Below are 115,343 nucleotides of genomic sequence, written 5' to 3' on the forward strand. Positions count from 1 at the left end.
TACAGTGTCCAGACGGCTCTTGATATTCTCAATTTCATTGGAATAGATCCGAGAAAACTGTATGTACTCTTCTTCTGTAATCAAACGTTCCGAGTAATCTTCATATAAATCCGATTTACGCTTACTGATACGGCTCAGTTCCCGTCGAAGTTTCCCCACTTCTTTATCCAAAAGCAGGTACTGTGTCTGATTTTTGGAAGCTGTATTCATTTCCTGAATCAATTTTTCCGTATCCAATACGGTTTTCATATGCGTTTGGATCAGGCGAAGAACATCGTCATCCACATATTCTTTTCTGACTCTGTGCCCTTTACATTGCTTTCCCCCTGATTTATGGTTGGTATTGGCTCCGCAAATATAAAAGAATGTGCCATTTCTTTCTCTGGACAACGTCATGCGGTTGCCACAGCCTCCACACCATATCTTTCCTGTATAGAAATTATGATTTCGAATATCCCCATTGTTCTGCTGATGTCTCTTCTTATACGCTTCCGTATATTCCTGGATTTTAGATTGTACCTGCTGAAACAACTCTCTATCTATAATTCCTTCATGTGTATTCTCCACATGCAGCCATTCACTCTTTGGTCGGTTTCTCTGTTTATTTCCCCGAAAAACACTTTGCTGGTATTTCCCAAATACAGAATCACCTGTGCAATGAACATCCTGAAGTACTCGCTTCACTTCATAATTGTTCCAGGGTTTTGACCCCGGAAGAGGCTTTTCACCGGTTTTATAGAATTTTCTCTGTAAAGTCGGTGATAAAACCCCATCTTTATTGAGCTGTCTTGCAATATCACTATAGCTCCTGCCATCCATATACATAGAAAATATACTTCTCAAATGTTCTGCTGCTTCTTCATCAACGATCAACTGATGATGGTCCTCTTCTGACTTTCTGTAACCATACGGTTCCCAGGCACTTGTAAATTTTCCCTTTTTCCAAAGCGCTTTTTTTGCGCTGCTGCTCTTTTTGGCAAGGTCTTTCGAATAGAACTCATTGATAATATTCTTCAGTGGAACTGTAAGATCCACCCCCTCTCTGAAGGAATCGAAATCATCTGTCACAGCCAGGAATCTCACATGGAAAAACGGAAAGACTCGTTCAATATAATTGCTGGTTTCGACATAATTTTCTCCAAGTCTTGACAGATCTTTTACGATCACACAGTTGATTTTTCCATGCTTGATATCTTCCATCATCTGTACGAATCCAGGACGGTCAAAATTTGTACCTGAATAGTCAGAGTCCTTATAAACTTCCGCAACCGAAATATCTTCCGTATCTGCCACAAAATTTTTCATCAATTCCACCTGGGTTTCTATCGTTCCTCTTTCTAAGGTTTCTTCTGTTTCCATTGAAATTCTGGCATACAATCCTGCCCGGAACGGTCTGCTCACCTCTGTCTGAACGGTTGCACTGCTGACTACTTCCGGAATGTTTTTCCTGCTCTTTCGTGCCATTTTATACAACCTCCTTTACCTTGACCTGCAGATTGTTATTATCATCTATTACCATATCAACTCCCATAGCAGGTAATTGATTCAGCAATGTCTGATAACAATCATCAAAATCAAAAGTGATCTCTATATTCTTTTTATCGTATACTCTAATTTGCCTGATCAGTTCTACCACCACTGTGCGTGACAGTTCTTCAATATCCTGATACTTCACAAAATAATCCAGCCAGGTATTGGCTTTGTCTGCTTTTTCCAGCTCACTATCCATTTCTTTCTGGATCGCACGGATACTCCTCTTCCGCATTTCTAAGCCGCTTTCCATAGGCTGCATGAAGCTCTACATAGTCTTCTTTTGATACAATGCCCTCTTTCATATCCGAATAGAGCATCATCCGTAACTCCTTACAGCGTTCTGTCTCCTGCTTTTTCTTCTCCAGCCGGTCCTGCAACTTCTTCATATTGATCTCCTGAAATGGCACAGTACCAATAAATTCCAGGATTCTTTTCAGGTGCAGGATATTTTGGATATGCTGTTTCAGCATCACCAGTACGGCATCTTCCAGATCCTTTTCCGGTATTCTGTGACTGGAACAGCGTTTTGTTTCTTTATTTGTGGAACATAGATAATAAGCATATTTTTTTCCTGCCACAGTGGAAACCTTTCTTGTCATATCAATATACGGTGGTAGAGAATTCCATTTCGAAAAGAAGGTTTGTCCATAACAGATTCTGTTCTTGCATTTATAACTAGATTCTTTCCTTGTGACAATGGATAGCCCCACTTGCAGACATCCAGTTTCAATCCATGTTCTGATTTTTCAATGATCGGTGTACATTGTTTGGAAAGATATCTCCTGCAAAACGTTTCTGCCGGACTCGTTGGTCTATATCATGCACTACTTTTTCGATTTTATCTGCCATATCAGAATCAATAAAATATCTACCACACATTATCATCATTTTCCTTTGAATATTGATCGACTGTACATATTGCATCAATTTCTTTTAACTTCAATTCTTTTCCGACATAGTATCGTAAAAATTTGTCTTTTAATACATACTTATCATCCCGAAATACAACCGTGACAGGCTTATCAAAATGTCCACGTTCTTTATAATATTCAATCATAGAATCAATTTTCTTTTCTGCTGGCCTATTCTTTTTAAAACATGGTGGAACTTCAATTTGATTTATAGGAAGGCTTCTTATCCCATCAAAGTATTCTGATTGTGTCGTTGTGATTTTTCTGTGCTTTTCATTTTCACTATTTCTAAGATAAATCTCTGCATTTTTTCCTACATTTTCAACACAGTTAATATTATAGCACTTATTTTTCTTCTCTTTGTATATACAGGATATCTGAAGTAATAGATTGCTTGATTGTTGTCCTGTTCAAGTTCATTCAACACTTGCCAAAATGTCGTAGCAAATGCTGAAGAAAGCTGTCGAATCAAAAAGGGGCGTGGGCAGTGCTTTGACTGTCCACGCCCCTTTATCGGGCAAGAGTATTCGATTGTGTAGACCTTCTTCTTGGAGAGGATGCTCAAAAGGATAATTTCCTCATAGGCGGCCATCTTTTACTCTTTTATTACCTGTCTGCATTGTTTTCTGATTCCCGAAGCTCTATCGATGTACCGTCTGTGCTTCAGCCAAACGATAGAACAATCCCTTTTGATTCAGAAGTTCCTCCGGCGTTCCCGTCTCTGCGACGCGGCCCTGTTCCAGAACAACCACCTTATCGACGTTTGCAATCGTCCGCATACGGTGCGCAATAACCAGTACAGTTTTCCCCTGCAGCAACACGGACAGTGCCTGCTGAACCAAGTTCTCATTCTCCGCATCCATGGAAGCTGTGGCTTCGTCCAAAATAACTACCGGCGCATCCTTCAGGATCGCCCGGGCGATAGAGATACGCTGCCGTTCGCCTCCTGAAAGGGCGCAGCCATTCTCACCGATATTGCTGTAATAGCCGCCAGGCAGATGGGAAACAAACTCCTCGCACTGAGCTGCCCTGGCTGCCGCCAGCACTTCCTCATCTGTCGCCCCCGCCCGACCAAGGCGGATGTTCTCCATAACGGAATCGTCAAAAAGGGTCACATCCTGAAAGACGATGGCATAATTCTTAAACAGCGTTTCCGGCTCCACAGTCGTCACGTCCACGCCACCCAGCAGTACCTGACCGGTATCTGCATCCCAGAACCGGGCTGCCAGACGGGAAACAGTAGATTTTCCGCTGCCGGAAGGGCCTACAAGCGCAGTGATCTGCTCCTGTTTCGCTACAAAGGAAATCCCATTGAGTACAAGCTCATCATTGTACGAAAAAGAAACATCCTTAAACTCAATGTCGTACCCATTGTTCTTACAAACAGGCTGACCAGTCTGCTCCACTGTCGCTTCCATCTTCTTCGTCCGCTCAATGCTGACAAATGCAGAAAACAGTTCCGCCATCAACATAAAGCAGGAACCAAAGGGTTCATAAACACGGCCTGCTACCAACAGATAAAGAATAAACATATTGACGGACAGCATATTTTGAGCTACCAACAGACCTCCTACCAGCAGAACTGCCACCAGCCCAAAGCGTACTGTCAGCTGCGCCAACGTCACAGCAGTACCTGGAGCCAGCTCATTACGAAACGCACACTTTACCACATAATCCAGTTTTTTCTCAACTCCATCCAGGTATTCCTGTTCCAGATCGGCGGAGCGAAGCTCCTGTATGGTATCCAGATATTCCTGCACTCCATCATAAGCGGCACGGTGAGCGTCATAATTGCGGCTTTCCGCTTTTGTCTGGGCCTTTCTGGCCGCTATCAAAATAAGCGCAGCTACCGGTACCGGCAGAACAATGCACAGCCCCATGCGCCAATCCATGATCAAAAGCCCCACGGACACAATCACAAACATAATGACTGTTCCAAAGAGACTGGGAACCGCATTGGAAAAAATTCTTTCCAGTTTAGAGCAGTCACCCATCATGGTTGTTGTCAGATCAGACAGATCACGCTGACCGAAAAATGCCAGTGGGAGCCGCCGCAGCTTTTCCGCCAGGGTAATTCTCCGGTTAGCGCTTTCTTCGTAAGCCACTTTATAAGTCAGGTTATACTGAACCCATTGGGTTATGAAGATCAAAAGTAAGAGAACCGCCGCCATCAGAACTATCACTCCTGGCTGCATTGTCAGTCCAGTCTCCCCGCAGAGCCTGTTCAGAAGTCCCATGGTCACCAGCATCAAGAGGAAAATGGGAGCCATGATGCACAAATGTCCTATCGTAGTTGCCACAATCCCGTGCTTTAATTCCCGTTCCCCCTGATCGCTTAATGCGAATAATTTCTTCAGCATGGTTTCACCTCCTCTTTCCGGTCAATCTTCCAGGCGATTGCCTGATTGTAATCTGCCCACATATGGGCATACTCGCCATTCTTACCAAGCAGTTCCTGATGCGTTCCCTGTTCTACCAAACGCCCTGCTTTCATTACCAGAATCTGATCCGCATCCTGAATGGTGGACAGCCGGTGCGCAATCATAATGACTGTTTTTCCCTTTGTCAGTTCCTTCAGGGCTGCCTGAATCTGTACCTCATTTTCCGGGTCGGCAAATGCCGTGACTTCATCCAGAATGATGACCGGTGCGTCCTTCAGAATTGCCCTGGCAATAGCCACCCGCTGTACTTCTCCTCCGGAAAGATAGACACCTTTCCCGCCCACGATGCTGTCAATGCCCTCCGGCAGCTTTGCCAGAATATCATCACACTGTGCCAGACTGGCTGCCCGCAGGATATCTTCCCGGCTGGCATTTTTGCAGCCGCCGCGGATATTTTCCTCCAGTGTTGTTTTCAGTAATTTAGGATTCTGGAAGACAAAAGCAATCTTTCCCATGACTTCCTGTCGGGAAATCTCAGAAAGTTCCACGCCGCCCAGCGTAATGCGCCCCTCCTGCACATCATAAAAGCGGGGGACCAGAGTCCCGATGGTGGTCTTGCCGGAGCCGGAATGTCCCACCAGTGCCGTAACGGTTCCGGCTTTTGCTGTAAAACTGACATCTGAAACCGCAGGCTGTTCGCCTGTGGGATAGGTAAAGGTCACATGCTCAAAGCAAATGTCGCTGCCCTGTGCCATTTGCGGCTCCTGTGCCTCTGACTGCTCTCTGGCAAGCAGAATTGTGTCAATCCGCCGCATAGATTCCATAGCCTGCATCTTATAGTTACTCATGTACATGATCTTGTTGAGAACAGATGCGCATGCAGGTGCAAAAATCAGATAAAACAGGAAATTCTCTATAAAGGCAGTCAAATCTCCCGCCGAAGTCATGCCGATGAGTGCGGCAGGGATCAGCACAAGAAAAGCGGCATTGACCACAGTATTGAAGCCCACATATCCGGGCTTGCAGGCCATAGTAAAGGCCAGTGCGTCATCCCGATAAGCATTGATCGCTTCCTTGAAGCGCCGTATCGAATGTACCGACTGTCCAAATACCTTGATCACGGAGATTCCCCGGACATACTCCACCGCCTCGTGGTTCATTTCCTCCTGAGCGTCCTGATAGCGCTTCATGAAATTCATGGTTTTTTCGCCCATCATTGTCATCTGGCAGGCAAAGCTTGCAAGCATCAGAACGATCAGCGGAAGGCCAATGCGCCAGTCCATAGCCAGCATCAGCACAAGGCTGGCAACCGTCGTGACCTGAGCGCTCACCAGATCCGGCAGCTGATGGGCAAGGTAAGTCTCCATTTGGGCGCTGTTTTCATCAATGATTTTTCTTAGCTTTCCGCTGGGATTTTCCTCAAAATACCCCATTGGCATCTTGGACAAATGACGGAGCGCTGCCATTTTTAAATTCTTTTCTGTATGAAAAGCTGCGGTATGGGAGCACATAAGTGCCGCAAAATTAATGATCAGCCCGGCCAGTTCCAACGCCAATGCCCACACGCCCCACTGCACCAGGGACGAGATAGCAAAACCTCCTCCGGCCAGTCCGGTTAAAAGCGCACGGGCCGCAAAATAAACACACACAAACGGTCCCAGAAGGAACAAGGCGCTGATGCCGGACAACAACTGCGCAGCGCCCAGTAGGGGACGATGCCGTCCTGTAAACTCCAGCAGGCGCGGAATACCGGTTTTCTGCGGCTTCTTTGTCTGCGCATCCTCTCCAAATACCTTCTTCATATAAATCACTCCTCTCTCATCGAGCGGTATGAATTTCTTTACTTCCCCTGCGTGGATATGCAGAATATGGGTCGCACAGCGCAAGATCAGCTCCGGATCATGTGTCACGATCAGGGTACTGGCTGCCTGTTTATTGGCTGCACGGATCAGCTCCGCTGTCCGCAGCAGATTTTCTCCATCCTGACCGCTGGTCGGCTCATCATAGAGCATCAGTTTTCGCTTCATGCAAAGAGCTGTTCCCAGAGAAAGCCTTTGTTGCTGACCTCCGGAGAGGGAGCCAGGGTGACGGTTCTCCATACCATTTAAGCCCAGCGTTGTCAAAACCTCTTTGCCTTTTTCTTCTGACAGTGCCGGATTATTCAAGGTCAATTCACCCAATACCGTATCGCTGAACAGTTGATGTCCTGCCTCCTGCATGACCAGGTAGACCTGCTCCGGCAGCTTTTTATGCGCGATCTTCTTGCCGTCGATCCGTACTGTACCCGTATGCTTCAAAAGGCCTGCCAGGCAAAGACTGAAAGTGGATTTCCCGGCACCGTTTTCTCCGATCACCGCTACGATTGCCCCTGACGGTATTTCTAAATGCGGCACATTCAGTACCTGGCGCATCTGGCGGCTAAACTGAAGCCCATCTATTTCCAGCCCGGTACTCTTTTGTTTTATCAGCCCCATATCGGGCCTCAGTTCATAAAGCTGCTCCCGCTTTACTGCCCTGAGTCCCAACGCTTTGCGCTTCTCCAGCGAAAGATCTGCCGCTGCTTCCGGCGTAAATTCCTGCCTGATCCGGCCATCCTCCAGCAGTACATAACGGTCAGCGATTCCCTCCAGATACCACAGCCGATGCTCTGAAATCAGCACAGTTTTTCCTTCATCTTTCATCATGCGGATCAACTTCTGCAGCTTTCGGATGCTCTCCATATCCAGATTAGAAGAAGGCTCATCCATAACGATGACCGGCGGTAAAGCCGCATAAACGGAGCCGCAGGCGATCTGCTGTTTCTCGCCGCCTGACAGTTCAAAAATATTCCGGTCCATCAGCTCCTGCAGGTTCAGACGATAGGACACCTCCTCCAGACGCTTCTTCATCTGTGGGCGGGGGACATTCTGATTTTCCAGATTAAAAGCCATCTCTCCGGTCGTATCCAGATGGAAAAACTGGGTACGGGGATTCTGGAAGACACTTCCCACAATCCGGGACGTTTGGGGCAACGGTGTCTGCTGCATTTCCTGTCCGCCTACAAGGACATTCCCCTCCAGTTTCCCGGCATAAAAATGAGGGATAAGACCGTTTACCAGGCGAAGCATGGTCGTCTTCCCACATCCGCTTTTCCCACAAAGTACCACACATTCTCCGCGTGATGCCTGAAAGCTTACATCAGACAGCACCTGCATTTCATTTGCTTCCCCGTTCTGGTAAGAAAAGGAAACATGATTCAGTTTGATCAAAACATCTCCTCCCTTTCTCAGAAACAAAGATTCCAGAACAGCAGTCCGGCAGAAACAGCTATTATACACCAATCCAGAGCCTTCATCTGAACCTCCGCATAACTGGTTCGCGGCATATTTTTGTCAAACCCCCGCGCCATAACAGCAGCTGACATCTCATCCACGATAACCGAGCACTGCAGCAAAAAGGGAACCAGCATATATTCCATCATCTGCAGCGGACGACGAAGAACATTTTTCCATGTCAGCGCCATCCCTCTTAACCGGAGCGCCTGATTCACCATCTGCCATTCTTCCTGGATAGTCGGGACAAAACGGAGCATCACCGCCAGAGGAATGATGACCTCGTTTGGCAGATGCATCTGAGTAAACGCACTGATATATTCCCCAATCCTAGAAGTCTGTGTCACAATATAAAAGGCTGCAAACAGCGGTAAAATAAACCGGCAGAAATGACATGCCAGCATGATGATATTCTGCAGTATCCCTGACAATCGCGGCGCTAGAAACAGATCGCATAAAAACATAACTGCAAAGATAAGACCGGTATAAAAAGCCCTCTTCCATTTCTGGCACAGAAGCGTTACCCCCACACACAGGGCAAGAAGGACAAATTCCTGCGGATGTGTCAGCCCGGAAAATGCCGAGAGGCAGGCGGCAATAAATACCGCCAGCTTACTTCTCGGATCCAAAAGACCGCTGGAAATCTTTTCGCGGTTCACGCTGTAATACCGGCTTTCACAAAATGTTTTTTCAGGATCTTTCTTCCAAACAGACCGCCAAGTAATCCGCCCACCAAAGCCAAAGCAATCAGCACAAGAACAATCCAGCTGGGCGTCAGTTTATCCAGCGTTGCGATATATTCTTCTCCATAGTACCCTGCACACCTTTCTAAGAAGGCGTCCTTTGCCAGAACAAGGGCAAAGAAGGGACCCATAGAAGTCAGGTTGAACACACAGTAGCTGACTGCCAGCGCACCTGCGGATTTGCGTCTTTTTGCGGTAATGAGTTCAGCGATTAATCCCCATACAACTGCAAAAATCAGCGGATAAATGGTTGCCATGGACGTAATCAGCCCCACCAGGATCGCCAGCACCAGGATCGCACCGGTGCGCGGCACCTTGGTGGCATACAGCATATACACAGTTCCCAGTATGATGCCGGCAATCAACGGCGTTGCCAGAAAGAGGATTGGAACAATGGTCAGGACTGAAGACAACACCGTGAGCAGCACTAAATAAATTGCGCCAAAGGCGCCTGCGGTAATTAAATCCTTTGTTGTAAGTTTTGCTTTCATATGTATTTCTTTCCTTTCTGTATTTTGAGTTAGTCTATGCTAACTCATACATACTACCATGTGAAAGATTCTTTTGCCACTCTGAAAAGCCATGTCTTGTGCATAATGCTCCAAAAAGCCAAAAAATGACACCTCCATCCAGAAGGTGTCACTATGATTTTCTTCTACTTTTTTTCCTTTCGATAGGCACTTGGTCTGCAGCCTATCACCGCATGGAATGCCTCTGAAAATTTGCTTGGATTCTGATAACCCATTTCCAGCGCAATTTCGCTGATTTTTTTATCTGACTGGCGCAAAAGCTGTGTCGCCCGATGCATTTTGTAACTACGCAAATATGCATAAGGTGATTCGCCATAAATTTGCCTGAATCCATCTTTTAACTGTGTCAGACTTAAATTGTGCTCCAATGCCAGTTCCTTCAGATTGGTCCGGTGTTCCATATCCTGTACCAGATGCTCCCTGACATGCTTGATCCGCTCCACAGTCACTCCCGAAATATAATCCTGGTTCTCCTCAAAAAGAGTTTGTCTGAATTGGAAATGATAAAGGAGCTCCAAAATCTTCAGCCGCAAAAAGGGTAGAGACGGACGATCCAGATGTGTATACAGTTCCTGATATACATGCTCTATTTCCGCATTGCGGCGAAATACCGGGGATCTTGATTCAAGAGAATATTTCTCTGTGATTGCCTCCGCGCTGATTTGAAAGGCCTGAAGCTCCGGTACATCCTTCATGACTTCCGGAAACAAAATAATAGTGGACCCATAAAAGTAGTTCAAGGGGAAGGAAGACGCGATTGGCGGGTGCATCTGGCTGTTCAGGGTAATATCTCCTTCTCCTAAGTAAAGGTAATTCCTGCTGTCAAACGCACACTCAAACCGTCCTTTCCGGCAGTGGTTGATTCCGATCACGTTTTGCTTTTCGCCCGATCTGAAACAGCTTTCCGATGCAAAATCCACGACCATCAGCTGCACCCCTGGGAAGATGTCATACAGTCGCATATCGGCGGTGCCATCCTTTACCTGAAAATCCACATAGGTCACAAAGGATTCCTTCCCCGGTATTTTTTTGTCCTGTCTTAAATAATTCAATTTCTCCATGGCTGACGCATCTCCTATGACAAAGCTGAATGGCAGTTTATATCTATCCTATTTTCTCAGTATTACCAGCTTGTTAGAAAGGTTTTTAACAGGCTGTATCCATCCCAGCAACTTATAGACAGGATACAGTTCCTTCATCCCTTCGACCAAACTCACATCCTCGATCCATGTAAGCCCCGACACTATGCTCTCCAGTTCCTTACCGCTTTTCAGGCCCCAGGTAAAGCGAGCCTTACTGGCCTCAATCGATTTCTCCTTCATGTACCGCATAATAAAAGGATTCATAATCTCCATAATGATCTCCGCATGTTCGAACCGGCTACAGATAATGGATAGAATTTTCTTTACATCCGCCTCGGTTAAGTACATGACCAGCCCTTCGATCACAACAAGCACTTCGCCCGTCGGATCTTCGATTTTCGCTGCCCAGCTCTCATCCATAGCGGACTTGGCGATCATGGAGATACGCCCATGTTCGGTCAGAAAACGCCGCCGGATGTCGATCACCTCCGGCAGGTCCAGATTGTACCAGCGAACCTGTCCATTATCCAGCCGGTAGACCCGTGTATCCAGGCCACAGGCGATATTAACAACAGTTGCATCCGGATGTTCCTCTAAAAAGGCCCCCACCATCTGATCCAACAGAATGGTGCGGGCAATCACACCGCTGCTCATGGCAGCATCCTTCTCCGCCTTGGAAAAGTCATAGTCCAGCTGCTTCACGATTTCTATGGCCTTCGCATCATAAAATTTATGTTCTTTCTTCTGAGAATGGGCCGCCCGGGCAAACAGAGTCTGCAGCATAGTTTCCGGGACGCCATGAATCTTTACTTTTTCCATATCTGTCATGTATGAGCGCCCTCCTTATGATTAGTCAAAGCTAATCATAGTTTACAACACCAACCTGGAAAAGTCAATTTGTATTCCTTGTGTAGCCAGGGTCATAATGGATCACACCATGAATGGAGGTTCAGCCGTGGCCTTTTTCTGTTTTTCTTTGCGGATACAGCCATTTTTCCACCTTCTAATTGTAGTATTAGTAGAGGGAGAAATAGAAGGTAGGGTTTCGATAGCAAGCGAGTACCCGCTTGCGATTTTTCGGATTTTCAGGTCCATTGCCCGAAAATGAAAAATGCTTGTTGGTATAATCCCAAACCCTTATGAAGAACGGAAGCAGCGCATGGCGAATCGGAAACGGAATATCCAGATGAATTTTTATGTTACAGAGAATAAAAAACGGCTCATAGATGAGCGGATAAAACTGCTAACCTCCCTACCGCATTCTATATCATTTTCGTTTGGTAACGAACTAAAAGCTGAAATCTGCAATTCATCCTCATAGTTCAATTAGTAGCCGGAAACGCCATAATCATGGAGCAACCATGTTATCAAAAAGGAATCAGCATTCCTACCTTTCTTGCTCTTGAAAATATAAATGACGTATTTCTCCATAACGCAAAAAGAGGACATTAAAAACTGTTACATAGTTAAGCAGGCTATACCAAAGGTTCTCATCAAATTCCGTGACAATTCCATCCTGCCGTTCCAGTTCAGTTAGGAACATTTCAATCTTCTCCCGCTCCGCCTGTTTTTCAATGATATTACTGCTGACTTCATCCAGCCGTGCCTTTGTTTTTTCAAACCGTCCGACCAGTCCATCATAGCGCGCCTGATACTCTGTCTGGTCAAGGGCAACATGGGCATTCTCTTTCACGCACTGCTGTATCAGTTCTGCCACCACATTCAGTTCTCCTGAAGCTGTGACTGTTCGGTTCTCAGTTCCTCTGTATTAAAAAGCTGCTCTTTGGCGGCATGGAAGTTTGCAGCAATCTCATCCTTCTCCGTGGTCAGGATATTGACCGCTTTTACAAACAATTCTTTAATGGCTTCCTCGTCCAGATGGGACGTTGTGCATTTCTCACAGCCGTCAAATTTATGATTGCATTGCCATATGGTTTTCCGATACTTGCTCGTGGAATGCCATACTTTGGAACCGTACCAACTTGTGCAGTCTCCGCATTTTATTTTAGTAATTTAAAAACACTCCCAGCGAGTTCACTTGATTTGGGTTGACATCAATCTCGTGAAAAATCATAGAAACCACATTACTCAAGCGCTCAATCTTTCGAGAAACGGCTTTGTCTTTTACAAGCGTTTTGAAGTCATTAAGTTTCTTGATATATTGTTCCCCAGTTTCTATAATTTGATTGATATATTTTGTACGGGATTTCACACGGTGCCTTTCCTCAAGTTGCTTCTGGAAATAACGATCATAAACCGCAGGCTTCTCCATATATTTGTCATAGACCTTATCAGAGACCATAAACACAAGGTTATCACGACTGAAATGTCCCTGCGGTATCAGCTTATTCTTAACTGCTCGGTTCAAATCCTTAATAACCGTAGCCTCTTTTTGCTTTGAGTAAAGAGCAAGATCCTCAACAAATTCCAGACTCTTAAAACCCAAAAGCTCAATGTAAATATCAAATCTGATTTTGTGCTTGACATCAGCTACAAGTTTTACAATCAACCAAATATTAACAAACAAAATCACCAGCGAACCCACACTGATAATCGCACCAACAGAAAAAAACTCCGTTGAATAGAATGTGGTTGCTGAACCAATAAAAAGGAAGTAGAAATAAATCAATGTTGCCACAACGCACACTGTTATCGCAACAATAGAACCTATTATGCTAGGATGGTCGAATACATATTTAGCTCTCAATTGCTCAGAGGGTGCCATGCTTGCCAACTGTTGATTCATTCCAGAATAGTTTTCGCTTTCCAATCCGGTAGCAACAACATTAGCCAATTGTTCCGCATCTCCAAGATAATCGCTCTGTCTTGCTGATAACGCTTCTATTTCTTCGGATGAACTGTTAGATTTTTTTGAAAACAGATTATCAAATAAGCCCATATTATCACTCCTTATTTAATCTTTTCTGTTGCAGAAGGACTATGAATATCACCAGCATCAATCTTGGCACCAGCACTTGTTGCAGGTACACCAAAGGCAGGAATAATGCTCGAAGTAGAGGTCCCGTTTGGCATTTCAATGTTTTGATTTACTTCAGGCAAAACAAAGGTGTCCTCTGTAACTGCAACAGGAGGAGTTTGTATTCCAGGAACCCTTGATGTAGAAGGAGCAGAATAGGTAACATCTCCTTCTGCGCTATACAGCGAATTAGAATGGCTGATTGTATTAGAATGGGAAGTATGACTCTGATGGCTCACATGGCTCTCATGGCTCCCATGATTACTATGATTACCATGACTACCTGAACTGTGAGAGCTACCGCTATTTTACCATATTCCCTTTTCATTTTCCAGTGTAAACAGAAGCCGCCGTGCGCGCTCACATTTCCGAAACCTACGCCGCCATGATGCGGTTGATTTCGGAGTGGTCTTTCCCCACAAAAAAGCAGCTGCTCCTTGTTAAAAAGAGCAGCTGCTTTTCTATGGGATTTGAGTGAAAACTTGTAAACAAATTAAGAATCAAGAATATTATGGATACCCTGCTGAACAGTTTCATAGTCTTTTTTTAAAGACGCCAACCGTTCCCGCCCGGCGTTTTAAATATGATAGATCACACGCATGCGGGAACGCCCCGTGCTCATGCGCGTTACGACCTCCTTGCCGGTGATGTACCCGTCATCCGCCAAGCGGTACAGAAGCGGATAAAAAGACCCCTCCTGCACTGTAATGAAGTCTTTGCTTCGCTCCTTGATTTTCTGCACAAGCAGGTAGCCATATGCGTCTTCTTCACACAGCAAAAACAGCGTGAGCATTTCTATGGAGCCCTTTTTCATGGTATCGATAGCCATAGTGGAGATACCCCCTATCGAATAATAGTCTACAGCAAATTAAATTACAAGTAAATACCTATTTTTAATAAAGTGTATTAGCAAGCAAGCTTTCATGTGCTATGATGACAGCACGCAGAACACGCGCAATTCATACTGTTTTAAAGATTTATATATCGGCATTATTGTCTTAGTTGTCAAGAGGCGCGGCTTCTTCAGGCACGTCTTCCGCTTCGGCTTCAACGGGCAGTACCGCAAGCAAATCGAGCAGACCGGTACGGTTATATTAACCGAAATGTTCCTAAAGAAAAAACGCCCCGCAAAGCACTTAGCAAAATGAGCAAAGCGCAGATACGCCGTTTTCGCGCGCCTGCGCTCTTATTTTCGTATTTACTTTCTGAAAAGCTTATCCAGCGTCTTGCCATCCTTACTTTTCCATTCCGCCCAACCGTTCGCACTTGCACCGAGGACGAACATAGCGGCCGAGCTCGGCGACGAAAACGACATCGATTTGTTCAGCACATATTCGCTGTTTACATCGGTCACGTCTCCGTTTTTCAGAGCTGATCGTCTCTGGCGCGCAATGGCCGGTGAAAGGCTTTTATATTCCGTGCGCCCGATACGCGAGCCCTCCAGCACCTCGAACCGCTCGCCGTCATATACGCCAAACGCTTCTATGCCGTTGCGTGTTGTATGTAAAACCGTTTCTTCGCTCTGCATCGCTTTTGCATCGTTCATTTTATAGCCCAGCGTCGCCATGATGAACTGAATTTCATCGTAGACTTCCTCCACAGTGGCAAGGTCATATTCGTCGATCTCATATTTCGGCACAACACTGTTTTCCACCGTGTAGCGCTTGGATTCCTGCGCTTTGATGATCGCGTATTTTTCAAGCCCGCTGATCATATCCAGCGTAAAGGTCTTGCTCTCCGCCAAAAACATGATGGCTTTGTTCCAAAAATCTTTCGAGCGATTGTGGTCGTCCAGCCGCAAAATGCCGTTGCGCGTCTGACCGATGTAAATTTGCGCGATCCTATTGTCTTCGCTCTCGTTTATTAAATAATAAATGCCGTGCCGGTTGATGCCCGTAATGTTCTTCGCTTCGGAAAGCAGTGGGCGCGGTATCACATACGTCGTCATGGTAGATAAACTGCGGCGGATGGAGCGAATACCGTCCGGCTGTCCGTTGTGATAAATCGTTTCAAGCTTTTTGCTGATGCCCATAGTGTTTTCCTCTGCTCACCCATCAAATTCAGGTTTATATATGTATTATACCACATAACATACTTTCGCGCCAGTGCCAAACGCATATTATATGAAACTTCTGTAAATTTCGTCCCAAATAAATTGCCGCACGTTTTTAACGCCACGCCAGCCGCTGTCCGACGGGCGCGTATACATCGAGATTCCTGATGTCGGCATGAAATCTATGATGCCAAAACCATGACCGTCCTCGCCTCTGTGCCGGACGGCTTCATTGAGAACCTCAATGCGCAGCCCATCCAAAACAAAAAGTAACACAGAAAAATTAAAAGGCTCTGCCGCGCACCGATTTGATGCCGACAAAGCCTTTTTCTCGTTTTAGGGTGTTAAATGAATCTGAAATACATGCCTGCACTGCCATAATTGCAGTAGTGCTCGTCCGTCGACATGACATCAGCCTTGCTGATCTCTCCCGTGATCAGTTTTTCGCACAGCACTACCATATCCTGCACAATCTCGAGCCGCAGCGGGTTATAGTAAACCGACCTGCCCGCAAGGTAATCCTGCTGGTGCTGCTCGTCGCAGCCGTTTTCCTGAATGGAATGCCCGCCAAACCACGCATAATCGCGCAGCGCCTCCGCACGCGGCAGAAAGCACTCAAGGTTCTTTTTGTAGCTCTCCAAGACCTTATACATGTCTTTTTCCGGGCAGATCATCAAAACGATATACCCGGAGCCGATGGCGTCGCCGGTAAAAAGCGCCTTGTAGTGTGCGCACGCGAACACCACGGAGTTTTCCGTGTGCCCGCCGAGATTCAGCACATCCACCGTCACACCGCCGCCGAGGTCGATCACGCTGCCCTCGTCAACAGGTACAAGCTGCGGGTATTTGCCGCCGTCGGAAAGCGCCGCCGCAAAGCAGTTTTCGTCTTCGCGGATCTTCTCCACATCGTTTTTGTGCAGATATACTTTTTCAAATCGGTCGATGCGGAACATGTGGTCGCGGTGCGGGTGCGTAATCGCAACCTCGACCGGCAGCCGCGTCAGCTTCTTCACGGTGTCGAGCAGGTCGCCCTCGCCCATGCCCGTGTCGATCAAAAGCGCCTTGTCCCTGCCCTCAATGAGGTAGCACGTCGCTGTAAAGTAGTCATCTATCCGCCAAAAGCCGGGCTTTATCCACGTCACTTCAAGCTGCGTGCGTCTATCCTGCTTTAGCAGCCAACGAACAATTCCCCCGTCCGCAAAGACATTTTCCCATGCGTTTTCAGGGTTGATCTCCGTGCGCTCCACCGTTTCGGAGCCTGTTACGCGCAGGCTCATCACAAGCTTTTCCGCGTCTGCAAGCACCTTGCCGTCTGCGAGCACATTGCCCTCACCTGCGAATGTATACACCTTCAGCGGCATGAATTTTGCCGCGCGTACTTCATAGGGGTCTGCATGCCCGCCGAGAATCGCCGCCGCGCTGAAGAAATGCGAAAAATGCGAAATCAGCCGCCACGCCGCGTCCGCGCAGCTTTGCGATGCCGTGAGCGACAATTTACATTTGTCGATGATGCCCGTCGTCTGCCATTCAAAAACCAAGCTCTGCACCGCTGTTTCGGGCAATATGCCGCCCGGTAAAATCAACGCGGTTACCTGTGCTTCTCCGCAATGCAGCTCGAGTTTACTTAAACAGCTTTCCGCCTCCGTCTCATTTGAGACAAGACACAGCAGCGTCGGCTTCCCGCCGCCCAGCTCCGCGCCGTTCACGCACCACTTGAGCACCTGTCCATCAAACACTTTTTCAAAATAACGCATACCTTTTCCTCCCCGTTACAATGACCCGCTATTTTGTGAATAAAACAAAAAGACTCCACATTTCTGCAAAGTCTTTCATGGTCGAGGTGAGAGGATTTGAACCTCCGGCTTCTACGTCCCGAACGTAGCGCTCTACCAAGCTGAGCCACACCTCGATATAAGCCTTGGATACTCAAGGCCATTTTGGCAGCGGTACCAGGATTTGAACCCAGACAAACAGAGTCAGAGTCTGCTGTGCTACCATTACACAATACCGCTATCTGTTTCGCTGTCTTTCTTTCGTTTCGTTTGTTTCCGTCGGACAACGTAGTCTATTATAGCAGATATCTGGGAAAAGTCAACCCTTTTTTCAAAAAAACTTTAAAAATTTGAAATTTATTTTTCGAGTGAGAATTAAAACGCGCAAAAAAGCGCGGAATTATGCGGTTTTTTTGCCTTTTCAGCCGTTTACGGGCTCTGCCAAAAAACACGCGCCGAATGCCTTCGGCATACGCTTTGCGGCATTTTCCGCCAAGCTTTTTTCAGAAAAAATTCCAAAAACCGCGGAGCCGCTGCCGGTCATCAACGCATTTAACGCCCCGTTTTCGCACAGATATTTTTTTATTTCCTGTACAACGGAGATTTGCAGCGCGTCGTCAAACCGATTTCCGAGCGCGTTTGCAATTTCCTCAATCGAGCGATGCTCTACCGCGCGCACCATACCCGGCGTGTAGCGCATGCCGCCGTCCGGCACGTTATCGCACGCACGGTACGCTTCCGGCGTGCTCACGCCCACGTCCGGCTTCACAACGACAAGGTAACACTTCGGTATCTTTGCCAGCGGCAGCAACTGCTCACCAATGCCAAGGCAGCGATATGTGCCGTTTAAAATGCAGAACGGCACATCTGCACCGATGCGCAAACCGAGATACAAAAGCTCTGCCGTATTGAGCGGCTCCTCCCCCGCTTCTGCGCACAGATGATTCAATAATTTCAGCACGGCTGCTGCATCCGCACTGCCGCCGCCCATGCCCGCCTGATCCGGGATATGCTTTTCAATATAAATATCTGCGCCGAACGGCACACCGGTAGCGTCAAAATAATACTGCGCAGCCTTGTATGCCGTGTTGCGCCCGTCGCACGGGATGTGCGGCTTAGAGCACTTGAGTATAACCTCCCCCGTATCGTTCAGCGTCACGCGCACACGGTCGCAGAGAGACACGGACTGCATCACCATGTCGACCGTGTGGTAGCCGTCCTCGCGCCGCCCGGTAATATCGAGCGATAAGTTGATTTTTGCATACGCATTACATTCGGCTGTGTTCATATTCAATCCTCCCTCATAGGTCAAACAGTGAAAACCGCTTGATATTGATGACGTGCTTCGGGCACATTTCGTGGCAGCAGAAGCAATGGATGCACTTGCTGTACTCGATGTGCGCCTTGTGCTCCCGCACCGTTATGGTGTGCTGCGGGCAACTTTCCGCGCACTTGCCGCAGCCCACGCACTGTGCCGTGTTGATCTTCGGGTACGGCGTTAAAATTCTCTTTGCAAGCGGCTGCATGAACTTCGGAACGCGTGTCGTAAAATCGACGCTGCTGGAGCGTGCACGCTTAAAATCGTGCACGACAATATTCTCAAAATCGTCACCAAGCACTTCGATCTCCGAAAGCTTTCCCGCACAAAGTCCGCGCTCCTGTGCGTTTTTGAGCACCAAAATTTCTTCGGGCTTCATATCGATGAGCTTCGCGCCGACCATATCCGCTTCGTAGGGACTTTCAGACCCCACAAGTGCGCCGACAAAGCGTTTTTGGCCGCCAGTAGGTCCATCGCCCTCCATGGCGTCTATCGCATCTATAATCGAGAAATCCGGGTGCACATATTCGCACAAATCGACGAGCATTTCCGCAAACGGCTCTTTTTCCGGGTAACGACTGTGCAGCTCCGGCTTTAATAGCCCCGGCACCACACCGAAGAGATTCTTCACCGCGCCGGAATAACCCATCATGCCATGGGTCTTTAACTTCGCAATGTCGATGACGAGCGTCTCGCGCGGCCGCGCGAACAGCTCTGTGACGGTCAGCGTATTGCAGCGCTTTCCCTCCGGCAGCTGCACTGCCGTGCTCTTACACGCTGTATATAACGAAAAGCCGTATTTTTCCGCCGCTTCCGTATAGCTGCACGCGCGGAACGTGCCTTTCATGATAGATGTATTGTACGGCCCGCCGCCGCTTTCCGCCACCAGCACGTCCACGCCCTGCCGCAGCAGGCAAATCGCGACCGCAGCCGTCACATTCGGGTGCGTAATGATGGCCTCTTCCGGCGCAGAGCGCATGACGAGATTCGGCTTCAAAATAACGGTCACATGCGGTTTTATGCGGCCATAAAACGCCGAAGCGGTGAACATTGCATCCACCGCTTCGGTCAGCCGTTCTATGTCATAATCCGCAAGCCGCTTTACATACGCACTCACTTTAACTCCTTCAAAAATGCGCCGATGCGGTTCAGCGCCTCTGCAAGGTGCTTGATGGAATACGCATACGAAATGCGTACAAAGCCCTCGCCGCACGCACCGAATGCCGAGCCCGGCACCACCGCGACGTGTTTATCGTAAATGAGACGCTCACAAAATTCATCGGACGTCATGCCAGTGGACTGAATGGACGGGAACACATAAAACGCGCCCTCCGGCTCAAAGCAGGTAAGACCGAGGCGGTTGAGCCCATCCACAATCAAACGGCGGCGCATGTCGTACTGGTCGCGCATTTCGGCAATGTCGTCATCACCGTTTTTCAGCGCTTCGATCGCCGCGTACTGTGACATCGTCGGGGCACTCATAATGCCGTACTGGTGCAGCTTCGTCATCGGGGAAATAATCTCCTTCGGACCCGCCGCGTAGCCCATGCGCCAACCCGTCATCGCATATGTCTTCGAGAAGCCGTTGATGACGATGGTGCGCTCCTTCATGCCCGGCAGCGACGCAATGGAGACGTGCGGCTCGCCGCCGTAAGTCAGCTCACTGTAAATCTCATCGGAAAGCACGATGAGGTCGTGGCGAATGATCACTTCGCTCAGCGCTTTCAAATGCTCGCGGCGCATCACGGCACCCGTGGGGTTATTCGGATACGGGAAAATAAGCACCTTCGTCTTGTCCGTAATGGCGTTTTCAAGTTCTTCGGGCGTCAAGCGGAATTCGTTTTCCGCTTTCGTTGCGATGGAAACCGGCACGCCGCCCGCCATACGGGTCAGCGGGTCGTAGCACACAAAGCACGGCTCCGGAATGATGACCTCATCGCCCTCGCCCACAAGGCAGCGCAGCGCCATATCGATAGCCTCGCTGCCGCCAACGGTGACAAGAATATCGGTAGCTGCGGTGTATTCCAGGTCATATTTGCGCTTTAAAAAGCGGCAGATCTCCTCGCGCAGTGCCATCAGGCCGCGGTTCGGGGTGTAGCGCGTTCTGCCCTTTTCCAGCGTCGTGATACCCTCCTCGCGGATATGCCACGGGGTGAAAAAATCCGGCTCGCCGATGGAAAGGGAGATCACGTCCTCCATTTCGTTTGCAATGTCAAAAAAGCGGCGGATACCGGAGGGCTTAATCACGCGCGCACGGTCGTTCAGGTATTTGCTGTAATCAATCACAAAGGTTGCTTCCTCTCTCGTCAATCTCATCGTAGTCGGTGACAAAGTCCACGCCGCCGTCCTTATATTTCGTCAGAATAAAGTGCGTGGCAGTGGAGAGCACACCGTCGATCGGCGCGAGGCGCTTTGCAACGAACATCGCGATCTCAGACATGGTATTCGCCGTAACGGTTACGGCAAGGTCAAAGCCGCCGGACATCAGGCAGACGCTTTCCACCTCGGGGAAGGCCTTTACGCGTGCGGCAAGCTCATCAAAGCCGGAGTCCTTCTTCGGCGTAACGCGCAGTTCAATGAGTGCACTTGCGCGGTGCACATCCGTACGCTCCCAGTTGATGAGCGTGCGGTAGCCCTTGATGACGCCGTCTTTTTCAAACTTATGAATGGCGGCCGCCACTTCGGCTTCGGTCATATCCAGCATAACGGCAAGCTCCTGCACGGTCAGCTTGGCATCATCCTGCAAGAGCTTTAAAAGCTTTTCCATTTTTTTATCCATGGTGTTTTATCCCTTCTGTTTTTATTTTATAAGGCCTGCTGTACCTTTTGCAGCAGGCAGTGTAATTTGTTTTATTCGATCGGTACCTGCACCGGCTTGCGCTCTACAAACACGGTGTACTCCTTGTAGCCGATGTCGCTCAAAAGCTCCATGGCTTCCTCTACGCCGCTTGCAATGTTCTCCGTGCAGTGTGCATCCGCGCCGATGGTGACAAGCTTACCGCCAAGCTCCTTATAGCGCGAATAGACTTCGCGGTCGGGCAGCTTCGGCGCATCCGTGCGCAAAATACGGGAGGTGTTGAACTCCAGCGCGATATCCGACTTGATGAGCGCTTTTAAAACCGCGTCCAGCTCGTCCTGATACGGCTTGTAGCTGGGCGTTTCCCCCGCCTTACACATGTAGCGCAGCGGGTAGGTGATGTGCGCCAGTGTATCGAACTTGCCCCACTCCATCATTTCAAGGCTCTCCGCAAAGTAGGCGTGCAAAGCGTTGCTGATCTCCTGCTCGGTGGGATTATGCTCGCCGATGTGGTAAAAATCGTCGTGATCGCGAATGTTGTGCAGCGAACCGATTACCACGTCGTAGTCGCGCCCCGTAAGCGCATCGTGTGCTGCGTTTAGGTCCTGCAGGGGCTGGCCGAGCTCAATGCCGCGCAAAAGCTTCAAATTCGGGAAACGTTCCTGATTTTGCAACAGCTCCGCATAGGACTGACGTACGACATCGTAATACCGTCCGCCGGGAATATGCGGCACGTTCATGTACTGGTTGCACTCGCAGTGGTCGGTCACGGCGTAGTAAACCAGACCCATCTCGATGGCGTTCATGCACATATCGCGCATGTTGCGGGTGCCATCGAACGAGCAGTTGGAATGGCTGTGACAATCGGATATATTTTTGTAACGCAAAAGATCATCCCCTTAAAGCACTTCGACCTGTATGCTCAAAACAATATACAAATTAATTTTAACACAATAAAAATCATTTTGGAATACCCAAAGCACAAGTTTTGCAACTTTTCGCCTAAAACCGCATTGTAAAGCGATGTGAAAGTTTCTTCCGATTTCCCCGCACCGTACCTTTTTGATTTTTACACCGCTATTTCCCGCAAAACACCTTTTAAACCTTGACAGCGCCCCACATTTGATAGATAATAAAGAAATAGAAAACCACAGCAAAGCACCTTTATGTTTTGCAGGAAAGGGTAGGGTCATTTTATGAAAGCAGTCATCACCGTAATCGGAAAAGATATGGTCGGCATTCTCGCGAAAGTCTCCACCGTATGCGCAGAAAAAGGCATCAATGTCATTGAAGTCACACAGTCCATCTTGCAGGATATGTTCGCCATGATCATGATCGTAGACATCAGTGCTGCGACCGTGCCGATCAGCGAGCTCTCCGATGAATTCGATACGCTTGGCGAAAAGCTCGGTCTGAAGATCCATGTTATGCACGAGGACGTTTTCAACTCCATGCACAGAATCTAAATCTATTACCGAAAGGCCGGGAATGAAACTATGATCGATACACATGATATTCTGGAAACCATAAATATGATCGATAACGAGAACCTCGATGTGCGCACCATCACGATGGGCATTTCGCTTCTCGACTGCATCGATTCCGATATTGATAAGGCCTGCACGAAGGTCTACGACAAAATTTGCAGCTATGCCGAAAACCTCGTCAAGACCGGCGAGGACATCAGCCGCGAGTACGGCATTCCGATTGTGAATAAGCGCATCGCCGTCACGCCCATCGCCATGCTGGCGGGCGCAAACCCCGGTGCAAGTCCCGTTCGCTTTGCAAAGGCACTGGACCGCGCCGCAAAGACCGTCGGCGTCAACTTCATCGGCGGCTATTCTGCACTCGTGCATAAGGGCTTTGCCCCCGGCGATTACGCTTTGATTGAAAGCATCCCGGAAGCACTTGCGGAAACGGAATTCGTTTGCTCCTCCGTCAATATCGGCTCTACAAAGGCCGGCATCAACATGGATGCCGTAAAGAAAATGGGTCACATCGTCAAGGAGGCCGCCGTCCGCACTGCGGACCGCGACTGCATCGGTGCGGCAAAGCTCGTCGTGTTCTGCAATGCACCGGAGGACAACCCCTTCATGGCGGGCGCTTTCCACGGCGCCGGCGAGCCGGACTGCGTCATCAACGTGGGCGTTTCCGGCCCGGGCGTTGTGCGCGCAGCCATCAAGAAGGCAAAAGATACCGATAATATCACCGAGATCGCGGACATCATCAAGAAGACCGCGTTCAAAATCACGCGCATGGGTCAGCTCGTCGCGCAGGAGGCTTCCCGCCGTCTGTGCGTGCCGTTCGGTATTGTCGACCTCTCCCTCGCCCCCACACCGGCCATCGGTGACAGCGTAGCGGATATCCTTGAGGGCATGGGCCTTGCGCAGTGCGGCGCACACGGTACCACAGCTGCACTGGCTCTGCTCAACGACGCTGTGAAAAAAGGCGGCGTCATGGCGTCCTCACACGTTGGCGGCCTTTCCGGCGCGTTCATCCCGGTCAGTGAAGACGCCGGCATGATCGCCGCAGCAAAGAGCGGCGCGCTTTCCATCACAAAGCTTGAAGCCATGACGGCGGTCTGCTCCGTCGGCCTCGATATGATCTGCGTTCCGGGCGACATCACCCCGGAGATTATTTCCGGCATCATCGCGGACGAAGCTGCCATCGGCATGGTCAACTCCAAGACGACCGCCGTGCGCCTCATTCCGGCCATCGGCAAGAAGGTCGGCGAAGAGCTGAACTTCGGCGGCCTGCTCGGCTGCGGCCCTGTTATGGAAGTCAATACGAATTCCCCGGCCGTGTTCGTCAACCGCGGCGGCCGTATCCCTGCCCCGCTGCAAAGCCTTAAAAACTAAAAAACATAAAATTCAGTTTTTCGTTCATACTATCCTCGGTGAGCAAAGCGTTTTGTCTTTGTTCTCCGAGGATTTTTTATCGCCTGCGTTCGATTTTCGCCATCGGTCGGGTGCAGGTGAATGCAAAAAGGAGCAGAGTATATGCTGGACGTCATTGCTTTGATTTTGACGGTGATCGGCGGCATCAACTGGGGCCTCATCGGCATTTTCCAGTTTGATCTCGTCGCATGGCTTTTCGGCGGACAGGGCGCCGTTTTGAGCCGCATCATCTACACACTCGTCGGCATCGCCGCCGTATGGTGCATTTCCCTCCTGTTCAGGGACAATGACCTCATTGAAAAGTAAATGCACCGCAAAAAGCCGAGACACTTCGTTTTGAAGCGCCTCGGCTTTTATTGTTATATACGTCGGTTAAAAGTTCTGTCTGAAATACGCACATGCGCCGAGCAGGCCGGCGTTATTGCCAAGTGCGGCGGCCTCTACCTCAAGATCTTTCGCGAACTGCTCCATCGCGCCGTTCAAGATCTTCTCGCGAAGCGGGCGGATAAAATGTTCGTCTTCTCTTGAAATACCGCCGCCGATGAGCACCATTTCCGGGTTGAAAATGTGCACAAGACCGATGATTCCAAATGCGATGCTGTCGATCCAGCTGTTCACCGTCGCGCTGACGTCTGCGTCATCGAGGTGGTCAAAAATCACCTTGCCGTTGACGTCTTCTGCCGGTATGCCCAGCTTTTCGAGCAATACAACATTCTCCGTAAAACGGCGCACAAGCGCGCCCGTAGAACCGTAGCGCTCAAAGCAGCCGCGGTTGCCGCACGGGCACTCCACACCGTCAAAATTGATGATATAATGCCCGATTTCGCCACCGATGCCGCGTCTGCCCTGAATGAGGCGACCGTTTTCGATGATGCCACCGCCAATGCCGGTGCCGACCGTAACGACAAGCACGTTCTCCTTGCCCTTTGCGCGACCAAACGTCTGCTCGCCGAGCGCCGCTGCGTTCGCGTCGTTGATGACGGTTACAGGCAGATGAAATCGGTCTTCCAGAATTTTCTTTACCGGGCTGCCGAGCCAGTCACCGAGCTGTGCACCCACGCCAATAACCGTGCCGGAGTTCACATCAATCTGCCCCGTTGCCGAAACACCGATGCCCTCGATTTTCACGGGGCTCTTTTCGAGAACTTCTCCCGCAAGGTTCGCAACCGTCGTCATGATCGACGTTTTGTAGCCGTCAAAGCTGACGCTGCGCGTTTCGGAAAGCAGAACTTTGCCGTTTTCGTCCACAACGCCGATCTTCACAGCCGTGCCGCCGATATCAATGCCTAAAAGCGTACTCATGAAATGGCCTCAACAAATCTGCGGGTGATGTCACGCGGGCGTGTGATGGCCGTGCCGATAACCGCTGCGTGCACCGGGTAAGAGAACACCTTCTGCAGCTGGCCGCGCTCCCAAACACCGCCCTCCGCGATGACCGGCACGTTCAGCTCCGTCGTGATGCGGGAAAGCAGGTCATAGTTCGGGATAGCCGTGCCCTTCGTCTTTGCCGTGTAGCCGCACAGCGTCGTGCCGACAAGGTCAAAGCCGATCTCCGCCGCGTGCTTGCAGTCTTCATAGCAAGAGCAGTCTGCCATAAAGAGCTGATTCGGGTACTTTGCGCGCGCTTCCTTGAACAGCGTGTCAAGATCAAGGCCGTTCGGACGCGGACGGTCTGTTGCGTCCAGCGCGATAATCTCCACGCCGGTCGCCGCCAGTGCATCAATCTCCTTCATCGTCGGCGTGATATATACATCACTGTCGTCATATACGCTCTTGATGATGCCGATGACCGGCAGGTCAACTTCCTTTTTGATGTCCACAATATCCTCGCAGGTATTGGCGCGGATACCCACAGCACCGCCCTCTTTTGCGGCAAATGCAAGGTGGCCCATAAAGTGGTAGCCGTAAAGCGGCTCATCCGGCAGCGCTTGGCAAGAGACAATTACGCCACGGTGAATCTGGTTTAAAATTTCCTGATTTGTCATAAAAACGCGTCCTTTCGTTTTTGAAAACATCCTGTATCTCTATCTTAGTCCGCTTTGTACGTTGCCTTGAGCCCAATTTCAAACATACGGCTCCACGGCAGAAAAATATCTTCCACGGTTGCTTTGTCCGCAACGGACGTCATTTCCGTCTTTACAAACTTGCGCAGCTCCTCCAAAACGGCGTTGGCCGCCTTGCCGCGCTGCTCTTCGCACCAGAAGTACGTCATGCCCCACTGCGGCAGAATGTGCTCCGTCACGTAGCTGCGCACGACCGCACCGTAGCCGGAGTCCTCGATAAAGCGCTCCACAAGGAAGTTCTGCTTCGCTTCGGTATTATTCTGGTACATATTGTTCACAATCATCGCGAGCACCGTGCCCATGGAGTTTGCAGAGGTGTTCCAGCCTGCATAACCTGCAAGCTTCATCAAAATACCTTGCTTATTGAGCACGCGCAGAAGCTGCAATTCGCCGCCGTTCGTGTAGGCATTGTCGAGGATCGCCGTCGGAATGCCGCGCTTCAAGCAATCGTTCACAAAGTACAGAAACTCTGCCATATTGCGCTCCACATCATAGTTGATGTTGTTCGCCGGCTGATTTGCGGCTTCTTCCATCTCGTTTGCCGGAGCGGTGATGCCCATCACAACGTCGGCGTCGGCGAGCGACGGCACGGCGATGCAGCCCGCCGCCATGACGTGGTACTTTACGGTCTCATTGAGACTTCTGTCCTCGTAGTTCGGGATCAGCTGCGGCGCCAGCGTGGACGCATACTTGAGGTATACGCGTGGGGTGTTATTCTCGAGCGCGTTGATGGCGCGGGAAACGAGCACCATGCCGAGCTCATCGGCGCCCGGGTACAAAATCACGCGGTCATTGAGCACCTTCTCGTCGATCTTCGCGCGCACGGTCTTCTGGTCCATTGCGGTGTAGCCGTACTTTGCGGAATCGTCCTGCGGAATGATAAGAAAATCAATCGTGCCGTCCTCCACAAGGTCGAGCGTGCGGATATTGAAGCTGCCGTTAAACGCGCGGCGGTCAAGATAGTCTTTAAGCGCCGCGGGGTCTACCTTGGCTTTCAACTCAGAAAGCTCGTCCGCGTCACCCATGCCGAGCTTTTCAAGGTGCGTCAGACGGCCGATATGGTGAATCTCTTTGCCGTAAAGCTCATAGTAATCCGGCTCCTCATCGTCGGAGGAATATTTCGGGCAGCGCATGATGCACTGGAACGCGTACAGCTTTACCTGCGGGTTCTTTTCGCGCAGTTCTTTTAAAAGCATCAGACGCTCCAAAACCGTCTCCTCGGAAAGATGGTGCAAGCGCGAGGGAATCAAGCCTCCGTACAGCAGCGTATCGATGGAAATAACCGCCGCGTCTGCCTTTTCGATATTTGCGAGCAGGAAATCGCGGATGAATTCATAAGACGCCGGGGTCTTCTTCTGACCGAGATGCTCCGGGCGAATGATCGTATACTTTTCGCCGTTGAAAATTTTGGACGGGAAATCAAAGTTGCAGGGGCGCTCGTCGAGCGGCAGCAAAATAATATTTTTCATGGTAGTCTCCTTTTATGCGCGGATGATCTTCCACACATGTGTACTAATGTTCTCCAGCTTCACGTCCGCACCGTCGCCGATGTACAGGCCGCAGTCCTCCGGCACTTCAAAATCGACCCTGCCGGGTGCGAAGTCAAACACATTGCCCTTGAGCGGCAGGTTCTTAGACGGCTTACGGGTGAAGTCAATGTTTCTGAGTTCATATTTTCTGCACCGATACATTCGGTGTAACAGACATCTTAAATCAATTTCAAGTTTAAAAGTAAGAATAATGAAGCAAGGGCGCAGGACCTTTTGCGTCCTGCGCCCTGCATTCAGATCATTATTCAGGTTTCAGAAGAGCAATTAGCCTTCCGTGGTACCCTTTGCGATCTCGAGTACGTCCGGGTTAGCATCCAGATAAGCCTTGAACTGGGTTCTGTACTCTTCCATGTACTTGTCGAGGCCAGCAGCCTTCAGCTTCTCGATAGCAGCATCGATGTTGTCCTCATAGGAAACCATACCGACCTTAATCGGGTAGATGGAGGAGATGATCTCGGTCTGGAGGTTTGTCAGCTCGCTCTGTACGTTGGAGCTATCAAAGATAAAGCCTGCTGCCGGGGAAATGACGTAGTTCTCAGACTTATAGGTCATGTAATCGATCTGGTCGTCCGGAACGTTGGAAGCATAAGCCATGTACGGCAGGTAGCCGGTCATCCAGGTATCCATGTTGTACAGAGGGTTGCCGTCGTCGCCCTTGACCTGCTCAATTCTGTGATCGCCGGTCTTGGTGTAGTGCGTGCCCTCAATGCCATAGTGGAAGAGGTCATGGTTCTCTTCGGAAGCATACAGCCAGTTGAGGAACTTGAGGCCGGATTCCGGATCCTCAGAGGTGGCGGAAATCGCATTCAGGTTCTGCACATAGGTGTAGATCATGTCCGGAATGTCATCGCCAAAAGCTTCAACCCACTTGACCTCTGCGCCTTCAACGCCGTTCTCCTGCATCGTAACGCCGGTTGCAGGGTCGAACGTCTGAGACGGGAGCATTGCGCCGAACTTAGCGTCATCGTACTTCTTCTGGGAGTCACGGTTCAGGATATCCGGGTCGATGAGACCGGCCTGATACATCTCATAGTAGGTGTTTGCGTCCTTCTTGAATTCTTCAGACTCATAGAAGGAATCAACCGTGCCGTCCTGACGGATGAGGCAGAGGCCGAGGGAGTTCTCAACATAGAACGGATAGGTATCATAGCTTCTGTGGAGCCAGTGTGCCGTATCCTGATTCTGGTGGAACCAAGTGTAAGCCTTCATACCGGTCTCATTGAGAATCTCGTCCTGAGACTTCTTCATGAGGTCGATGATGTCTTCCGTCGTATCCGGGAACTCGTCGTAGCCGACCTTCTCAGCGATGTCGGTACGGTAGTCAATGTAGGACATCGTGTTGTCGAAAGATCTCCAGTAGCACGGTACTGCGTACTCTTCGCCCTTGTAGAGGGTGCCCAGCCACTCGGTCTCAGAGAACTTATTGTAGAGGTCCGGGTAGTTCTGGATGGAATCGTGGATGGAGGAGATAGCGCCCATGCCTGCGATAGCGGAAAGGTTCTTAACGTCCTGCATAACATGCAGCAGCTCGAACTCTTCACCGGTCGTCAGCATGAGGTTCAGTTTCTCAGCATAAGCATCCCACGGGATTCTTGTGACGGAAACCTCAATGTTTACGCCGTCTTCCTTCAGTTTCTCGTTGACAGCAGCCATACCGGTCTCATAGTCCGCGCAAAGTGTGCCCGGCTGTACGATACGCATCGGGTGAATGGTGCCGTCGTCCTCTGTTGCCGAAGATTCGTCAGATGTAGAAGCATCGGACGAAGTAGAAGCCTCAGAGGAAGCAGAAGATGTGCTGCTGTCAGCACTGGAAGTGTCGTTGTTGCCGGAGCAACCTGCAAAAGCCGTAACGACCATTGCAGCTGCCAGAGCCATAGCCAGCAGTTTCTTCGTTGTCTTCATTTCTTACTTCAACTCCTTGAAAATTGATATATGTGTAACCGCCTTCCACGGTAAACACCGAATTAAAATGTGTGCGGGCAATTAACCCTTAACAGCGCCGACGACCATGCCCTTAACAAAGTACTTCTGCAAGAACGGATACAGAATGATGATCGGGCCCATGGTGATAACGGAGGTCGCCATCTTAAAGCTTTCCTTCGGCGGGTTTACGTTGACCGTAGCGCCGGCAGTAAGCTTGCTCAGTGCAGTGATCTGAGACTGAATCTTGAAGAGGAGCATCTGCAAAGAGTAGTACTTCTCATCATTCACGAGCATAACTGCGTTAAAGTAGTTGTTCCAGTAGCCAATAGCATAGAACAGAGCAATCGTAGCCAGAACCGGCATGCAAAGCGGGAAGTAAATGCCGAATGCAATCTTCACTTCACCTGCGCCGTCGATCTTTGCGGATTCGTTCAGTTCAGCCGGGATACCGCGCACAAAGTTGCGCACAAGGAACATGTTAAAGGGATTGAACAACAGGCTCGGTACGATGAGTGCCCAGATGTTATCGTAGCAGTTCAATGTTTTACACATCATGTACCACGGAACAAGGCCCGCAGAGAAAACCATGGTGATGTAGAAGTAAAGGGACAGACCGTCTCTGTAACGGCAGGAACGGTTTGCAAGGGTGTAGCCTGCGCCGAATGTGACGAACGATGCAACAACGGTACCGACAACCGTTGAAATTGTCGTTACAAGATAGGACTGCGGAACGGATGAGGACGGCAGGAAGAGCATTTTATATGCCGCAATCGACCATTCGCTCGGCCAGAAAGAGTAACCGTTGATCGTAACCGATTTCTCACTGCTGAAAGAAACAATGATAACGAGAACAAACGGCAGGACGCATATCAGTGCGAACAGAGCAACGACGAGATAAATGACGAATGTACCGACGTTCTCCCCCGTGCTGTGCTTGATTTTGTTGTTGGTGTTAGACGGCTTTGTAGCCGCCGCAACCGTGCTGTTCATGAGCTTGTCTCCTTTCCCTGTATCAGAACAGTGCGCCATCCGGGAACTTTCTTCTGACGATCCAGTTTGCTGTGAAGACCAGAATGAAGCCGACGATGGACTGATAGAGACCGATAGCCATGGAAAGGCTCGGATCACCTGTGTTCTTAAATGTACGGTAAACGTATGTATCAATAACTTCTGCAATCGGCATCAGCGAGCTGTTGTCGCGGATGATCGCATACAGCATACCGAAGTCGCCGTAGAAGATGCGGCCGACAGACATCAGGGTCATGATGCAGATGGTCGGCGCAAGCAGCGGGATCGTGATGTAAATGATACGCTTAAAGCGCGTAGCGCCGTCGATATAAGCTGCTTCGTAAAGGCCTTCGTCAATGCCGGTGATCGCTGCGAGGTAAACGATCGTGTTGTAGCCCGTGTTCTTCCAAATGTTGAGGATCAGAAGAATCGGGTACCAGTAGCCGGGGGTAGAATAATAATTGATGCGCGTACCCATCAGATTGTTGAGCAGGCCCGTCTCTGTACCAAGGATACCCTGCAGCATGTAGCTGACGATAACCCAGGAAATAAAGTACGGGAAAAGCATCATGGACTGAGAAACCTTAAGGAACTTCTTCGCCTTGACCTCATTGAGGACGATTGCCAAAACAACGGAGCAAACCGTACCGACGATGAGGAACAGGATGTTGATGACGAGCGTGTTGCGCGTAACAGTCCACGCCCAACTGGACTTGAAGAAGTATTCGAAGTTTTTCAGACCGACAAACGGGCTAAAAACACCCGTTTTGTAGTTGAACTTTTCAAATGCAATTACGATGTACGGCAGTGTCAAATAAGAAAAGATGAAAGTGTAAACGACCGCGGGCAGCGCAAGCAGGTACAAAAACTTGTTTGTCCACAGCTCTTTAAAAGGATTCACTCTCTTCTTGCTGACATCAACCAAAGCTGACGCCTTACTCATGTTTGCGATCATCCTCTCCGAATAATGTGTCTCTTCATAATATAAGGAAGAGTTTTGTTCACCTCTGCACAGCCGCACATATAAAGTAAAGCTTATTTGCTTTATATATTGACTCTGCAAATGCGAACCCGGAATATCGCTATTCCTGCTGAAAACAAAGTGCCGACAAAACTTGGTGCTTGCCAAAGCGTGTCGTTTTGCAATCACAGCGCACCGGGCGCCCTCCCTCATGGGTCTTCCCGGAACCTCTGCCCCGTGCAGAGATACCGTTTCTGCAAACCGCTTGTTTGTTTTCGATGAATAAACTTTAACACGTTGTGAACGATTTGTAAAGTATTCTTTTTGCGATAAACTCCAAAATTTCAAAACAACTTTGCATTTTGGCAGTTTTAAAGCACTTCACAAATTTCGCTTTTCTCCATTTTTTGAGAATCGAATCACTTTTTTCGGCTTTTCGCGATATGAAACTACGGTTTTTTACGATTTGAATCAATAATCTGATTTTTCGCTTGCGTTTAGTGCCAAAATCCGTTATCATAGAGTTATACGAAACCTAAATCGTGTTTTTCGTTCTCTTTCTGTATTTGGAGTGTTGTATTTTGTTTAAAAAAGTAAAAACCCGGCTGTTCAGCCGCTACCTTTTCAGTATTTTCTGCGTGGTGGCCATAGCCGTTATACTCGTCACGCTTTTAATTTTCACCATCTACGCAAATTTGCAGGTCAGTTCTGCGCGCACCTATTCTGTGCATCAGTTGGAGCAGGTCTGTCAGATGACGGACATGCTCTACAGCCAAATGCGCTCCGTTAATAATCAAATTTTGCAGAACAGCAATACGAACCGTTGCCTCTCCTCCAATACCTTCAACCGACTCATCGAAGCCGATGCAGGCATCAAGTTACGCGAGATCCAAACGGCGCAGAGCTATACGCGCTATGTTAGCCTTTATAACTCTGCCTCCAACCGTTTCGTCTCCAGCTCTACGGCAGATTTTCTCACGGATGACGATATTGCATACTATTATAGTAGATTGCCCGATAATCCCGGCGCCGACACCTGCCTTCTGCGCATGATCGGTGCAAACTACGCCACACAGCAGCTCAAGACCCGTTATGTCTATTCCTTCGTCTTCCGTGCACAGCTACGCAAAGGCGGCTCGCCCGACCTCATCATCGTAGACGTGGACGAAGATTATTTCAACGATTCCATATCGAACCTGCGCACCTCGAACGGCTTTCAACAGGTTCTGCTTTTGAACCGTTACGGCGAGGTTTTCTCCACCAATATCGCTGAAGGTGATTCACAAACCTTCACGCATGCAAAATCCGACAACGCCGTTGTCTCCGTGGAGGATTTCCCGGAGCTGACCGACAATTCCGGCTCCTTCTCCTACACCTGCGCTGACCATACCGAAGCGCTCGTCACCTACGCCAAGGCGTCTTCCTCTGGCTTTACGATCTTTAATATTGTGCCGTACTCGAATATTTTCAGCGGTCTCCCCCAGCTCGCCATCATCACGTTACTCACCGGCATTCTTGTGCTCTGCGTCGGCATGTTCATCTCGTTCCGCACCAGTGCAAAGCTCTCTGCGCCAATCGAATTGCTCTACAGCAACTACGTCAAAAAGCCGTCGAACGACCATGCCGGCGATGAGCTTGACCAGCTCAGCAAGGCCTTTTCCGATATGTACATGAAAGCCGATAAGCTGGAGCAAGGCCTCATCTCCTCCTATTCCGATTCCAAAAAGCGCAACGTTCAGCGACTTATGCACGGCGAGTATGGGCAGATTCCGAATTACATCGAAGTATACCAAAGCTATGGCATCGACCTCACCGCGCCGTATTACACCATCGTCATTATCAGTGCAGCCTCCAAAGAATTGCGCTTCGGCCCGGATGACCCAAACTATTTCATTTACAGCTACGCTCTCGAGAACCTCGCCACCGAAGTTTTGGGACAGTTCGGCAGTGTCGTACCGTACCGCAATTCGCACAACTTTCTCGTGATGTTGCTCCCCCTGCAAAAGAACGCCTATCCGGAAAAGCTTGTGCCGGAGCTTGAGCGCGTGTGCGAGGTCATGCAGCGCGAGTTTGCCATGAACACCACCATCTGCATCGGCACCATCGTGGAGACAGCCGTCAATATCAACCTCTGCTATGAGGCGACTAACATCGCACTGGAATATTCCGCCATCCGTAATCAGGGCAAAATTTTCTTCGCCTATGAGACCGGCCAGAATATCAATCTCAACTCATACCACAACAAGCTCCACATGAAGCTTGCCGAGCACATCCGCGCAAATGACCTCGATGCCTGCTCGCACGAGTTCGATCTCGCGCTTTCCTACATGTCAAACGTCAGCTTCAATACAGCCGTTACGTATTTCAACCACGTCATGATGTCGCTGCTCGACGATTTCTCCACCACTTTCACGGATGACGACACCGCTTATCCCATCTTGATGGATAAACTGAATGAAATTGACCGTCAGCTACCGAATGTCTATATGCTGCGCAAGCGCTGCATGGAGTTCATCACCATTTTGGCGCATCATCAAAGCATCAACCGCAAATACGGCAACGAGCTTGCCGCCGATGCCGCAAAGGAATACATCGACAAAAACTACGCAAATCCTGATCTTTCCCTGAAAATGCTCGCCGGCATGGCAGGCCTTTCCTCCGCCTACTTCGGCAAAATTTTCGCCACGCAGATCGGCTATTCGTTCAGTGATTACCTCAGCAACACCCGCATGAAAAAGGCCGAGCAGCTTCTGCGTGAGACTAAGCTGCCCATCAACCAAATCAGCGAAGCCATCGGCATTGTGAACACGAACTACTTCTATTCTATCTTCAAGAAAAAGTATGGCATGACACCGCTCGCCTACCGCCGCACGCGTTCCGGCGAAGCGGAAGATACAAAATCCGAGGAACAGGACGAAACCACAGAGTAATTCACCCGGTTTTACGGACCGTTCACGAATTGTTAGCAGTTGATTTTCATAATTTTTCGGAAAATGAATTGATTTTTTGTGCATTTACGCTTATAATGTGTATAGAACATTGAAAGGCGGCGAGCAAATGCGCATCCGCAAAAAACCACTTGGAGACAAAAACTTAGTCGGCGCACGTATTGAGAGCATTCGCCGCAATCGTGGCATGAAACAGAAAGAGCTGCTCGCGCAGCTGCAGGTGCGCGGTGTTGACATCAACGCCTCTGCCCTCTCTAAGTTAGAGGGTCAGCTTCGCACCGTCACGGATATCGAGCTTTTAGCCTTTGCCGAAATTTTAGACGTCGATGTCTTCTGGCTCCTCACCGGCAAATCCCAACAGATCTAAAACCAAAACCGGGTAGCACACCGCACGGCAGCTTACCCGGTTTTCTTTTAGCTTTTTATCGTTTATTTCTATCCCCTGTACTGCAAAATGCGTCCTATACAAAAATTCCCGGAGAGCACACAGCTTTCCGGGAATTTCATTCATTAATAGAAACGCTTGCTTAAAAGCAGCTCGGGTCAGATTACTTCTTGCTCTTCTCGCCCTTATGCACAGCCCACATGGTGTACAGCGGAGCCGCAATGCACAGCGAGGAATAGCAACCGACAATCGTGCCGACCATCATCGGCAGTGCAAAGCTCTGTACAGAGCTGATGCCGTAAACCGCCGCAACAATGTAGATGACAAGCAGCGCCATAAAAGTGGTCAGAGATGTCAGAATAGAACGCGTCATTGTCTGATTGAGGCTCTTGTTGACGATAGCCGGCAGTGCATCCGGGCTCTTTGTCGGGGAGAGCTTGCGGTTCTCACGAATACGGTCGTAAATGACGATGGTATCGTTCAGCGAGTAGCCGAGGATTGTCAGGATAACAGCGATGAAAATATCGTTGATCGAGAAACCGAAAATCACAAACGCGAAATACACAAGCAGCACGTCATGCACAAGTGCGATGAGCGCCGTAACGCCGGCGGAAAGACCGCCGATTTTCTTAAAGCGCAGCGCAATGTAAACGAGCAGGATCACGAACGTGATGAGCAAGCAAACAAGGCATTTCTGGAAGAACTTCACGCCCATGGTCGGGTCAACGGAGCTCGATTCCACCACGTTGAACGTGCGGTCGGCATACGCGTCGGATAGGGACTGCGCGATTGCCTGCTGTTCATCGAGCGTCACAGCTTCGTTGCCCGCAAAGGACAGCGTCACTTGGTTCGCGTCCGTGCCGAACGTCTTGCTCAATGCAACGGAAACGTCGCGGCCGGTCTCTTCTTTTACGAGGGACGCGATTTCATCCGTATCGACTTCGCCGTCTACGGAATACTTAATCATCGCACCGCCGACGAACTGAATGTCCATCTTCGTGCCACGAATGAAATTGAAAATCAAGCCGATGACCATCAGGCCGATCGAGATGCCGAACAGAATTTTTCTGTTCTTATAGAAATCAAAATCAAACTTTTTCATTACTTATCCGCACCTCCAAACAGCCATTTCTTACGGAGCGGCTTGAAGCCGGAAAGCGATTTGATCATCAGGCGAGAGCAGAACACGCCCATGATGAAGTTGCCGATTACGCCGACGAGCAAAGTGTAGCCGAAGGAGTAGATAGCACCGGTCGTGGATTCGCCGAAAATCTTAGAGAGAATGTTAGACGGACCGAACACGCCGATGAGCATGATGGCAACGATCAAAATCGTGATGTTGCCGTCGATGATCGACCAAAGGCTGTTGGAGCAGCCCTTCTGAATGGCGCCGTCCAGCGTTTTGCCGGTGCCGAGTTCTTCCTTAATACGGCTCGCGGTGATAATGTTCGCATCCACGCCCACGCCGATGGAAAGGATAATACCCGCAAGACCCGGCAGAGTCATTGTAAAGCTGTTCACAAACGGGAAGTAGCCGGAAATCGCCGCAAAGGTGATTGCAAGCTGACCCACAAGCGTCAGCACAGCCACAAAGCCCGGAACCTTAAAGATGATGATCATAAAGACCGCGATGAGCGCAAAAGCGATTACGCCGGCCATGACCATGGCATCCAGAGACTTCAAGCCGAGCGTCGGGTTCACGGTGCTGAAGTTCGAGGTCTGCAAAGCAAACGGCAGTGCGCCGCCCTGAATCTTCGCGGCAAGCTCGGAAGCCGTAGCTGCCGTAAAGTTGCCGGTAATAGAAGCCTTGCCGTCTGTGATGACCGCGTTAACGGTCGGTGCGGAAATCATGATGTCATCCATCCAGATGGAGATTGTCTTGCCCTTCAGGCGTTCGGTCGCTTCCGCAAACTTCTGTGCACCTTCATCGGAAAGCGTCAGGGAAATCGCATAATCGTAGCTGCCGGAAGTGGAATTCTCCTGCATGACCGGCTTTGCCTCCGTTACATCGCTGCCTTCCAGAATAATGTTTTCCGCCGTTGTACCCGTCGGTGTCTGGTAAACCGGGTTGCCCTCGCCGTCCACCGTCTGAGTCTCGTAGGACTTACCTTCGCGGAATGTCAGCAGCGCCGTTGCGGAAATTTCTTCAATCGCCTTCTCCGGGTCAAAGTCCGATTCGCCGCTCTTCCACGGGAAACGAACAATGATCTTGTCGTTGGCTTCGTCGGTGTAAATCTCGTAGTCCGTAATGCTCTTCGAGACCATACGCAGCTCAATGATTGCCTTTGCGGCTTCAAGCTGCTCTGCGGTCGCCTCCACGCCTTCAGCCGGGCTGAAGGTCGCTTCCACGCCGCCGCGGATATCAATACCCCATCTTATATCGCCGGCGCCCTTGATCCATGTGTTCTTCGTGTCACCGTTCTGCGTGTAAACGCCGAAGACCGATGTGTATGTAAGCGCAAGGATCAGAGCCGCGATGATAAAAAACACAGGTTTTTTCACGCGCTTCATCTAATTGTTTCCTCCAATGGATAAAACCGCCGTTTTATCCGTTTACTTTTAAAATGTCCGTCATGTAAAGCAGGGTGGAAAGAACCACCCTGCAAATTTACACCTGACGATTTAAATTATTCCTCAGAAGCGTCCTCGCCCTGGTCTTCGAGCAGAGCACGGATGGAGAGGGAAACTCTCTTCTTGTCGAAATCGATGTCGGTAATCTTCACCTTAACAACGTCGCCAACCTTCAGAACGTCCTGCGGCTTCTCGATTCTTCTGTCCGCGATCTGAGAGATGTGGATAAGACCGTCGATGCCCGGGAGAATCTTAGCAAATGCGCCGAACGTGGTCATGCCAACAACGGTAGCGTCGCAAACCGTGCCGACCGGATACTCGTTCTTGAGGATCTCCCACGGATTGTCTTCCTTCTTCTTGTAGCCAAGGGAGATCTTGCCGTTCTCACGGTCAAGGCTCTTGACATAAACCTGAACGGTGTCGCCGACGGAGACAACTTCGCTCGGGTGCTTGATGCGGTTCCAGGAGAGCTCGGAAATGTGGATCATGCCGTCCACGCCGCCAAGGTCAACAAATGCACCGAAGTTCGTGAGGGACTTAACGGTACCCGTAAACTCCTGACCTTCTTCAACAGACTCCCAGAACTTAGCCTGTGCTGCCTTTCTCTGCTCGCGGAGCACGGAACGGATGGAACCGACCGCACGGCGGCGCTGGCGGTTGACTTCGATGATGCGGAACTGAACGTCCTGACCCTTCAGAGCCTCAAGATCGTCACCGCGGTTTGCTACAGCCTGAGAAGCCGGGATGAAGACGCGGATGCCGTTATACAGAACGATCACGCCGCCCTTAACAACTTCTGTGACCTTGCCGGTGAGGATTTCTTCAGCGTCCATAGCCGCTGCAATGTCTTCCCAGCCCTTGATGGCATCGATGCGCTTCTTGGAGAGCATGATGGTGCCTTCCTGATCGTTCGTCTTCATGATGAGCAGATCCATCTCGTCGCCGATCTTTACAAGATCTTCCGGCTTCGCGTTCGGATCGTTGCTAAGCTCGTTAGCCGGGATGTAGCCGGCCTGCTTTCTACCGACGTCAACATACACTTCGGTGGGAGAAATGCTTACAACTACACCGTGCACCTTTTCGTCTGTATTTAAGCTCTTGAGTGATTCCTCAAGCATCTCCTCAAAATTAAGCTCATTTGTTTCAATTTTGTCTGTCATGGTAACAAGTACCTCCTTTATTATGCTTGCCGGTGTTGAAGCACCGGCAGTTATGCCGATATTCATTTTGCCCTTTACAGGCAGGGCTGCAAGCTCCGCCGCCGTCTCAATGAGATACGTCTGCGCATACGGCTCACAGACCTCCTTGAGCTTCGCCGTATTCGAGCTGTGACGCCCGCCGATGACGAGCATCAAGTCGCTTTCACGCGCAAGCTCGCGTGCTTCGCGCTGGCGATTTGTTGTAGCCTTACATATTGTATCAAAAACTGAAGCGTTTGTACATACCTTTTTTACGAAATCCAAACATTTTTCCCATTCTTCTACGTTAAAAGTGGTCTGTTCACAAAAAAGAAGGGGCATTTCGGCAAGTTCAGGCTCATTTTTGAATAAATTTTCGAGTTCTTCGCGCGTTTTGAAGGTACGGTACGGCGTTTTGCAGCAACCGAGTATGCCCTCCACCTCCGGGTGTTTGGCATCGCCGGCCAGCATCACGCGCCTGCCCTCGCGCTCTCCGTCGGAAACAAGGCGGTGAATCTTCTGCACATACGGGCACGTCGCGTCCTTGTAATCGACACCGAGCACTTTCAGTTTTTCGATGACCTCCGGCGGTACACCGTGAGAGCGGATGACAACCGTCTCCCCCGCTTTCGCGTCCTCGGGCGCATCTATAATGCGCACGCCTTTGCGGCCGAGCTCCTCCACAAGCTGCGGGTTATGGATGATCGGCCCGAGCGTGCAGACGGTTTTGTCCTCGTCAAGCAATTTGTAAACGGTCTCCACCGCGCGGTTCACACCAAAGCAGAATCCCGCTGTTTTCGCCACGCGGATCATACTTCCTTCCACCTGTTCTCCATAATATCGAGACCTTCCTCGCGCAGCTTCTGCACCTCGGCAAAAATATTGCGCGAAACGCGGCGGTAAATCATACCGGAATCTTCGGTCAGGCCCATGTCCTCAAACCGGATTGGCTTGCCGATGTTGATGACCATTTTCTTAAACACCTTCGGGGGCTTGCCGCCCTCACCCACGATCGCCACAGGCAAAATCGTACAGTGCGTTTTGTACGCCAGCATTACCATACCCATTTTCGGGTTCAAAAGCTCGCCGGTCTTCGAGCGCGTACCCTCTGGGAACATGCACACGACCTTTTCTTCCTCCAAAAGGTCAATCGCCGTCTGAATGCCCTGTGCCCCGCCCGTGCCGCGGGAGATTGGGAATGCGCCGAGGCTCTTCAAAAATCCGCCGATGAGCTTGTTTTCAAAAAGCTCGGCCTTCGCCATATAATGTAATTGTCGTTTCGGTATTGCGCAGCCAAGGTAAATCGGGTCGCCCATCGTCACGTGGTTAGAGCAAACGAGCAGCTTGCCGGTAAGCGGCATGTTCTCTCTGCCTATAATACGGTACGGGTGCAGAATTTTAAAGAAAAACAGCATCACGTACTTTGCAAGGAAATACCACCAGGAAAGGTGTTCCTTCGGCTTCTTATTTTCAGCCATGCTTCACGCCCGTCCTTTCTTCCACGATCTCCAGTAAGCGTTTCACCGTACCGTTAAAATCCAGCTCGCTGTTGTCAAGCAAGATGCTGTCCTCCGCCGCCTTAGATTGCTTTTCGTCCTGTTTGTCGCGGCGAATAACGTCCGCAAGCGTTTCTTCATAGCTCACGTCCACGCCCTTTTCCTTGAGCTCCTTGTAGCGGCGCTCGGCGCGCACCTCGGGCGAAGCCGTCAGGAAAATCTTCACCTGTGCGTTCGGCAAAATCGTCGTGCCGATGTCTCGGCCGTCCATGATGACGTTGTACTTCTTCGCCATATCCACCTGCGCGGAGAACAGAAACTTACGCACTGCCGGTACGGAAGCACACGCAGAGGCCGCCATAGAGACCTCCGGCGTGCGGATAAGGCCGGATACATCCTCCCCGTTTAAAATGACGTGCTGCACGCCGTCTTCGTATTTCAGATCGACCTGAATGTCCCGGAGCTTCGGCTCCACCGCTTCTGCGTCTGCAGGGTCAACTTCACTGCGCAGCAGGTAAAGCCCCACCGTGCGGTACAGCGCGCCCGTGTCCACATAAACAAAGCCGAGCGCCTTTGCAGCCGCTTTCGCCACGCTGCTTTTACCTGCGCCGGCAGGTCCGTCAATCGCTATTGCATACATAATATAACTTCCTTATATATAATGATAGTTTACAGATTTTCGCCCGCCGCGTGTCCCGTTGCAAAGGCGATCTGCAGGTTAAAGCCGCCCGTGTACGCGTCCACGTCCAGAATTTCCCCCGCAAAGTACAAGCCCGGAATTAATTTGGACTGCATCGTCTTCGGGTCGACTTCCTTTACGGAAACGCCGCCCGCCGTCACAATCGCGCCGGAAAGCGGTGCAAAGCCGGAAACCTCCACCGTAAAGTGCTTTAAGACATCCAAAAGCACCGCACGCTGCTCGCGCGTGATGGTGTTGCACTTCTCTTCCGGCGGAATGCCCGACCGCCGCACGACAACCGGGATCATCTTTTGCGGCAATAATTCATCGAGCGAATTGCTGAAATTGCGGTTCTTGTTTTTCTCTAAATCGCGTAAAAGGCGCTGGTCAAGCTGTTCCGGGGTGAGCGCCGGCTTTAAGTCGAGCGTCACTGTGTATCTGCCGGGCGCCATATGACGCATATGCGCGCTCGCACTCAAAATCGTCGGGCCGGAAAGTCCAAAGTGCGTGAACAGCAGCTCGCCGAAGTCCGTGTAGACCGGCTTTTTTTTCTTTTCATTGTCCGTCACGGTCACACCGCAGTTGCGCAGAGAAAGCCCCTGCATCGCCGGGCAGTCCTCGTCATCAGAGGTCAGCGCCACCAAAGACGGACGCATAGGAATAATGGTGTGCCCCAGCTTTTCCGCCAGCCGCGCGCCGTCGCCGTTCGAGCCCGTGCCGGGGTACGAAGCGCCGCCGCACGCCAAAAGCACGCTGGGGGCCTCAAACACATCGTTTTCCGTGCGCACGCCGATGACGCTACCGTTTTCGGTCAGCACCTCTTTCACATTGCTCTGCCGAATTTCCACGCGGCACTTTTTCAGCTTCTTCCAAAGCGCGTCCGCAATGTCGTGTGCATTGTCCGAGACCGGGAACACGCGATTGCCGCGCTCCGTTTTCAGCGGCACGCCAAGCCCCTCAAAAAAGTCCATCGTGTCCTGCGGAGTGAAATGGTTCACCGCCCCGTACAAAAACCGGCCGTTGCCGGGCGTGGATTCAATCACCGTGCGCGGCTCGCAGTTGTTCGTTACGTTGCAGCGGCCCTTGCCTGTAATGCGGATCTTCCGCCCAAGCTGTGCATTCTTTTCTAATAATAGGATGTGCTTGCCGCGCTCCGCCGCCGTGATCGCCGCCATCATGCCCGCAGCGCCGCCGCCGACTACGACTGCATCAAACATTACGTTCCTCGTCGCTTCTGTCCTCGACTTTCTCGTACACGCCGTACTCGTCCCAAATGGTCTCCAGGTTTAAGAGTGTATTCGCCACTTCGTCTTTCTTTTTAATGGCCACCGTCACAATAAGCGCGTTGATAAGCGCCAGCGGGCCCACAAGCGAATCGACAAACGAAACCATGTCGCTCTTTGCAAGCAGCACATGCTCCGCATACTTTGTCAGCGGAGAAAGCGTGCTGTCCGTAATGGCCACAACCGTCGCACCGCGGTCGGAAGCGTATTTCAACGCCTTCACTGCTTTTTTAGAGTACCGCGGGAAGCTGATGCCGATAAGCGCGTCGCCCTCGCCGATGTGCACCATCTGCTGTAAAATCTGCGCTTCGCTCGTCGCGCTGATAAGCTGTACGGAATCGAACACCAAGGAGAAGTAATACGAGAGGAACGTCGCAATGGCAAGCGAGCTGCCTGCACCGATGATATAAACCTTCTTTACCTTCACGAGTGCATCGGCCGCACGGTAAAACTCCTCATGTGAAATAGACTCCTTCGTGCGGCGGATAATGTCGATGTCCTGATCCATCGAGCTGTCAAGCAGGCGGTCAAGCGGAATGTTCGTCGAGGTCATTTCAAGGCGTTGCACGCTCGTCATGCGGTTGCGGATCATCTCCTGCATCGCCTGCTGAAGCGCCGGATAGCCGGAGTATCCGATCTCCGTCGCAAAGCGCACCACGGTCGATTCGCTCACACCGACCGTCGCGCCAAGCTTCGAGGCCGTCATAAACGCCACCTTGTCGTAGTGCTCCTCAATATACTTCGCGATCAACCTCTGACCTTTGGAAAACGATCTCGCATTTTGCTTAATGCGATTCGTAAGCTGGATATTCATGGGTGATTTCCTTTCTTTACGTTTCCTGACAGGAAATTTTACAGCGCGAGTCGCCGCTTCCTGCAAAATTCCCTCCGTGCAGACGCGGCCGCATACCTGCCCCTACGGACAGGGCACACGTATACACGGTATCATAATGTTTATTTTAGCCGATATTCCTGCAAAAATCAAGGGATATTTTCGCTGTTTTCTATGAATTCCAAACCGTTTTTGCAGGAAATGCGTCCTTTCATGCAAAGGTATGTCCGTGCAGCACGGATATCACTCTCCATTCTTTGTCATCCTTTACAAAAGAAGCTTGCAATTTCTTTCGTTTTGTTGTATCCTTATTTCGATTATTAACCGTTTAATTATGTTGATTTCCCACAACAGAATAAACGCACTCGTCTTTTGGAGGTCTTTTATGGAAAGTAAAACGCTCATTTCGTCCATTCGTGAAAATATCGGCAAGGTCATGGTCGGTTCCGAAGAAACCATCGACCTCTTGCTCACCGCGCTCATTGCCGAGGGTCACGTTCTCATCGAAGATGTGCCCGGCATGGGCAAAACCATGCTTGCAAAGTCACTTGCAAAGTCCGTCAGTCTGGAGTTTAACCGCATCCAGTTCACGCCCGACCTGCTTCCCAGCGACGTCACGGGCCTCAACTACTTCGACCAGAAAGCAAACGATTTCGTTTTCAGCCCCGGCCCGGCATTCTGCAACCTACTCCTCGCCGATGAGATCAACCGCGCCACACCGCGCACGCAGTCAAGCCTGCTCGAGTGTATGGGCGAGCGCCAGATCACCGTGGACGGCGTCACCCGCCCGCTTTCGGCGCCGTTTTTCGTCATCGCCACGCAGAACCCCATTGAAACGCTCGGCACCTATCCCCTGCCGGAAGCCCAACTCGACCGCTTTTTAATGCGCATTTCCATGGCCTCTCCCACAAAAGAGCAGGAGCGCGCCATCTTGCAGCGCTTTATGAAGGAAGAGCCGCTCGAAACGCTGCAAAGCGTCTGCACGCGTGAGGATATTCTCGCGCTGCAAAAGCAGGCAAAGGAGATTTACATTCACCCCGTCCTGCTCGATTACATGATCGACCTCGTGCAGGCCACGCGCAGTTGGCCGAATATCGATATGGGCGTCAGCCCGCGCGGCAGCCTTGCGCTCGTCCGTGCAGTGCGCGCTTACGCCTTGGTGCGCGGCGGCGCATACGTCGTGCCGGAAGACATCAAGACCGTCGCCGTGCCGGTGCTCGCCCACCGTTTGCAGCTCAGCGGCTCTGTCGGCTCCACCGATGCCCAGAAAAAGGCCATGACCGATGTGCTCTCCTCCGTCGCCCTGCCGACTGAGGACTGGTCAAAGTAATGTGGGCGCTCCTTCTGCTCCCGATCGTTTTGCTCGTCCTTTACTTTGCACAGCGCCTTTTGTTCCGCCGCCTGTGGGACGAAAACCTCACCGTACAGATATCCTTTGACCGCGATTACATTTTCTGCGGCGAAGAAGCGAGTCTCGTCGAAACGATCGTGAACAACAAATACCTGCCGCTCCCCGTTTTGGAGGTCGGCTTCGATATGAGCCGCTGGGTGGTATTTCAGGACGAAGAAAACTCCACCGTCAGCGATATGACCTACCGCCGCGACGTGTTCACAGCGTCCGTGCGCCAGCGCATCACGCGTACACTACCTGTCCGCGGCAAAAAGCGCGGCTATTACCGCATCGCGTCCACCACGGTCACGTCCTACGATTTTCTGATGAACGAAAAGCAGGTGGCGCATTTTCCGCAGGAAACGGAGTTCTACGTCCTGCCTGCGCACATTTCCGCAAGCCACATCCGCATTCCGTACAGCAAGATCATGGGTCTGCTCGTCAGCCGTCGGCGTGTGTACGACGACCCGTTCGAGTTTGCCGGCATCCGCGATTACCGCCGCAGCGACCCCATGAAATACATCAACTGGAAGGCCTCCGCGCGCGGCGGCACGTTGCTCGTCAATCAGCACGATTCCACGCTGTCCCAAAAGGTCACTGTCCTGCTCGACTGCACCGGCATCGGCAGCGCCGTGACGGATGCGTTAAACGAGACCGCCATCTCCATCGCCGCCGAACTCGCGGAGCGCATGCTCGCAGACGGCATCTCGGTCTCCGTCATCTCAAACGGCATAGACACCGTAGACGGCAAAATGCTCTCCACCGGCGAGCTCACCGGCCGCAACACCGCACTTTACCTGCGCCGCCGACTCGCAAGATTGGAATGCCGCAACGACCTCACCCCCATGCCGCAGCTTCTCCGCACCCTGCACGACGGCGCACACGGCAGCGACCTCTACGTGCTCATCTCCAAGGAGCAAAAGCTGCCCGTTCTGCCGGATTTGGAAGCCTTAACGGAGGGCAGTGACGCCATCTGGATCCTGCCGGAAGACCGCAACATGCCGGAGCGCTACAAACTCACGGAGACCTCAAAATCCGTCGAAATCGTCCGCTGGGAAGTTTAACGGGAGGGGACAAAATGAAAATTTTCAAAAAGCAAATTCCCGTCCGCCACATTTTATACGTCGTGCTCGGCTGGCTGCACGCCACCATGCTGTGTGTGCCGCTTTACGCGCTCGTTTTAAATTTTGTCTCGGAGGGCATGACAAAAGACGTCATCCTGCAAAACATCCTGCGGGGATTTTTGATTCTCGCCCCCATCGCACTCAGCTGGTTCGCAATAAAATGCCTGCGCCGCATCTTTTTCTATATTCTCGCAAGCATCGGCATCACGGTACTCACCGGCTTCCTGTTCGATTCCGTCCTCATGGCCGTCGTCGCGCTGTTCATCTGCTTCATGCGGCTTTACGGCCGCCTGCACGGCGAAAGCCACTCTCTGTTTGACCACGCCGGCTATGCGGGTCTTGCCGTGTTCGCCGTGCCGTTCCTGTGCTCTGTCTTCACCGACCGCGCCGATTTGATTTTCCAGCCCGTCTCCCTCGTTTTCGCGGCCGTTTACTTCGTGCTGTGCCTCACGCAGCGCGGCATCCGCCGCATCGATGATTACATCGACGTCAACGCCGCCATGCAGAACATGCCCGCACGCCGCATCGTGCGCATCACCTGTGCGCTTTTGGCCGCCGCAGCCGTGTTCTGTGCCGCCGTTTTGCTGCCGCCGCTGCTCACAAGCGACATCGGCTACCGCTACACCCCGCGCGAGGCGATCCACGCCGAATATACCCCGCCCGAGCAGACCGAAACATCCTCCGGCGGCGATATGCCGCTTGACGAGATGATACCCGCCGCAGAGCCGAGCCCCGTGCTCGTCCTCATCATGAAAATCCTCGAATACATCGTGCTCATCGCGCTCGTGGGCGGCCTCATCTTCGGCGTTATTTACGGCTGCATCCGCATCTCGCGCGGGTTTAAAACCTCGTTTGTCGATCGGCGCGACCTTGTGGAAAACCTGCCCGAGGACGAACGCACCACCGTGCGGGAACGCGCCCAAAAGCGCGACCGTCCCGGCTTCCTTGACCGCTCCCCGACCGCTGCGGTGCGCCGCAAATACCGCAAAACGCTGCTGCACGCCGCAAAAGAGCCGCCCGCGCGCTGGATGTCCCCCGCCGAAGCGGAAGCCCACGCGAAGCTCCAAAACGACGCCCTGCACATCGTCTACGAAAAAGCCCGGTACAGCGAAAAAGGCTGTACAAAAGACGACCTCACCGCAATATAAGCTGTACAAAACAAACAGCCCATGGCACACGGAAAACCGCAGCCATAGGCTGTTTTATTTTATATATTTCTGTACAAGCGGGTGCAGTCTGCGAATGTACAGGACGATCAGTCCGTTCATCGAGTAATCGTACAGTACAAACACCACGTTCAGCATCACCGCCAAAATCAGGATGGACCATTTGCCGAATATTTCCATTTCGGAAAGCGGGATCTGCAAAATCCAAACCGCCAGCGCCGTTTCCAGCGCCATCGCCAGATTAAACACGCCGAACTTCGCAAGCACACGCAAAGATTTACGCGTAATGCGCATCAAAAGTCCGTACAGCGTCGGGTAGTAACCGAAAAATAAAATGTAAAACAAAATCGCTTCTCTGTCCGGTGTCAGCAAAATCGCCAGCACACTCACAACGCAATACACCGCAAAGCCGTAGCGCACATTTGTCTCCGCCACAATGGCAATCGTCAAACAGCCAGCCAATGCAGGCAGTGCAATCGTCGCAATGGGCACAATGCCGGTCATCAGCATCAGCACCACGGAAAGTGCAGAAACCACACCGCACAGCGCGACCTTCGCCGCTTTAGAGTGCATGAAAACGCCCCCTTAGCAGCAGGGGATCAGGTCGCCGCCCATGCACTCGCAACAGCAGTCCGCGCAAATCAGACCGTTGCAGATGTCACAGGCGTTGCACCCACCCGCATTGTTCATGTTCATATTCGGATTGTAGCCGCCGTAAACGCCGCTGCGCTGGTTCATGGCCTGGTTCAGCGCCGCCTGATACTCCGGGTTGCCCGGGTCCATCTGGCACGCGCGTGTGAAGTGCTCCTTCGCTTCCTCCAGCCAGCCGCGACGGTATAAAACCGTACCTTTTAAGAAATACCATTCGGCGTTACGGCTTTCCACCGGCACACCGTTTAAGATCTGCTCCGCGTCTGCAATGCGCCCCGCCATAATGAAACGGCGTACATCGTTAAAGCCGGAGGCACTGCTGCCACCCGCATACCCGGCGTTATAACCCGCATTGTACGTGCTATAGTTGTTGTAGCCGTAACCGTTATTGTTCGCACCGCGGTTTTTGCGCTGCGAAACAATGGTGTCGTACGCCTCGTTGATCTCTTTCATCTTCTCGCCCGCAAGCTCGGAGAGCGGGCTGTCGCCGTATTGATCCGGGTGGTACTTTTTTGCAAGCTTTCTGTATGCGTCTTTAATTTCTTCATCCGTCGCCGAGGGCGACACCCCGAGGACCTTATACGGATCAGTCATGTCGTTTCTCCTTCTTTATATGCAGGAAAAGGATCTCCCTTTGCATTTCCGGGAGCCCTTTTTCAAAAATATTCTCCAAAATTCGGGTAAATTTGCCGCTCGGCAATAGGTTCACCGCCGGCAGCAGCCGTGCAAGCGAGCCGTTTAATACCGCATTGCACTCTTCGTCGGCCCTTTTGCGTTCTTCGGGCAATAAACGCAACCCGCGCGAGCTTTCCAGTCCCAGCTTTTGAATAAACGGGTTGAATTTCTGCTGCAAAAGGTCGTCCGTGAGGTCGTCCGCTGCATCCATAATGTAGATCCAGCACCCGAGGAAATACCCCACCTCGCTCAAAACGGCCTTTTCGCCCGCATTGCTGCCAAGCTCCGCGCAGATCGTCTGCAACATCTCCGCCGTCGGCGCACTGCATCGGTCAATGGAAATTTCCTTCGCATGTTCGGCATCGGCCTGGTCGTCCATCATTTTCTGCACGGCGTCCGCCATAAACGGATAATCATTGCTCGCCTTTTTCATCGCGCGTCGCGCAAATAAGCGCAGAACGCGCGCACCGAACGCTTTCAGCCCGTCTTCGTCCGCGGCGGTATCGCGCAACTTGTGCACCGTCATAATGATGCTCAGTGCCGCCGCCTTATGGAACGCCTCTTCGGCAAACACATCCTCGTTCGCGGGGCACACATACGTGCACTTTTTCATCGGGTTGCAGCAGCATCGCTTTTTCTCCGCCTTTACATCGGCATCGCGCTGATTTAGTGCCAGCATCGCATACAGCGTGCAGTCGTAGCTCAGCGTCAGCCGCATCGGAAAACCGTAATATTTTCCGAGCGCCCGGCAAAGCTGACAGTAAACACCTTTATATGCGTCGTATTCTTTCACGAGCATCTCGCCCTTGAACGGACGCACATAGCCAAACATACCGCAAACCTCTCCTTTCTGTTCTTCATTCTACCCGATTTACACGCAAATGTGTTGAACAAAATGTAAATATGAACCGCCCGCACCCCTGAAAGACGCAAAATTCCGGCTTTCTATCTTGGACAGATTCTTTTTCCGTGTCAATCCGTTTAAAACCGCAAAAACGCCGCGCACCCGAAAACCGGGCCCGCAGCGTCATACGTCACTTTGAATTTGTCAGGCTTTCTGCTCCGCCCTGCGCTTTTTGTCACGCTCCAGCATCATTTTGATATACTCGCCGGTGTAGGAACCCTTCGTTGCCGCCACTTGCTCCGGCGTGCCCTCCGCGATGATCATGCCGCCCTTGTCGCCGCCCTCTGGGCCGAGGTCGATGATATGGTCGGCCGTCTTGATGAGGTCGAGGTTATGCTCGATGACGATGACCGTGTTGCCGCCGTCCACGAGCTTTTGTAAAACCTCCACAAGCTTGTGCACGTCCGCAATGTGCAGACCGGTCGTCGGCTCGTCGAGAATATACACCGTCTTGCCGGTCGGGCGTCGGCTCAGCTCCGTTGCAAGCTTCACGCGCTGCGCCTCGCCGCCCGAAAGCGTCGTTGCCGGCTGACCGATCTTGATGTACCCCAGTCCCACGTCGCACAGCGTGCGCAGCTTGCGCGCGATTTTCGGGTGGTCCTTGAAGAACGCAAGGCCCTCCTCCACCGTCATTTCCAGCACGTCGTAAATGCTTTTGCCTTTATATTTCACTTCCAGCGTCTCACGGTTGTAGCGCTTGCCCTTGCACACATCGCACGCAACGTAAACGTCGGGCAAAAAGTGCATCTCAATTTTAATAATGCCATCGCCCTGGCACGCCTCGCAGCGGCCGCCCTTAATGTTGAACGAAAAGCGCCCGGAGGTAAATCCGTGCATTTTCGCTTCCGGCGTGCTGGCGTACAGCTCGCGGATATCCGTAAACACGCCCGTATACGTCGCCGGGTTTGAGCGCGGTGTACGGCCGATCGGCGACTGGTTGATCTGAATGACCTTGTCGAGGTTCTCCATGCCGCGAATTTCCTTATGCTTGCCCGGCACCGTGCGCGCGCCGTTCAGCTCACCCGCCAAACGTTTATACAGCACCTCGTTGATGAGCGACGATTTTCCCGAGCCCGAAACACCCGTGATACACACGAGCTTGCCGAGCGGAATGTCCACCGTCACGTTTTTCAGGTTGTTCTGCTGCGCACCGACAATGGTGATTTTTTTGCCGTTTCCTTCGCGTCTGGTCTGCGGCACGGGGATGAACCGCTGCCCGCTCAAATACTGGCCGGTGATGGACTCCGGGCACTTCAAAATACCCTGCACGTCGCCGCTGTAAATCACGTTGCCGCCGTGAATGCCCGCGCCGGGGCCGATGTCCACAATGTGGTCGGCCGCAAGCATCGTGTCCTCGTCGTGCTCCACGACAATGACCGTATTGCCAAGGTCGCGCAGACGCATCAAGGTCGATAGCAGCTTGTGGTTGTCGCGCTGGTGCAGGCCGATGCTCGGCTCATCGAGGATATACAAAACGCCCATGAGAGACGAGCCGATGTTCGTCGCCAAGCGAATACGCTGGCTTTCACCGCCGGAAAGCGTCGCCGCCGCGCGGGAAAGCGTCAGATATTCGAGACCCACGTTGCGCAAAAAGCCGAGACGTGAACGAATTTCCTTCAAAATCGCCGCCGCGATCATCTCTTCGCGCGGGGTCAGCGTCAACGTATCGAGGAACGCCAGCGCGTCCACAACGGAAAGGTCGCAAAAATCACTGATATTCTTACCGCCCACCGTCACGGCAAGACTCTCTTTGGAAAGGCGCTTGCCGCCGCATGCGTCGCACGGCACCGCACTCATGTACGACTCGATTTCCTCCTTGATCCACGAAGAGGACGTGTCGCGGAAACGGCGCTCAAGGTTGTTGATGATGCCCTCAAACTCTGTCTCATACGTGCCGCGGCCGTACTCGCTTTTGCGGTGCACCTTAATCTTCTCGCCCTTCGTGCCGTAAAGCAAAATGTCTACAAGCTCCGGTGAGAGGTCGCGGATCGGCGTATCAAGCGAAAAATGGTAGTGCTCTGCGAGCGCTTCCATGTACATCGCCGCAATGGTGCTGCCCTCCATCGCCCAACCGCTGCCCTTCAAACCGCCCTTACGAATCGATAAGCGGTCGTCCGGGATGATGAGTGCCGGATCAATGCGCATGAAAACGCCGAGACCCGTGCACTTCGGGCACGCGCCCGCAGGGTTATTAAACGAGAACATGCGCGGCGAAAGTTCCTCCATGCTGACGCCGTGCTCCGGGCAAGCGTAGTTTTGAGAGAACAGCGTATCCTCGCCGTCCACCACGTTTACGATAACAAGCCCGCCGGAAAGTCCTGTCGCCGTCTCTACGGAATCCGCCAAGCGCGAGCGAATGTCCGGCTTGATGACAAGACGGTCAACGACAATTTCAATGTTGTGCTTCTTATTCTTCTCAAGCTTGATGCTCTCGGAAAGGTCATAAATGATGCCGTCAGCACGCACACGGACAAAGCCGCCCTTGCGCGCCGCCTCAAACTCCTTTTGGTGCTCGCCTTTCCTGCCGCGCACCACCGGCGCCAGAACCTGAATTTTCGTGCGCTCCGGCATCTCCATCACCTGGTCGACGATCTGGTCGACGGTCTGCTGGCGGATCTCTCTGCCGCAGACCGGGCAGTGCGGCACACCGATGCGCGCGTACAAAAGACGCAGATAATCGTAAATTTCCGTCACCGTGCCTACCGTGGAACGCGGGTTTTTGGAGGTTGTTTTCTGGTCGATGGAAATGGCCGGCGAAAGGCCGTCAATGTTATCGACATCCGGCTTTTCCATCTGCCCGAGGAACATACGGGCATAGCTTGAAAGCGACTCTACATAGCGGCGCTGGCCCTCGGCGTAGATGGTATCAAACGCCAAGGAGGACTTGCCGGAGCCGGAAAGTCCCGTCAGCACGACCAGTCGATCACGCGGCAGCTTTACATTGATATTTTTTAAGTTGTGTTCTCTTGCACCGGTCACGGTGATGTACTTTGAACTCATTTCGGTTTACCCTTTCGTTTCTTCCTTTTTGAAGCTCGATATTTCCACCCACGCGGGGTAAAAACCCGTGTTGAGGGCGATGTTCTGCGAATGCAAATTGGCAAGCACTGTGCCGTAAAACGGCGTTTTGCCGAGCGCTTCGATGCGGTCACACAGCAAACTTACAAGTGTTGTGCCGAGTCCATGTCCGCGGTACCGTTCTTTTACGTCGATACCGACCTGCCACAGTGCGTCCGTGTCTGCCGAAGCACCCGCCAGCGCCGCGATCTCGTCGCCGTCATACGCCGCGAGTGCGAGGACGTCCGGGCGGTCGGGGTTTTCTTTTTCACTTAACGCATTCGGAAAATCCGTGTTCGGGTACAACGTTTTCACACTCGTTTTGTCGAACCACTTTAATGTAAAGGTATATAGCATTACATATGCTTTGTGCGGCTTGCCGGGCAAAAACATGTGGAAGGTCGATGACAATGTGTAGTCGTATTTGTTCAGCTCGCGTTCGATGCACAGCAAATGCGGAAGCTCGAACAACCAGTACGGGTGCTTGAAGCGCTCGGTATCGCCCGTAAACTCCTTTAAAAACGGGTGCAAAACCTCGTTCGCCGTGATAACCACGCCACTGCCGGTTGATGCCATTTGGAAAAACGGCAGCTCATGCGAATAGAGCCGCACGCCATCAGGCTTCGCCGGCGTTGTGACAGTCACTTGATTTGCTGTAAAGTCCTCTGGCTTTGCATTGTATTCCAGAGCCAGTTGACGCATTGCCTCCGTAAAGCATTTCACCTTGTCGATCATGTCGAACCCCCTATTTTTCCAGCTCCTTGATGCGGTCACGCAGGTAGGCTGCATGCTCAAACTCAAGCAGCTTTGCTGCCGCCTTCATCTCCTTTGTGAGCTTGTCGATCATCACGCGCTTTTCGGCGGCCGTATACTTCTTCTTTTTCTTTGATTTACCGCCCGCTTCCTCCGCCTTTGTGGAAATCTCCAAAATCTCGGAGACCTTTTTCACGATGGTCTGCGGCACGATGCCGTGTTCTTCGTTGTATTTTTCCTGAATGGCGCGGCGGCGCTCCGTCTCGCGTATCGCGTATTCCATCGACGGCGTGACAAAATCGGCATACATAATGACCTCGCCATGTGCATTTCTCGCAGCACGACCAATGGTCTGGATGAGGCTGCGTCCGCTGCGCAGGAAGCCCTCTTTATCTGCGTCCAAAATTGCGACGAGCGACACCTCCGGGATATCAAGGCCCTCTCTCAACAGGTTGATGCCGACAAGCACGTCAAACTCGCCGAGACGCAGGTCACGGATGATTTCCATACGCTCCACCGTGTCGATATCGTGATGCATGTAGCGCACGCGGATGCTATAATTTTCAAGGAAGCCCGTGAGGTCCTCCGCCATTTTTTTCGTGAGCGTTGTCACGAGAATACGTTCGCCGCGCGCGGTACGCACGTTGATCTCCGAAATTAGATCGTCAATCTGCCCGTCGGTCGGCTTTACCGTGATGCGCGGGTCTAAAAGTCCTGTCGGGCGAATGACCTGCTCCACGACCGCTGCGGATTTTTCCAACTCCAAGTCGCCCGGCGTGGCACTGACGAACACCGCCTGATTGACGTGCGCGTAGAACTCATCAAAATTCAACGGGCGGTTGTCATACGCCGAGGGCAAACGGAAGCCGTAATCCACAAGGCTCTGTTTACGCGCGCGATCTCCGGCGTACATGGAGCGCACCTGCGGCAACGTCACGTGCGATTCATCAACGAACAGCAGAAAATCATCCGGGAAATAATCGAGCAGTGTGCACGGCTGGCTGCCGGGCTTACGGCCCGAAAGCACGCGCGAATAGTTTTCGATGCCCTTGCACATGCCGATCTCGCTGAGCATTTCAATATCATAGCGTGTACGCTGCTCGATGCGCTGCGCTTCGATGAGCTTATCTTCGGACTTAAAGAACTTGACGCGTTCTTCCATTTCGGCCTCGATCTCCTTGAGCGCGACCGCCATTTTTTCACGCGGAACGATATAGTGCGACGCCGGATAGATGGCGACATGCCTTAAATCGCTGACAATTTCGCCCGTAAGCGGCACAACCTCGCTGATGCGTTCGATCTCATCGCCGAAAAATTCGACGCGGATCGCCTTTTCGCTCGATTCCGCCGGGAAAATTTCCACTACATCGCCGCGCACGCGGAACTTATTGCGCGTAAAGTTGATGTCGTTGCGCTCGTACTGGATCTCGACGAGCTTCTGCAAAAGCTCATCGCGGCTTTTTTCCATGCCGGGGCGCAGTGAAATGACCATCGTGCGGTAATCGATTGGGTCGCCTAAGCTGTAAATGCACGAAACGGACGCGACGATAATGACGTCCCGCCGCTCAGAAAGCGCACTGGTGGCGCTGTGGCGCAGCTTATCGATTTCCTCGTTGATGGCGCTGTCTTTTTCAATATAGGTATCCGTCTGCGCAATGTACGCTTCCGGCTGGTAATAATCGTAGTAGGAAACGAAGTATTCCACGGCGTTATCCGGAAAAAACTCGCGGAACTCGCTGCAAAGCTGCGCGGCAAGCGTTTTGTTGTGTGCCAAAACAAGCGTGGGACGATTCAATTCCGCAATGACGTTCGCCATGGTAAACGTTTTGCCGCTGCCCGTAACGCCGAGCAGCGTCTGCTCCTTATGCCCCGCGCGGATGGACTCCACAAGTTCTTTGATCGCCTTCGGCTGGTCGCCCGTCGGCTGATATTTTGACTTCAGTACAAATTTATCCCGCTCCTGCATGGCTTTGCTCCCTCACTGAATTTTCAGAACATACGTTTCGCTACGATTTAGTATAGCACACGAACACCCGTTTGTCAATGCATTCCGCCGTTTATGTCCGCCGACGTCCTGTGATGTTCGGCTTTTACGTGATGATCTGCCGTTTTAGGGTGGCGATGTCGTGGCGGAGCTTTTGGAGGACGCCGGTCGCGCGCATGGAGAGGTAATCCTCGTCCGTGAAAATGAAGTGGTCGGAGAGGATGACGTCTATGCCGGAGAGTGCGAGCTCGATCTCCTTGGTTGTTTGGATGTCCTGCCGTGAGGGCGTGCAGTTGCCGCTTGGATGGTTGTGCGCGAGGTAAACGGCATCGGCGTCGTACAAAAGGCACAGCCGGGCGATTTGACGGGTATAGATGGGCACGCCGTGCACGGAGCCCTCGTTGACAATGCCCATGTATTTTAAATACCCCTTGCTGTCCAAAATGAGCAGCACGACGATCTCCGTTTTTCTGCCGAAAAATTTGTTCTGCACGGCGGCAAAGGCGGTTTTAGTATCGACAATACGGGTGCGCGCCTGATTTTTCGACTCCATATAGGCACGGAACAAGTCCGGGTAAGCGGCGAGCGCACTTGCAAGGTGCGGGCCGACGCCGGGGCACTCTGCCAAAATCTGCGCGGGGGTATCAAACACGTCGCTAAGTTTTCCGTGTCGCTCCAAAAGTGCGGCCGCCGTTGTTTGTGCGGGGCAGCTCGGGTCCAAAAGGTGCAGCGCAAACGTCAAAATATCGAGCTCCGTAGGGTTAGACGTGGTATTCAGCTTTAAAAACTCCGCTTCCTCTTCCCTTTTTCGTCTTGCGGCCATGGTTTTCATTCCTTTCAAATGCTTGAAAAAGGGCAGCACCGCCTATGGGTGCCGCCCGGTTTTCAGCGGTCGATATAACGTTCGATAAAGCTGCGCACAGCGCTCCAATAGAGCTTTGGCGCGACGGAGGCGGAAAGGCAGTGGCCTGCACCCGGCACAGTAAGCAGCTGCTTATCGCAGTTTGCGGCTTCGTAAAGGCGATACACCATGGCGCACGGCACGAGGGCATCCGCCTCGCCGTGGATAAACAGCACGGGAATTTTGCAGCGGCGAATCTGATTAAGCGCACTCGCTTCGCGAAAGCTATACCCGAACTTCACTTTGGCCGCAAGCGACACCGCCGGGATAAACACACCCATTGCGCCGCCGTACAGATCTTTGACAGCGGCTTTGGCCTGATCCCACACAGAGGTGTAGCCACAATCTTCAATGGCAAGCTTCACCTGCGGCAGCAGCTGCTCGCCCGCCGTCATCATGACGGTGGCAGCGCCCATGGATTCGCCGTAGAGAAGGATATGCGCGTCTTTGTCGCGGCGAATAACCTCGTAGATCCAGCCGATGATATCCTTACGCTCCGGCCAGCCCATGCCAATCCAGTCTCCGGCGCTGTCACCGTGGGCGCGGGCGTTCGGCATTAAAATGTTAAAGCCGAGGTCATAAAACGACTTGCCGCGGTGGCGCATACACTCTGCGCGGCTGCCGTAGCCGTGGCAGATGATGGCATAGCGGTGGCCTTTGTGCGGGATGAACCATGCAGTGAGGCGCATATTTTCGGGGTTGCGGTACGTGACGCGCTTGGCATATTTCTTGAACCATACTGTTGCCGCACGGGTTTCTTCATCGTCCGGCAGCGGGTCTTTGTTCGGCGGGCGGCGGCGCAGGGTATCGTTTAAAACGGCGTTGGAGACAACCGCGGCCGCACCTGCAGCCAACGCTGCGGCGAATAGTGCTTTTTTACCCATAAACACGCACTCCTTTTGGTTTACTTTGTGTGGACAGCGATGACGGTGTCGATGTCATCGGGCAGTTTTACAGTGTTGGAAACCTGCACGAACACGACGTCCGGGTAGTTTTCAACAATCCAGTTTTTAAGGGGCTTTATCTCGGTGCCGTCGGAGATAAGACGGATAGACTCAACCTCATCGAGCGAAATGCCCTGCAGCGGGATACCGCCGATGGAGTTTTCCATAATGTGATAATAGAGCGTTTTGCTGTTTTTGGTGATGCGGCCGTTTTCGGGCTTCGGCAAATCGCAGCCGCCGCAGCCGTAAATGGAATCGGAATTCTTCTGCATCCACGCGCCGATTTTTTCCAGAATCTCGACGGACTCTGCGGGGATATTGCCTCTGGCATCCGGGCCGACATTTAAGAGCATATTGCCGTTTTTGCTGACGCACTCAACGAGCTTTTTGATAATCATTTCGGCGGGCTTAAAGTTCTTATCCTTTGCGCAGTAGCCCCAGTTGTCGTTCATCGTGATGCAGGCTTCCCAACAGATATTGCGGCCGCGGCTGTCCTTAAAGCCGGTCTGCGGGATGATCTGCTCCGGGCTAACATAGTCGCCGCTGTACTCGAGCGGTTCGTCCGTTGCGATGGAGCCGAAGCCACTGCCGCTGACCTCCAGACGGTTATCGATGATGATGTCCGGCTGCAGGGAGCGCACCATACGCACGAGCTCCGACGCACGCCACGCTTCGCCGGTGAGGTTATCGTAGGAGAAGTCGAACCACATCATATCGAGCTTGCCGTAGTTTGTGCAGAGCTCGCGCACCTGACCGTGCATGTAATCGAGGTAGTTATCAAAGTTATAGGGCTTATCTTTATAGGCAATGTTGTTGCGCATAGGGTGCTGGCGGTCACCGTAGGCGGGGTAATCCGGGTGGTGCCAATCGAGCAGTGAATAATAAAGACCGACCTTGATGCCCTCTGCGCGGAACGCATCGAGATACTCACGCACGATGTCTTTGCCGTAAGGCGTGTTCGTGACTTTCCAATCGGTAAGAGCGGAATCAAACAGGCAGAAGCCGTCGTGGTGCTTTGCCGTGAGCACGGCATACTTCATGCCGGCCTGCTTTGCAAGGCGCGCCCACTTTTTCGGGTCAAAATCTTTCGGATTAAACTCGTTGAAAAACGGGATGTAGTCCTCCTCCGGAATCTCTTCCGTGGAGCGCACCCACTCGCCGCGCGCAGGGATGGCGTAAAGGCCCCAATGGATGAACATGCCGAAGCGGTCGTGGGTGAACCACTGCATACGCTTATCATATTTTTCTCTATCAAATTTATACATACAAACTCCGTCCTTTCGCCCGCTATTTCGGGGATTCTTACTGTGATTGTATCATTTTGCCCGGCTTTTGTAAATAGATATTCGCGCGAAAAAAGGAAAGAAAGGCGCCGCGCAAACAGCATGGTAGATACGCGTGAGCGCGACGCCTATTCCCCTGCAATTATAGAGCAACCCCGTTGCCTCTTTTAAATCGGGCAGCGGCGCTGTTGTGCGTAAAGGAGTATAGCTTTATATTTGTGTAAAGCTATATATCTGCACAGATATGCAAAAACGCTCGTCCGCTGATAAACTGGGACGAGCGTTTTGTTCACTTATTTAAGCGGATTTCCGATCAATCAGAAGTTGCCGTTGGTGAGATCCTCGACGTAGAGGGTCTTCGGGCCGTTGTTGGCCGGTGCTGCGGGCTTTGCAGCCGGTGCAGCTTCTGCGGCAGGTGCTTCATCCTTATGCGGATTGTCGCGCCACTCAAAGAACTTTGTAGCAACAGCCGGGAACAGTGCGTAGGAGAGGACATCCTCTTCGCTCTTTGCTCTGTCGCCGATCTCTGCTCTGTACTTCTCAAGCTCCGGCTCGATGAGGTCGGCAGGACGGCAGGTGATGACCTTGTCATCGCCGATGCACTTCTTGCGGACTTCCTCGTTCACCTCGCCCGGCAGCTTGCCGTATTCGCCACGCAGCATGCCCTTGCTCTCTTTGGTGACCATCTTATAGCGCTCACCGACAAGAACGTTCATAACAGCCTGCGTACCGACAATCTGGCTGGTCGGGGTAACGAGCGGCGGGTAACCGAAGTCAGCACGGACGCGCGGCACTTCTGCGAGCACATCATAGTACTTGTCTTCTGCGTTTGCCTGCTTGAGCTGAGAGATAAGGTTCGAAAGCATGCCGCCCGGAACCTGATACAGCAGCGTGTTGGTATCGACCTTAAGGACCTTCGGGTTAATGTTCAGCTTATCGGCAACCGTACGGAAGTGTGCGGCAACCTCGCTGAGCTTCTCAAGGTCAAGGCCGGTATCACGGCTGGTGCCCTGCAGCGTGGCAACGAGGGACTCGGTTGCCGGCTGAGAGGTGCCGTTTGCGAGCGGGGACAGTGCGCAGTCCACGATGTCAACGCCTGCCTGTGCAGCCATCAGGTTGACCATGTCGCCTGTACCGGTGGTGTTGTGGGTATGCAGATGGATCGGCACGCTGACGTTTTCCTTCAGCTTCTTTACGAGCGAATATGCGTCGTACGGAAGGAGCAGGTTTGCCATATCCTTAATGCAGATGGTATCTGCACCCATCTTTTCAAGCTGCATAGCGAGCTTTACGAAGTAATCCTCGCTGTGCACGGGGCTCTTTGTATAGCTGATGGCAGCCTCTGCCTTGCCGCCATATTCCTTGACGTACTTCATAGCGGTCTCCATGTTGCGGGGATCGTTCAGTGCGTCGAAGATACGGACGACATCGATGCCGTTTTCGATGGACTTTTTGCAGAACTCTGCAACCACATCATCGGCATAGTGCTTGTAGCCGAGGAGGTTCTGGCCGCGCAGGAGCATCTGCAACGGGGTCTTCGGCATTGCCTTTTTGAGCGTTCTAAGACGCTCCCACGGGTCTTCGTTCAGGAAACGCATGCAGACGTCGAACGTTGCGCCGCCCCAGCACTCCAGAGACCAGTAACCCATGTTGTCCAGCTTTTCGCAAGCCGGAAGCATATCCTCGATACGCATGCGCGTTGCGGCCTGAGACTGGTGCGCGTCACGCAGGATGGTATCGGTAATTCTAAGGGGATTCTTAGCCATAATAACTGTTACTTCCTTTCCTAAGCGTTATCAAACGCCGAACAGAGCCAGGAACACACCGGCTGCAACAGCAGAACCGATGACGCCTGCGACGTTCGGACCCATAGCGTGCATGAGCAGGAAGTTGCGCGGATTCTCTTTCTGGCCGACGACCTGCGATACACGAGCCGCCATAGGAACGGCGGAAACACCGGCGGAGCCGATGAGCGGATTGATCTTATCCTTAAGGAAGACGTTCATGAGCTTTGCGAGCAGAACGCCGCCTGCGGTGCCGAGACCAAATGCAACAACGCCGAGGACGAGAATCTTAAGCGTCTGCGGATTGAGGAAGTTTGCAGCGGTAGCTGTTGCACCGACAGAGGTGCCGAGGAAGATCGTAACGATGTTCATCAGCTCGTTCTGTGCGGTCTTGTTCAGACGCTCTGTTACGCCGCTCTCACGGAGAAGGTTGCCGAGCATGAGGCAGCCGACGAGGGATGCAGCGGACGGCAGCATGAGGGAAACAAAGATGGTAACCACGATCGGGAACAGAATCTTCTCGGTCTTTGTAACCTGACGGAGCTGCTTCATCTGGATCATACGCTCTTTCTTTGTGGTGAGCGCCTTCATGATCGGCGGCTGAATAACCGGAACGAGCGCCATGTAGGAATATGCGGCAACGGCGATCGGGCCAAGGAGTTCAGGTGCGAGCTTGGAGGTGACGAAGATGGCCGTAGGGCCGTCTGCACCGCCGATGATGCCGATGGAGCCGGCCTGTGCCGGGGTAAAGCCGAGCAGGACAGCGCCGACATAGGTGACGAAGATGCCGAGCTGTGCGGCAGCGCCGAGCAGCAGGCTCTTCGGGTTTGCAATCAGCGGACCGAAGTCTGTCATGCAGCCGACGCCGATGAAGATGAGACACGGATAAACACCGAGCTTGACGCCGAGATAGAGGACGTCGAGCAGACCGGCAGCTTCCGTGGAACCGTTTGCGAGTTTAACACCTTCCGCAAACATTTCCCAATGTACATGACCGCCTTCAAACAGCTCTGCATGGTAAATGCCTGCGCCGGGCAGGTTTGTTAAAAGCATACCGAATGCAATCGGCAGAAGGAGCAGCGGCTCGAACTTCTTGACGATAGCAAGGTACAGAAGAACACAGGAAACAGCGAGCATAACGAGCTGCAGCGGGTTTTCGCCGAGCTGCGCGAAGCCTGTGCTATTCAGAAAATTAGTTATCGCTTCCATGAATAATTTAACACTCCTTATTTTAGTAGTATGTGCGTAGGCTTAAGTTTAATTTAGCCAACAACGCAGAGGAGTGTGCCGCTCTCAACAGTTGCGCCCTTCTGGACGTTCACGCTGGTGACCTTGCCGGCCTTCGGTGCCATGATCTCGTTTTCCATCTTCATAGCTTCGAGGATCATGAGAACCTGGCCTTCAGCAACGGTATCGCCAACATTGACGTTGACGGAAAGGATGTTGCCGGGCATCGGGCTCTTGACCTGCTCGCCAACGCCTGCCGGTGCTGCGACCGGGGCCGGAGCGGGTGCTGCTGCCGGAGCTGCTGCAACCGGAGCCGGTGCTGCGCCGCCGACGACTTCTTCTACTGTTACTTCATAAGCTGTGCCGTTAACATTGACATTATACTTTTTCATTGAACTTACCTCTCATCTGTTAGATTTCGCGCTTTGCGCATTTCAGACTCTTTTGATGGAATGGATGCGGATGTGCGAAACGTCCGTGCCCATCTCCTCGGCGATCGCGACTGCGATAGCGGCAACGATCTGCTGGTTGTTTTGGGCGGATACCGCCGGAGCGGGTGCTGCAGCAGGTGCTGCGGCGGCCGGGGCTACTGCCGGAGCCGGCTGTTTTTTAGCGACCTTCTCCATGATGAGGCCGAGGATCTTGATGATAACGATCAAGCAGATCAGGACCACGAACACGGTAATAAGGCCCATCAGAACAACCTGAACGGTGCTGATGTTGGTCTCCATAATCTTACCTCCTTTCACCGAAGCGTTATGGAAATAAAAATAGAAAATGTAATTTGCATTCTGAAAAAAACACCACATTCCCGCATTTTATCAGAATGGTTATATCTTAACACGGAATTCAAAATTTCGCAATGCTTAATTCAACTTTTTTAACCGATATTTTCGGAACGAAAGTCTGTTTGGAATAATTCCCGTTTGAACGCCGAAAATCAGGCGGGAACACGCCGTTTCTCTCCGGTTCAAAATATTGACGAAAAACTTTCTTTTATCCCGTTGCATTTTAGTAGAAAACATAGTAAAATTGAGTTATCTGTTATTTAGCATGGGCTTTCTTCTCAAAAAAGCGAATAGACTGCCCAAAGTATTGAAATGAGGCGAAGACGTGTTTTCAAACAAAGATCTGCGGAAGCTCATCATACCCCTTGTTATTGAGCAGCTTCTGGCCGTAACCATCGGTATGGCGGATACCGTAATGGTCTCCTCCTGCGGCGAAGCGGCGGTTTCCGGCATCTCCCTTGTGGACTCCATCAACTTTTTGCTCATCACGCTGTTTTCTTCTTTGGCGACGGGCGGCGCGGTCATTGCGTCCCAGTACATCGGGCGCGGCGACCACAAAAGCGCAAGTCTTGCGGCAAAGCAGCTTTTCTACGCCAGCCTTGCGCTTTCGGCCGTGCTGGGCGTCATCGCCGTATTCTTCCGCAAGCCGGTGCTGAACATGGTTTTCGGCTCCATTGAAGCGGACGTTATGGCGCACGCGCAGATTTATTTTTTGCTTTCCGCAATCTCCTATCCGTTCCTTGCGGTCTATAACGCCGGTGCGGCGCTGTTCCGCTCTATGGGCGATTCGCGCACGACGATGCTCATTTCCATTTTAATGAACACCATCAACATCGTGGGCAATGCGATTTTAATCTACGGCTTCCAGATGGCTGCGGCGGGCGCGGCGACGGCTTCTCTTGTTTCCCGTGCAGTAGGCGCCATCATCATTACGGTGCTGCTTTTGAACCCGCGCCGTATTATTTTCTATGATAAGCTTCATAAGCCGGAAATCCACCTCTCCATGTTGAAGAGCATTTTGCAGATCGGCGTGCCGAACGGCCTTGAGAACAGCATTTTCCAGATCGGCAAAATTCTGGTTGCAAGCATTGTTTCGGGCTTCGGCACCATTTCCATCACAGCGAACGCCGTGGCGGGCAACCTCGCTTCCTTGCAGGTTATTCCGGGCATGGCGCTCGGCATGGCGATGATCACGGTCGTCGGCCAGTGCATCGGCGCAAAGGACTACGAAGCTGTGAAGAAGTACACGAAGAAGCTGATGCTCATCACCTACGGTGTCGTCTGGGCTATGACGCTTTTGATGCTGCTGTTCAGCAAGCAGATCCTTTCGTTCTACTCACTCTCCGAGGAAACGACCACAATGACGATGGAGGTCTTCATTGTGCACGGCATCTGCGCCGTCATTGTTTGGCCGCTGGCCTTTGCCCTGCCGAACGCCCTGCGCGCTGCGAACGATGTGCGCTTTACGATGATTGTTTCCCTGCTTTCCATGTGGATCTTCCGTATCGGCTTCAGCTACATTCTGGCAATCTACTTTAACATGGGCATTTTGGGCACATGGATTGCAATGTGTATCGATTGGTTCTGCCGCGGCGCCTGCTTTGTCATCCGCTTTGCGCGCGGAAAATGGAAGAATATCAGCTTTATTGATAACTAAGAAGGAGGTAAAACCGTATGGAATATGATGCTTTTACCGGCGGCGTTGCGCCGGGCGGACTGCGCTCGAAAAGCGATATCCGCATTTTGATCTGCTATATGCTCAAAAGCGTGAACGCGCCGCTTTCGGGCGATGACATCATCAGGGTCTTGCAGGAAAAATCCCTTGCGAATTACTTTGAGGCGAGCGATGCGCTCTCTGCCCTTGTGAGCCTTGGCAATGTCACCCGCGAGGAGGACAACACCTATGTGCTGACTAAGCGTGGCAAGAGTGTGGCGGACGACTTAGAACAGCTTATCCCCTCTTCCGTGCGTGATAAGGCCGTAGCCGCCGCCACGGCTCTGCTGGCTTCCGCCAAGATGGAGCGCGAAAACGTGGCGACCATTGTCCGCACCGAAAATGGCTACAACGTGACATGCCACATTTCCGGCGGAGAAATGGAGCTGATGAGCCTTACCGTGTATGTGCCCGACCTCTATCAGGCACGCGAAGTGAAAAAGAACTTTCACCGCGACCCACAGCGCGTGTATAACCTGATGCTCGCGGCGCTTACCGGCGACGACGAGATGATGAAAAGCGCCGTAAACCCGTGAGTTTCCGTCACCTTTAAAATTCCGAAGAGCCGCAGTTTTTGCGGCTTTTCTTTTTCTTCACTTCCTGTTTTTCCGAACGTTCTGCACTTGTCGTCAAAAACCGACATTTTTCTGTATGTGTATTGTGTATACTTGTATGTGAAAACAGTTTGAGTTTGCACAGAATATACACATCATTCGTGTGAATATTTCTCACATAGTCGTGCATAATGGCGCAAATAGCGTATACTATTATTGTATCTGCTATTTGTATCTCACGCAAAAGATACAACACAGTTATGTGCACGATTTTCACAGAATGACACAGCGGATGGTGAACAGCAATGGAAGAAATAGACTCTAAAGCAATCTTCGGCCGACGTCTCAAGCGTTTCCGTGAAGAAAGCGGCTACACGCAGTCGATCCTTGCGAATATTCTTGGCGTTGAACGTTCCACCTACACGTATTATGAGACCGGCAAAACGACGCCCGCCATCTTTGACCTGATGCGCCTTTGCCGTCTTTACCGCATTTCTTTGGATGAACTGTGCGGATACAGCGCAAACTCTGCAGACACGATGCGTCTGAGCGATTCCGGTCAGCGCGTGAAAGTGTATGCACGCCGCAAAGAGCGTCGTTACCTTGCCGATTCTGTGCTGGATCTTTCTACAGATGAGCAGCAGCTTTTGGCGTATTATCGTTCCGCTTCCCCGGAAGATCGTGCGGAGCTTTTTGAACATCTGCGCAATGCACGGTACCGTGACCGCCGCCACGCAAACGCAAAATAACCTTCAAAAATTTCATATGCGCTTGTAGCCCAGTTGGATAGAGCGACAGACTCCGACTCTGTAGGCCGCTGGTTCGAATCCAGTCAAGCGCGCCAATGAAAACCCGCATGAACGCTGACGTTCTGCGGGTTTTTGATTTATCTGTAACACACTTTATATTTTGAACCCCCGCTTTCCGGCTGATTGGTCGGGCAGCAGATTTTTCAAAAGAAAAAAAGATGAACAGGAATGGCAAATCCCGTTCCTGTTCACTGAATTATTGGAATTCTAAAAATAGACCACTACTACCACTAATTGGTCAATAGAGCCATTTTCATTTTCTTCACATATTCTCCGATGTATTTCGGCGCGTCCTTTCCATACTGTTCAAGCAGCTTGATGATTGCTGAGCCGACAATGGCACCGTCAGAGATATTCGCCATTTTCTTTGCCTGCTCGGGTGTGGAAATGCCAACGGCTTGCCGAAATCATACGGGAAATTTGCAGTGAGGATACTCAAAATTATTAGGCGCTGGGTGCGCCACCATCGTTTTGAAAACACCGTATCGTAACCTCCTTTGAAAAAGGAAAAACTCCTTTGACGTTATATCTTCCGTCAAAGGAGTCTCAAAAAAACGTCCTTGATAGAAATACACTTTCTGTCAAGGACGAACAAAACACTTATCCGCGGTGCCACCTTGATTCACGGCATGACCCGTGCACTTAGCAGGATACCTACATATCCCCGGCAAATGACGTCTGCCTGCAACGTCGCAGAATACTTTGTGGAATCACATTTGACTGCGCCCTCAGCGGTCCATTTGACAACTTGTTTCTTACCTGACTCTCAGCAACACAGGCTCTCTGTAAAGGCATCGTTATCGTTATCTCCGCTTCAACGGTTTGAATTATTAAATTTGCATGAATTATAGCACGTATATTTCAGCTTGTCAACACGTATTTTTAATTTCAACATAAACAGTACAGACAAGACATTTACGACCGCAGCGAAAACAAGTTTCAGCGTCACTGCGGCTTTTGCTGTTGCGTTTACGGGCTGCCAAGCCTGTATTTGAAATCTCTGTAGCCGAACGACGCTAACTTGCGGATATCGCCGCCCGCTGTGCGGGAATAAATGCCGGGCAGGGGCATGCCGTTGAAGGTATTGTTTTTGCAGGTGGTGTAGATTGCCATGTCACCAAAGACGAGCAGGTCGCCGACTGCGGGCACAGCGTCGAAGCTGTAATCGCCGATAACGTCGCCTGCAAGGCAGGTTGGGCCGGCAAGGCGCACCGTGTACGGCTTCTCCCCCGGCTCACCGGCGCCGAACAGCGGCGGGCGATACGGCATTTCGATGACATCCGGCATATGGCAGGCGGCGCTGGCATCGAGAATTGCGATGGTCGTCTCGCCGTTTCGCACGACATCGAGCACGCGGCTGAGGAGGTACCCGGCGTTTAACGCGCAGGCTTCGCCGGGCTCGAGGTACACGGTGACATTCCAGTCCTGCTGCGCGCGGCGGATGCAGCGCTTCAGCGTTTCCATATCGTAGTCGGGACGCGTGATGTGGTGGCCGCCGCCGAAGTTGAGCCACTGCATTTTGGGCAGCAAATCGCCGAACGTTGAAGCAACGGCGTTTAAGGTCGTTTCCAGTGCGTCGGCATCCTGCTCGCACAGCGTGTGAAAATGAAGGCCGTCGAGCAGTTCGGGCAAATGCGCGTCTTCTTGAACGGCTTTATCCCACTGCGCACGGGTGGTGCCGAGGCGGCTGCCGGGCGCACAGGGATCGTAAATTTCGTGTCCCTCCTGCGTAGAGCACTCCGGGTTGATGCGCAGACCGACGCTTTTGCCCGCAGCTTTTGCTTTGGGCGCGAACTTTTGCAGCTGTCGCGGCGAATTGAACACAATGTGATCCGCATAGCGCAGCAGCTCGTCCATTTCATCCTCACGGTAGGCGGCGCAAAACACATGAACCTCGCCGCCCGGCATTTCTTCAGCGCCGAGCCGCGCTTCAAACAGGCCGCTCGCTTCCGTACCGGCCAAATGCGGCGCGAAAATCGGATAAAGATCATAATTGCTGAACGCCTTCTGTGCCAAAAGCACCTTGCAGCCCGTGCGCTTTTGCAGCGCGCCGAGCACCTCTGCGTTATGCTGCAGGACGGCCTCGTCCATGAGGTAGCACGGTGTGGGCAGCGTTTTAAACTCCGGCGGAATTTCGCCGTTGATGCCCGCAAACGGTGGGCGCGTATCCATTAAGTTCATCAGTCCACCAAAGCCGGATCGTGGTTTTCGCTGCGCGGCAGGCCGTATTTATCAAGGGCATCGAGGAACGGATCCGGGTCAAACTCCTCGACGGTGTAGACACCGGGCTTTGTCCACTTGCCGGTGAGCATCATCAGCGCGCCGCACATGGCCGGCACGCCGGTGGTGTAGCTGATGGCCTGACTGCCGACCTCGCGGTAGCATTCCTGGTGGTCGCAGACATTATAGATGTAGTAGGTCTTCTCTTTGCCATCCTTTTTGCCTGTGAAGATGCAGCCGATGTTCGTCTTGCCCTTTGTGCGCGGGCCGAGGCTTGCGGGGTCCGGCAAAAGTGCTTTGAGGAACTGGATCGGCACGATCTCCTGACCGTTGTAGTGAATCGGTGTGGTGGAAAGCATGCCGACGTCTTCGAGGCAGCGCATGTGGTCGAGGTAGCTCTGGCCGAACGTCATGAAGAAACGGATGCGCTTGACTTCCGGCAGATTTTTGCCGAGGGATTCGATCTCCTCGTGGTGCAGCAGGTACATATCCTTCTGACCGACCTGATTGAAGGTATACACGCGCTTAATGCTCATAGCCGGGATTTCGACCCAGTGGCCGTTTTCCCAATAGCTGCCGGGTGCAGAAACCTCGCGCAGGTTGATCTCCGGGTTGAAGTTTGTCGCGAACGCATAGCCGTGATCGCCGCCGTTGCAGTCCAGAATATCGATGGTATCGATGGTATCGAACTCGTGCTTTTTAGCGTAGGCGCAGTACGCCTGCGTGACGCCTGGATCAAAGCCGCAGCCGAGCAGTGCGGTGAGGCCGGCCTCTTCAAACTTCTTTTTGTATGCCCACTGCCAGCTGTAATCAAAGTAGGCGGAGAAGCCCGCTTCCTTGCAGCGCTTTTCGTAAATGGCGCGCCATTCGGGGTCATCGGTGTTCTCCGGCTCGTAGTTTGCGGTATCCATGTAGTTAACACCGCAGGCGAGGCAGGCATCCATAATGGTGAGATCCTGATACGGCAGGGCAATGTTCATGACGAGATCCGGCTTGTAGCTTTGGATAAGGTCACAAAGCTGCTGCACGTCGTCTGCATCGACCTGTGCAGTGGTGATTTTTGTTTTGGTGATGGGCGCAAGCTTTGCGGCAAGTGCATCGCACTTGGACTTTGTGCGGCTTGCGATGCACAGCTCGGTGAAAACTTCGCTGACCTGACAGCATTTGGAAATGGCGACACCGGCTACGCCGCCGCAGCCGATAACAAGAACTTTGCTCATGATGATGCTCCTTTTATATTTTTAGTTTGATAATTTATACGTTTAAGGCCAATAAGAGTTCGCGCAGGACTTTGCAGGCCATGGCGGTGGAAACGCCGCTTGCGTCCAGCATGGGGGCTAACTCATTGACATCTGCGCCGATGATGTTCGTCTTTGACACGGTGAGGATGGCGTTTAATAGCTGCATGAACGTCATGCCGCCCGCCTCCGGTGTGCCGGTGCCGGGAAAGCACGAGGGGTCAAGACAATCGAGATCGATGGTGAGGTAAACCGGTACCTGCGTGCGGCACAGCTCTGCCGTGAGTGCTTCGAGGCCCGAGAAATCGAACTTATGCATTTCGGTGTGCGTCTTCGCAAACGTGAACTCTTCCCTGTCGCCGCTGCGGATGCAGAACTGGTGAATGCGGCCGTCGCCGAGAATGTCGTGGCAGCGGCGCAGCACGCAGGCGTGGCTTAATTCGGCGCCGAGGTAATCCCGACGCAGGTCGGCGTGGGCATCAAAGTGAATGATGTGCATAGCGGGATATTTATGCGCCGCCGCACGAACAGCGCCGAGCGTAACAAGATGCTCGCCGCCGAGCAAAAGTGGGAACTTGCCGTCTTGCAGGATCGTTTCCGCGCGCGCTTCGATGTCTTTGAGGGCGCTTTCGCTGGAGCCGAAGCACAGCTCCATATCACCGCTGTCAAACACCTTGATGTCGGTTAAATCTTTATCCTGATACGGGCTGTATGTCTCGAGGCCGTAGCTTTCGTGACGCATGGCGGCGGGGCCGAACCGTGCGCCGGGGCGGTAGCTTGTGGTGGAATCGAACGGCGCGCCGTACAAAACGATATCGGCATCCGCGTAGCTGCTTTCGCAGCCGATGAAAGTTTCAATATTCTGGTGCAGCATTATTTTTCCTCCACTTCCCGCAGCATTTCTTCCAAAAATGCCGGCAGATAAAATGCGCCGACATGCAGACGAGCGGTATAATAGCGCGTGCGCATATTGAGCGCGTTCCACTGGTTGGAGTCAAGGTCGTTGATTGGGTGATATTTCTTGCTTGCAAAGCCGAAAAGCCAGTAGCCCGCGGCGAAGGTGGGAATATGCGCCTGATAAACCTTGCTGATGGGGAACGTCGTTGCGATGCGCTGATGGCTGCGCTGCATGGCAGTGGCATCCTCCGCATAGAACGGGCTGCCCTGCTGGTTGACCATGATGCCGTCCTCACGCAGAGCATTATAGCAGCTTCCGTAAAATTCACGGGTGAACAGACCCTCGGACGGGCCGAACGGGTCGGAAGAATCGACAATGATGAGGTCGTATTCATCTTCACACTTGCGAATGAACTTCAGTGCGTTTTCGTAGTAGATATGTACACGGCGGTCGTCCATGCGGCAGGCGTTGCTCGGCAGATAGGCGCGGCAGGCCTCGATGACCTGCGGGTCCATCTCGACGAGGTCGATGCGCTCTACGCGGTCATAGCGGGTCAGCTCGCGCACGACGCCGCCGTCGCCTGCGCCGATAACGAGAATGTCCTTTGCATTACGATGCACGGACATCGGCACATGGGTGATCATTTCGTCGTAGATAAACTCGTCGCGCTCCGTGAGCATGACATTGCCGTCCAGCGTCAGCACGCGGCCGAACTCCGGCGTTTCAAAAATATCGATGCGCTGATAGGCGCTTTGCTTTGAATATAACTGGCGGTCCACACGGATGCTGTGCTTGACATCCGGCGTGTGAAATTCCGAAAACCACATTTCCATTTTTGTCCCTCCTTATGCAAGCACGTTCAGGCGGAGGATATCGGGATCCTCCGGGCCGGTCATGCTGCAGCCTTTGGCTTTGGCGTATTCGATGTAATCGAGGATCTCCGCCGTGATGCGTTCGCCCGGCGCCAAGATCGGAATGCCCGGCGGGTAGCACATGACGAACTCACTGCACACCATACCCTCCGTCTCGCGGAGCGGCAGGCTCTTTTTCGGTGCGTAGAACGCCTCCTGTGGACTGGCGGCAACCTCGGGGTCGATGTACTCCTGGCTCAAAAGGCCGGTGCCGTCCGTGCTGTACCGGCGCTTGATCTCGGCCAAAGCACTGACAAGACGCTCCACCTCCTGCGGGCGGTCGCCGATGGAAAGGTATGCAAGGATATTGCCGATGTCGCCGAACTCGATCTGGATATCGTATTCGTCGCGCAGGATGTCGTAGACCTCGATGCCGGCAAGGCCGATGTCGAGCGTGTGAACGCTGAGCTTTGTCGTATCGAAATCAAACACGGAGTTGCCGTTGCAGAGTTCTTTGCCAAACGCGTAGTAGCCGCCGACGGCGTTGATCTCCTCGCGGGCGTATTCTGCCATATCGGCGACCTGATGGAACACTTTGCGGCCGCGCAGTGCCAGATTGCGGCGGGAGATGTCCAGACTGGACATGAGCAGATAGCTGCCCGAGGTCGTTTGGGTGAGATTGATGATCTGCCGCACATAACCGGCGTGGACATTGGGGCCGATGAGCAATAAGCTCGACTGTGTTAAGCTGCCGCCGCTTTTGTGCATGGAAACGGCCGCCATATCCGCACCAGCCGCCATAGCGGAGACCGGCAGGCCGCCGCCGAAATAAAAGTGCGTGCCGTGTGCTTCGTCCGCGAGGCACAGCATACCGGCATCGTGCGCCATTTGTACGATTGCGCGCAGGTCGCTGCAAATGCCGTAGTATGTGGGGTTATTGACGAGCACCGCCACGGCGTTCGGGTGCTCGCGGATGGCTTTTGCCACCTGCTCGCGCTTCATACCGAGCGAAATACCGAGGCGATGATCCACCTCCGGGTTGACGTAGACCGGCACCGCGCCGCAGAGCACCAAAGCATTCAAAACGCTGCGGTGGACGTTGCGGGGCAGAATAATCTCATCGCCACGCTTACATGCGGTGAGAACCATGCTCTGCACGGAGCTTGTGGTGCCGCCCACCATTAAAAACGCATGTGCCGCGCCGAACGCATCGGCGGCAAGCTCCTCCGCCTCCCGAATGACCGACACCGGGTGGCAGAGATTATCGAGCGGCTTCATACTGTTGACATCCAACCCGACGCACTGCTGACCCAGAAAGGCGGCCAGCTCCGGGTTGCCGCGGCCGCGCTTATGACCCGGCACATCAAACGGCACCACGCGCATGTTGCGGAATTTTTCGAGCGCTTCATGGATTGGTGCGCGGCGCTGGTCGAGCTTTGCGCGTTTTACATTTTCGTTCATCTTTTCCCTCCGTTCAAAGCCCTTTGCAAAACAAAAAACGCAAGCCCGGCACGTAGGTGCAGAACTTGCGTTTGAATCGCTTATTTTTTGGGCGCATGTTTTCGGAACATAAAAACATGGTTTCCCGGAAAGCGGAGCGTTTCAGAGTCTATATAGCAATTAAACTTTTACTACTCTTATTGACGTTTCACAAGTCTGCGCTTTAGCACAATTTCATGGTTGCAAAGGAACCATCTTATAAAATCTGAGCTTTTTAACTCAGTCAATAAGGCAGCCGAAGCTGCCGGTCGGCAGTGGACCCGGCTGTCCGTATGGCCTTAGCCCGAAAGGGCGGTCCAAAAGTAAAAATTGCTTTGAAAAACTCTTACGTCTCACTTCGTCTTTCAAAATCGATATGAGTATATCATAAACGACAAATCATGTCAACAAAAAATTTCCAGCCGCATTATTTCCAGCCGCGGGCGGTGGGGTCGAGCATTTCGGCTGCGGAATATATGAGCGCATTGCAGACGGCGGCGGCTATGGTGCTGCCGCCCTTGCGCCCAAATGCAACGATGGCGGGGACATGATGCTTTTCGCACACGGCGAAAATGTTTTCTTTGCTCTCGATGACGTTCACAAAGCCGACCGGCACACCGATGACAAGCGCGGGGCGCAGACCGTTTTCGATCTCCTCGGCAATGGCGAACAGCGCGGTGGGCGCGTTGCCGACCGCCAAAATCGCGCCGGGGTATTCTTTTGCAGCCTTGTGCATGGCGGCGACGGCGCGCGTGGTGCCGCTTTCTTTTGCGCTTTGGGCAACTGCGGAGTCTGCCATGAAGCACAGAGCTTCCCCATTCAGCTTTTTGAGGCCCGGCTTGGAAACACCTGCGAGCGCCATATTCGTATCGGTGATGATCGTGGCGCCGTTATGCAGCGCTTCTATGGCTTTTTGCACGGCATTTTCGGTAAAATGCAGTGTTTCGGCATACTCGAAATCCGCCGTGGTGTGAATAACACGCTTGACAACGGCGAGATTTTCCCTTGGTATCCGGATATGCCTTTCTTCAAGCTCTTTTGCGATAATCTGCATGCTGGTGCGCTCAATATCGGCGGGCAGATGATGCTGCGGGATCATGCTTTGCACCCCCTCGGGTTTTCCATGCCCATGGCGCGGTACACGGCATCCATATCGAGGCTGTTCCGCACGCCGTCGGCTAAGATGTCAAGCTGCTCGCGGCGGTACTCTTCCATGGAAACAGGCACGGCGGCTGTGGGGTCTATCCCCTTGCGGGCGCAGAGGTATTCCGCAAGCTTTTCGGTCAGCTCGCCGCTGTCAAAGAGACCGTGCAGATACGTGCCGAAGACGTTTTGATTTGTGCAGCCCTCTTTTGTGCCGTCCGCGTGCGTACAGAACGGCTCACCGCGCACGATCGTATTGCCTGTATGAATTTCGTAACCGGTGAGCATTGCCCCTGTAAACGGCGCAGCGATGACTTCGCCTGTGACCTGCGCGCGATGCTTTTCCGTACAGAATGTCGTTTCGATCGGCAATAAGTTAAGGCCGCGCAGCGTTTGCGGGCGACCGCTTTCGGAGCCATCCGGGTCGTGCAACGTCTCACCGAGCATCTGGTAACCGCCGCAGACGCCAAGCACCGGCGTCTCTTTCGCGGCGAGCTTTAAGATGACGGCTTCGAGTCCCGACTGGCGCAGCCAGAGGAGATCCTCAACCGTGTTTTTCGTGCCGGGCAGAATCACAAAGTCGGGCGCGCCGAGCTCGCGGGTGTTTTGCACGTAGCGCACATCCATTAAAGGGTGCTGCTCGAGCACCATGAAATCCGTGAAATTTGAGATGTGCGGCAGGCGAATGACGGCGATGTCCAGCGGACGCACGGCGTCTTTTTTTTCAAGGCGCTCGGAAAGGGAGTCTTCGTCCTCGATATCGACGCGCAGATACGGCACGACGCCCAGAATAGGCAGGTGCGTTTTATCTTCGAGCATGGAGAGGCCGGGGCGGAGAATTTCGACGTCACCGCGGAATTTATTGATGACAAGTCCCTTGATGCGGTCGCGCTCGTCCGTCTCCAGCAGCTCTACGGTGCCGAAAAGCTGCGCGAACACACCGCCGCGGTCGATGTCGCCGACGAGCAGAACGGGCGCATCGACAAGCTTTGCGAGCCCCATGTTCACGATGTCATCCGCTTTCAGGTTGATCTCCGCCGGGCTGCCCGCGCCCTCGATGACGATAACGTCAAAATCTTCTGCAAGGCTGTTGTAGGCGCGCAGAATATCGGGAATGAGTGATTTTTTCATCTTGAAATACTGCGAAGCTTTCATCTGGCCGCGCACTTCGCCGTTCACGATGACCTGACTGCCGACATCGCTGCTCGGCTTCAGCAAAATGGGGTTCATGCGCACGTCCGGCTCCACACCCGCCGCCTGCGCCTGTACGACCTGTGCGCGACCCATCTCTAAGCCGTCACGGGTAACGAAGCTGTTCAGCGCCATATTTTGACTTTTGAACGGTGCGGTGTGCAGACCGTCCTGCGCGAAAATGCGGCACAGCGCCGCGCATAATAAACTTTTGCCCGCGCCGCTCATCGTGCCCTGCACCATGATGCACTTGGCTTTTTTATTTTCGCTCATTTCAGCACCTCCCGCATGATTTTCAGTATCTTTTCGTTTTCCTCCGGCGTGCGCACGGCGGTGCGGTACCAGGTGTTATCAAGCCCCGGGTAGTTTGCACAGCCGCGCACGACAGCGCCTTTTTCTTTTAGTCGCTCGCCGAAATCTTCCGGCGCTTTGAATAACAGGAAATTTGCCTGCCCGTCCAAGACGCGCAAGCCGAGCGAGCGCAGGGACGCGATCATTCTGGGACGCTCCCGTGCGATTAAGCTTCGCACGTGGTTGGCGTATTCGGTTTCATCTAACGCCGCGACACCTGCCGCCTGTGCGAGTGACGAAACTGCCCACGGCTGCCCCGCTTCGCGCATATTTTCTAATAATTTTTCATCTCCGCTGAGTACATAACCGAGCCGCACGCCCGCCATGGCGTATAATTTTGTGAAGGCTTTCAGAATAACAAGCTCGGGGAACTGCGCTAAAAAGTGCTTTGCAGTCCGGCTTTCGTGCTCCGGGAGAAAATCGAGGAAACACTCGTCGATGACGGGCGTTGCATGACACGCCCTGCATTTTTTCAGGAGTTTTTCGAGAAAATCCGACGTAACGATCTGCCCGGTGGGGTTGTTTGGTTGACATAAGAACACCATATCGATGGTTTCATGGAGAGCAGAGAGCAACTCTTCGGTGATTTCAAAATCATTTTCCTCTTTTAAAAAGAAATATTCGACTTCACAGCCGACGGTTTTGAGTGCGGACGCGTACTCTGCGAAAGTCGGCGCGGGCAATAATGCGCGGCGCGGCTTTTTCGCGAGCACGAGCCGAAAAATGAGGTCTGCCGCGCCGTTGCCGCAAAGAATTTGGTTTTCGTGTACGTTTTCGCTTGCGGAGAGTTTTTGGCGCAGCTCTCTGCAAAGCGGGTCGGGGTAGCGGTCTGCGGTAGGCAGTGCGTTTACGATTGCCTGTGCAACGCCCTCCGGCAAACCGAGAGGACTGACATTCGCGGAAAAATCGAGTGCATCGTGGCCGAATTTTGCGCGGTAGCCCGCCCAGTCGCCGCCGTGTGTGAGTTCCATATTCTCTCCCCCTTTACAGTAAGACGAATGCCGCGCGAACGAGCAGACCGAGCACGAGTGCCAAAATGCTTTCTGCGTACATCATGCGGTCGGCTTTCAAAATGTCCTCCGGCATGATCGGGCGCAGCGGGTCGCCGATCGTCGGCTTATCATAGTATTCACCGAAATAATATGCGGGCCCGGCGAGCTGCACGCCGAGCGCACCGGCGCAGGCACTTTCGGTCTGCGCGCTGTTGGGGCTTGCGTGATTTCGGCGGTCGCGCCGCCAGATCTTCCACGCGCCCTTGACGCTGTTTCCCGTGAATCCCGCCGCGAGCACCCACAAAAGTGCCGCGATACGACTCGGAATGTAGTTTGCGGCATCGTCAAGCTTTGCGGGCACGCGCCCGAAGTTTATGTACTTTTCATTTTTGTAGCCGAGCATGCTGTCCATCGTGTTGATGGCTTTGTAGGTCAGCGCAAGCGGTGCGCCGCCGATGAGCATGCAAAGAAGCGGCGCGATCACGCCGTCACCGGCGTTTTCGGCAACGGTCTCCACAGCGGCTTTTGTCACGCCCTCCATGGAAAGCGCGTCGGTATCACGCCCGACAATGCGGGAGACGGCCTTGCGCGCGGCGGGGAGGTCGTTCTTTTTGAGTTCCTTGTAAACGTTGCAGCTCTCCTGCACAAGCCCCTTTGCGGCAAGTGACTGCGCGCACCAGAACATTTGAATCAAAAGTCCGAACACCCAATGAATTTTATAAAAGAAGAAGCACACCGCGCCGGAAAGCAGGAATGTGCCGACAGGCAGGATGAATGCGGTGATTGCGCCGCCGATGCGCTCGCCACGCGGTGTTTTTGGCAAAATTTTCCGCAAGCTTCGATCTAAAAAGGAAATAACCTTGCCCATATATACAACCGGGTGCGGCAGCCACAGGGGGTCGCCGAAGATTGCGTCTAAAATGAATCCGCCGAGGACGGCGAAGAAAATCAGCATGTGGCCTCCTTTGTGTACTGCACGGTCCCGATGAGATGCAAAACGTGCTTTTCCTGCCAATCGCGGGCATCGAGCACATAGCCGCCGGCAGTCGGCGCACACCATTCATAATAATTTTTCTGCGGCACAGCGTACTTTTCCATGACGGTCATCTGCGTGCCGCCATGCGCAACGATAACGAGCATGTCTTCACTGTTTTGAATAGATTGATTTAGCAGTGATTCAAATGCTTTGCAAACACGCTCGCTGAAATCCGCTTTGCACTCGCCGCCGGGACAGGTGCTTTCGCAGTTCGAATCCACCCATGCGCGGTAGGCGAAATCGTGCTCCATCTCTTTATAGTTACGTCCCTCAAATACGCCGAAATTCATCTCGCTGAGGTCGTTTACGGGGATATACTCGGCAGTCGGAAATAAAATCTCCGCTGTCTGTTTTGTGCGCTTTAACGGCGTGACATAAACGGTTTTGGGCGAAAAGTCCGCCTGCTTCAGTGCCGCAAGCCCGGCCGGTGAGAGTGGAATGTCCGTCACGCCCTGATAGCGGTGATCAACATTATAGGCGGTTTCACCGTGGCGCAAAAGGTAAATTTTCATTTGGGCAGTTCCCCTTTCAAGACGGTCGGAATGCCGCAGAACATCTGCACAACACAATCGGCACGCGCGGCGAGCAGGCATGCCAAGCGGCCGGCTTTTTCGCGGTTTGCGCGCTCTGTGGCATCAACGGGCACAACACCGCCGCCGACTTCCGTTGCGGTGATAATATCGTATTTTTCAGAAAGTATTTTAGCAAGTGCTTCGAGGTCTTCCGTCGTTTCGGCCTGCTTTTGCACCTCAAAACAGCATGTACCGCCGAGCTTTTGCGCGAACGTGCGCTTGCCGCTGTAAAGCGGACCTGTGATGAACAACATTACAAGATTCCTCCCCACTGGCACACGGCAAGCGCTGCCAACATGGCGAGCTCTGCCCTTTGCAGGAACCACCCGGCAAGGTCGCCCGTGATGCCGCCGAATTGCTTTTTCGACACTGCGTAATACCGCCAAAAGACAAGTAAAGCAGCCAAAACGGCCGCCCAGCCGCCGAGCATGAGCATCGCAGCGCCGAGCACGACAGTATAAATAATCAAGACACGACGCACCGTTATGCGGTCTGCGGCTTCCGCGAACGTATGCGCAAGGCCGGTGTTTTTTGCCATAGGAAATGATGCCACGGCGAGGCCGGAAAACGCACGCTCCAAGGTGAGTGCCAATATCCAAACCACACCGAAACGTACCGTAAATTTCACCGAAGCACAGAGCGCAAAATACAATATGAAATATGCGCATAATCGGATAACTGCAAATGCACCGCAGTGTGGGTCTTTCAAGATTTCGAGCTTCTTTTCCGCATCACCGTAGCTTGAGAGCGCATCGCATGTATCGGCGAAGCCATCCAGATGGATGCCGCCGGTGACGAGCACAGGCACAAGGCAAAAGCCTGCTGCGCGGGCGAGCTCCGGCACTGGCAGGACGCCGACTAAGCACCACAACCCGCCGCACACTGCACCGATGAGCGGGAATGCGCACAGCGCGTATCGCATGTTCTTTTGGCTCCATTCGAACTGCGGCATAGGAATTGCTGAAAACATAGCAAACGCCACGGCAATCGTCTGCAAAATCGTCATACCTTTTCCCCTCCTTTGTAATAAACCGGGATACCGCATACTACGCGGCAGACGTGATCCGCGCGGGCAGCGATGCCGTTTTGGATCTGCGCCAGCGCTTTGAGGTACAGATCTGTTTCGTCGGCATACGCTGCACCGCCGCTGAACACCTCGTTGCCGACGACAATCAGATGTTCGCATTGTTTATATAGTATTTCGACGCCGTACAGAACGGCTTCTGCGGTATTGACCCCCGCACCTTTCGGATCGTACAGTTCGTTTGCGGTCAGGTTGCCGAGGTCTTCGAGCAGAACCATTCCGCGATTTGGTATTCTGATTTTATCAAGACTGATAGGGGATTCGATCGTTTCAAACTGTTTTTCTTTTCGCATGGCGCGGTGCTTTTCGACGCGTTTGGCGCACTCTTCATCCCACACCTGCATGGTGGCGACGTAGTAACGCGGCAGCGGGAACTTTAAGGTCAGGCTTTCTGCATAGGCGCTTTTGCCGCTTGCTGCGCCGCCGATGACGAGCGTCAGCATTGCGGGGTGTACGGCGCGATGCCGCCCTCCGTGAACGAATAACAGTTGTTATAGACCGCAAGCGCCATGTCCCACAGCGGCAGGCTTGCGACCGCGCCGGTGCCCTCGCCGAGGTGCATATTCGCCGTGATGAGCGGCTTTTTGCCGAGCGCTTCCAAAACGATACGCGCCGCGGGCTCCGCCGAAACGTGGCTTGCGAACATGGCCTTAGTCGCCGTCGGGCACAGCCGTGCCGCACACAGTGCCGCCACACTGCTGATGAAACCGTCGATAATGACAGGAATATTCTCCAGAGCACCACCCAAAAACACGCCGCACAGCCCGGCGATATCTAAGCCGCCGAGCGCCGACAGCACGCCGATCACATCGGTTTTTTCGGGATGATTGACCGCGATGCCTTGATAGATGACCTCAATCTTGCGGCGCAGACCGTCATTGGAGAGTCCCGCGCCGCGGCCGGTCATTTCTTCGGGCGCGCGGTCGAGCAAAACGCAGCTCACGGCGGCAGAGGTTGTCGTGTTGCCGATGCCCATTTCGCCGGTCGCGAGGAGCTTTATGCCCTGCGCTTTCTGCTCGCGAACGAGCTCGATGCCGGTCTCGATGGCTTTTAAAGCGTCCTCACGAGACATAGCAGGTCCGCCGGTGAAATCATCCGTACCCGCACGCACACGGCAATTTTTCACACCGTCCACGGGCGCTCCCGCGATGCCCATATCGACGGGAGTCACACCGCAGTGCACCGTTTCCGCCATTTTGCAGACGCTTGTTTTGCGCTGCGCAAGATTCTGCAAAACGGCGCGCGTCACGTCGCTGCCGGACTGGCTGATGCCCTGCGCGATGACGCCGTTATCCGCGCACAGCACCAAGACCGCGCGCTTTGAAAAATCGAACTGCGGCGCGCCTGTAAGCGCAGCCACATCTTCTAATAATGGTTCGAGATCGCCAAGCCCGCCGAGTGGCTTTGCAAGCGACGCCCAATGCGCGTGGGCGGCTTTGCGCGCGGCTTCATCCGGCTGCGTGATTGTTTTGAGCCGGTTTTTAAGTTCTGTTTCCGTCATATTTTGTCCCTCATGTAGCGGCGGGCGGCGTCCGCAAAGCGCTGCGGCAGCGGCGTGCCCGCCCAGTATAAATGCGGAAAACCCGCATAAAAATGTTCGTTTGCAAAAGCACAGTCCCACGTACGGCCGTTCGGCTTTGTCGCTGTGCACGCTATGCCGTTTTCGGTGGAATCCCAGTGGTGAAATTCGTGCACAGGAAGCAACTCGTCTTTTTTTAGCAGCATGCTGTTCTCCTTCGCAGTAAGCGTCGCGTAACCGAAGCGCACGAGGTGGCCGACCTTAAAGCCTTCGCCGGGCAGAACGCCTGCCATACGGTATTTGTCGCCGTTTACATCTTCAAGTGTTTGACCTAAATACAAAAAGCCGCCGCATTCTGCCACAGTCGGCAAACTGTTTTTAATTGCGGTTTTGATGCGCAAAAGCATCTCGGTATTTTCGCTGAGTGCCTTTGCGCAAAGCTCCGGGTAACCGCCGGGCAGATACAGCCCGCCGATATTTTGAGGCAAACTTTTATCGTGCAATGGGCTGAAAAAGACAGGTTCTGCGCCGGCTTCTTTGAACGCTTCAAGCGTTTCGGTATATGTAAAACAAAAGGCTTCATCCCTTGCAACGGCGATGCGCACATTAGGAATCGGAAATTCCTCTTTCGGTACTTTGGGTGCCGGACACGCAAAGACGCTAAAGAGTTTTTCAAAATCGACCGTCTTTTTCATCGTCTCATGCAAAAGTGTGATCTTCTTTTGCAGATTTTCAATCTCACCGGCGGTTTTAAGCCCCAGATGACGACTTTCGATCGCAGCTTTGGGCATTGGGGGCAGATAGCCGATAACAGGCACACCTGTCTCCTTTTCGAGCACCGGTGCTAAAATACGGTACAAATTTTCTTTACAGTCATTCAGTATAATACCGGCGATATGGTGCGGTGTGCGAAAGGACATTAAGCCGCGTACCTGCGCTGCGAGGGTTAAGCTTGCACCCTTCGGACGCAGGACAAGCAGGACGGGTAGATTCAACGTATCGGCCAAATGCCACGCACTTGCGATGTCGCTTGTACCGCCGAGACCGTCATAGTACCCCATAGCACCCTCGCATATAGCCGCACCGTGATCGGCTGCGCTTTTATTATATAAATTTTGCACTATTTGCGGCTTTGAGAAAAACAAATCAAGATTGTGACTTTCAACGCCGAGCACACTGCGGTGAAACATGGGATCAATATAATCGGGCCCGGATTTAAACGCACAGGGGTTGAGGCCGCGGGCTTTGAGCGCCGCAAGCAACGCAATGGTGACGGTCGTTTTGCCGCTGCCGGAGTTCGGCGCGGCGATGAGCATTTGCAGCATGTCATTCCCTCACAATCAAAAAAACGGGATTATTCGCCTTCATCAGGTGCAAATTACCGACTGAACTGCTGCGGCTTATGGAAATTTGTGTGATTTGCGCAGTCATGCCGTGGGTTGCAAAAGATGAAAGCGCCGTTTGCAGCGTTTCAAGCGCGATAGCGGAAACACACAGGCGAGCACTCGGATTTGCGGTCAATACAGCATCGATGATCTCGGGCAGATTGCCCTTACTGCCGCCGATAAACACGGCATCCGGTGCAGGAAGACCCGTTAATTTTTCCGGCGCTTTGCCCTCTGCAAGTGTCAAATTATGTACATGAAATTTGTCTCGATTTTGTTTTATCAGCGAACAGGCAGCTGCGTCACACTCCACGGCATACACGTATCCGAGCGGCGCTGCAAGCGCCATTTCTATGCTGACACTGCCGGTCCCCGCGCCGATGTCCCAGAGAATATCGGTCGGTTTAACAGCAAGCTTTGCGAGTGCCGCGGCGCGAACCTCCTGCTTTGTCATGGGTGTTTTGCCGCGGATGAAGACTTCATCCGGCAAACCCGGCACACGCTGCACGGGTACTTCACACGACTCTACAAGAAGCACACATAGCGGTGCAAAAACACTTTCAGATATTTTTCGTACTGCATTCTTACTGATTTTTTGCTGTGGTGTACCGAGATTTTCACCGACAACCGCCTGCACGTCTCCCAGCCCGGCTTCGGTGAGTTTCGCGCAGATCACTGCGGGAGTAACTTCGCCGCCCGTTAAGAAAAATGTGGGCTTGCCCATGCTGCACGCAGCAACAGGGTCACATGCACAGCCGTGCGCGGAGACGAGGTTCCAGTTCTGCCACGGTTCGTGGATGGCAGCAGAAAGCAACTGTACGCTGGAAACGCCCGGAATCACGGTGTATTCGATGTGGCGTTCATCGAGCACGCGGCACAGTGCAGAGGCGCCGGAATAAAACCCGGTGTCACCGCTGTATACAAGTGCGATATTTTGTTCTTTTGTTGTTTCAAGCACGGATAAAATCTCACCGATTTTATACATTGCGATACGATTTTGCGTACAGAAATCCGGCAAGTTTTCGAGTAAACGCTTTGCGCCGATGATGAGTGTAGCTTCATGCAAAGCTTGTGCTCCCTGCATTGTTACGCTGTCGAATGTGCCGCCCCCCATGCCGACTAAAGTGATTTTCATAGCAATTCTCTACACCTTTCAAGGATACTTTCAACTGTCTCCCCGTTCTCCCGCGGGCGGCGCAGTACAATGAGGCGTGCACCGCAGTATGCGCAGGCTTTTGCTTTTTCCATAAAGCCGCCTACTGCGCCGCCGTCTTTTGTAACGAGCCATTGAATGTTGAATTGTTCAAGGATCACGCGGTTGAGGTCAAGTGAAAACGGGCCTTGCATGGCGATGATGTTGCGGTGCGGAATATCGAGGGCTTCGCACGCGCGAATGCCGTCGAGCGTGGGCAATACACGCGGGAAAATCCGCTTTATATCTAGATTTTTAAAAGCGGGCAACTCCTTTGCACCGGTCGTGAGCAAGACATTCCCGGCAGTACTTTCGAGATATTCTGCCGCTTCTGCTGCCGTTTCAAACACGATACTGTTCTTCGGCAATTCGCTTTCGGTACGGAGCAATCGATGGTACTCAACGCCTGTCATTTCACACGCTTCACAAATGGTGCGCGTGGCTTCTGTTGCATAGGGGTGCGTTGCGTCCACACAGATTGACGCACCATGCAAAAGTTTCGTCATCTCTGCAGCAGTGCATCTACCTACATGAATTGTGATATTTTCATTCTCGTATTGTTCTTCTGCGCCGATCTCTGTTGCAACACTGACAAGAACTTCTACGCCGAGATTTGCCAAAATTTTTGAAAACTGTCTGCCCTCTGTCGTTCCGCTGAACACCACAGCTTTCATACCGTGCGATACCCCCTTGGCGTTACCATTTTGCCTTCGATATTCTTTGTTGTTTTGTTGCCTATATATACAGTCGTGAACATATCAACCTGCTTGTTTTCAAGTTCGCGGAGCGTTATGATCTCACTTTGCTGCCCCTCTCTGCCAATGTTGCGTACGATGCCGCAGACGGTCTCCTCCGATTTGCCGTTTTGGAGCAAAATACGGACGGCACGCTGCAAATAATCGGGCCGGCCTTTCGAGGACGGGTTGTAGATTGTCACGCAGAAATCGCCCATGGCGGCGCAGGCAAGGCGCTTTTCAATTATCTCCCATGGGGTGAGTCGGTCAGAAAGGGAAATTACGCAAAAATCATGCGCAAGCGGTGCGCCCAAAACCGCACCGCCGCTGAGCGCTGCCGTAAGTCCCGGAATGATCTCGATCTCGACGCTCGGGTAATTGGGTGCAAGTTCCAAAATCGGGCTCGCCATGCCGTATACGCCGGCATCTCCCGAACAGACAAGCGCCACGGTTTTGCCGCTTTGCGCGGTCTCAAGCGCCCAGCGGCAACGGTCGATCTCCTTTGTCATGCCCGTTGCGTGCACCTCTTTTTGGGGATAGAACGAGCGGATAAGATTGATGTAGACGGTGTAGCCGCACAGCACATCGGCGTTTTCGAGCGCCGTTTTCGCCTGTGCGGTCAAAAACTGCGGGTCGCCGGGGCCAAGGCCCACGACATAAACGAGATTTCGCTTCATTTTACACGCTCCAATCCGGGGTAAAGGGTTTTGCGGCGACGGCGAACGTCACGCCGCTGTATATATGCTTTTCGATCACCAATTCGCCGCCCGACGCCAGCACGGCCGCACGAGCGCAGATGTTGTCAACGCCCGTTATCTGCTGCACAAATGAAGATGATGTGAATTTGCCGGACGTTTTTTTGAGCTCCTCGGCTGTATAAAAACGGATGCTAAAATTATGGTTTTGACAGAATTCCAAAAGCCCCGGTTCATCTTTTTTGAGGTCTATGCTCGCACACGCACAGATGCTTTGCGGTGCACAGCCTGTTTCTTTGCAAAATTGTTTAAATGTTGCTTCGATATGTTCAGCCGATGTGCCGCGTTTGCAGCCGACGCCAAGCACGCAGATTTTTGGAACGAGGTGCAGCGCATCGCTCTGCGGGTGGAGTGTTACGGAAAAATCGGCTTGAAGGTTCTCGTCTGCCGGGAAAACATTTTTAGGTTGAGTGCCTGTGATTTTCCACTGCGAGTCATAATAAACCACTTTACCGGCGAGCAGTGTGCCGCTGACGGTTTTGATACGCTCAGGCTCGAGCACGTGGCAGTTCTGCGCTTTCGCCCACTCGTCTACGGCGAACACACCCTCGACGTCGGTCGCGGTCGTGATGACCGGCACTGCGCCGCAGATGCTCGCGAGTTTCTTGGCAAGGTCATTTGCGCCACCGAGGTGACCGGACAAAATCGGAATGGAAAACCGACCGCGCTCGTCGAGCACAATCACAGCGGGATCGGTCGCCTTGCTTTTACAATGCGGCGCAATGGCGCGCACGGCGATGCCGACAGCGCCGATGAAGATGAGTGCATCGGATTTTTGAAAGTTTTCGGCCGTCCACTCGGATAATTTCACGCCGTTTTTACCGCCGCGACTGATGCTGCCCGGATGTGAAAAAGCCAGACTTTCTGCGAGCTTTAGTCCGGTTTCAGTGAAAGCGATATATGCGCAGCTCATGCTTTGCTGCCTTTCCGATATTCCGTCGTGAATGTGGGATCGTAGAGCTTGCTGCGGTCGTATTGTGTGCCGAGAAAATCTCCGACGACAATAAGCGCCGTTTTGGTAATGCCCGCTTTATGCACGCTTTCGGCCAAATCACCGACAGTACAGCGCACGATTCTCTCCTCCGGCCACGTGGCTTTGTAGACGACTGCCACAGGAGTGGAAGCCGTATAAGCACCCTGCAAAAGCGCCTGCTGCACCTGATTGACCAAACCGATTGAAAGGAAAATCACCATGGTCGCGCCGTGCGTGGCGAGGCTTTGCAGCTTTTCTTTTTCCGGCACGGGCGTGCGGCCTTCCATGCGCGTGATAATAACCGTTTGACTGACAGACGGCAACGTATATTCTGCGTTTAAAGCTGCCGCCGCGCCGCAGAAGCTGGAGACACCAGGAGTGTCGTCATAGGGAATGCTTTCTGCATCAAGCCTATCCATTTGCTCGCGGATTGCGCCGTAAAGGCACGGGTCACCTGTGTGCAGGCGAACTGTTGTTTTGTTGTTCTTTTCGTTCTCGCGCATGACGGAAATCACATCTTCCAGCGTCATTTTGGCGCTGTTATAGATCGTGCAATCCGCTTTAGCGAGCCCCAAAAGTGCGGGATTGACAAGGCTGCCGGCGTAGATAATACAGTCGGCAGTCTGTAAGAGCACCGCACCGCGCTGCGTGATGAGGTCCGGCGCGCCCGGGCCGGCACCGACAAAATGTACCATGTTTACGACTCCTTCCACTTTTGCAGCAATTTTTCTGCGGTTTCGGTCTGCCCAAGGGGGCCGGTTTGATTGGAAAACAGCACCGCGCCGACTTGGAATGCACCCGCTGCGCGGCGCTCGAGGTGCAGCTGCACAGCGTTTATCAGGCCGTGCATGACGGGCTCGCGCAGACCGTTTTGATCCAAAATATCAAGGCAAGCGTCGGTCGTTGCAGCTTGTATCAACGCTTCACAAACCTCTTTGTTCGCGCCCGCAAGCGCCGCATACGTGCAGAAAAGCTCCGTGCGACAGTCCGCCATGCGGGAGTGCGTGTTCATAATACCGCCCGCGACCTTCACAAGCTTACCGATATGCCCGACGAGTAAAACTTCTTCAAAGTGCTCTGTTGCAGCGGCATCGAGCGCGTCACCGATAAAATTCGAGCACTTTATGATGGGAATATCCAAGAGCGCGGGGTAGGTTTCACGCAGATAATCGAGGCCGTAGTTGCCGGGCGTCAGAATCAGGCGGCGCGCACCGTTTTTGAGCGCAGCCTGATGAATTTCCAGCTGCATCGTATCGACGATTGCCTGCTGACTCATCGGTTCCACGATGCCGCTGGTACCGAGCACCGAAAGTCCGCCGATGACGCCGATGTGTGGATTGAACGTCTTTTTCGCGGCTTCTTCCCCACCCTCGACGGAGACAAGCACGGAAAAGCCGCCTTTATACTCAAATGTTTTGGCTTCTTTTAAGAGGGCTTCGGTGATCATCTCGCGCGGAACGCGGTTGATGGCCGCCGCGCCGACGGGCTGGTCAAGCCCGGGCTTGGTCACACGGCCAACACCCTTGCCGCCGTCGATTTTGACGACGCCGTGTTCATTGGGCAAAAGCGTTACATTTGCGATGACGGGCAAGCCGTCCGTGGCGTCAATATCGTCTCCTCCGTCTTTGCGAATGGCGCATACGGCGCCGGTTTCGGTCTTCTCACAGTAGATTGGCGCGACCTCAACAACGATGCCTTTCGGTGTACGCAGACCGACCGTTTCCGGGGCCTTGCCGGTGAAAAGCAGTCGCGCCGCACCGGCGGCACCGAGTGCCGCGCACGTGCCCGTTGTGTAGCCGCAGCGCAATAATTTTTGTCCGCTGCGAATGTAGTGTTCAAACTTTGGCGGCTCCTTTTTACCGAACAGGAACGTGTATTCTTCGTTGGACATTTTATATAGCTTTTGTATGTTCTCTTTTTGAAACGCGTCTTTTACGGTCATGATGTCCGAGACACTGTTCGGCGAAACGCAGACAACGGCATCGGAGAGCTTCTGCGCGAGGTCAAGCTCGTGCAGGCTCAGGATAATTGCAGTATTCTTCTCTTTTGCGAGGCGACGCAGGATTGTCATGAGCTCCGCTTTACCTTTAACATCGAGAAATGAAGTCGGTTCGTCCAAAAACAGAATTTCCGGCTCCTGACAGACCGCCCGTGCCAAAAGGACACGCTGGCGCTGACCGTCGCTAATCTTATCAAAATCGCGGTCGGCAATATCGGCTGCATTTACGAGATGCAGCGCGTCGAAAACCTGCTTTTTATCTTCTTCGGAGAGAATCCCGAGGCGGCCTGTGTATGGGTAACGCCCGGCTGCGGCGACATCAAAGCAGGTCGTGAGCTCTGTGCGGTTCGTGTGCGGCACCATCAGCGCCATTTTGCGCGCGCGGGCATTCGGTGCGTATACCGAAAGGGACTGCCCATCGAGCAAAACGGTCCCTCCCTGCGGCGCAAGCTGCGCGGCAAGCGTTTTCATCAGGGTCGATTTACCCGCGCCGTTCGGGCCGATAAGCGTCAAAATTTGTCCGCGCTCGGCGGCGAATTTTATATGCTCCAAAAGCGGCGAATTGTAGCCGACCGCAAGGTCGTTCGCTTCACAATAGCTCATGCTGCCGCCTCCCTTCTCTGCTTGCGCACAAGCAGCAAAATGACCACCGGTGCGCCGAAAATCGCCGTGACGGAGCTGACGGAAAGCTCCGTCGGCGCAAATATACTGCGCGCGATGAGGTCACACAAAAGGCAAAATGCTGCACCGCCTAAAACGCACCCCGGCAGCACGTGCAAAGGCTTTGCACTGCGGAGTGTGCGCTTTACGAGATGCGGCACCGCGATGCCGACAAAGGAGATCGGCCCTGCAAATGCCGTGACGCATGCCGCGAGCAGGCTGGATAACAACACAAGTGCGACTGAGAACGGACGCACGGAAACGCCGACACTCTGCGCATAGGCTTCACCCATTTGGTACGCCGCCATCGGTTTGGAAAGCATAAACGAAAGCGCAAGGCATGGCAGCACAATTAAAGCCGCCGTGAGGACATTCTCCCACGTCATGCCGGAAAAGCTTCCCATCGACCAGTTGTGTAGATTCACGATGTTGGAATCCTGCGCAAATGCAACGACAACGTCCGTGACAGCCGAACAGATATAGCTAATCATCACGCCACAGATAACGAGCACGCCTGCGCGCTTTACGCGCTGTGAAACGGCCAAGACGAAGCCCATAGCGACCATGGCACCGACAAATGACGCTAAAATCAGCGTGAGTGAGCTTGTGAACAAGCCGTGATTTAAAAGCACGACCATCGTGAGTGCAACGGCGAGCTTTGCGCCGCCGGAAACACCCATAACGAACGGCCCGGCGATAGGGTTTGCAAAAAAAGTCTGCAATAAGTAACCCGAAACGGACAGCGCCGCACCGAGCAAAACGACCATGACGGCGCGCGGCAGGCGTAAACCAAATATGATCTTTTGCGCGAGTGCGTTATTCCCCGCGCTGAAAAGCGTGCTTAAAATGTCCTTCGGCGAAAGGACCGTACTGCCGCAGAAAATGTTCAGCATAAACAGCGCGAGCAATGCAGCCGTGAGCGCAAGATATGAAATTGTCAAACGCTTTGTGCCGTTTTGTTTCATGGTTTCCTCAGCTTACATGTGTCAGAAATTTCAGTTCATCTTCGTTGACCGCCTTCGGGCTTTCCGCCGTGAACACGCGGTTCATGTCCAAAATCAAATCGGGCAGCTCCATGCTTTCCTGAAACAGGCTTTGCGTGGTACACCAGACGTTGCCGTTCTGCACGGCTTTGAAATCTGCCAGCATGGGACATTTTGATAAGAGCTGCTCGGTTGTTTCAATCTTGCCCTCGATGGTGCTGTTGTAGATTAAAACATCTGCATCTTTCGCGCCGGCGTAGAACTCCTCAAGCGAAAGATTGATTGTTGCGAGGTTGTTGCCGTTATCGGAAAGATCGGAAAAAACGTATTCGCCGCCCGCCATGCCAATCATCTTCGCAACGTAATCGTTCGATTTACGCACCGTGACGAGGTTATTCGACGTCACAGAGAAAAACGCTGCCGTTTTGCCTGTGGTATCCTGCCCCAAAAGCGGCCGGATGCGCTGAACCTGCTCGTTGAAGAACGTTTCGGCTTCTGCCTCTTTATCAAATAAAATGCCATAGAGCTTCACCCACTCCATGCGTGCCAAGGGGTCGGATTCATAGCTGGAGCGCTCAACAAGCACAGGAATGCCAAACTTTTCAAGCTGCTCTTTTACTTCCGGCGTGTGGTAGATCATTGTGTTTTCAATCGCGAGGCCGCAGTTTGCAGACACGATGCGCTCGTAATCCGGCGCGCTGTACTTACCCGCGTAGGAAATTTCACCGTTTTCCATGGCTTCTTTCGCTTCCGGCAGATACCAGTTTTCGGCGCTTGTGCCGGAAAGCGTGACGGCGCTTCGTGCATCGAGCTTCAGGATCGGGTCCATCGCAGACGTGGAGACGAGATAGACATTTTCAAGCGGTTTCTGCAAAACAGTGATGTCTTCCGAAAGACCGTTCGGCACGGTACTGTTTTCCGGCACGACGAGGTAGCGGGAATTCTGAATGGTGATGAGCCTTGTACCGCCGGTGCACTCGTCCACGGTGAACTCTTTCGCGTATTCGAGCGGATAGGCGCTTTCGACTTGAAAATCTGCTTGCGTTTCATCGGCCTGCGCTGGGCTTGATGTACTCTCAGGCTGTGCCGGGTTTGCTGCGCAGCCCGTGAAAGCCAGAAGCAAAAGCGCCGCTAAAAGCGCTGTAAGCCGTCTCATGCGGTAAGAGACGCGCTGTCAAACGTCAGGGTGTATTCGATCTCGTGCGGAGTGCTCATGGCCGTGGTATCTGCCGTAACGGCGAGTGCGGTATCGAGTGCGGCGACGGGAATTTCAAACACGGAGTTGCCTTCGGTATTGACGGGCAGATACTTTTCGCCGTCCACGATCATATAATCGTAGTTTGGGCTGCTCCATGTGATCTTCGCGGTCATTTTGCCGTCCGCAACGGTGAGCTCCGTGGGGCTCTCGATTGTTGCACGGCCGGAACCGCCCTCAAGCGTGACGTTGCACGTATACGTGCCGTCCTCCGGCACTTCGGTCTCTGCGTCGCTTGCGGTGTCCTCAACGATCGGCTGCGGGTCACGCACGCTGACCTTGTGGTCGTACCACGTGCCCTTCGTGCCGATGAGCGCAAGGTCAAAATCTTTATCGACGCTTTTCAGCGGAATGTCAAAGCCGTAAACTTCTTCCGATGTGCCGTCTTTATAGGTGACGGTATCGGTGGTCGGCTGAAGCCATTCGCTTTCGTTCTGCTTTGCGTCCTCTGCCGTACCGAGGTACAGATTTAAGATCTTCTTAGAACGCAGGCTGACATGGAACGTCATCTCGCCGTTTTCAACTGTCAGCGTACCCATGCCCTCGCAAGCTTCGTTCGCCTGAAACATAGAGCTGTCCGTTTTGAACTCTGCCGTGTACACGCCGTCTTCCGGCACAACGTCCGGCTCTTCGGTGGGGGTAGGCTCTGCGCTTGAAACGGAAGTTTCGGAAGACGCACTGCTTTCATTCATATTGCCTGCGCACGCGCTGCACCCGAAGGTCAGGAGCGCTGAGAGCAAAAGGGCTGTAATCTGCTTCTTTTTCATTTTGTTATACCTCTTCTTTATTTTAAAAACAATCTATAAACATAAGCGCCCGAAGAGCGATTCTCTCCGGGCGCTGTGTTTACGGATTAGCCATTCAAGGAATCAATCGCTGCCTGCGCGTGGTCGATGTAGATCTGCTGAATATCCCCAATCTCACCGAGACCCGCAATCTGCGTATCAACGCTGTCGAAGCAGTCCGCAGCCTTGAACTGGCTCAACCAGGAATCCTCATCGTCGCCAGCCATATCGTTGTTGGCATGGTCACCTGCAACGACCATCAGCGGGCGGAGCACAACCTTCGTAAAGCCTGCTTCCTTTACCTTTTCGATAACGGCTTCGCAGGAGGTGTCTTCCGGCTCACCCTCAACGGTGCCGATGAATACGTTCGTGTAGCCGAGTGTTTCCATGGTGGTCTGCATCTGGCTGTAGCTGACCTTTGCAACATGCGCCGTACCGTGGCCCATAAAAACAAATGCGGTACCGTCTTCTGCAGCGGCAGCGACGTCATCATAACCGGCGGTTTTCACAGCTTCAGCTGTGATGGCCTTTGCAACAGCTTCCTTATCCGCGTTGATAACCGTCGCATCGTTGCCCACTTCGCCGAGCAGCGGCTCTGCAACGGCGATGCTCTCAAACTTATCCTTATACCGGTCAAGTATATCGTTCATCTCGTCGTACTCTGCGCCGTGCATGAGATGCGTCGGCTGCACAACGAGGTTCTTGACGCCGTTTGCGACAGCGCGATCAAGCGCCTGCTGCATGTTATCGATCTTCTCATCGTCGCGCGCCTGCACGTGGTTGATGATGATCTGTGCGGTGAACGCGCGGCGGACAGACCAATCCGGGTAGGCTTCCTGCAAAGCGTCCTCAATGCCCTTGATATCCTTTACGCGACTGTCGTTGAAAGACGTACCGAAACTGACAACGAGCAGCTCGTTTTCGCCGATTTCGTCTTCGTTGCGCGGGTCGTCTTTTGCAGCGTCGCCCGTATCGCGGCCGAAGTAATCCGGGTCGGCGTTATCGCCTTCCACAATCTCCTTCTGCGCATCGGTCAGCGCGTCCCAAGCTTCTCTTGCTGCTTTGCATTCTTCATCGGTATTGTCATTGCGCTCCTGCACATAGATTGCATCGATGAGATCCGCAACATTCTTCGCTGCCATTTCGTCTGTTTCCTCCTCGGTTGCGCTCGCCGCGCTGCTTTCCTCTGCGGAGCTTTCGCGGCTTTCAACTGTGGAAGAAGTGCTGCTCTCCTCAGAAGATGCGCTCGAAGACGCGTTATTACCGCAGCCTGCGGCAGCGGTCGTAAGCATTGTAACTGTCATTACCAGTGCGGCGGTCTTTTTCCATGTAAGCTTACTCATGGGTTGTGCTTCCTTTCCGTGGTCAATATCGGTCCTTATCGTATTTTCGCTGAAAGAACGGTACAGGAAACTAAGGTATATATGAATTTTCTTTCAAATACACCATAAAGCCCATGAGAAAAGCCGAGGTCCTTTGTGCTGCTGAAACGTACAAAATGTATAGAACGGCAACACAAAAAGACCCCGGCGTATAGTCAGAGCATTTTCGGTACAACCAATTCCTCGTGATTTGGAGTGCGACACTCCCGTACCAACACACAGGCAGGTTTCCCGGCTGAAAGATCGTCATCTGCCGCCGCCTTCCCAAGCTATGCTCAGTGACCGGCAAAACGCCATGGCGGCAAACTCCCTTATCACGGTGACGAGATCGTGCGGGATTTGCACCCGCTTCCCTTTTACCCTTTTCTATGCGCTTTTAAAAGCACACGAAAGGCACCTGTTGTTTTCATTCAGTTTTCGCTGTACAGTATAGCACAGGAAATGCAAAAAAGCAAGAAAATCCGACGCTTTTTGCCTTGCATGCAAATTTGCCCGAAACTTAAGTAAAACATCTTGCTATTTTATGCGAAACGTGTATAATATACGTGAAAATGGATGCGTGAATTGCCGAGTGGCGGCGATTTACTTTTATCGGGGAGGAATTGAATTTGGTCAAAGTTGCAATGATCGGCGTCGGTGCCATCAGCGGCATTTACCTTAAAAATATCACGAACGTATTTAAAGAGGTGGAGCTCGTCGGCGTATGCGACCTCATCCCGGAGCGCGCGGAAAAAGGCGTGCAAACGGTGAAGGAATACATCGAAGCAGGCGCAAAAGCCCCCGTGCCGAAAATTTATAAGGATATGTATGAAGCGTTCAACGATCCCGAAGTGGAGGTTGTTCTGAACCTTACCCGCCCGTATGAGCACTATGGCGTGACGAAAGCCGCGCTGGAGCACGGCAAGCATGTATTCTCCGAAAAGCCGCTTGCGGCGGACATGGAGGAAGGCACAAAGCTGATGGCGCTCGCAAAGGAGAAAAATCTCCTCATGGGCGGCGCGCCGGATACGTTCATGGGCGCAGGCATCCAGACCGCACGCAAGGTTATTGATGACGGGCTGATCGGCGATGTCATCGGTGCGACATGCGCAATGATCCAGCACGGCCCCGAGACATGGCACCCGGACCCGGATTTCCTCTATAAAAGAGGCGGCGGTCCAATGATGGACATGGGCCCGTATTACGTGACGGCGCTCGTGCAGCTCATCGGCGAAGCAGTCGGTGTAACGGCTGTGACGAAAAAGTCGTTTAAAGAGCGTCTGATCACCTCCGAGCCGCACTACGGCGAAAAGATCGACGTGGAGGCCGATACGTACCTCACCGGCAACATCACGTTCGCGAACGGCGCCATTGCGCAGGTGTTCACGACGTTTGACGTGTACTATCCTTCGCAGAACTACGCACGCTTTGAAATATACGGCACGAAGGGCACGATGATTGTGCCGGATCCGAACACGTTCGGCGGCCCGGTACTTTTGATGCGCCCCGAAGACGTGGCAGCAACGCACTCCGATCCCGGTCTGCGCACAGGCAATCTGCCCGCTTACGCCGGCTACAAGGAGATTCCTCTGCTGTTCGACTACAACGTGAACTCCCGTGCGCTCGGCCTCAGCGACATGTGCAAGGCGCTGCGCACCGGCCGCGATTTCCGCGCGAACTGCCAGCAGCAGTATCATGTGCTGGAGATCTTGACGAGCTTTGAAAAATCCAGTCGCGAGGGCAAATTCATCCCGCTGACGACGCATTACACGCGCACCGCGCCGATGAAAAACAACCCGATGCACGGCATTTTGGACGACTAAAATCGCATAAAAGCACAGCCCGCAGCTTGGGTTTTCCTGCTGCGGGCTGTTTGCTGCTTATTTATAGTGTTTTCAGCTCGTCTGAAAATCGCCGAAAAGCGGTAGGCAATGCGAAATCGCGCTCAAGCTCCGCAAGGCTTGCCCATGTAAACGCTTCGGACATCGCGTTGCAGCGGATCACATAGCCAGTCATCTCCCAGCGAATATGTGTAAAAATGTGCGTCTTGTGTGTTTCGAGCATCAGCTCCTTCGGGTCGGTGTGAAAGCTCTGCGCTGTTTGTACGGCGGTTTGGGCATCGAGCTTTTGAGGTACGTTCGGAAACTGCCATAACCCGGCGAGCAAACCCGTTTCGCTTCGCTTTTCCACGGCGAATCTGCCATTGCATTCGAGCAAAAGCACGGTACGCTCTTCTGTTTTCTTTGCGGCTTTCGGACGTTTTACGGGGTATTTTGTGACGTTTCCGGCTTTATATGCACGGCAAAAGCTCTGCGTGGGGCAGACTTCGCACTTGGGGCTTTTCGGCGTACAGACACACGCGCCGAGCTCCATGAGCGCCTGCGTGAACGCGCCGCAGTGCCTTTTCGGGTAGACCTTGCAAAGCGCCTCCCCTATCTCTTTTTTTACCTGCGGCAGGTCGATCGGGCGGTCGTCCGCCGTCATGCGCATGATTATGCGCAGCACGTTGCCATCCACAGCCGCCGCGGGCTGCTCAAAGCAAATGGACGCCACTGCGCCCGCCGTATATGCGCCGATACCCGGTAGCTTTTCGAGCGCTTCGGCGGTATCGGGAAAAGTGCCGTTTTGCGTTTCGGTGAGGAGCTTTGCCGTTTTCTGCAAATTTCGTGCGCGGGAGTAATAGCCGAGTCCTTCCCAGAGCTTTAACACGCGGGCTTCGTCGGCTTCTGCAAGTGCCTGTACCGTGGGGAACGCTTCCATAAAGCGCTCGTAATACCCGATGACGGCTTCCACACGCGTTTGCTGGAGCATGATCTCCGAAACCCACACACGGTACGGCTCCTTCGTGTGCCGCCAAGGCAGGTCGCGCGCGTTTTTCTCGTACCACGGCAGCAAAACTCCCGGCAGCGCAGCGTAAATTTCGTTTTGTTCCATACTATCCCCTTTTTCCACTCTTTTGATCTTGGGTTTACAGTATAGCACACCCGTTCTAAAAAAGGAAGCGGTATTGCATGGAAACGGCAGATGCGGTATAATCGGTATTATCTTGACTTTCCCGTTTAAGTTTTGTATACTTTACAAAGCATACTGAATTTATAGGCGATATAAAGACAAACGCTAAGGAGCGAAGAAATATGTTGAACCAATTTTCCAGAACGGAGCTAATCTATGGCCGTGATGCCATGGAGATGCTGAAGGATGCGCGCGTAGCCGTTTTCGGCATCGGCGGCGTGGGCGGCTACACGGTAGAGGCGCTTGCGCGCAGCGGTGTGGGCTCGCTCGACCTCATCGACGACGACAAGGTCTGCCTGACAAACATCAACCGCCAAATCTACGCGACGCGCAAGACGGTCGGTCAGTACAAGGTGGATGTTGCGGCCGAGCGCATTAAAGACATCAACCCGGACGCCGTGGTGCGCACATACAAGACTTTCTACACGCCCGAAACGGCCGACCAGTTTGATTTTAAACACTACGATTATATTGTGGACGCCATTGACACGGTGACAGGCAAGATTGCGCTTGTGATGAACGCAAAAGCGGCGAAAACGCCGATCATCTGCTCCATGGGTGCCGGCAACAAGGTAGACCCGACCGCGTTTGAAGTGACAGACCTATACAAGACCTCCGTTTGTCCGCTGGCGAAGGTTATGCGCAACGAGCTGAAAAAACGCGGCGTGCGCAAGCTGAAAGTGGTTTACTCCAAAGAGCTGCCCATCACACCCGTGGACGACATGGCCATAAGCTGCCGCACGCACTGCATCTGCCCGCCGGGCACCGAGAGAAAGTGCACGCAGCGCCGCCAGGTGCCGGGCAGCAACGCTTTTGTGCCATCCGTTGTGGGACTCATCATCGCGGGCGAAGTCATCAAAGATCTGACCGGCTTCAAAGGCCGCGGCATCGGCGCATAATCTACTTGGATTACGCCGCAAATGCGCCTGCTCCGTAGACCCCCCCTCCCGCGCGGTATATGCCGTGAGCCGCGACCGTAAAAATGCGCTGAACTCTTGGCGCATCAGTTTAAGCCATCCGATGACCGAGGATGAACTCGATGAATTTGAGAGGATCTTCGACAAGCTATATTTGGAGTTTACATAAAATGGAAAGAGAACTTGAACCCTACCAGCGCGTTGAGCGCAGTATACAAAAGAAATTCCGCAAGTCAATCTGGGTGCCGTTCATCGCTGCAGTAAAGCGTTACGAGCTCATTCAGGAAAACGACAAGATTGCGGTATGCATCTCCGGCGGCAAGGATTCTATGCTGATGGCAAAGCTTTTGCAGGAGTTGCAAAAATACAGCGAAGTTCCGTTTGAGCTTGTGTACCTTGTGATGGACCCGGGCTACAATGAACTGAACCGCAAGAAAATCGAAAGCAATGCGGCATTACTGCACATTCCGATCACGATTTTTGAGACCGATATTTTTTCTGTGGCAAACAACACCGAAAAGAATCCGTGCTATTTGTGTGCAAAAATGCGACGCGGACACTTATACAGCAAAGCGAAGTCGCTCGGCTGCAACAAGATCGCACTTGGACATCATTTCAGTGACGTTGTGGAAACCACTGTGATGAGCATGTTTTACGGTGCGCAATTACAGGCGATGCCGCCAAAGCTGCACAGCCAGAATTTTGAAGGTATGGAGCTCATTCGCCCCATGTATTGCATCCACGAAGACGACATTTTATCATGGAAAAGATACAACGATTTGGAGTTTATCCAGTGTGCATGCCGCTTTACGGAAAACTGCGCAACGTGTGACAATGACGTAAGCGTCTCTAAGCGGCAGGAAACAAAGCTTTTATTGCGCCGCTTAAAACACGATAATCCAAATATAGAGAAAAGTATTTTCAACAGCATCCATTCTGTTTGTCTCGACACAATGGTCGGATATAAATCACGCGGTGTGACACACACGTTCACCGAGATCTACAACACCCGCACGGAAGAACTGAAAGAAGAATCAAAAGAAGACGAATAACACAAAGGGCGAACAGCGGAAATCTCCGGCTGCTCGCCTTTCGTTACAGCAAAAGAGTTAGATGATACTAACTTTCAAGAAGTTTTATTTACTTTATGTAGTTGACAGTGCGTTTTAGTTGTGCTATCCTCTATTTTAGTTGAACATACAACTAAACACTTTTAACGGAGGCACAGCTCTATGGACAACACAGAGCGCCAGATAACCAAGATCGCCCGTGAAGCAAATCGGTTTACGGTGCAGACGATGAAAGAAGACGGCATAGGCACAGCGGAAATGGATGTGATCCACTTTGTACGGCATAACCCCGGTACAACACAAAAAGAAATGTGGGAAGCGCTGAGGATCGACAAGGGCGCAACGGCGCGTCGCGTGGCGCGGCTGGAGGAAAAGGGCTACCTCACCCGCGAGCCGAATCCTCTGGACGGCAGAAGTCAGCTGCTCTACCCCACTGAAAAAGCCGAAGCGCTCCGCAACTCCAAGGCGGAAATTGAGGGTTCGTTTTACGAGTGGCTGCTCGACGGCCTGCCTGACGACGAAAAAGAGGTGTTCTGCAAAACACTGAACACCCTCTATTTAAAATCCAAGGAAGAACGCCGCGCAGGTTTTCTGCATGTCGCGCAGCGCGTAAAAGAGAAAGAGGCTCAGAATGAAGACAAATAGGAAGTCTGCGGAGTTTCAATCGAATCGTGTCCTCTCTTACTTTAAAGCAGAGTGGAGAGCACTGCTGATTGTCACAGTCTCCGGCCTGATCTACAACATCGGTCTTTTGACCGGGCCGTGGTTTGAGGGCACGATGACCGGGTACCTTGTAGAGATTTTAAACGGCACCGGACAGTTTTCCGGCATGCTGATGCTCGTCATCAGCTTTGCGGTCGTCACGGCGGTCGTGCAGATCTCACGCTACGTGAAGCGCTTTTACGTACGCCGCTTTGCAAACAATGTGAATCGGCGCATGAAAGAAACTTTGTACGGCAGCCTTGTGAAAAAAAGCCGTGCAAGTTTGCGCGAAGAAGGCGAAGGCAATATCATGACGAAGGCCATTCTTGACGTAGACGACTGCGTGGAGGGCATGCGCAAATTCACGACCGAGATTTTCGACACCGGCGTGGCGCTGACAGCATACCTCTGCATGCTGCTGTGGTATGATTGGCGTTTGACTATTTTGTGCATGCTTTTCCCGCCGATCTCGTATGTTACGGCGGAAAAGATGAAAAAAGTCATTCAAAAAGCCGGCGCGGCGTACAAGGAGCAATCCGGCCGGCTGAGCACCGCTACTCTGGACCGTGCAGAAAACGCCATGACCTACCGCGTTTTCGGTCTTGAAAAAAAGCGTCAGGCTGTATACGAAAAAAACCTGACGAGCTATGAAAAAGCAGCCGTGAAAGCGAACATCTGGAACGCCGCCATGCCGCCGATCTACCGCATCATCTCTATGGCGGGCGTGTTCTTCATTTTGTATTTCGGTCAGAAGAATGTGCTTGGTACCGGCTGGCAAGCATGGAGTATTGCTTCGTTTACAACGTTCCTTGTATGCTTTGTAAAGCTTTCCGTAAAATCCTCCAGCGCCGCAAAGCTCTTTAACGCGGTGCACAAGGCGCAGGTCTCTTGGAACCGCATCACGCCCCTGCTACCGCAGGAAGAGGAAAACGAGACCGATGAAGTCAAAGTAAAGAAAACGCCCGTTGCGGCGCTCAAGGTCAAGCACCTGAGCTTTACATACCCGGACGGCAAGAAAATTCTCGACGATATTTCGTTCTCGGCGAAAAAGGGCCAGATCATCGGCATCACCGGCGCAGTCGCATGCGGCAAATCAACGCTCGGCAAGGCGTTTTTGTGCGAATATCCGTACGAAGGCCACATCACGGTGGACGGCGCAGAGCTGCAAAACATGGAGCAAAGCGTGCGCACGGGCATCGTCGGCTACCTTGGGCACGACCCGGAACTCTTTAACGACAGCGTGGAAAACAACGTTCTGCTCGGCGACAGCAAAAACAGCGATACGTATTTAAACGCTGCGTGCATGAAGCAGGAGGTCGCGGAAATGACCGACGGCAAAAATACGCTCATCGGCAGCGGCGGCGCGTACCTTTCCGGCGGTCAGGCAAAGCGCCTTGCGTTTGCCCGCACGCTGTGCCACGATAAGCCGATCCTCATTCTGGACGATCCGTTCTCCGCGCTCGATAAGAACACGGAAAAACAGGCGTTCGTCAATTTGCAAACGCTCGCAAAAGACAGCATCGTGCTTTTGATTTCGCACAGGTTATACCTTTTCCCGGAGATGGACGGCGTGATCTGGATGGAAAACGGCAAGGCCGTGACCGGCACACACGAAGAGCTGCTGAAAATCGTCCCCGAATACGAAAACCTGTATACATCGCAAGTCCATACCACAGAGAACGGAGGTGCCGAACATGACGCGCAAAAAACAAGTGAGAACGGTGATCTTTGACACCGTAAAAAAGCAAAAAGACCTTTCCCTCGGCATTGTTTTGGCCGTTATCGGCGCTGTTGTGTTCGCACTTATCCCGCCGCTGATCTTAGCCAACATCGTAGACTCCATCACAGCCGGAACCGACGCTGCATTCGCACGTATCCTACTGTATTTCGCCATGCTGGCGCTCACCGGGTTCACAGAATCCGCGCGTGAAAGCCTGCTCGTGGTGTTCGGCCAGAAAATCACCCACGCGCTACGCAGCAGCTTAATGGACAAATTTACACACCTTACCGCCGACAACATGACAAAACAGGAGCCCGGCACGCTCGTTTCCCGCTTTGTCGGCGATGTCGATACCGTTGAAACCCTATTCTCCTCCGGCATCATCAGTATGTTCGCCGATGCGTGCAGAATCATCAGTATTCTGGTCGTTATCTGGTTCCAAAACCGCGGTCTGGCAATCGTATTGCTCGTTTTGCTGCCGTTCCTGTTCTGCTTCACGCGCCACGTGCAGAAAAAAATACTGGCAGCGCAGATTGAAAACCGCAAGGCCGTGGGCCGCGCTTCGGGCCACGTGCCGGAAACACTGCACAACATCCGCACCATTCACTGCCTCGGCAAAGAGAAGTACATGGAAAAGCGCTATGACACGTACATCAATGAGAGCTACCGCGCTATGGAAAAGACGAACTTCTATGATGCCGTCTACTCCCCCGTTATCCTCATTACGAACGCAGTGGTCGTCGCCGTCGTCATGCTGCTTTCCGCTTCCGGCAACACCACCGTGCTGACGTTGTTCGGTATGTCCGCCGGTACGGCTGTTGCCGTTATCAACTATATTTCGCAGATCTTCACACCGGTTGAAAGCCTTGGCATGGAGATTCAGACCATCCAGTCCGCGTTGGCGGGCATCCACCGCATCAACGAGTTCTTCGCGCTGGAAGAAAATCCCGATACCGTACCGACACATGAGCCGAAGACCATCACCGCAAGAAGGGGAAGCGTGCCGTTTGTCGAGTTCCGCGATGTCACGTTCGGCTACGATAAGCGCGTGGTGCTGGATCACTTAAGCTTTAAAGTCATGGACGGCGATCAGGTCACGCTGACCGGCCGCACCGGCGCCGGCAAGAGTACCATCTTCAAGCTTCTTCTCGGCCTTTATAAGCCGCAGAGCGGCGAAGTGCTCATTCACGGCGTGCCGGCGGCCGATATCCGCGATGATGAACGCCGCCGTCTGTTCGGCTGCGTGGAGCAGACGTTCCACATGGTGCCGGGCACCGTGCGCGACCAGATCACGCTATATGACAGCACAATCAGCGACGAAGCCGTGCACACTGCGGCGGAGCTCACCGGGCTCAAGGATACGATTGAAAGCATGGAAAAAGGCTACGACACGCGTTGTACCGATGATCTGTTCTCGCAGGGTCAATGGCAGCTTTTGTCCATCGCAAGAGCCGCAGCAGCCGTACCGAGCATGCTGCTGTTCGATGAGATCACCGCGAATCTTGACGCCGAGACCGAACGCGCCGTGCTTTCCGCTTTGAAACGCGTAGCGGAAAACCGCACCGTCATTTCCATCTCGCACAGAACTTCTGCCGAACTTGGTCGCATCATCGCTCTGACAGATTAAGCACAACACACAAAAGACGAACAGTGAAAGACCCATTGTTCGCCTTTTGTACACGCTTTAAGTTTACATAATTTTAGCCATTCGTACATGGAACACCGCTGCTTCGTATCTTATGACCCAATCATACCATGTCGCTCGCGAAATGTCCACTTTTTTTTAATTTTGAGCAGATTTTTCTATGCGAAAATCATACAAAACTGATTAAAGCTGATTATACCGCTTAAAACCGCCCATACTCCTGTTTGCAAGCGCCGCAAAAATTGCAAATTGTGGAGGTGCTTTTATGTATGCGTATGCGCAGAGCAAAGTGGAAATTTGCGGAGTGAACACGGCAAAGCTGCAAACCCTGAAAAATGACGAGATGCGCGAGCTTTTAGACCGCAGCCATCACGGCGATAAAGATGCGCGTGATAAGCTGATCTGCGGCAATTTACGTTTGGTGCTCAGCGTCATCCAGCGCTTTACGAGCCGTGGTGAAAACCCGGACGACCTCTTTCAGGTGGGCTGCATCGGGCTCATCAAGGCCATCGATAATTTCGATCCAAGTCACGAGGTAATGTTCTCCACCTACGGCGTGCCGATGATCTCCGGCGAAGTGAAACGCTTTCTGCGTGACAACAACGCCGTGCGCGTCAGCCGTTCCATGCGTGACACGGCGTACCGCGCCATGCAGATCAAAGAGCAGCTGACGAACGAAAACGGTAAAGAGCCGAACATCACGGAAATCGCAAAGCGCATGGAGTTGCCGCCCGAAGACATCGTCATCGCGCTCGAATCCATCGTGGAGCCGGTGTCTCTTTACGAGCCGGTGTTTTCCGACGGCGGCGACACCATTTATATTATGGATCAGGTGAAAGGCGGCACGACGGACGGCGACTGGCTGGAGGAAATTGCCATGCGCGAGGCGATTCGCGATCTGACCGACCGCGAGCGAAAAATTCTTTCCATGCGGTTCATCGACGGCAAAACACAGACCGAAGTCGCCGGGGAAATTGGCATCTCGCAGGCACAGGTCTCACGCTTGGAAAAAGGCGCGATGAGCCGCATTAAAGCAGAGCTGTGAGCCAGAACGGCAAGGGAATTCCCCTGCCGCGTACATAAAAACGCAGGCTTATGAAAAGTCTGCGTTTTATCTGTTTTAATTCAAGTTTTGTAGCGGTTCGGATAAAATCTCGCGAAGTTTTTGCTCTGTCTCAGCTGTTTTGGGGCAGGAGCCTTGCGATGTCACGGGGCTGCCACCGCCTTTTGCGCCGAGCAAAGCGTTGATTTTCTGTGCGGCGGCGCGGCAGTCAAGCGCGCCGTTTTTGCCGCGCGCGCAAATATAGCGCAAACGGTCACTTTCATTGCAGAACAGCACAGCAGAGAAATTATCGTCCGCGCAAAGCGTTTCGGCAATCGTTTTGCATGCGTCAAAATCGACCGGCAGGTATGCCGCAATGAAATTCTCCTGTGCTTCGGCATGCAGCTTTTCGCTGTACAATTTTGCAAGCTGCGCGTTTTTCTCGCGAAGCTTCTGGTTCAGGCCCTGCACCTGTTCTTCCTTGCGGGCGAGCGCGTCGAACACGCCGTCCGGCTTTACGGAAAGCGCAGCGGCAGTGCGGCGCAGCTCGGCGTTTTCTTTTGTGAAGTGCTCCAGCGCCAGCACGCCGCAGGCGAACGTGATGCGGCAGCCGGATTTATACCGCGCATGCTCTAAAACCTTGATCATGCCGACCGGTGCGGTGCTCATGAAGTGCGTGCCACAGCAGGTGCACATTTCGGTGTGATCACCGTCTTCCACCTCCACGATGCGTACTTCGCCGTGCAGCTTCTCATTTTTCTTGCGCAGCGGCAGATTCGGAAACTCGGAAGCGTCCACATTAAAAATACGCACGGGCGCGTTTTTCCAAACGAGTTCATTTGCGTATTTTTCGCCGGCCTCGATCTCCTCATCCGATAAATCGTGGTCAAGGTCGATGGTCACGACGTCTCCCGCCATGTGAAAGCCGACGTTTTCCGCGCCGAACAGCACGTCATAGGCATGCGAAAGCAGGTGTTCGCCCGTATGCTGCTGGGTGTATTTCAAACGCTTTGCGGCATCCACTTTGAGCGTGACGATTTCGCCCACCGCAAACGGCTTTCCTGTGCGGTGCAGCACCGTGCCGTTCGCTTCAAAGCAGTGCGTGACCGGCACAAAGCCCTGCATAGGGTCGTAAACCGTGCCGATGTCGCTCAGCTGCCCGCCGCCCTCCGGAAAAAACGGTGTACGGTCAGTCTCAAGGTCATAGCCGTCGTTTTTGTTCGGCGTACAGCTCACAACACGCGCGGTGCATTCGAGCATCTCCGGCGCGGTGAGATACAATTTTTCGCAGCTCATTTATGTACTCCTTTTGTAAAACGAGGTGCCGCCGCAGCCGCACCCCGCCTATTCTATGTTTAATTCAGTTTAATTCAAAATGTTCCGCAAGCTTTTGAAGCACTTCTTCGCGCGTATCGCGCTCTGTGTTCTCCTTTGCTAAAGCTAAATTTCGCTTCGGTATTTTCAGTATAGCATAGAAAACTCTAAAAGGCTACCGAAAAATGAAAAAATGCGCCGGACGCCCGACGCATCTTGAATTTTCAGCTTATCTGCCGCAGCACTTCTTGTACTTTTTGCCGCTGCCGCAGGGGCACGGATCGTTGCGGCCGACCTTCGGACCCTTTACGATCGTGGTGGAAGCCTTCTGTGCCTTGTAGAGCTCCTTGCGCTTCTCTTCGGTGAGAATGGAATCCCACTGCGGGAGCTTATACAGCCACTCGGCCTTTGCGCCGACCATGTTGTAATAGAGCTTCTCCGGCTCGTAATCAAGGGAAACCTCAGTCTCGGCGGTCATATTCTCCAGGTCGTTTTCCGCCTTGAGACTCTCGTTGATGCCGTCAAGGTAGCCGGTCATTTCGATGATATCCACGCCGAAGTGGTCAGCAAGTGCCTGTACGGTGCCGCTCTTCGGAGCTTCGCCCTTGAGGAGCTTCTCGTAAAAATCCTTTTCTCTAAGGAAATATTGTGTCCAGTACTGTTCTGCGCCGGGCTCTGCGGACTTCTTGTCTGCAAAATCCTGCCAATCCTTAAAAAGTGCCATGATGCTTCATCCTTTTCGTATCTTTTAAGCGGCTTTCGGTTATCCCCTGAAAGTCTATTTTTGATTATAACCGAATCCGCTGCTTTTTTCAAGCAGAAACTACCCTAATATATTGAAAAATAGTGCCAAACGTGCTATTCTTATAAAGAAATCCCGATTATATTTCGATTTTTTAGTTGAATTTCTATTTTTTGAGCACAAGGAGACAAAAATGGAACCGAACAACGAGCGCAAAACGCCCGCGGGCGAGCAAAATGAACTCTTTAAAAAGCAGGTCTTCAGCGATGAGACGCTGCGCACCGCAGATCCCGATGAAGAAGAAACCGGTGAGCAGCATTTTGAAACGCTCACTTTCGATAAACCCGCCGTGCTCGACGAACGCTTTGCCGCGCGCAAAGCAGAACGCGAAACCGCACAGCCGCCGCAGGCAAAACCGGCGGCTCCTCGTCCTGCCGCAAAGCCGGTAAAGCGCCAAGTGCCCGCCGCACAGAAAAACAAATCCGTTTCTCATGAGCGCAGATTGTACAGCGGCGAAACACCGTCCGACGCAGCATTGCGCATCACGCGGCAGATTGCGGCGCTTGTGCTGTGCCTGCTGCTTGTGTGCGGCGGCTTCTGGGCAAAGGGCACCGTGTGGGACATTTGGACCGACCGCGATATTGAAGACGTGCAGAAAAGCACGTATTACAGCGCTGCCGCAAACAGTGCACAACTTCGCTTAGATCAGAATCTCCCCATCGGTTACGACGCCGCGCAGGCTGTATGTATTTCTTTGGGACAGCCCATTTCGTCTTCCGCTATCCCCACAAAAGTAGATGACAAAGACACGCTCATCTTCCCCGCAGACCTTACGGGCAGCATGGAAACGGCGCTCGGCAGCCAAAAGCTGCGGCTTGAAACCGGCCTTACGAACACCGATCTTTTCAAAGAAATCTACAAAAGCCTCAAGAAAAAGAAACCCGTCATCGCGCTGATGCTCGTCGCGGACGCAGAATCGGCCAAGCTGCAATACGGTGTTGTGACCGGCCTTGATGTCAGCAACAACCGCGTGACCGTGGCGCTCAGCGAAGGCGTGGACACGTACACGCTGGCGGAGTTCGTCGCTGCCACACGCTTTGAAAACACGAAGAACATCCCGCTTCGCTTGCGGTTTTCGCTGCTTTTCGGTACACTTTCCCGCAATACGGCGATCTTTTTAAAATGAGCGGGCTGAAGATTACTCTCCCCGCGCCGTGCGCGTTCATCCTCTCCCGCCTACACGAAAACGGTTTTGAGGCCTACGCCGTCGGCGGGTGCGTGCGCGACAGCTTACTGCACAAAACGCCGCACGATTGGGACATCACGACCGCGGCAAAGCCGGAAAAAATCATCGCGCTTTTTTCCGACATTCCCGTTTTAGAGACCGGCCTTAAACACGGCACGGTGACACTGCTCATCGACCACGAACCGTACGAGGTAACAACGTTTCGCGTGGACGGAAATTACACAGACGGCCGTCACCCGGACAGCGTTGCATTCACGACCGATATTCGGGATGACCTTGCGCGGCGCGACCTGACGATCAACGCCATGGCCTACAGCCCCGCAACCGGAATCATTGACCCGTTCGGCGGGCAGGAAGACCTGAAAAATGAAATCATTCGTTGCGTGGGCGACCCGCACAAGCGCTTTTCGGAAGATGCGCTGCGCCTGATGCGCACGATTCGTTTCGCGGCTGTACTCGGATTTACGGTCGAGCCCGAAACGCTGCGCGCCGTGCACGACCTGCATGAAACGATCGGGCGCGTCGCAAAAGAGCGCATTTTCACGGAACTTTTAAAGACCGTCTGCGCACCGCATGCCGCCGAGGCGCTGCGTGCCGCGCCGGAGTTGTTTTTTTGCGCCGTGCCGCAGCTCGAAAATCTCAAGGGTGTGCCGCAAAACAGCAAATATCACATGTACGACGTATGGGAGCACACGCTGCACGCGCTCGAAAGTATCGGCACAGATGACCCCATCGCCTGCCTTGCGATTTTATTTCACGATGTCGGCAAAAAAGCCGTCCGCACGACGGGTGAAGACGGTTATGACCACTTTTTCGGGCACGCGGAGAAAAGCGCCGCGTTCACCGATGAAGCTCTGCGCGCGCTGCACTGCGACAACAAAACGCGCGAAAACGTCGCGGAGCTTGTTTTGCTGCACGATACCGCTTTTCCGAAGCGCACGGCAAAGTTCCGCCGCCTGCTCGCAAAGCTCGGCTATGAGCAGTTCTACCGCTTGCTCGCCGTAAGCCGTGCAGACAGCTTAGCGCACGCGCCGTGGTGCATCGACGACCGCTGCAAAGCGCTTGCGGATGCCAAAAGCGAAGCCGAAGCGCTGCAAAAAGCGGATTTCTGCTTATCTCTGCGCCAACTCAAAATCACCGGCAAAGACCTGCAAGCGTTTGGATTTCAGGGCAAAGCAATCGGCGAAACCCTAAACAAACTCTTAGACGCTGTGCTGTGCGGCCAGCTTCCGAATGATCGCGAAGTCTTGCTTTTGCACCTTGAACGGTACACACAAAAACACAAATAAAGTGCAAACCGCGCCGCTCGGAGCTTTTCCGAAACGGCGCGGTTTTTTCGGCCTTTACTTATATGTATCGTAAAGGCCGAAGCTGATACCGATGGCTTCGTTGACGCGCTGCATGGCGTCGTCATCGAGCTTGCCCATTTTTTCTTTTAAACGGTGCTTATCAATGGTGCGGACCTGCTCCAAAAGCACAATGGAATCCTTTTGCAGGCCGGTGCGCTCGGCATGGAGCGCAATGTGCGTGGGCAGGTTTGTTTTGTCGCGCTGGCTTGTGATGGCCGCCGCGATCACCGTGGGACTGAACCGGTTGCCCACATCGTTCTGCACAATAAGCACGGGGCGCACGCCGCCCTGCTCGCTGCCCACCACGGGGCTTAAATCTGCGTAGTAAATATCGCCTCTGTGTACATTCACGGTTTTCACACTCCGAACAGAATTTGCATCAACGCCCGCGACGCTACTTATATTCTTGCCCGTTTTTTCGGCGCTTAAACACGCCTGTTCCATTCTATTACAAAGTTGTGTGTTCCGTGCAAAATGCGCAGGATTTATTTGCCCTCGATCTGCAAAAAGACCTGCGGCAATTTTTCGATGAGGTCTGTCGGCAACATACCATGCTGCGAAAGCGCTTCGGCGCAAAGGTCACCCGCCGCACCGTGAATGCACACGGCGGAATATGCCGCTTCAAACGGCTGCATATTCTGCGCGCACAGCGCACCTGTGATGCCGGCCAAAACATCGCCGCTGCCGCCCTTCGCCATGCCGGGGTTGCCCGTTGTGTTCACACGCGTTTCACCGCTCGGCGCTGCGATAATTGTGCCCGCACCCTTTAGTACGGTGATAACGCGGTACGTCTGCGCAAAGGCACGCGCGGTCTGCAAGCGGTCGGCACGCAGCTCTGCCATGGTGCGGCCGTTTAGACGGCACATTTCCCCCGGGTGCGGCGTGATGATGACCGGGGCTTGCGGCACAAGTAGTTTTTCCGGCGTTTTGGCAAGGATATTCAGCGCGTCCGCATCCAGAACGACCGTCCCGTGCGCATTTTCGAGTACGGCATCCACGAGCTTTGTCGCATACGGCGCCATGCCGAGCCCGCAGCCCACAAGGCACGCACTCGCCTTGTCGATAGCATCAAGCACCGCTTCACCCGGCACTTCCGTGGGGTCATACAGCGTGAAGATTGCCTCCGGCACGGCGGGAGCCAAGATTGGGTACAGCGCATGCGGAATAGCGATGTTCAAAAGTCCCACACCGCTGCGCAGCGCCGCACGCGCAGCCATGATGCATGCACCTGCCATGCCCACGCTGCCGCAGATCATTAAAAGCCGCCCGTATGTGCCCTTGTGCCCCTCCGGGTCGCGCTTCGGGAACAGCGGACAAATGTTGCCGAGCAAAACGGATTCCGTGTCACACGGCAGCATCTCAAGGTGCTCCTCCTTGATGCCCACCTGACGCACAACGGTCATGCCGCCAAAGCCCGCTGCCGGGTACACAACGCCCGCAGGCTTCATCGCCGTAAACGTCACCGTAAGGTCTGCTTTAAAGCACGCGCCCTCCACCGCGCCGGTATCACACACCGCGCCGCTTGGAATATCCACGGAAATGTGAAACGCTTTTTTATTTTCCGCTGCACGCGCAAACAAAGGCTCCATCACGCTCGGCAGACGGCCGTGAAAGCTGAAGCCGAACACCGCATCGATGATGACGTCCGCCGCGTCTACCGCGCCGCCTGCCGTGCGGTACATGATGATCTCAATGCCGCGGCCCATTTTGTCATACGCCTGCTTTGCAAGATCGGAAGCCGGTGCGCCCTGCATCAAAACGACCGTCACCTTTGCGCCCTCGGCCGCCAATAAGCGCGCCGTCACAAAGCCGTCGCCGCCGTTGTTGCCTTTGCCGCACAAAATGACCGTTTTCTTGCCTGTGACGTCCATTTTCTCCGTCACTGCTGCCGCCACCGCGGCGCCCGCGTTCTCCATAAGCGTTTCCATGGAAACGCCGGATTTCACCGCGCATGACTCCAGCCCCCTGATCTCTGCCGCTGTCAATACCCGCATATACCTGCCCCTTTTCCGTAGCATTTTATGTTTTAATGGTATCATTTTCCCGTACGGTTTTCAACTATGGAAGCGGTGAAAATTGAAATCATTTTCGCGCCGCACGGAAAAGCGCCCCGTCACCGGAAAATCTCCGATAACGGGGCGCTTCACATTTTTGAATTTAGTTTCTGCCGAAGATTTCAAACTTTAGTCTTCTGTCCATAAACGGCTTGATGGCATCGATGCAGCGCTCGTCCGGCGAGAACACAAGAAGCGTCAAGCCGGTCTTGCGGCTCTTTGCAATGATGTACCACGCGTCCTTGCCGTCGTCCGTCTCCGCCGCGAAGATGGTCTTGTCCACGCGCTTACCTTTTAACTTCTGCGCATTCTCCGTGTACTTGCCCATCTCTTCAATCGCCTTGGCATCGAAAGACGTGAGACGTTTACGGTTTCTGCGGTTGATGATCTTATCTACCGCAATGTCGCCGTTCGTGATGCTGTACTCAAACTCCAGGCTGCGCGAGGAGATGACGTAGTACACACCGTAGATCACGCCGCAGATCACGAGGAACGGGATCATCGGCGAAACCGGCGTCAGGAAAATGCTGACAAAAATCAAGATCGCGCCGAGGATTGACACGCCGAGCGACATCAAAACATCCTTGCTGCCGGTCTTCTTTTTCACCATGTATTCCACAAACACATCTGTCATCATACTGTAAATTACCTTCCGTTTCCATAATTCAATATTGTCATTGTACCATAACCCACACGGAAGTTCAACTGCGTAATTTGTGAATTTTTATCGAATATTACGAATACCGTGCGATAACCGCAAAACTCTGTCCATAAAATCCCGCGAAAGGCTTGAAAACCGAAAATTTCTATGCTAAAATAACAGTGAAACGCGATGAAAAAGAAAAGTAGCCTGTTTTTCGTGGGCAGAGAGGGTGCGCCGTCGGCTGAAAACGCGCCTGCATTGAGTATAGGTGAAGTTCTCTTTGGAGCGGTGCGGCTGAAATTAAAGTAGGCCGCAACGGGTAGCTGCGTTAAAGGCTTTCAGAGGGCGCAATGCGCCGAAATTGGGTGGTACCGCGAGCGTTCCGGCTCGCCCCATGTTTTGTGCATGGGGCGGGCTTTTTTCATGCTCACCGTTCGGTACAAAACGGAAATCATTTATGAAAGGATATATTGATATGGGAATCAAAGAAAGCATTTCCGAGCTGCGCCAGAAGTTTGACGCAGACCTTTCCGAAGTGCGCGACAGCGAATCCATCGAAAAGCTGCGCGTTTCGTATCTCGGCAAAAAAGGCTCTGTCACCGAGCTTTTAAAGGGCCTTAAAGACCTTTCCGGCGCGGAGAAAAAAGAATTCGGCCAGACCATCAACACGCTCAAGCGCGAGGTCGACGAACGCATCACAGCACACGTGGAGCGCATCCGGCAGGAGGAGGAAGACCGCCTTGTCAACAGCGCAGAGCAATATGATGTCACGCTGCCGATGGATACCGACTGCGGCTCCTATCACCCCATCACGCTCGTGCAGCGCGAGCTGGAAGAAATTTTCGCTTCCATGGGCTTTACGATTGAAGACTACCGCGAGGTCGTAACGGATTACAACTGCTTTGAGGCATTGAACATTCCGAAGCATCACCCCGCCCGCGACATGCAGGACACCTACTATCTCGATAACGGTCAGCTGTTGAAGACCCACACCTCGGCCGCGCAGAACACCATCATGAAAAAGTACGGTGCACCGCTGCGTGCCATCTTCCCGGGCCGCTGCTTCCGCAACGAAAGCACAGACGCTTCCCACGAGAACACGTTTTTCCAGATGGAAGGCATCATGATTGATAAAGACATCTCCATTTCGAACCTCATCTACTTCATGAAGACCATGCTTTCTAAGGTCTTTAAGCAGGACGTACAGGTTCGCCTGCGCCCGGGCTTCTTCCCGTTCGTTGAGCCGGGCTTTGAGCTTGACATCAGCTGCCACATCTGCGGCGGCAAGGGCTGCTCCACCTGCCACGGTTCCGGCTGGATTGAGCTTTGCCCGTGCGGTATGATTCACCCGAACGTGTTGCGCGCCGGCGGCATCGACCCCGATGAATACACCGGCTTCGCGTTTGGTCTCGGCCTCACCCGCCTTGCCATGATGCGCTACGGCATCAAAGATATCCGCGACCTCAACAGCGGCAATCTGAAGGTGCTCTCGCAGTTCAACCACGAATAAGAAAAGGAGTCGTTATAATGCTGATTTCAATGAACTGGATCAACGACTTCGTTGATCTTTCCGGTCTGGACCTTGAAAAGCTGATTCACCAATTCACGCTTTCCACTGCAGAGGTCGAAGACATCTATTATATGGGCCGCGACATCAAAGATGTTGTTGTTGCGCGCATCATTTCCATCGAAAACCACCCGGATTCCAAAAAACTGCACCTCTTGAAGGTTGATGCAGGCGACAAGGTCTATGACTGCGTATGCGGCGCACCAAACGTGCGCGAGGGCATGCTTGTTGCCTTTGCCCGCGAAGGCGGCTCCGTTTCCGGCATGGAGATCACCTGCGCAAAAATTGCAGGCTATGAATCGCACGGCATGTGCTGCTCCGAAAAAGAACTCGGCATCAGCGCCGACCACAGCGGCCTGTGGGAGATCACGGATGACCTGCCGCTCGGCACACAGATTACGGACGCGTACGGCGTAAAGGACGTTGTGTTCGAGGTCGATAATAAATCTCTGACGAACCGCCCGGACCTTTGGGGTCACTACGGCATCGCGCGCGAATTTGCAGCGCTGACCAATCGCGAATTAAAGCCGGTCAGCCGCATGGATCTCACCCCCTACGCTTCTCTGCCGGGCATCGATATCGATATCCGCGATAAAGAGCTCTGCTACCGCTACACGGGTCTCAAGGTGCGCAACATCACGAAGAAGGTCAGCCCGGTTGATATGCGCATTCGTCTCTTTTACTGCGGCATGCGTGCCATCAACCTGCTTGCCGACCTCACAAACTACCTCATGCTCGAGCTCGGCCAGCCGATGCACGCGTTCGACTGCGCAAAGGTCGATTCCATTCAGGTGCAGCGCTTCTCCGCTCCGTTCGAGTTTGAAACGCTGGACGGCACAAAGCGCCGCATCGACGAAAACACGCTGATGATCTGCTCCAAGGAAGAACCGGTCGCCATCGCAGGCATCATGGGCGGTCTCAACTCCGAGATTGAAGATAACACGGACAGTCTGCTGCTCGAGTCCGCAAACTTTGACGCTGTAAGCGTGCGCAAGTCCTCCACGCGCATCGGTTTGCGCACGGATGCTTCCATGCGTTATGAGAAGACCCTTGACCCGGAAATGACCGACGTCGCCATCGAGCACTTCATGCAGCTGCTCACCGAGATCGACCCGGGTGTGGAGATCATCTCCTCCATGACAGACGTCTATGTCCGCCACTACGACAAAATCGACATCACGTTCGATAAGAAATTTGTAGACCGTTATACGGGCGTCGATATTTCCGACGAACAGATTTTGAATACCCTTTCCGCGCTCGGCTTCGCACCGACGCTTGAAAACGAAGTCTTCACCGCGCACGTGCCGTCCTGGCGTGCAACGAAGGATGTCACCATCAAGGCCGACATCATCGAGGAGATCACCCGTGTTTACGGCTACGATAACTTCAAGATTACGACCACAAAGGCAGCTTTGGCGCCGGTCATGCGCACCGCAGGCAACAATGATGACCGCTGGACGAAAGACCTGCTTGTACAGCGCTACGGCATGCACGAAGTGCACTCCTACATCTGGTGCGACGCGAAGAAGTACAAGGACCTCAACATCGAGATTGAGGACAACGTGCGCGTCATCAACGCCATGACGCCGGACCACACCGTGCTGCGCCGCTCCATGGTGCCGACGATGATCACCTACGTCAACGAAAACAAAGCATACGCAAACGATTTCGGTGTGTTCGAGATTGCCCGCGTCATCAACGGCCTCGGCGAAGACGGTCTGTGCGATGAGCAGAAGCACCTCGGCATTGCGCTGTACAGCCGCACTAAGAGCGAAAAGGACCTCTACCTCGGCCTGCGCGACATCATGGCTTCCATCAGCAAAGAGCTGAAGCACCGTTACTTTGAGTTCCGCATCGCGGAAGCAAAGCACAACTGGCAGCACCCGCGCAACACCGCAGAGATCTATCTCGACGGCACATACGTCGGCTTTATCACGGTCGTACATCCGTCCGTACAGTCGAAGATCGATAAGAAAGCCGTCATCGTTGCCGGTGAACTGAACATGGATACGCTCTCCTCCATGGCAGCATCCGTTATTCACTATGAGGAGCCGTCCAAGTTCCCGGGCATCGATATCGACCTCTCTCTCGTCATCGGCGCAGACCAGACGTACAGCACGCTTTCCGACGCATGGCAGAACGTCACCCCGCTGCTCAAGAACGTTGCGCTTATCGATTCCTACAACGGCGTCGTCAAGAGCATCACGCTGCGCTTTACGTTCTCCTCGAACGAGAAAACGCTCGCGAAGAACGAGGTGCAAAGCTATGTTGACACCATCATCGAGAACCTTGCGAAGATTGGCGTTGTGCTGAGATAATTTGTTAAAAATTTTCGTACCGCTTGCTTTTTTTGTTGTTTTGCGGTATGCTGTATACAGTGTTTATTCCACTGTGCTTTTATACGCGAATAAAACACCGGGCCCGGCATACAATGAAATGTAGACTGTATTTTTGCAGCCTTTACACGATCGGAAAACGAGGAGGTGTTCCACATGGCAGAAGATTTCAGCGACCGCACCCAGACATTCAGCATTGAGACGCCGCAGAAGCTCGATATGCAGCAGGTGCTCGTACAGGTTTACGATGCACTCAAAGAAAAAGGCTATAACCCCATCAGCCAGATCGTGGGATATATTCTCTCGGAAGATCCCACATACATCACCACGCACAACAACGCACGCAGCCTCATCCGCAAGATCGACCGCGATGAGCTGCTGAAAGCAATGGTGCGTACCTATTTGGGCGAATAAGCCTGTTTTCTGATGCGCCGTCGCTTTATGCACGGCATTGCCTGAAACCGAAATTGCCGCTTGGCGGATTTTTCCGTCGGCGGCAATTTTTATTTTCAAATGTGCAAATACAAGTTGTCTTTTTTCTTAATCTATGCTATACTAATTAAAAGTGTATTGAATGCTTTGCACCGGTGCTTAGAAAGTTCCGGCATTTTCCCCAACGAGACTTTATGAAAGGATTTGCATACTATGAGCGAAAAGCAGAAGAGCCCGTTTCCCATGTACCGCGGCAAGCCCCTTGTGCGTAGCGGCGATACCATTTACTACGGAAACATGACCGATAAATACGTCATCAAGATCGACATCAAAACGAAGAAGACCGTGGAGGACATGGAGGTTGCCGATAAGTGCATTGTGCAGCTCATGCTCACCGACCCGGAGATTCGCTCCAGAAAACAGATTGTAAAGACCAGCGAGAAAAACGGCCTTTATCTTGCTTTGGACATCGCCGATGCTTGGCTTACCCGCGCATTGACAGAATAAGCAGTTAATTCCGCAAAAAAATCACCGAGGAAACCGTTTGTCCGGTTTATCTCGGTGATTTTTTGCTTTATTCTTTCCTTCTCGGCTGCTTGCCGTGCTTTTCTTTGCGCTGACGTTTGTTTTGGTACATGGCAATATCCGCTTTTTCGAGCATTTCGTCATACGGCGCGGCAACTTCATCTATGAAGCAGCAGCCCATGGAGAACCGCAGCGGTACATGCTGTCCATCGTGCAGCACGGCTTCGGAGCTGTCCTGCGCCTGCTCAAGCTGCGTGAGCTTCTCCCGCAGCGCTTCTTCGCTTTTTTCTTCGAGGAACAGGACAAATTCATCGCCGCCGTGACGTGCAGTAAGGCCGCTTTCGCCCACGATCTTTTTTAAGATTTCTGCTGCGGAAATGATATATTGGTCGCCGCTCTCGTGCCCGTAGGTGTCGTTGACCTCTTTCAAGTCGTCAAGGTCGATCATCACCACGGCGTAAGTATCGCCTGTACCCGCTTCCAAAATGCGCTCCACACGGCGGCTCAGGCCGCGGCGGTTATAAAGTCGGGTCAACGGATCGGTGTCACGCTCAGATTCGATCTGTATGCGGCGCTGCATCTCCTCCGTCACGTCGTTCACCACGCCGAAAACACTGCTCTCCTCGTGCGTTTCCTCCAGCTTTATGTAGCGGTCCGGCTCGCCCGGAATGCGGTATACGTTGCGCTCGCCGACCACGCGGCTGCGGCGCAGCTCCTCGATGAATGTATACAGATGCACGCGGTCACCGGTGTAGTACGCCGTCTCCTCATCCGTCCATCCAAAAATCTGTGGGATACGCTCCGTGCAATACACCTGCTGCACGCCGTCACGGTACTCGTACACGCCGATGTTCATTTCCGTGCGGCTCAAAACGTATGACATTTTGCGGTCGTTGTTGACAAGGCTGCCGACCATCTCGTTGATGTATCGGCTGAGCGCAGAAAACTCCCGGCTGCTCTGCACGTTGACTTTTTCCTCCAAATTGCCTTGCGTGATGCGATTGAGCTTGCCGTTTATGCGGTGAATGTCATGAATAACGTACCGATTCACGCAGTTCGCGACGAAAACCGTCAACGTACCGCAGATTAAAACCAGACATAGCGCCAGATTCAAAAGATCAAGCGGAATACGTTCGTACAATACGTCCATCGGAATGATGAAACCCATGTAACGGGTTTGTATCTTCTTAAAAATGCAGTAGTAGTATTTTCCCTCAATATTTGCGTGAAAGCCGTGCTCCTCATTTTGCATGCTCTCGGCAGAAATACCGAGGTTTGCCACGGTCTTCCCCACCATATCCGCATTCGTTGCGCCGATGACCGACAGCGTTTCACTGTCTACGGCACAGTAATCGATCGCCGGGCTGATATTGAGCTGATGAAAAATATACGAAATCTCGTTTTTCTCCATAGCCTCCGTTACAAGCTGCGGGTCTTTGCCCACCTGCACGATGAATGTGCCGTCTGCGCTCCACACGGCG

106 protein-coding genes, 3 tRNA genes, 3 pseudogenes, 1 riboswitch and 1 other annotated feature (2 of these 114 running past the window's edge) are annotated in these 115,343 nt (G+C 52.7%); of the genes and pseudogenes, 27 read left to right on the forward strand and 85 right to left on the reverse strand.

The window, feature by feature from the left end:
* The 10 genes from R2K26_RS05740 to R2K26_RS05785 all read right to left on the reverse strand — a co-directional run.
* Window positions 1-1,464, reverse strand: the 5' portion of a protein-coding gene (locus tag R2K26_RS05740; RefSeq protein ID WP_316519170.1) for a recombinase family protein. 228 nt of this gene lie to the left of the window's left edge; only the first 1,464 of its 1,692 coding nucleotides appear in the window; it begins with the start codon at window positions 1,462-1,464; the stop codon falls past the left edge of the window.
* 1 nt (window position 1,465) lies between these two features.
* Entirely contained in the window at window positions 1,466-1,729 is a 264-nt protein-coding gene (locus R2K26_RS05745; protein ID WP_316519171.1) for a DUF4368 domain-containing protein, read from the reverse strand.
* On the reverse strand, window positions 1,722-2,111 hold the full coding sequence (locus R2K26_RS05750) for a zinc ribbon domain-containing protein (RefSeq protein ID WP_316519172.1): 390 nt from the start codon (window positions 2,109-2,111) through the stop codon (window positions 1,722-1,724). Before R2K26_RS05750 ends, R2K26_RS05745 begins: the two co-directional genes overlap by 8 nt.
* Window positions 2,112-2,401: 290 nt before the next feature.
* Window positions 2,402-2,590 (reverse strand): hypothetical protein, encoded by a 189-nt coding sequence (locus tag R2K26_RS05755; RefSeq protein WP_316519173.1) that lies wholly within the window; start codon window positions 2,588-2,590, stop codon window positions 2,402-2,404.
* A 495-nt stretch (window positions 2,591-3,085) separates the two neighbouring features.
* On the reverse strand, window positions 3,086-4,804 hold the full coding sequence (locus R2K26_RS05760; RefSeq protein ID WP_316519174.1) for an ABC transporter ATP-binding protein: 1,719 nt from the start codon (window positions 4,802-4,804) through the stop codon (window positions 3,086-3,088).
* Window positions 4,798-8,073 carry an energy-coupling factor transporter ATPase gene (locus tag R2K26_RS05765; protein ID WP_316519175.1) on the reverse strand — a complete coding sequence of 1,092 codons (3,276 nt, stop codon included), beginning with the start codon at window positions 8,071-8,073 and terminating at the stop codon, window positions 4,798-4,800. Before R2K26_RS05765 ends, R2K26_RS05760 begins: the two co-directional genes overlap by 7 nt.
* A 17-nt stretch (window positions 8,074-8,090) precedes the next feature.
* Entirely contained in the window at window positions 8,091-8,795 is a 705-nt protein-coding gene (locus R2K26_RS05770) for an energy-coupling factor transporter transmembrane component T (RefSeq protein ID WP_316519176.1), read from the reverse strand.
* Window positions 8,792-9,370: an MptD family putative ECF transporter S component gene (locus R2K26_RS05775; RefSeq protein WP_316519177.1), complete on the reverse strand. Its 579-nt coding sequence runs from the start codon at window positions 9,368-9,370 to the stop codon at window positions 8,792-8,794. Before R2K26_RS05775 ends, R2K26_RS05770 begins: the two co-directional genes overlap by 4 nt.
* 164 nt (window positions 9,371-9,534) lie before the next feature.
* Complete coding sequence (locus tag R2K26_RS05780) at window positions 9,535-10,470, reverse strand: AraC family transcriptional regulator (RefSeq protein WP_316519178.1); 936 nt, start codon at window positions 10,468-10,470, stop codon at window positions 9,535-9,537.
* A gap of 48 nt (window positions 10,471-10,518) precedes the next feature.
* On the reverse strand, window positions 10,519-11,319 hold the full coding sequence (locus R2K26_RS05785) for a class I SAM-dependent methyltransferase (protein WP_316519179.1): 801 nt from the start codon (window positions 11,317-11,319) through the stop codon (window positions 10,519-10,521).
* 331 nt (window positions 11,320-11,650) lie between these two features.
* Here R2K26_RS05785 and R2K26_RS05790 point away from each other — a divergent pair.
* A pseudogene (locus tag R2K26_RS05790) lies at window positions 11,651-11,737 on the forward strand (plasmid mobilization relaxosome protein MobC); the annotation flags it as partial.
* A gap of 141 nt (window positions 11,738-11,878) precedes the next feature.
* On the opposite strand, the gene R2K26_RS05795 reads toward R2K26_RS05790, so the two are convergent.
* From R2K26_RS05795 to R2K26_RS05865, 15 genes and pseudogenes are all read right to left on the reverse strand, one after another.
* Window positions 11,879-12,208, reverse strand: a complete 330-nt coding sequence (locus R2K26_RS05795) for a hypothetical protein (RefSeq protein WP_316519180.1) — start codon at window positions 12,206-12,208, stop codon at window positions 11,879-11,881.
* A gap of 5 nt (window positions 12,209-12,213) precedes the next feature.
* Window positions 12,214-12,345, reverse strand: coding sequence for a hypothetical protein (locus R2K26_RS05800; protein WP_316519181.1), 132 nt, complete (start codon window positions 12,343-12,345; stop codon window positions 12,214-12,216).
* Between the two features lie 39 nt (window positions 12,346-12,384).
* Window positions 12,385-12,504: pseudogene (locus R2K26_RS05805) on the reverse strand (hypothetical protein); the annotation flags it as partial.
* Window positions 12,497-13,390, reverse strand: coding sequence for a hypothetical protein (locus tag R2K26_RS05810; protein WP_316519182.1), 894 nt, complete (start codon window positions 13,388-13,390; stop codon window positions 12,497-12,499). The gene R2K26_RS05810 and the pseudogene R2K26_RS05805, both read right to left, overlap by 8 nt.
* Window positions 13,391-13,401: 11 nt before the next feature.
* Window positions 13,402-13,551 carry a hypothetical protein gene (locus R2K26_RS05815; RefSeq protein ID WP_316519183.1) on the reverse strand — a complete coding sequence of 50 codons (150 nt, stop codon included), beginning with the start codon at window positions 13,549-13,551 and terminating at the stop codon, window positions 13,402-13,404.
* Window positions 13,552-14,045: 494 nt separating this feature from the next.
* Window positions 14,046-14,297: a PadR family transcriptional regulator gene (locus R2K26_RS05820; RefSeq protein WP_316519184.1), complete on the reverse strand. Its 252-nt coding sequence runs from the start codon at window positions 14,295-14,297 to the stop codon at window positions 14,046-14,048.
* 369 nt (window positions 14,298-14,666) lie between these two features.
* Entirely contained in the window at window positions 14,667-15,500 is an 834-nt protein-coding gene (locus tag R2K26_RS05825; RefSeq protein WP_316519185.1) for a GIY-YIG nuclease family protein, read from the reverse strand.
* 365 nt (window positions 15,501-15,865) lie between these two features.
* The gene (locus R2K26_RS05830; RefSeq protein ID WP_316519187.1) at window positions 15,866-17,275 is read right to left on the reverse strand and encodes an MBL fold metallo-hydrolase; all 1,410 of its coding nucleotides are present in this window, start codon (window positions 17,273-17,275) and stop codon (window positions 15,866-15,868) included.
* A gap of 78 nt (window positions 17,276-17,353) precedes the next feature.
* Window positions 17,354-17,430: transfer RNA gene (locus R2K26_RS05835), tRNA-Pro, on the reverse strand.
* 29 nt (window positions 17,431-17,459) lie between these two features.
* A tRNA-Gln gene (locus R2K26_RS05840) sits at window positions 17,460-17,533 on the reverse strand.
* Window positions 17,534-17,714: 181 nt separating this feature from the next.
* Window positions 17,715-18,581, reverse strand: a complete 867-nt coding sequence (gene ispE / locus R2K26_RS05845; RefSeq protein WP_316519188.1) for a 4-(cytidine 5'-diphospho)-2-C-methyl-D-erythritol kinase — start codon at window positions 18,579-18,581, stop codon at window positions 17,715-17,717.
* A gap of 13 nt (window positions 18,582-18,594) precedes the next feature.
* Entirely contained in the window at window positions 18,595-19,728 is a 1,134-nt protein-coding gene (locus R2K26_RS05850; RefSeq protein WP_316519189.1) for a DUF362 domain-containing protein, read from the reverse strand.
* Entirely contained in the window at window positions 19,725-20,894 is a 1,170-nt protein-coding gene (locus R2K26_RS05855) for an aminotransferase class I/II-fold pyridoxal phosphate-dependent enzyme (RefSeq protein ID WP_308449645.1), read from the reverse strand. Before R2K26_RS05855 ends, R2K26_RS05850 begins: the two co-directional genes overlap by 4 nt.
* On the reverse strand, window positions 20,890-21,378 hold the full coding sequence (locus R2K26_RS05860) for an Lrp/AsnC ligand binding domain-containing protein (protein WP_176820550.1): 489 nt from the start codon (window positions 21,376-21,378) through the stop codon (window positions 20,890-20,892). The genes R2K26_RS05855 and R2K26_RS05860 overlap by 5 nt, the downstream gene beginning before the upstream one ends.
* A gap of 83 nt (window positions 21,379-21,461) precedes the next feature.
* Complete coding sequence (locus tag R2K26_RS05865; protein ID WP_316519190.1) at window positions 21,462-22,295, reverse strand: histidinol-phosphatase HisJ family protein; 834 nt, start codon at window positions 22,293-22,295, stop codon at window positions 21,462-21,464.
* Between the two features lie 309 nt (window positions 22,296-22,604).
* Between R2K26_RS05865 and R2K26_RS05870 the strand changes: the two genes are divergently transcribed.
* The 3 genes from R2K26_RS05870 (at window position 22,605) to R2K26_RS05880 (ending at window position 24,611) form a co-directional block, all read left to right on the forward strand.
* A complete protein-coding gene (locus R2K26_RS05870) occupies window positions 22,605-22,874 on the forward strand; it encodes an ACT domain-containing protein (RefSeq protein WP_176820475.1) in 270 nt (89 codons plus the stop codon).
* Window positions 22,875-22,904: 30 nt separating this feature from the next.
* Entirely contained in the window at window positions 22,905-24,266 is a 1,362-nt protein-coding gene (locus tag R2K26_RS05875) for a DUF711 family protein (protein ID WP_176820474.1), read from the forward strand.
* A gap of 141 nt (window positions 24,267-24,407) precedes the next feature.
* Window positions 24,408-24,611 (forward strand): DUF378 domain-containing protein, encoded by a 204-nt coding sequence (locus R2K26_RS05880; RefSeq protein WP_176820473.1) that lies wholly within the window; start codon window positions 24,408-24,410, stop codon window positions 24,609-24,611.
* Between the two features lie 66 nt (window positions 24,612-24,677).
* Here R2K26_RS05880 and R2K26_RS05885 read toward each other — a convergent pair whose 3' ends face one another.
* The 7 genes from R2K26_RS05885 to R2K26_RS05915 all read right to left on the reverse strand — a co-directional run bounded on the left by R2K26_RS05885 (window position 24,678) and on the right by R2K26_RS05915 (window position 31,792).
* Entirely contained in the window at window positions 24,678-25,607 is a 930-nt protein-coding gene (locus R2K26_RS05885) for an ROK family protein (protein ID WP_316519191.1), read from the reverse strand.
* Complete coding sequence (locus tag R2K26_RS05890) at window positions 25,604-26,290, reverse strand: N-acetylmannosamine-6-phosphate 2-epimerase (protein ID WP_176820471.1); 687 nt, start codon at window positions 26,288-26,290, stop codon at window positions 25,604-25,606. The genes R2K26_RS05885 and R2K26_RS05890 overlap by 4 nt, the downstream gene beginning before the upstream one ends.
* A gap of 44 nt (window positions 26,291-26,334) precedes the next feature.
* Window positions 26,335-27,837, reverse strand: coding sequence for a DUF4127 family protein (locus tag R2K26_RS05895; RefSeq protein ID WP_316519192.1), 1,503 nt, complete (start codon window positions 27,835-27,837; stop codon window positions 26,335-26,337).
* 12 nt (window positions 27,838-27,849) lie between these two features.
* Complete coding sequence (locus R2K26_RS05900; protein WP_316519193.1) at window positions 27,850-28,059, reverse strand: hypothetical protein; 210 nt, start codon at window positions 28,057-28,059, stop codon at window positions 27,850-27,852.
* Between the two features lie 123 nt (window positions 28,060-28,182).
* Window positions 28,183-29,820, reverse strand: a complete 1,638-nt coding sequence (locus tag R2K26_RS05905) for an ABC transporter substrate-binding protein (RefSeq protein WP_316519194.1) — start codon at window positions 29,818-29,820, stop codon at window positions 28,183-28,185.
* A gap of 81 nt (window positions 29,821-29,901) precedes the next feature.
* Entirely contained in the window at window positions 29,902-30,831 is a 930-nt protein-coding gene (locus R2K26_RS05910; protein WP_316519195.1) for a carbohydrate ABC transporter permease, read from the reverse strand.
* A gap of 22 nt (window positions 30,832-30,853) precedes the next feature.
* A complete protein-coding gene (locus tag R2K26_RS05915; protein WP_308449591.1) occupies window positions 30,854-31,792 on the reverse strand; it encodes an ABC transporter permease subunit in 939 nt (312 codons plus the stop codon).
* Between the two features lie 599 nt (window positions 31,793-32,391).
* On the opposite strand from R2K26_RS05915, the gene R2K26_RS05920 reads away from it, so the two are divergent.
* Together R2K26_RS05920 and R2K26_RS05925 are read left to right on the forward strand one after the other, a co-directional pair.
* Window positions 32,392-34,740 carry a helix-turn-helix domain-containing protein gene (locus R2K26_RS05920; RefSeq protein WP_316519196.1) on the forward strand — a complete coding sequence of 783 codons (2,349 nt, stop codon included), beginning with the start codon at window positions 32,392-32,394 and terminating at the stop codon, window positions 34,738-34,740.
* A gap of 127 nt (window positions 34,741-34,867) precedes the next feature.
* On the forward strand, window positions 34,868-35,125 hold the full coding sequence (locus R2K26_RS05925) for a helix-turn-helix domain-containing protein (protein ID WP_176820464.1): 258 nt from the start codon (window positions 34,868-34,870) through the stop codon (window positions 35,123-35,125).
* Window positions 35,126-35,306: 181 nt separating this feature from the next.
* Here the strand turns inward: R2K26_RS05925 and secF are convergent, their stop codons facing one another.
* The 7 genes from secF to R2K26_RS05960 form a co-directional block, all read right to left on the reverse strand.
* A complete protein-coding gene (gene secF / locus R2K26_RS05930; RefSeq protein ID WP_316519197.1) occupies window positions 35,307-36,245 on the reverse strand; it encodes a protein translocase subunit SecF in 939 nt (312 codons plus the stop codon).
* A complete protein-coding gene (secD, locus tag R2K26_RS05935; protein WP_316519198.1) occupies window positions 36,245-37,654 on the reverse strand; it encodes a SecD/SecF family protein translocase subunit in 1,410 nt (469 codons plus the stop codon). The genes secF and secD overlap by 1 nt, the downstream gene beginning before the upstream one ends.
* A 116-nt stretch (window positions 37,655-37,770) precedes the next feature.
* Entirely contained in the window at window positions 37,771-39,705 is a 1,935-nt protein-coding gene (locus tag R2K26_RS05940) for a bifunctional 4-hydroxy-3-methylbut-2-enyl diphosphate reductase/30S ribosomal protein S1 (protein WP_316519199.1), read from the reverse strand.
* A complete protein-coding gene (locus R2K26_RS05945; RefSeq protein ID WP_176820460.1) occupies window positions 39,702-40,370 on the reverse strand; it encodes a 1-acyl-sn-glycerol-3-phosphate acyltransferase in 669 nt (222 codons plus the stop codon). Before R2K26_RS05945 ends, R2K26_RS05940 begins: the two co-directional genes overlap by 4 nt.
* Window positions 40,363-41,028, reverse strand: coding sequence for a (d)CMP kinase (gene cmk, locus R2K26_RS05950; protein WP_316519200.1), 666 nt, complete (start codon window positions 41,026-41,028; stop codon window positions 40,363-40,365). Before cmk ends, R2K26_RS05945 begins: the two co-directional genes overlap by 8 nt.
* 29 nt (window positions 41,029-41,057) lie before the next feature.
* Window positions 41,058-42,284: an NAD(P)/FAD-dependent oxidoreductase gene (locus R2K26_RS05955; protein WP_316519201.1), complete on the reverse strand. Its 1,227-nt coding sequence runs from the start codon at window positions 42,282-42,284 to the stop codon at window positions 41,058-41,060.
* A complete protein-coding gene (locus R2K26_RS05960; protein ID WP_316519203.1) occupies window positions 42,277-43,164 on the reverse strand; it encodes a MurR/RpiR family transcriptional regulator in 888 nt (295 codons plus the stop codon). Before R2K26_RS05960 ends, R2K26_RS05955 begins: the two co-directional genes overlap by 8 nt.
* Window positions 43,165-43,567: 403 nt before the next feature.
* On the opposite strand from R2K26_RS05960, the gene R2K26_RS05965 reads away from it, so the two are divergent.
* The 3 genes from R2K26_RS05965 to R2K26_RS05975 are packed head-to-tail and all read left to right on the forward strand — an operon-like array spanning window position 43,568 to window position 46,844.
* Window positions 43,568-44,512 carry a MoxR family ATPase gene (locus R2K26_RS05965; RefSeq protein ID WP_316519204.1) on the forward strand — a complete coding sequence of 315 codons (945 nt, stop codon included), beginning with the start codon at window positions 43,568-43,570 and terminating at the stop codon, window positions 44,510-44,512.
* Complete coding sequence (locus R2K26_RS05970; protein ID WP_316519206.1) at window positions 44,512-45,636, forward strand: DUF58 domain-containing protein; 1,125 nt, start codon at window positions 44,512-44,514, stop codon at window positions 45,634-45,636. The genes R2K26_RS05965 and R2K26_RS05970 overlap by 1 nt, the downstream gene beginning before the upstream one ends.
* 14 nt (window positions 45,637-45,650) lie before the next feature.
* The gene (locus tag R2K26_RS05975; protein WP_316519207.1) at window positions 45,651-46,844 is read left to right on the forward strand and encodes a hypothetical protein; all 1,194 of its coding nucleotides are present in this window, start codon (window positions 45,651-45,653) and stop codon (window positions 46,842-46,844) included.
* A 54-nt stretch (window positions 46,845-46,898) separates the two neighbouring features.
* Here R2K26_RS05975 and R2K26_RS05980 read toward each other — a convergent pair whose 3' ends face one another.
* The 13 genes from R2K26_RS05980 to R2K26_RS06040 all read right to left on the reverse strand — a co-directional run bounded on the left by R2K26_RS05980 (window position 46,899) and on the right by R2K26_RS06040 (window position 61,756).
* Complete coding sequence (locus R2K26_RS05980; protein ID WP_316519208.1) at window positions 46,899-47,435, reverse strand: hypothetical protein; 537 nt, start codon at window positions 47,433-47,435, stop codon at window positions 46,899-46,901.
* A 12-nt stretch (window positions 47,436-47,447) separates the two neighbouring features.
* On the reverse strand, window positions 47,448-48,107 hold the full coding sequence (locus R2K26_RS05985; RefSeq protein ID WP_316519209.1) for a DnaJ domain-containing protein: 660 nt from the start codon (window positions 48,105-48,107) through the stop codon (window positions 47,448-47,450).
* Complete coding sequence (locus tag R2K26_RS05990) at window positions 48,100-49,020, reverse strand: DUF5685 family protein (protein WP_316519210.1); 921 nt, start codon at window positions 49,018-49,020, stop codon at window positions 48,100-48,102. The genes R2K26_RS05985 and R2K26_RS05990 overlap by 8 nt, the downstream gene beginning before the upstream one ends.
* Window positions 49,021-49,236: 216 nt before the next feature.
* A complete protein-coding gene (uvrA, locus tag R2K26_RS05995) occupies window positions 49,237-52,092 on the reverse strand; it encodes an excinuclease ABC subunit UvrA (protein WP_316519211.1) in 2,856 nt (951 codons plus the stop codon).
* 6 nt (window positions 52,093-52,098) lie between these two features.
* Window positions 52,099-52,884, reverse strand: coding sequence for a GNAT family N-acetyltransferase (locus R2K26_RS06000; protein WP_316519212.1), 786 nt, complete (start codon window positions 52,882-52,884; stop codon window positions 52,099-52,101).
* A gap of 10 nt (window positions 52,885-52,894) precedes the next feature.
* A complete protein-coding gene (gene uvrB, locus R2K26_RS06005; protein WP_316519213.1) occupies window positions 52,895-54,868 on the reverse strand; it encodes an excinuclease ABC subunit UvrB in 1,974 nt (657 codons plus the stop codon).
* 124 nt (window positions 54,869-54,992) lie between these two features.
* Window positions 54,993-55,709: a JAB domain-containing protein gene (locus R2K26_RS06010; protein WP_316519215.1), complete on the reverse strand. Its 717-nt coding sequence runs from the start codon at window positions 55,707-55,709 to the stop codon at window positions 54,993-54,995.
* A 62-nt stretch (window positions 55,710-55,771) separates the two neighbouring features.
* Window positions 55,772-56,671 (reverse strand): alpha/beta hydrolase, encoded by a 900-nt coding sequence (locus R2K26_RS06015; RefSeq protein WP_316519216.1) that lies wholly within the window; start codon window positions 56,669-56,671, stop codon window positions 55,772-55,774.
* 20 nt (window positions 56,672-56,691) lie between these two features.
* Window positions 56,692-57,996, reverse strand: coding sequence for an alpha-L-fucosidase (locus tag R2K26_RS06020; protein ID WP_316519217.1), 1,305 nt, complete (start codon window positions 57,994-57,996; stop codon window positions 56,692-56,694).
* Between the two features lie 335 nt (window positions 57,997-58,331).
* Entirely contained in the window at window positions 58,332-59,780 is a 1,449-nt protein-coding gene (locus R2K26_RS06025) for an oxaloacetate decarboxylase subunit alpha (RefSeq protein ID WP_176820157.1), read from the reverse strand.
* Between the two features lie 30 nt (window positions 59,781-59,810).
* Window positions 59,811-61,007, reverse strand: a complete 1,197-nt coding sequence (locus tag R2K26_RS06030) for a sodium ion-translocating decarboxylase subunit beta (protein WP_316519219.1) — start codon at window positions 61,005-61,007, stop codon at window positions 59,811-59,813.
* A gap of 53 nt (window positions 61,008-61,060) precedes the next feature.
* A complete protein-coding gene (locus tag R2K26_RS06035) occupies window positions 61,061-61,417 on the reverse strand; it encodes a biotin/lipoyl-containing protein (protein ID WP_316519221.1) in 357 nt (118 codons plus the stop codon).
* Between the two features lie 42 nt (window positions 61,418-61,459).
* A complete protein-coding gene (locus R2K26_RS06040; protein WP_308449568.1) occupies window positions 61,460-61,756 on the reverse strand; it encodes an OadG family protein in 297 nt (98 codons plus the stop codon).
* Window positions 61,757-62,138: 382 nt separating this feature from the next.
* On the opposite strand from R2K26_RS06040, the gene R2K26_RS06045 reads away from it, so the two are divergent.
* From R2K26_RS06045 to R2K26_RS06060, 4 genes are all read left to right on the forward strand, one after another.
* Window positions 62,139-63,470 (forward strand): MATE family efflux transporter, encoded by a 1,332-nt coding sequence (locus R2K26_RS06045; RefSeq protein WP_176820161.1) that lies wholly within the window; start codon window positions 62,139-62,141, stop codon window positions 63,468-63,470.
* A gap of 17 nt (window positions 63,471-63,487) precedes the next feature.
* Entirely contained in the window at window positions 63,488-64,063 is a 576-nt protein-coding gene (locus R2K26_RS06050; protein WP_316519224.1) for a DUF4364 family protein, read from the forward strand.
* A gap of 323 nt (window positions 64,064-64,386) precedes the next feature.
* Window positions 64,387-64,830 (forward strand): helix-turn-helix domain-containing protein, encoded by a 444-nt coding sequence (locus R2K26_RS06055; RefSeq protein WP_316519226.1) that lies wholly within the window; start codon window positions 64,387-64,389, stop codon window positions 64,828-64,830.
* Window positions 64,831-64,848: 18 nt separating this feature from the next.
* Window positions 64,849-64,925 (forward strand) — tRNA-Arg (locus R2K26_RS06060).
* Between the two features lie 195 nt (window positions 64,926-65,120).
* Here R2K26_RS06060 and R2K26_RS06065 read toward each other — a convergent pair.
* The 26 genes and pseudogenes from R2K26_RS06065 to R2K26_RS06190 form a co-directional block, all read right to left on the reverse strand.
* Window positions 65,121-65,282, reverse strand: a pseudogene (locus R2K26_RS06065) (tryptophan synthase subunit alpha); the annotation flags it as partial.
* A 577-nt stretch (window positions 65,283-65,859) separates the two neighbouring features.
* Window positions 65,860-67,071: a carboxynorspermidine decarboxylase gene (gene nspC, locus R2K26_RS06070; RefSeq protein ID WP_316519227.1), complete on the reverse strand. Its 1,212-nt coding sequence runs from the start codon at window positions 67,069-67,071 to the stop codon at window positions 65,860-65,862.
* Window positions 67,071-68,330, reverse strand: coding sequence for a saccharopine dehydrogenase family protein (locus tag R2K26_RS06075; protein ID WP_316519228.1), 1,260 nt, complete (start codon window positions 68,328-68,330; stop codon window positions 67,071-67,073). Before R2K26_RS06075 ends, nspC begins: the two co-directional genes overlap by 1 nt.
* Before the next feature lie 34 nt (window positions 68,331-68,364).
* The gene (speB, locus tag R2K26_RS06080; RefSeq protein WP_316519229.1) at window positions 68,365-69,222 is read right to left on the reverse strand and encodes an agmatinase; all 858 of its coding nucleotides are present in this window, start codon (window positions 69,220-69,222) and stop codon (window positions 68,365-68,367) included.
* Window positions 69,222-70,079, reverse strand: a complete 858-nt coding sequence (gene speE / locus R2K26_RS06085) for a polyamine aminopropyltransferase (protein ID WP_316519230.1) — start codon at window positions 70,077-70,079, stop codon at window positions 69,222-69,224. Before speE ends, speB begins: the two co-directional genes overlap by 1 nt.
* A 12-nt stretch (window positions 70,080-70,091) precedes the next feature.
* Complete coding sequence (locus tag R2K26_RS06090) at window positions 70,092-71,558, reverse strand: aminotransferase class V-fold PLP-dependent enzyme (protein ID WP_176820911.1); 1,467 nt, start codon at window positions 71,556-71,558, stop codon at window positions 70,092-70,094.
* Between the two features lie 445 nt (window positions 71,559-72,003).
* Window positions 72,004-72,675, reverse strand: a complete 672-nt coding sequence (locus tag R2K26_RS06095; protein ID WP_316519231.1) for a precorrin-8X methylmutase — start codon at window positions 72,673-72,675, stop codon at window positions 72,004-72,006.
* Window positions 72,672-74,183, reverse strand: coding sequence for a cobyric acid synthase (locus tag R2K26_RS06100; protein WP_316519232.1), 1,512 nt, complete (start codon window positions 74,181-74,183; stop codon window positions 72,672-72,674). Before R2K26_RS06100 ends, R2K26_RS06095 begins: the two co-directional genes overlap by 4 nt.
* The gene (locus tag R2K26_RS06105; protein WP_316519233.1) at window positions 74,180-75,232 is read right to left on the reverse strand and encodes a histidinol-phosphate transaminase; all 1,053 of its coding nucleotides are present in this window, start codon (window positions 75,230-75,232) and stop codon (window positions 74,180-74,182) included. The genes R2K26_RS06100 and R2K26_RS06105 overlap by 4 nt, the downstream gene beginning before the upstream one ends.
* Before the next feature lie 13 nt (window positions 75,233-75,245).
* A complete protein-coding gene (cbiB, locus tag R2K26_RS06110; RefSeq protein WP_316519336.1) occupies window positions 75,246-76,205 on the reverse strand; it encodes an adenosylcobinamide-phosphate synthase CbiB in 960 nt (319 codons plus the stop codon).
* Window positions 76,202-76,801: a histidine phosphatase family protein gene (locus R2K26_RS06115; protein ID WP_316519234.1), complete on the reverse strand. Its 600-nt coding sequence runs from the start codon at window positions 76,799-76,801 to the stop codon at window positions 76,202-76,204. Before R2K26_RS06115 ends, cbiB begins: the two co-directional genes overlap by 4 nt.
* Window positions 76,798-77,115 carry a bifunctional adenosylcobinamide kinase/adenosylcobinamide-phosphate guanylyltransferase gene (locus R2K26_RS06120; protein WP_176820906.1) on the reverse strand — a complete coding sequence of 106 codons (318 nt, stop codon included), beginning with the start codon at window positions 77,113-77,115 and terminating at the stop codon, window positions 76,798-76,800. Before R2K26_RS06120 ends, R2K26_RS06115 begins: the two co-directional genes overlap by 4 nt.
* Window positions 77,115-77,867: an adenosylcobinamide-GDP ribazoletransferase gene (locus R2K26_RS06125; protein ID WP_316519235.1), complete on the reverse strand. Its 753-nt coding sequence runs from the start codon at window positions 77,865-77,867 to the stop codon at window positions 77,115-77,117. Before R2K26_RS06125 ends, R2K26_RS06120 begins: the two co-directional genes overlap by 1 nt.
* Window positions 77,864-78,388 carry a bifunctional adenosylcobinamide kinase/adenosylcobinamide-phosphate guanylyltransferase gene (locus R2K26_RS06130; protein WP_316519236.1) on the reverse strand — a complete coding sequence of 175 codons (525 nt, stop codon included), beginning with the start codon at window positions 78,386-78,388 and terminating at the stop codon, window positions 77,864-77,866. Before R2K26_RS06130 ends, R2K26_RS06125 begins: the two co-directional genes overlap by 4 nt.
* On the reverse strand, window positions 78,382-79,446 hold the full coding sequence (gene cobT / locus R2K26_RS06135; RefSeq protein ID WP_316519237.1) for a nicotinate-nucleotide--dimethylbenzimidazole phosphoribosyltransferase: 1,065 nt from the start codon (window positions 79,444-79,446) through the stop codon (window positions 78,382-78,384). The genes R2K26_RS06130 and cobT overlap by 7 nt, the downstream gene beginning before the upstream one ends.
* Window positions 79,443-80,789, reverse strand: coding sequence for a cobyrinate a,c-diamide synthase (locus R2K26_RS06140; protein ID WP_316519238.1), 1,347 nt, complete (start codon window positions 80,787-80,789; stop codon window positions 79,443-79,445). The genes cobT and R2K26_RS06140 overlap by 4 nt, the downstream gene beginning before the upstream one ends.
* Window position 80,790: 1 nt before the next feature.
* Window positions 80,791-81,984 (reverse strand): precorrin-6y C5,15-methyltransferase (decarboxylating) subunit CbiE, encoded by a 1,194-nt coding sequence (cbiE, locus tag R2K26_RS06145; protein ID WP_316519239.1) that lies wholly within the window; start codon window positions 81,982-81,984, stop codon window positions 80,791-80,793.
* Entirely contained in the window at window positions 81,981-82,715 is a 735-nt protein-coding gene (gene cobK / locus R2K26_RS06150) for a precorrin-6A reductase (protein ID WP_316519240.1), read from the reverse strand. Before cobK ends, cbiE begins: the two co-directional genes overlap by 4 nt.
* Window positions 82,712-83,452: a precorrin-3B C(17)-methyltransferase gene (gene cobJ, locus R2K26_RS06155; protein ID WP_316519241.1), complete on the reverse strand. Its 741-nt coding sequence runs from the start codon at window positions 83,450-83,452 to the stop codon at window positions 82,712-82,714. Before cobJ ends, cobK begins: the two co-directional genes overlap by 4 nt.
* 1 nt (window position 83,453) lies before the next feature.
* A complete protein-coding gene (locus R2K26_RS06160) occupies window positions 83,454-84,443 on the reverse strand; it encodes a cobalt-precorrin 5A hydrolase (RefSeq protein ID WP_316519242.1) in 990 nt (329 codons plus the stop codon).
* Window positions 84,440-85,198: a precorrin-4 C(11)-methyltransferase gene (gene cobM / locus R2K26_RS06165; protein WP_316519243.1), complete on the reverse strand. Its 759-nt coding sequence runs from the start codon at window positions 85,196-85,198 to the stop codon at window positions 84,440-84,442. Before cobM ends, R2K26_RS06160 begins: the two co-directional genes overlap by 4 nt.
* 2 nt (window positions 85,199-85,200) lie before the next feature.
* Window positions 85,201-87,105: a cobalt-precorrin-5B (C(1))-methyltransferase CbiD gene (cbiD, locus tag R2K26_RS06170; RefSeq protein ID WP_316519244.1), complete on the reverse strand. Its 1,905-nt coding sequence runs from the start codon at window positions 87,103-87,105 to the stop codon at window positions 85,201-85,203.
* On the reverse strand, window positions 87,102-88,127 hold the full coding sequence (locus tag R2K26_RS06175; RefSeq protein WP_316519245.1) for an iron ABC transporter permease: 1,026 nt from the start codon (window positions 88,125-88,127) through the stop codon (window positions 87,102-87,104). The genes cbiD and R2K26_RS06175 overlap by 4 nt, the downstream gene beginning before the upstream one ends.
* Before the next feature lie 7 nt (window positions 88,128-88,134).
* Window positions 88,135-89,301 (reverse strand): ABC transporter substrate-binding protein, encoded by a 1,167-nt coding sequence (locus R2K26_RS06180; RefSeq protein WP_316519246.1) that lies wholly within the window; start codon window positions 89,299-89,301, stop codon window positions 88,135-88,137.
* On the reverse strand, window positions 89,298-90,167 hold the full coding sequence (locus R2K26_RS06185; RefSeq protein WP_316519247.1) for an iron transporter: 870 nt from the start codon (window positions 90,165-90,167) through the stop codon (window positions 89,298-89,300). Before R2K26_RS06185 ends, R2K26_RS06180 begins: the two co-directional genes overlap by 4 nt.
* A gap of 86 nt (window positions 90,168-90,253) precedes the next feature.
* Window positions 90,254-91,327 (reverse strand): sirohydrochlorin cobaltochelatase, encoded by a 1,074-nt coding sequence (locus tag R2K26_RS06190; protein ID WP_396897228.1) that lies wholly within the window; start codon window positions 91,325-91,327, stop codon window positions 90,254-90,256.
* Window positions 91,328-91,770: 443 nt separating this feature from the next.
* Window positions 91,771-91,983, reverse strand: a riboswitch (cobalamin riboswitch).
* Window positions 91,984-92,175: 192 nt separating this feature from the next.
* Between R2K26_RS06190 and R2K26_RS06195 the strand changes: the two genes are divergently transcribed.
* Entirely contained in the window at window positions 92,176-93,369 is a 1,194-nt protein-coding gene (locus R2K26_RS06195) for a Gfo/Idh/MocA family oxidoreductase (RefSeq protein WP_316519249.1), read from the forward strand.
* 61 nt (window positions 93,370-93,430) lie between these two features.
* Here R2K26_RS06195 and mutY read toward each other — a convergent pair whose 3' ends face one another.
* Window positions 93,431-94,480, reverse strand: coding sequence for an A/G-specific adenine glycosylase (gene mutY / locus R2K26_RS06200; protein WP_316519250.1), 1,050 nt, complete (start codon window positions 94,478-94,480; stop codon window positions 93,431-93,433).
* Between the two features lie 200 nt (window positions 94,481-94,680).
* Here mutY and R2K26_RS06205 point away from each other — a divergent pair, with 200 nt between their 5' ends.
* The 7 genes from R2K26_RS06205 (at window position 94,681) to sigG (ending at window position 101,657) form a co-directional block, all read left to right on the forward strand.
* Window positions 94,681-95,457, forward strand: coding sequence for a tRNA threonylcarbamoyladenosine dehydratase (locus R2K26_RS06205; RefSeq protein ID WP_308450046.1), 777 nt, complete (start codon window positions 94,681-94,683; stop codon window positions 95,455-95,457).
* A 64-nt stretch (window positions 95,458-95,521) separates the two neighbouring features.
* Window positions 95,522-95,644: a hypothetical protein gene (locus R2K26_RS06210; protein ID WP_396897225.1), complete on the forward strand. Its 123-nt coding sequence runs from the start codon at window positions 95,522-95,524 to the stop codon at window positions 95,642-95,644.
* A gap of 1 nt (window position 95,645) precedes the next feature.
* Window positions 95,646-96,527, forward strand: a complete 882-nt coding sequence (locus R2K26_RS06215; protein ID WP_316519251.1) for an ATP-binding protein — start codon at window positions 95,646-95,648, stop codon at window positions 96,525-96,527.
* Between the two features lie 180 nt (window positions 96,528-96,707).
* A complete protein-coding gene (locus R2K26_RS06220) occupies window positions 96,708-97,190 on the forward strand; it encodes a MarR family transcriptional regulator (RefSeq protein ID WP_316519252.1) in 483 nt (160 codons plus the stop codon).
* Window positions 97,177-98,979 (forward strand): ABC transporter ATP-binding protein, encoded by a 1,803-nt coding sequence (locus R2K26_RS06225; RefSeq protein ID WP_316519253.1) that lies wholly within the window; start codon window positions 97,177-97,179, stop codon window positions 98,977-98,979. The genes R2K26_RS06220 and R2K26_RS06225 overlap by 14 nt, the downstream gene beginning before the upstream one ends.
* Window positions 98,942-100,594, forward strand: a complete 1,653-nt coding sequence (locus tag R2K26_RS06230) for an ABC transporter ATP-binding protein (protein ID WP_316519254.1) — start codon at window positions 98,942-98,944, stop codon at window positions 100,592-100,594. The genes R2K26_RS06225 and R2K26_RS06230 overlap by 38 nt, the downstream gene beginning before the upstream one ends.
* A gap of 283 nt (window positions 100,595-100,877) precedes the next feature.
* Window positions 100,878-101,657 carry an RNA polymerase sporulation sigma factor SigG gene (gene sigG / locus R2K26_RS06235; RefSeq protein ID WP_176820275.1) on the forward strand — a complete coding sequence of 260 codons (780 nt, stop codon included), beginning with the start codon at window positions 100,878-100,880 and terminating at the stop codon, window positions 101,655-101,657.
* 75 nt (window positions 101,658-101,732) lie between these two features.
* Here sigG and R2K26_RS06240 read toward each other — a convergent pair whose 3' ends face one another.
* Together R2K26_RS06240 and R2K26_RS06245 are read right to left on the reverse strand one after the other, a co-directional pair.
* Window positions 101,733-102,950 (reverse strand): alanyl-tRNA editing protein, encoded by a 1,218-nt coding sequence (locus R2K26_RS06240; protein ID WP_316519255.1) that lies wholly within the window; start codon window positions 102,948-102,950, stop codon window positions 101,733-101,735.
* A gap of 247 nt (window positions 102,951-103,197) precedes the next feature.
* Complete coding sequence (locus tag R2K26_RS06245; protein WP_176820278.1) at window positions 103,198-103,692, reverse strand: SEC-C metal-binding domain-containing protein; 495 nt, start codon at window positions 103,690-103,692, stop codon at window positions 103,198-103,200.
* 211 nt (window positions 103,693-103,903) lie between these two features.
* Here R2K26_RS06245 and R2K26_RS06250 point away from each other — a divergent pair, with 211 nt between their 5' ends.
* Both R2K26_RS06250 and R2K26_RS06255 read left to right on the forward strand, forming a co-directional pair.
* Entirely contained in the window at window positions 103,904-104,896 is a 993-nt protein-coding gene (locus R2K26_RS06250) for a hypothetical protein (protein WP_316519256.1), read from the forward strand.
* Window positions 104,893-106,245 (forward strand): HD domain-containing protein, encoded by a 1,353-nt coding sequence (locus R2K26_RS06255; protein ID WP_316519257.1) that lies wholly within the window; start codon window positions 104,893-104,895, stop codon window positions 106,243-106,245. Before R2K26_RS06250 ends, R2K26_RS06255 begins: the two co-directional genes overlap by 4 nt.
* Window positions 106,246-106,299: 54 nt before the next feature.
* Here R2K26_RS06255 and R2K26_RS06260 read toward each other — a convergent pair whose 3' ends face one another.
* The 3 genes from R2K26_RS06260 to R2K26_RS06270 form a co-directional block, all read right to left on the reverse strand.
* Complete coding sequence (locus tag R2K26_RS06260; RefSeq protein WP_176820281.1) at window positions 106,300-106,656, reverse strand: type II toxin-antitoxin system PemK/MazF family toxin; 357 nt, start codon at window positions 106,654-106,656, stop codon at window positions 106,300-106,302.
* Between the two features lie 134 nt (window positions 106,657-106,790).
* A complete protein-coding gene (locus R2K26_RS06265) occupies window positions 106,791-108,299 on the reverse strand; it encodes an NAD(P)H-hydrate dehydratase (RefSeq protein ID WP_316519258.1) in 1,509 nt (502 codons plus the stop codon).
* 163 nt (window positions 108,300-108,462) lie between these two features.
* Window positions 108,463-108,996, reverse strand: a complete 534-nt coding sequence (locus R2K26_RS06270) for a DUF6106 family protein (RefSeq protein WP_316519259.1) — start codon at window positions 108,994-108,996, stop codon at window positions 108,463-108,465.
* A gap of 186 nt (window positions 108,997-109,182) precedes the next feature.
* Window positions 109,183-109,400 (forward strand) — a binding site (T-box leader).
* Window positions 109,401-109,477: 77 nt separating this feature from the next.
* Between R2K26_RS06270 and pheS the strand changes: the two genes are divergently transcribed.
* The 4 genes from pheS (at window position 109,478) to R2K26_RS06290 (ending at window position 113,844) form a co-directional block, all read left to right on the forward strand.
* On the forward strand, window positions 109,478-110,512 hold the full coding sequence (pheS, locus tag R2K26_RS06275; RefSeq protein WP_176820284.1) for a phenylalanine--tRNA ligase subunit alpha: 1,035 nt from the start codon (window positions 109,478-109,480) through the stop codon (window positions 110,510-110,512).
* A 17-nt stretch (window positions 110,513-110,529) separates the two neighbouring features.
* Window positions 110,530-112,887 carry a phenylalanine--tRNA ligase subunit beta gene (gene pheT / locus R2K26_RS06280; protein WP_316519260.1) on the forward strand — a complete coding sequence of 786 codons (2,358 nt, stop codon included), beginning with the start codon at window positions 110,530-110,532 and terminating at the stop codon, window positions 112,885-112,887.
* A gap of 174 nt (window positions 112,888-113,061) precedes the next feature.
* Window positions 113,062-113,319, forward strand: a complete 258-nt coding sequence (locus R2K26_RS06285; RefSeq protein WP_176820286.1) for an IreB family regulatory phosphoprotein — start codon at window positions 113,062-113,064, stop codon at window positions 113,317-113,319.
* A 231-nt stretch (window positions 113,320-113,550) separates the two neighbouring features.
* The gene (locus R2K26_RS06290; RefSeq protein WP_308450032.1) at window positions 113,551-113,844 is read left to right on the forward strand and encodes a hypothetical protein; all 294 of its coding nucleotides are present in this window, start codon (window positions 113,551-113,553) and stop codon (window positions 113,842-113,844) included.
* A 67-nt stretch (window positions 113,845-113,911) separates the two neighbouring features.
* Here the strand turns inward: R2K26_RS06290 and R2K26_RS06295 are convergent, their stop codons facing one another.
* Window positions 113,912-115,343: the 3' portion of a sensor domain-containing diguanylate cyclase gene (locus R2K26_RS06295; protein ID WP_316519261.1), read on the reverse strand. 500 nt of this gene lie beyond the right edge of the window; 1,432 of the gene's 1,932 nt are visible here — the last part of the coding sequence; its start codon lies off the right edge, out of view; its stop codon occupies window positions 113,912-113,914.

It is taken from the genome of Neglectibacter sp. CSJ-5, assembly GCF_032490475.1.
In the GTDB taxonomy this organism is placed as follows: Bacteria; Bacillota; Clostridia; order Oscillospirales; family Acutalibacteraceae; genus Hominenteromicrobium; species Hominenteromicrobium mulieris.

Bases quoted from the DNA above. Each gene is read 5' to 3' on its own strand.
- R2K26_RS05745 (WP_316519171.1), bottom strand. From the start codon at position 1,729: ATGGATAGTGAGCTGGAAAAAGCAGACAAAGCCAATACCTGGCTGGAT.
- R2K26_RS05755 (WP_316519173.1), bottom strand. From the start codon at position 2,590: ATGATTGAATATTATAAAGAACGTGGACATTTTGATAAGCCTGTCACG.
- R2K26_RS05760 (WP_316519174.1), bottom strand. From the start codon at position 4,804: ATGCTGAAGAAATTATTCGCATTAAGCGATCAGGGGGAACGGGAATTA.
- R2K26_RS05775 (WP_316519177.1), bottom strand. From the start codon at position 9,370: ATGAAAGCAAAACTTACAACAAAGGATTTAATTACCGCAGGCGCCTTT.
- R2K26_RS05780 (WP_316519178.1), bottom strand. From the start codon at position 10,470: ATGGAGAAATTGAATTATTTAAGACAGGACAAAAAAATACCGGGGAAG.
- R2K26_RS05785 (WP_316519179.1), bottom strand. From the start codon at position 11,319: ATGACAGATATGGAAAAAGTAAAGATTCATGGCGTCCCGGAAACTATG.
- R2K26_RS05810 (WP_316519182.1), bottom strand. From the start codon at position 13,390: ATGGGCTTATTTGATAATCTGTTTTCAAAAAAATCTAACAGTTCATCC.
- R2K26_RS05820 (WP_316519184.1), bottom strand. From the start codon at position 14,297: ATGGCTATCGATACCATGAAAAAGGGCTCCATAGAAATGCTCACGCTG.
- R2K26_RS05825 (WP_316519185.1), bottom strand. From the start codon at position 15,500: ATGGGCATCAGCAAAAAGCTTGAAACGATTTATCACAACGGACAGCCG.
- R2K26_RS05830 (WP_316519187.1), bottom strand. From the start codon at position 17,275: ATGCGTTATTTTGAAAAAGTGTTTGATGGACAGGTGCTCAAGTGGTGC.
- ispE (WP_316519188.1), bottom strand. From the start codon at position 18,581: ATGAACACAGCCGAATGTAATGCGTATGCAAAAATCAACTTATCGCTC.
- R2K26_RS05860 (WP_176820550.1), bottom strand. From the start codon at position 21,378: ATGGAAAAGCTTTTAAAGCTCTTGCAGGATGATGCCAAGCTGACCGTG.
- R2K26_RS05870 (WP_176820475.1), top strand. From the start codon at position 22,605: ATGAAAGCAGTCATCACCGTAATCGGAAAAGATATGGTCGGCATTCTC.
- R2K26_RS05875 (WP_176820474.1), top strand. From the start codon at position 22,905: ATGATCGATACACATGATATTCTGGAAACCATAAATATGATCGATAAC.
- R2K26_RS05880 (WP_176820473.1), top strand. From the start codon at position 24,408: ATGCTGGACGTCATTGCTTTGATTTTGACGGTGATCGGCGGCATCAAC.
- R2K26_RS05885 (WP_316519191.1), bottom strand. From the start codon at position 25,607: ATGAGTACGCTTTTAGGCATTGATATCGGCGGCACGGCTGTGAAGATC.
- R2K26_RS05890 (WP_176820471.1), bottom strand. From the start codon at position 26,290: ATGACAAATCAGGAAATTTTAAACCAGATTCACCGTGGCGTAATTGTC.
- R2K26_RS05895 (WP_316519192.1), bottom strand. From the start codon at position 27,837: ATGAAAAATATTATTTTGCTGCCGCTCGACGAGCGCCCCTGCAACTTT.
- R2K26_RS05900 (WP_316519193.1), bottom strand. From the start codon at position 28,059: ATGTATCGGTGCAGAAAATATGAACTCAGAAACATTGACTTCACCCGT.
- R2K26_RS05905 (WP_316519194.1), bottom strand. From the start codon at position 29,820: ATGAAGACAACGAAGAAACTGCTGGCTATGGCTCTGGCAGCTGCAATG.
- R2K26_RS05910 (WP_316519195.1), bottom strand. From the start codon at position 30,831: ATGAACAGCACGGTTGCGGCGGCTACAAAGCCGTCTAACACCAACAAC.
- R2K26_RS05915 (WP_308449591.1), bottom strand. From the start codon at position 31,792: ATGAGTAAGGCGTCAGCTTTGGTTGATGTCAGCAAGAAGAGAGTGAAT.
- R2K26_RS05925 (WP_176820464.1), top strand. From the start codon at position 34,868: ATGCGCATCCGCAAAAAACCACTTGGAGACAAAAACTTAGTCGGCGCA.
- secF (WP_316519197.1), bottom strand. From the start codon at position 36,245: ATGAAAAAGTTTGATTTTGATTTCTATAAGAACAGAAAAATTCTGTTC.
- secD (WP_316519198.1), bottom strand. From the start codon at position 37,654: ATGAAGCGCGTGAAAAAACCTGTGTTTTTTATCATCGCGGCTCTGATC.
- R2K26_RS05940 (WP_316519199.1), bottom strand. From the start codon at position 39,705: ATGATCCGCGTGGCGAAAACAGCGGGATTCTGCTTTGGTGTGAACCGC.
- R2K26_RS05945 (WP_176820460.1), bottom strand. From the start codon at position 40,370: ATGGCTGAAAATAAGAAGCCGAAGGAACACCTTTCCTGGTGGTATTTC.
- cmk (WP_316519200.1), bottom strand. From the start codon at position 41,028: ATGTATGCAATAGCGATTGACGGACCTGCCGGCGCAGGTAAAAGCAGC.
- R2K26_RS05955 (WP_316519201.1), bottom strand. From the start codon at position 42,284: ATGTTTGATGCAGTCGTAGTCGGCGGCGGCGCTGCGGGCATGATGGCG.
- R2K26_RS05960 (WP_316519203.1), bottom strand. From the start codon at position 43,164: ATGAATATCCAGCTTACGAATCGCATTAAGCAAAATGCGAGATCGTTT.
- R2K26_RS05965 (WP_316519204.1), top strand. From the start codon at position 43,568: ATGGAAAGTAAAACGCTCATTTCGTCCATTCGTGAAAATATCGGCAAG.
- R2K26_RS05970 (WP_316519206.1), top strand. From the start codon at position 44,512: ATGTGGGCGCTCCTTCTGCTCCCGATCGTTTTGCTCGTCCTTTACTTT.
- R2K26_RS05975 (WP_316519207.1), top strand. From the start codon at position 45,651: ATGAAAATTTTCAAAAAGCAAATTCCCGTCCGCCACATTTTATACGTC.
- R2K26_RS05980 (WP_316519208.1), bottom strand. From the start codon at position 47,435: ATGCACTCTAAAGCGGCGAAGGTCGCGCTGTGCGGTGTGGTTTCTGCA.
- R2K26_RS05985 (WP_316519209.1), bottom strand. From the start codon at position 48,107: ATGACTGATCCGTATAAGGTCCTCGGGGTGTCGCCCTCGGCGACGGAT.
- R2K26_RS05990 (WP_316519210.1), bottom strand. From the start codon at position 49,020: ATGTTTGGCTATGTGCGTCCGTTCAAGGGCGAGATGCTCGTGAAAGAA.
- uvrA (WP_316519211.1), bottom strand. From the start codon at position 52,092: ATGAGTTCAAAGTACATCACCGTGACCGGTGCAAGAGAACACAACTTA.
- R2K26_RS06000 (WP_316519212.1), bottom strand. From the start codon at position 52,884: ATGATCGACAAGGTGAAATGCTTTACGGAGGCAATGCGTCAACTGGCT.
- uvrB (WP_316519213.1), bottom strand. From the start codon at position 54,868: ATGCAGGAGCGGGATAAATTTGTACTGAAGTCAAAATATCAGCCGACG.
- R2K26_RS06010 (WP_316519215.1), bottom strand. From the start codon at position 55,709: ATGGCCGCAAGACGAAAAAGGGAAGAGGAAGCGGAGTTTTTAAAGCTG.
- R2K26_RS06015 (WP_316519216.1), bottom strand. From the start codon at position 56,671: ATGGGTAAAAAAGCACTATTCGCCGCAGCGTTGGCTGCAGGTGCGGCC.
- R2K26_RS06020 (WP_316519217.1), bottom strand. From the start codon at position 57,996: ATGTATAAATTTGATAGAGAAAAATATGATAAGCGTATGCAGTGGTTC.
- R2K26_RS06025 (WP_176820157.1), bottom strand. From the start codon at position 59,780: ATGGCTAAGAATCCCCTTAGAATTACCGATACCATCCTGCGTGACGCG.
- R2K26_RS06030 (WP_316519219.1), bottom strand. From the start codon at position 61,007: ATGGAAGCGATAACTAATTTTCTGAATAGCACAGGCTTCGCGCAGCTC.
- R2K26_RS06035 (WP_316519221.1), bottom strand. From the start codon at position 61,417: ATGAAAAAGTATAATGTCAATGTTAACGGCACAGCTTATGAAGTAACA.
- R2K26_RS06040 (WP_308449568.1), bottom strand. From the start codon at position 61,756: ATGGAGACCAACATCAGCACCGTTCAGGTTGTTCTGATGGGCCTTATT.
- R2K26_RS06050 (WP_316519224.1), top strand. From the start codon at position 63,488: ATGGAATATGATGCTTTTACCGGCGGCGTTGCGCCGGGCGGACTGCGC.
- R2K26_RS06055 (WP_316519226.1), top strand. From the start codon at position 64,387: ATGGAAGAAATAGACTCTAAAGCAATCTTCGGCCGACGTCTCAAGCGT.
- nspC (WP_316519227.1), bottom strand. From the start codon at position 67,071: ATGAACTTAATGGATACGCGCCCACCGTTTGCGGGCATCAACGGCGAA.
- R2K26_RS06075 (WP_316519228.1), bottom strand. From the start codon at position 68,330: ATGAGCAAAGTTCTTGTTATCGGCTGCGGCGGCGTAGCCGGTGTCGCC.
- speB (WP_316519229.1), bottom strand. From the start codon at position 69,222: ATGCTGCACCAGAATATTGAAACTTTCATCGGCTGCGAAAGCAGCTAC.
- speE (WP_316519230.1), bottom strand. From the start codon at position 70,079: ATGGAAATGTGGTTTTCGGAATTTCACACGCCGGATGTCAAGCACAGC.
- R2K26_RS06090 (WP_176820911.1), bottom strand. From the start codon at position 71,558: ATGAACGAAAATGTAAAACGCGCAAAGCTCGACCAGCGCCGCGCACCA.
- R2K26_RS06095 (WP_316519231.1), bottom strand. From the start codon at position 72,675: ATGATCCCGCAGCATCATCTGCCCGCCGATATTGAGCGCACCAGCATG.
- R2K26_RS06100 (WP_316519232.1), bottom strand. From the start codon at position 74,183: ATGAGCGAAAATAAAAAAGCCAAGTGCATCATGGTGCAGGGCACGATG.
- R2K26_RS06105 (WP_316519233.1), bottom strand. From the start codon at position 75,232: ATGGAACTCACACACGGCGGCGACTGGGCGGGCTACCGCGCAAAATTC.
- R2K26_RS06115 (WP_316519234.1), bottom strand. From the start codon at position 76,801: ATGAAAATTTACCTTTTGCGCCACGGTGAAACCGCCTATAATGTTGAT.
- R2K26_RS06120 (WP_176820906.1), bottom strand. From the start codon at position 77,115: ATGTTGTTCATCACAGGTCCGCTTTACAGCGGCAAGCGCACGTTCGCG.
- R2K26_RS06125 (WP_316519235.1), bottom strand. From the start codon at position 77,867: ATGACGATTTTGCAGACGATTGCCGTGGCGTTTGCTATGTTTTCAGCA.
- R2K26_RS06130 (WP_316519236.1), bottom strand. From the start codon at position 78,388: ATGCTGACGCTCGTCATCGGCGGCGCAGCAAGCGGCAAAAGCGCCTAT.
- cobT (WP_316519237.1), bottom strand. From the start codon at position 79,446: ATGACGGAAACAGAACTTAAAAACCGGCTCAAAACAATCACGCAGCCG.
- R2K26_RS06140 (WP_316519238.1), bottom strand. From the start codon at position 80,789: ATGCTGCAAATGCTCATCGCCGCGCCGAACTCCGGCAGCGGCAAAACG.
- cbiE (WP_316519239.1), bottom strand. From the start codon at position 81,984: ATGAAAATCACTTTAGTCGGCATGGGGGGCGGCACATTCGACAGCGTA.
- cobK (WP_316519240.1), bottom strand. From the start codon at position 82,715: ATGAAAGCTGTGGTGTTCAGCGGAACGACAGAGGGCAGACAGTTTTCA.
- cobJ (WP_316519241.1), bottom strand. From the start codon at position 83,452: ATGAAGCGAAATCTCGTTTATGTCGTGGGCCTTGGCCCCGGCGACCCG.
- R2K26_RS06160 (WP_316519242.1), bottom strand. From the start codon at position 84,443: ATGAGCTGCGCATATATCGCTTTCACTGAAACCGGACTAAAGCTCGCA.
- cobM (WP_316519243.1), bottom strand. From the start codon at position 85,198: ATGGTACATTTTGTCGGTGCCGGCCCGGGCGCGCCGGACCTCATCACG.
- cbiD (WP_316519244.1), bottom strand. From the start codon at position 87,105: ATGAGCTATTGTGAAGCGAACGACCTTGCGGTCGGCTACAATTCGCCG.
- R2K26_RS06175 (WP_316519245.1), bottom strand. From the start codon at position 88,127: ATGAAACAAAACGGCACAAAGCGTTTGACAATTTCATATCTTGCGCTC.
- R2K26_RS06180 (WP_316519246.1), bottom strand. From the start codon at position 89,301: ATGAGACGGCTTACAGCGCTTTTAGCGGCGCTTTTGCTTCTGGCTTTC.
- R2K26_RS06185 (WP_316519247.1), bottom strand. From the start codon at position 90,167: ATGAAAAAGAAGCAGATTACAGCCCTTTTGCTCTCAGCGCTCCTGACC.
- R2K26_RS06190 (WP_396897228.1), bottom strand. From the start codon at position 91,327: ATGGCAGCGAAGAATGTTGCGGATCTCATCGATGCAATCTATGTGCAG.
- mutY (WP_316519250.1), bottom strand. From the start codon at position 94,480: ATGGAACAAAACGAAATTTACGCTGCGCTGCCGGGAGTTTTGCTGCCG.
- R2K26_RS06205 (WP_308450046.1), top strand. From the start codon at position 94,681: ATGTTGAACCAATTTTCCAGAACGGAGCTAATCTATGGCCGTGATGCC.
- R2K26_RS06215 (WP_316519251.1), top strand. From the start codon at position 95,646: ATGGAAAGAGAACTTGAACCCTACCAGCGCGTTGAGCGCAGTATACAA.
- R2K26_RS06220 (WP_316519252.1), top strand. From the start codon at position 96,708: ATGGACAACACAGAGCGCCAGATAACCAAGATCGCCCGTGAAGCAAAT.
- R2K26_RS06225 (WP_316519253.1), top strand. From the start codon at position 97,177: ATGAAGACAAATAGGAAGTCTGCGGAGTTTCAATCGAATCGTGTCCTC.
- R2K26_RS06230 (WP_316519254.1), top strand. From the start codon at position 98,942: ATGACGCGCAAAAAACAAGTGAGAACGGTGATCTTTGACACCGTAAAA.
- sigG (WP_176820275.1), top strand. From the start codon at position 100,878: ATGTATGCGTATGCGCAGAGCAAAGTGGAAATTTGCGGAGTGAACACG.
- R2K26_RS06240 (WP_316519255.1), bottom strand. From the start codon at position 102,950: ATGAGCTGCGAAAAATTGTATCTCACCGCGCCGGAGATGCTCGAATGC.
- R2K26_RS06245 (WP_176820278.1), bottom strand. From the start codon at position 103,692: ATGGCACTTTTTAAGGATTGGCAGGATTTTGCAGACAAGAAGTCCGCA.
- R2K26_RS06250 (WP_316519256.1), top strand. From the start codon at position 103,904: ATGGAACCGAACAACGAGCGCAAAACGCCCGCGGGCGAGCAAAATGAA.
- R2K26_RS06255 (WP_316519257.1), top strand. From the start codon at position 104,893: ATGAGCGGGCTGAAGATTACTCTCCCCGCGCCGTGCGCGTTCATCCTC.
- R2K26_RS06265 (WP_316519258.1), bottom strand. From the start codon at position 108,299: ATGCGGGTATTGACAGCGGCAGAGATCAGGGGGCTGGAGTCATGCGCG.
- R2K26_RS06270 (WP_316519259.1), bottom strand. From the start codon at position 108,996: ATGATGACAGATGTGTTTGTGGAATACATGGTGAAAAAGAAGACCGGC.
- pheS (WP_176820284.1), top strand. From the start codon at position 109,478: ATGGGAATCAAAGAAAGCATTTCCGAGCTGCGCCAGAAGTTTGACGCA.
- pheT (WP_316519260.1), top strand. From the start codon at position 110,530: ATGCTGATTTCAATGAACTGGATCAACGACTTCGTTGATCTTTCCGGT.
- R2K26_RS06285 (WP_176820286.1), top strand. From the start codon at position 113,062: ATGGCAGAAGATTTCAGCGACCGCACCCAGACATTCAGCATTGAGACG.
- R2K26_RS06290 (WP_308450032.1), top strand. From the start codon at position 113,551: ATGAGCGAAAAGCAGAAGAGCCCGTTTCCCATGTACCGCGGCAAGCCC.